The following is a 113,855-nucleotide window of genomic DNA, read 5'->3' as shown; positions in this document are numbered from 1 at the left end:
ACGGCGCCAACGAGGCGTTCTTCCAGTGGAAGAAGCACAAGGTGAAGGACATCATGAAGTTCCGCGACAACAGCTACAAGTCGGTGATCACCGGCACCATGGCGCCGGCCCACCACACGCCGTGGAAGGACGCGCTCGACGACACCATGGACAGCTATCTGCGCAACTGAGCCGAGGGCCCGCACGAAACCCATCCGGGCGCCGGACCACCGGCGCCCTTTCTTCATGCGGTTGCCGCAGGTGTTCCCGGGAGATACCGCCGCGGCGGCAAGATCGTCAGCATGGACTGACCAGCCCGCCGCAACTGACGCCGCATCTCAGGCCACACCCTGGGTCAGCAGAGATTAATTGCCGTTGAGCTCAGGACGGGTCTTTTGCGGGCGCGGCAATCAGCAGACAGGCCGCAAGCAGGCGGCGGCTCCCGTCGAAGACGGGCGGCCGTTCGCCCGCCCACCGGGCATGGTGGCGGTGCGGAGGCTGTCTGTCGCATGAAAGGGCCGTGAGCGTCTCTGCGGCCTCGCTGGCGAAGGCGGCAAGCCGCAGGCGGCGCGTGGCCTCATAGGTCTGCATATGCCGCGCCTCCATCCTGAGGTGGAAGAGCGAGCTGCGCGCCCGCGGCGCGATTTCCACCGTGTCGGCCTGCGCCGGAACCTCTGCCCAAAGCTGTAGTGCTTTTTCGTAGCGGCGGCGCGCCCGAGCTTCGGCCCCTGTTATACGATCGGCGGCGGCCATATTGGCGAGACTTGTCGCGTAACGGGGATCAATGCGGGAGAAGGCGAGAAAAGCCAGCCACCACCCCCAGCGGAAACCGCGCACGGCCCGGGTGCGGTCGCCGGCGCTGAGACTGTGGTTCGCCCTGTCCTGCAGGCGCTCCCAAAGCAGTTCGGCGCGGCTCCAGCCCGCGGCGCGCGCGGCGGGCCAGGCCGATCGCCAACCGGTGCTCGCGCTAGATGCCAAGATAGGCCGCGCGGACATGATCGTTGCGCTGGAGCTCGCGCGCCGGGCCTTCCAGCGCCAGCGACCCGGTCTCCAGCACATAGGCGTGGTCGGCAAGCTCGAGGGCCAGTTGCGCGTTCTGCTCGACCAGGACCACGGGAACCCCTTGCGCCTTGATGTCGACGACGATGCGGGCGATCTCTTCCACGATCACCGGAGCGAGGCCCATCGAGGGTTCGTCCATCAGCAGAAGCTTCGGCCTCGCCATGAGCGCGCGTCCAATGGCCAGCATCTGCTGCTCACCCCCGGACATGGTCTTCGCAAGTTGGCGCCTGCGCTCGGCAAGGCGCGGGAAGCGCGCATAGACGCCCTCCAGATCCTTCGCCACGCCGGCCGCATCGCGGCGCAGGAAGGCGCCGGTCATCAGGTTCTCTTCGACGGTCATGTCCTTGAAGATGCGCCGGCCCTCGGGGACATGGGCAATGCCGCGAGCCACCACGCGATCTGCGGGCAGATTGTCGATCCGCTCGCCGGCAAAATGGATCTCCCCGGAGGAGAGACGCGCAAGTCCCGAAATCGCGCGAAGCGTGGTGCTCTTGCCGGCACCGTTCGAGCCGATGATGGTGACGATGCCGTTCTCGGGCACCGAGAGGCTCACGCCCGCAAGCGCGCGGACCTTGCCGTAGGTCACCGACGCTGCGCGCACCTCAAGCAGCATGGAACCCGCCTCCCAGATAGGCCTCGATCACCGCGGGATTGGTGCGGATCTCCTCGGGCTTGCCCTCGGCTAGGAACTTGCCGAAGCTCATGCAGGTGATCCTGTCGCAGAGCCCCATGATCGCCTGCATGTCGTGTTCGACGAGCAGGATGGTGATCTTGTTGTCGCGCAGCTTGCGCACCAGTTCCATCATCCGGCCGGTCTCCTCGGGGTTCATGCCGGTGAACGGTTCGTCCAGCAGCAGCACGTCGGGTTGACCGGTCATGGCGATCGCCATGCCGAGCGCACGCTCATGGCCGTGCGCCAAATCGCCGGCGCGTACGTCCGCAAGGTGCAGCAGGCCGAAGAAGTCCAGCGCCTCCTCGGCACGCATCCGGGCCTTGCGGCGATCGGGCCGGTCCGAGCCGGTGATCGCGGCGAACAGATTGGGCCGGAAGGCAATGTGGGTTCCGATCAGCGCGTTCTCCATCACCGTCATCTCGGCGAAGAGGGTGGAGTGCTGGAACGTGCGTATCACGCCACGCCGGGCCACCTCGTACATGTTCAGACCGGAAATCACCTCGCCGCGCAGGCGGACCTCGCCCGCGCTCGGCCGGTAGAAGCCGGATACCATATTGAAGGTCGTGGTCTTGCCCGCGCCATTCGGTCCGATCAGGCCATGGATCGTGCCATGCTCTACCTTGAAGCTCAGGCCCTGCACCGCGGTCAGGCCGCCGAAGCGCATGATCAACTGGTCCATTTCCAGGAAGGGCCCGGTCATCATGCCTTCTCCGGCTGCAGGGCGATCGCGGTCCTGCGCCGCTCCAGCAGCTTCTGGACCAGGCTTTCCAGCCCCTTCGGCAGGAACAGCACCGACACGATGAGCACCAGCCCATAGATCAGCGGCCGCGCCTGTTCGAAGCCGAGATTGCGCAGGACGATCTCGTTGAGGACAGTGAGGACCACACAGCCCAGTATCGGTCCGTAGAGAGTGCTCGTGCCGCCGACGATGGCCCAGGTCAGCACGAAGACCATCACTTCCACGTCGAAGCTCGACGGGTTGACGGTGCCGACATAGTGGGCGAGCAACGCGCCCGAGAGGCCCGCGAATGCCGAGGCCAGGACGAAGGCCAGCGTGCGGTAGGCGCGGGCGTTCACCCCGGCCGACTCGGCCAGCTTGTCCTGCCAGTGAACGGCGTGGAATGTCAGCCCGACCGGCGAGTGCTCGATCCGCCACATGATCCAGAGGCAGACACCGACGACGGCCAGGCTGAAATAGTAGTAGCTGACCGGCTCGAAGAAATCGAACTGCCAGATGCCGATGTCGAAATCCGGCATGGGTTCGATCCGGCTCAGGCCCTTGGCCCCGCCGAAGGGCTCGCGCATGCGTTTCCACAGAAGCCGAACGATCTCGCTCGCGGCGAAGCTGCCGATCAGGAAGTAGAGGCCCTTCATGCGGAATAGCGGATAGCTCAGCAGCAATGCGAGCACCGCTGCCGTCGCTGCGCCGAGCAGCATCGAGATCGGCACCGGTATTCCGAAGTGCCGCGTGTAGAGGGCCGAGCCGTAGGCGCCCACGCCCATTATGACGACATGGCCAAGCGACCATTCGCCGGTCAGCGTCAGCAGCCGATAGGAGGAGACTAGAAGGACGTTGATCGTCAGGAAGACCAGGACTTCCTGCTGCGAGAGGCTGAGCCCGTGCGGCAGCGCTAGAAGCAAGGCGATGAGGACGGACCAAAGCAGAAGGAAAACGATTCTAGGCACGATCCTTGGTCCCGAAAAAGCCTGTGGGCCGGACGATCAGGACGAGCAGCATGAGCAGAAGCCCGGCTATGTCGGCTATAACTCCGTCCCAGAAGGTCGTGATGACGGTATGCAAGAATGCATAGACCACGGCAGCCACCAGCGCGCCTTCCAGCGAGCCGACGCCGCCCACGATGATGACGATGAACACCGAGACGATCACCGAATGACCCATGTGCGGGTTGACGGATACCAGCGGTGCCGTCAGTGCCCCGGCCACACCGGCGAGCGCCGCGCCGATGAACATGGCGATGCGCGCGGTCTGGTTGATCGAGATGCCCTGGAGTGCCGCCGCTTCACGGTCCTGGGCACTGGCGCGCAAGGCCCAGCCGAAACGGGTGCGCTTCAGGAAGTACCATAGCGCCCCGAGAAGCACGATTGCCGCAAGGATCACAATGGCGCGCTGTGCCGGCAGCCGCACTCCATCGGCAAGCTCGATCACTGACTGCGTGGCGGGTGGCACATGGGCCATCCGAACCCCGAACTGCATCGAAACCAGCGCCTGGAGGATCATCAGGAACCCGATGGAAGCCACTAGGCCGCCCAAGGGGTTGTCCCTCAAGGGCCTGAACATCGACCACTCCATGAGAAGTCCAACCAAGCCCACGAAGACGAGTGCGACCGCAACCACCACGGCGAAGGGCAACTGATAGCCCGCATAGAGGGCCACGACGACATAGCCGCCGATCATGAAGAGTTCACCATGGGCAAAGTTGAGAATGCCCATGACACCGAAGATCAGCACCAGCCCAACCGCGACGAGCGACAGATAGGCAGCTGCATAGAGGGCATTCACGCCCGTCTGCGCGAAAAGGTCCAGCATTGGAAGATCCGGGCGGCTCGTGTCAGCCGCGCTGGTCCCACATCTGATTGTAGGCGGCCATGTGTTTCTTCATCAGCTCGCCGTGCTTATCGTACCAGTCGGGGATGGAGCGGAATTCCTTGATCCGCGCCTTGCCGCCCTCGATCGCCACGACCGGCCAGTTGCCGACCAGTGCGTTGTCGATGCCGAAGAGGTCCTTGCCCCACCAGCGGGCCTTGCCGAACGCATGGAGCCCTTCGCCGCCCTCGGTCATTGCAGCCTTGACAGCGTCCGGCTCGGCGGAACCAGCCTTTTCGACCGCCGCCTTCCAGAGGTCCATGACCGATGCGTATTCCCAGCTCACCGCGCCCCACTGGCCGGGATGGCGACGGTTGTACTCGGCGAAGAACTCGTTGGGCTTCTGGAAGTTGATGAAATCAGCGTTCAACGCCGGATCGTCGAAGTCGGGGAACTGGAACAGCGTCCCTTCCATGAACTCCGCCGAGGTCTTGGCGATCACCTGGTCGTAGAAGTCCAGCGTGCAGGAGAGGATCTGGCCCTTGAATCCCTGCTGGAAGAGCTGTTCGCAGATCGGATGCACATAGTCGGAATAGCAGGTGTCGAGACAGACGATCTGCGGCTTCTTCGAGAGCATTCGGGTGACGACGGGGGCGAAATCCGTGGTTGCCGGGTCGAACAGCAGGGGTTCGTCCAGCATCTCGATGCCGGCGGCCTCGAAGGCGGCGAGATAGGTCGCCACCGACGGCAGTCCCAGCGCGTCGTCCTGGGCGCAGATCACGGCCGTCTTCAGTTCGGGCCGGTTGGCAGCCAGCCAGTCGACCGCAGTGACATTGTAGATCGGGTGCACCTCGGCCGGCGCTATCAGCGTTGCCGTGGAGGGGCTGAGGTCCGAGGGCAGAAGCGTGGAAAACAGCATCCCGGTCCGCTCCGCGACCGGCTGAACGCCTGGCCATGAGTTTCCGCCAAGCATCATCACGAACTTCACGTCGTTCTCGCGGATGAGCTGGGTTGCGCCGGTGCGAGCCTTGGCCGGATCGTCCTCGTCATCATAGGCGACGAACTCCACCCGGTGCGGTTCGCCGCCGATGTTGATGCCGCCCCCCGCATTGATCCATTCCGCCCAGATCTGGCAGCCGTCGAGACCGGGCTTACCCCACGCCGCCACGGGTCCGGTCAGCGGGGCAAGAAAACCGATCTTCACGGTCTTGTCTTGTGCCCGCAGCGGCCGCGGGAGCAACCCGGCCAGTGCACCCGCTCCAGCGGCGGCCGAGGCAAGAAATGTGCGGCGGCTAACTCCGCTTCTCAACAGGCTGGCAATCACGGTCTTCTCCTCAATTGTCGCGCCGTCTGATGACGATCATTTTTTATGTTCCCACGCGGCATTAGGTAGCAGAGGTCCTCCCGTGTCAACTTTTTTCACGGATAGGAAATTGGCTGTTATCCAATGAGAGGTGGAATGCCGTGCTGGTTTCAGCGAGGATGCTGTCAAAAGGACTGAATCAGCACTTCAAACCGACAGCAACGCCAATCGTTTGAACGCTGCTGGCATAAGCAGACCTTCACCAATTCTGCGCCAGCGAACGTTCATGCCACCAAGCCATGCCATCAAGGGCTGACCAGGACGATGACTGCGAGGGGCAGGAATCGGGCAGGCGGCGGGGGCGTTGAGCTTCGTTACGCTTATGCCCACTCGTCCTGGCTGCGCTTCCAGACTGCATAGAGATCCGGGCGCGACTCCAGCCGAAGCGGCACGTGTCGGATTGTCATGGATTGCTCAGCAAAGGGCTTGGCCAAATCCGCATAGATCGCTGCGGTCGAAAGTCCGAACGGAGCGCCGTCGTCGTTGGAGTAGGCGTAGGCGACCTCGGTGACGCCGGCCAGCCGCATCGCCGCCATGCACATCGGGCAGGGATGGCCACTGGCATAGACCGCGCAGCCTTCGAGATTGGGAGAACCGACCTTGCGGCCGGCGGCGCGGAGCGCGGTTAGTTCGGCATGCGCGGTGGGGTCATTTGTGCTGTGAATTTCGTTGACGCCGGTCGCGATCACTTCGCCGTCCCTGACGACCACCGCGCCGAACGGGCGGCCACCTTTCTCGATATTTGCATATGCAAGTTCGATTGCTTCGCGCAGGAAGCGGTTTTGGTTCGTCATGATTGTCTCCTCTTCATCGTGCGCCAGCGGCAAAGAGCGGCCTCGCGTTCTCCCTGTAACCGCGGCTACGCCGGGCAGCGCCACTTCGAGTTGGCAACTGCCCATTGTCAACGAAGCCTTTGATTCCGTCTCCCGATGTTTGCCCGCGTCTAGACCGCGATTGGGCTTCAGTTCAGATTTGATCGAAGGGCCTCGAAACCGATCGACAGGGCGGACAGATCGTCGCCAAGCATCACGAAGCTCGGCGAGAGCGCCAGCGCCGCCTCGCGCAGGCGCGAATTTGTAGCCGGCAGAGCCCAGCACTTTCCCGCGAGGTGTGCAGCATTCGCGATGTGCTTCAGGTCGGCAACGTCGGCCTCGGATGCACTGAATGCGCCGCGTCCACGCGCGACCGAGAGGTCGCCCGGCCCCATGAAGAGCCCGTCCACGCAGGGCAGGGCCGCGATCGCCTCAGCATCGGCGAGGGCCTCCGCAGTTTCGATCATCGCGTAGCAGAGGCGCTGCTCGTTTTCCTCGCGGAAGAAATCATTGCTGGCGCCCCCATATCGCTGCGTCCGGCCGTAGCCGACGCCTCGCGTGCCGAGCGGGGCGAATTTCGCGAATTCGGTCACCTTTCTGGCATGCGCGAGATCGCGCAGTTGCGGCAGCACGATCGCTTCTGCTCCAGCGTCGAGCGCATGCTGGATGTTGGGGCGCGTCGCTTCGGCCAACCTCACATAGGCGGTGAGGCCGATTGACTGGCAGAAGGGCAGCAGCCGATCGAGCGCAGGCAGGTCCAGCGTGCCGTGTTCCATATCGAACAGAACAAGCTCGAAGCCGGCCAGGCGCGCGATCTCGCACGCCTTCTGATTGTCACTCTCCAGCCAGAAGCCGATGGCGGGCCTGGCCAATTCATTCGCACTCGTCATTGAAAAGCTGGTTCCTTCTGGTTGATCGTGGTCGACGCGTTGTCACGCGATGCTCTTGCGCACATGCGCAGCTAGGGCCTTGGCCACGCTCTCAAATCCCTTGTCGCGGAAATAGATCACGACCTCTGCGTCGGAGAGCCGGGGCAGGCCGGAATCGGAACCGAGGATGTGCAGGCCCTCGGTCACTTCGGTCTTGCCCATTGCGGTGACACCGATGCCGGCGATCACCGAAGCCCGGATGCCGGCCATCGTGCTGCTGGAGCAGACGTCGACCCATTGCTGTCCCGCGCCGGTGAGGGCTTGTGTGGCTGCTTTGCGGTAGAAGCAAGGATCGGGAAGGCTGACCAGGGGCAGCGGCTGCCGCACCGAAGTGGGGACCGCGCTCGAGGCCACCCAGACCAACTGTTCCGACCAGAGAGGGATGGTGTTGGGCGTATTTGCCTCGGCGGCGATGACGATGATGTCGAGGCGGCCCTGCAGCATTTCGAGCATGAGGCTATTGCTCAGCTTCACCTGCACCTGAAGGTTGGCGTCCGGAAAGACCTTGGAAAACGAACGCAGCACGGTCGGAAGGCGGTAGTTGCTCAGTTCTTCCAAAATGCCGAGCCGGACAAAGGCATTGAAGCTGGGCAGTGCTACCCTTGCCATCGCCTCGTCGTGAAGAGCGACGATCTGACGGGCATAGTCCATCAGCGTCAGACCGGTCGGCGTAAGCGAAACGCCGCGTGCAGAACTCCGCTCGAAGAGCTGACTGCCGACGCGTTCCTCTAGTCGTTTGATCTGCAGGCTGATCGCCGGCTGGCTGCGGCCAAGAATTTCGGCAGCCGGCGAGAAGCCGCCCGACTGATAGACGGTTGCAAACGCTCTGAGCAGGTCGATGTCGAGATCACCGGCCACGGGCTATTTCATCTCCTAATGAGGTCTATAAGGCTAATAAATTTGCCAAATACCCTATTGGCTCCTAGCCTCGCGCACAAGATGCGGGGCGGCAGATGAAAAGGGTGGGAGCAGCAAGAATGGCGAACGAGCGCGGGCAGCTAGCGTGCCTATTGGTACCGCCCCTGCTGACCCTCCTCATTCTTTTCGTGGCGCCGATCTCGCTGATGGCGATCCACAGCTTCTGGGCAATCAACGACGACTATCTGGTCGAGCATTCGCTGCAACTCACGCAGTACGAAAAGATCGCCGCCGACCCGCTCTATCTCGGGACGCTGGCCGGTTCGGCCGGCATGGCGCTGATGACCACCATCGGTGCGCTCGCGCTGTCGCTGCCTCTCTCCTATTTCCTTGTCCGTTTCGTGCCGCCGCGTCTGCGCGTCTTTCTCGTTCTGGCCCTTATCGTTCCCGGTTGGGTCAGTGTGCTTATCCGCACCTATTCATGGAATCTCGTCATCGGCGAGGCGGGCCTGATGAATTGGCTGCTCTTGTCGGCCGGCCTGATCGAGGAGCCCATCCGGCTGCTCTTCACCAAGGCGGCAGTGGTGATCGGCCTCGTCTACATCTACCTGCCCTACATGCTGGTTCCGATCTATGCCGCGATCGAGCGCCTCGACAACTCGGTGCTCGAGGCCGCCGAGAACCTTGGTGCCGGACCTGCGCGGCGTTTTGCCTTCATCACTCTGCCGCTGATCGCCCCCGGCATCATCGCCGGCTGCATCATCACCTTCATCCCCGCCATGGGTGAGTATGTGGTGCCCAACATGCTCGGCGGCCTGCAAGGGGTGATGTTCGGCAATCTCATCACGACCGCGTTCTCGAACTTCGATTGGCCGTTCGGCTCCGCGCTGTCGATGGTCCTGCTAGGAAGCATACTGGCCTGTCTTCTGATCGTCGGCCGCTTCCTGAACATCAACCGCAGCATGCTTGGCCAGGAGTAAGCGCCATGGCTCGCTGGATCCTCGGGACCTTCGCCGCGATCGTCTTTGCGTTCGTCTATCTGCCGATCGCGCTGGTGGTGATCACCAGCTTCAACCAGGACATGATCACGACGCTGCCGATCAAGGCATTCGACACCCATTGGTACAGCAAGTTGCTGGCCGACAGGAAAACCCTCGACGCCCTCTGGACGAGCCTGCAGGTCGGCGTGATTGCGACCGCGGTGGCAACCGCGCTCGGCCTCCTCTCAGCGCTCGCGATCGTCCGTCACGACTTTCGCGGCAAGAACGCCTTCCTGCTGCTTACGGTCATGCCCATGCTGGCGCCGGGAATCATCATGGGCGTGTCCCTGCTGCTTTTTGCCCGCTTCATCGGTTTCCAGACCGGCTTCGTGGCGATGTTGCTCGGTCACGTGCTGCTGGCGTTGCCTTATTGCACCTTCATCCTGATCTCGAGCCTGGCGCGGTTCGACCGCTCGCTCGAGGAGGCGGCCCGTGGGCTCGGCGCTGGCGAACTCGCCGTGATCCTGCGCGTCACCATTCCCGGCATCATGCCGGGCATCATCGGAGCGGCCCTTTTCGCATTCACGATCTCGATCGGCGAATTCGTGGTCAGCTTCTTCCTCACGTCGGCCGGGACAACCACGCTGCCGATCCGCATTTACTCGATCGTCAAGGTCGGCATCACGCCGGAGATCAACGCCGTCTCGACGCTGATCCTGGCTGCAACCGTGGTGCTCAGCGTTGCCGCGTTGCGGCTCACCTGGTCGAAACGCAAATAACAACCAAGGGAGGTTTGGAATGAACAGACGTCAACTTCTTGCAGCTTCCGCCGCTGGCTTAACCCTCGGCCTGACCGGCCGAGGCTGGGCGCAGGAAAAGCTCGGCGGCTCGATCAACGTGCTGAGCTGGGGCAATTACATCGACTTCGCGCTGCCGGCTTTCGAGGAAAAGCACGGTACCAAGGTCAACATCGACTACTACGCTTCCGAGAAGGAGGCGATGAACAAGATCCGCGCCGCCGGCCTCGGCACCTATGACGTGGTCTTCCTCGGCGTCGGCTACGAGGAAGTGGCCATGCGGCAGGGGCTCATCGACGCGATCGATGTCGACCGGCTGTCGAATTTCAAGGACATGTACGCTCCCTTCCAGAAGCCGAAGGAAAGCGGACAGCACGAACTGGTCACCTATTCCTGGGGCGCCAACGGCCTGATCGCCTACAACCCCGCGAAGACCGGCGGGCCGATCAAGTCCTGGAAGGACGTCTATTCGGGCAAGTACAAGGGCCGCATCGGCAAGATCGACAAGGCGAACGAGCAGGCCTACCGCTCCTGCTTCCAGGCCGGTTTCGAATATGGACCGCTCACGGAAGAGCAGTGGGCCACAATCGCCAAGACGCTCGAGGCGGACATGCCTCAGGTGCGGACCATCTACCAGCACTATGACGAGATGGCTCAGTTGCTCGCGGCCGGGGAGATCTGGATCGCCGACACCGATGACGGCGGCTTCCGCCAGGCCAAGGCCAAGGGTCTTCCGATCGAGCTCGTCTATCCCGAGGAAGGCTTCATCGCCTGGTACGATGGCCCCTGCCTTGTCAAGGACGCCCCCAACCCCGATGCGGCCTATGCCTTGCTCGATCACATGATCTCGCCGGAAACGCAGGCGCAGCTCGGCAAGGAACTCGGCTACGCGCCCGCGAACCAGAAGGCCGTGCCGCTGCTCGACGCGGAGCTTCGCGCAACGCTCGGCGTCGACGACGCGGAGGCAAACCTCAATCGCGTCCAGTTCCAGCGGAACCTCGGTGCCGCCTATGAGACGAAGGCGACCGAGGTCTGGCAGAAGGCCAAGGCCCTGGTCCGGTAAGTTCCAGCAGAATGCATGCGGCCGGGCTTGCCAGCCCGGTCGCCCCACTTCGGTGAAGAGATAGTGACACTCAAGCTAGACAGCGTTGAAAAATCCTTCGGGCCCTTCCATGCCGTGAAAGGCGTCGGCTTTTCGCTTGCGCAGGGCGAGGTGCTTAGCCTGCTTGGCCCGTCCGGATGCGGCAAGACGACCACCTTGCGCATGATTGCCGGCTTCGAGCAGCCCAGCGCCGGAACCATCATGCTTGCCGGCAAGGACATCACGCGTGTGCCTGCCCGGCATCGCAATATCGGCATGGTATTCCAGTCCTATGCGCTGTTCCCGCATATGAGCGTGGCGCAGAACGTCGCCTTCGGGCTACGGATGCGTGGTGTCGGGCGGGCGGAACGCGACGAACGCGCGCGTCAGGCGATCGACATCGTGAAGATGGGCGCCTTCATCGACCGCGCCCCGCGGCAGCTTTCGGGCGGACAGCAGCAGCGTGTGGCGCTTGCCCGCGCGCTCGCCATCCGGCCGGACATCCTGTTGCTCGACGAGCCTCTTTCCGCGCTCGATCTGAAGCTCCGCGAGGAGATGCGCGACGAGATCAACCGCATCGTCCGTGAGCTGAAGATCACGACCGTCTTCGTCACGCACGACCAGAGCGAGGCGCTCGTCCTGTCCGACTATGTCGCGGTCATGAATGGTGGCCTGGTCGAGCAGATGGACACGCCGACGCGGCTCTACCGCGCGCCGGAGACGCCCTTCGTCGCCGATTTCATCGGTGGAGCAAACGTCGTCCATGGCGCCGTGGCGTCCGGCAGGTTCGTGACGAAGGGCGAGGTCGGTTTCCCGCTGCCCGACAACGCCGACACCAGCGTCAAGGCAATCGCGATCCGTCCGGAGGACATCCGCCTATCGAGGGAGATCGGCGACGGACGGATCGAAGGGGTGGTCCAGCAATGCCGTTTCCTCGGCGGGACCACCGAGTATGTTGTCAGCGTGGCGCCCGGACAGGAACTGACGGTCCGTAACGAAAGCTACGAGTCCTTCGGCAAGAACGACCGCGTGAATCTCGAGATTCTGCGCGATCGGGTCGTGTGCTTGCGCACCAACTGAGCACAGGAAGAAAATGAAGATTACCGGACTGGAGACGTTCTGTCTCGAATATCGCATGCCCTATCCGCTGACCTATGCCCGCGGCGAGTACCAGTCGCGGGAAGCGGTCCTGGTCAAGGTCTACACCGATGACCCGGACATTGTCGGCTGGGGCGAGGCGGCGATGTGGGGCGGCCCTTTTGACACCACGGTTGCGGTCCTGGAAAAGCAGATCCAGCCGCTGATCGTCGGCCACGACCCGCGCCGTCCGGAATATCTCTGGGAGAAGGTCTATCAGGAGACCTATTATCACGGCCGCAAGGGCATCCTGCTGTCCTGCCTCTCAGGCATCGACATCGCGCTCTGGGACATCATGGGGAAGGCGTCAGGGCAGCCGGTCTGGCGCATGCTCGGCGGGTTCGGCCGTCCGCTCCGCTCCTATGCGTCCTCCGGCTATTACCGACGTGACTACACGGTGGATGATTTTGCCGCCGACGTCTCGCAGGCCCGTGCCGCCGGCTATCTCGGCTACAAGATGAAGGTCGGCAACATGGCCTCGGCCGTCCATGCCGGCGTGCTCCACGAGACGCCGATGCGCGTCTCCTTCGCCGAGGACATCGCCCGCGTCGAAGCGGCGCGGGAGGCGCTCGGCGCCGAGCTCGACCTGATGTGCGATGCCACAACGTCGCTCGATGCCCGCACCGCCATGGCTTATGCCGACCAGTTCGAGCGACTCGGCATCCGCTGGTTCGAAGAGCCAACCCAGCCGGAGAACATCACCGGTTGCGCCGAGCTCGCGCGCCGTACCCGCGTGCCGATCGCAGGCTTCGAGACGGAGACCAGCAAGTTCAACTTTGCAGCCCTCATGGATGCCGGTGCCATTCAGGTGGTCCAGCCGGACGTGATCCAGGTCGGCGGCATCACGGAGGCCCGCAAGATCGCCGCCTATGCGCAGATGCGGCACCTGACCTTCTCCTCCAAGAACTACAGCACGGCGGTCAGCCTGGCGGCCTGCATCAATCTTCTCTACGCCCTGCCCAACGCCGACTATTTCGAGTGCGACATGGATCCCTCGCCCTGGCGGGAGGAGTTCCTCCGTTCGCCGTTGTTTTTGTCGGATCGGGGCATGGTCGAACCTTTTGATCGCCCGGGACTGGGCCTTGATATTGACGAGGCCGCACTCGAGGCATGGCGAGTGAAAGCATAATGGCAAAGACATTCAGCGATGGAATTTTCAGCGGCAAGGTAGCCCTGGTGACCGGCGCCGCCGGCGGCATTGGAGCCGGGATCGCCCAGGCGTTCGCCGATCTCGGCGCGCATGTCGTCATGCAGGACATCGATGAGGACGCTGTCACGCGCAGGGCGGAAACATTGAGGCCGGACGGTCAGGAGATCATCGCCCTGGGTGGCGACCTGTCGGTGGAGGGCGCCGCCGATGCGGTCTTCGACCGGGCCATCGAAGTCCACGGAAGGATCGATTTCCTCGTCAACAATGCAGGCCGGTCCTGGGGGGTGACGACCGACTCCATTACTGCGGATCGCACCCGGGAACTGATGGAGCTCAATTTCAATAGCGTGCTGTGGCTCTCCAAGCGGTTCATTGCCGAAGCGACGCGCCGAGGGGAGGGTGGCTCGATCATCCAGGTTTCGTCTACGGCCGGCATAACCGGTTTCCAGCGCCGCGCCGTTTATTGCGCCTCCAAGTTCGGCGTGATCGGGCTCACCAAGGTGCTCGCCCTCGACCACGCCCGCGACAACATCCGCGTCAACGCCATTCTGCCCCACGTGGTCGAGACCGACATGTTCCGCACCGTCGCATCGGCGGCGGATAAGGCGAACTGGGCGGCTGCCATCCCGATGGGCCGCTTCGCGCAGGTCGAAGACGTCGCGGGGCTCGCAATGTTTCTCTGCTCGCCGGCCGCAGCCTATCTGACGGGCGGCCTCTATCCGGTGGACGGCGGCGCAATGGCAGGGGCGTTCGGGGAAAGCTGATGACTGTGATCCGCATCGCGAACCACACAGCGTTCGCCTTCTGGCTGATGACGCCCAATGAGAGTGCCTGCGAGATCGCCTCGATCCTCGGCTATGGCACCGTGATCATTGACATGGAGCACGGCACGTTCGAGCCGTCCTCGGCCGCGCGGAGCATCACCCTTGCCAAGGCACTCGGCCTGACTGTGTATACGCGCGTCGACAGCGCCGAGCGCGTGCCCATCCAGCATGCGCTCGATTTTGGCAGCGACGGCGTGATCCTGCCGCAGGTCAGGGATCTTGCGCATGCCCGCGCTGCAACGGCCTTCGCCAAGTTCCCGCCCTTGGGCGGGCGCGGCTTCGGCGGCGGCAAGACATACAATTACCTGCCCGCGCCGCCCCATTTCGTCGAGGCCGAGAACCGGCGGACGAAATGCTGGGTCATGATCGAGACCGTGCAGGCGCTCGAGGACGTCGAGCAGATCGCCTCGCTCGAGACAGTGGACGGCTTGTTCATCGGTCCCAACGATTTATCGCTGGCGCGCGGGCGCGGCGAGTATCGCGCCGATGGCCGGGACCACGACGACATCCGCCGGATCGCGCTTGCGGCGCGAAACCATAACAAGCCCTGGGCGATGCCGATCGCCAGCATTCCCGATCGCGATCTGGCGCGCAGTCTCGGCATCGCCTTCATGGCCACCACGGACGACCTGACAGCTCTGCGCGACGGCCTGATCGCCGGACTGCAGATGGTGGGAGATTCGCAATGACGACCGATAAGACCATTTTGATCAACGGCCTCTGGGAAGCTGGCGCGGACGCCGGCTTGCCGGTCATCGACCCGGCAACGGAAGCCGAGTTCGCCGTCGTGCCGAGCGCCAGCCACGACCAGGTGTCGCGGGCCGTCGAGGCCGCTGCCGCCGCGCAGCCAGCCTGGGCCGCTCTCGAGCCGTGGCGTCGCGCCGACGCGCTGCGCGCGATGCGCGCGTGCCTGCTCAAGCATCAGCAGGAACTGGCGGAACTCGTTTCCCGCGAGGTCGGCAAGCCGTTGCGCAAGGCGCGCGAAGACGTGGAGAATGCAGGGATCTATCTCGAATACATGGCGCAGTGGGACCGCCGGATCGAGGGCGAGATCGTTCCCGCCGACAACCGCAACGAGACGATCCTCCTCAACCGCGTGCCGATCGGTGTCGTGGCGGCCATCACCGCCTGGAACTATCCGCTGGATCTCTTCATCCGCAAGGCGGCTCCGGCGCTGATCAGCGGCAACACCCTGGTGGTGAAGCCCACCGAAGTGACGCCGCTGGCCACCATTCGCGCCATCCAACTCATCACGGACGAGAATTGCCTGCCGCCGGGAGTTCTGAACCTTGTCACCGGCGGTGGCGCGGTCGGCGCGGCCCTGACTTCGCATCCGCTGGTGAACATGATCACCATGACCGGCCATCGCGACACCGGCAAGAAGATCATGGCTGCGGCGGCGGCCAATCTCTCACGCGTTTCGCTCGAGCTTGGCGGTAGCGCGCCGGCGATCATCTGGAAGGATGCCGACCTCGATCTGGCCGCGGATGCGATCGCCTTTGCGAGCTTCGAGAATACCGGCCAGGTCTGCACCTCCTCGGAACGCATCCTGGTTCATGAGGACGTGCACGACGCCTTCGTCGCGCGGCTTGTGGAGCGTGCCGAGCGGTTACGCGTCGGCAGCCCATCCGACGACTTAGACCTCGGACCGCTGGTCAATCGCGTGCAGTTCCAGAAGGTAACCGCAGCGATCGACCTGGCGCAGGCGGAAGGCGCCGAGCTCCACTGCGGCGGCTACGGTCTGCCGTCGCTCCCGGGCAGGGGATACTGGGTGCGGCCGACCGTGATGACCGGCGTGACGCCCAAAATGTCGCTCTTCAACCAGGAGACCTTCGGGCCGATCGCGCCGATCATACGCGTCTCCAGATACGACGAGGCGATCCGTCATGCCAACGCGACGCGCTATGGCCTCACGGCCTTTGTCTTCAGCAACGACTACCGGCTGGTCATGCGCGCGCAGGACGAGCTGCGTTTCGGCGAGATTTTCATCAACCGGACCATGGGCGAGGCGCTGCAGGGCTTTCACACCGGGCATATGGAATCCGGCATGGGCGGCGAGGACGGCAAGCACGGTGTGCTGAAATACACCCAGCTCCGTGCCGTCTATCACAGCTACGCCTGACCGCCTCATGGAAGAGTTCGACTTCATCATCGTAGGCGCAGGTTCGGCAGGCTGTGTGCTGGCCAACCGCCTGAGTGCGGACAGCCGCAATTCCGTCCTGCTCGTGGAGGCCGGCGGCACCGATAGCTCGCCGATCATCAAGATGCCGGCGGCCACCGACCTCTACGGAATCGGCAACCCGAAATACGACTGGAACTATCTGACGGAGCCCGACCCGACGCGGAACGGTCGGCAGGACGTGTGGCCGCGCGGCAAGGTCCTGGGTGGCAGCAGTTCGCTGTGCGGTCTGGTCTATATGCGAGGCCAGGCCAGCGACTACGACAGTTGGGCGGCCCTCGGGAATGCGGGATGGTCCTATGCGGATGTGCTCCCCTATTTCAAGCGCAGCGAGACGAACGAGAACGGTGGAGATGGCTATCGCGGCCATGATGGCCCGCTGCGGACGTCGAACCTTCGGAGCCGCCACGGTCTGGCGGACAAGTTCGTGCAGGCGGCAATTGCCACCGGCTTGCCTGCCAACGACGATTTCAACGGCAGGTCACAGGAAGGCGCAGGTTTCGTCCAGGCCAATCAGGTATTCGGCCGCCGCCACAGCGCATCGGACGCCTATCTGAAGCCGGTCCGAAGCCGCAAGAACCTGCGGGTTCGGACCAAGGTGCAGGTGTCACGCGTCCTGATCGAGGATCGCCGTGCCACCGGGATCGAATACTACCGGCCCGACAATTCGCGCCATGTGGTTCGCGCTCGCCGCGAGGTCATCCTGTCGGCCGGCACGATCGCCTCGCCGCAACTGCTGATGCTCTCAGGCGTCGGCGATGCCGCGGAGCTGTCGCCGTACGGGAGCGCCACGCATCATCTGCCCGGCGTCGGCAAGAACCTTCACGACCATGTCGGCGTCTATCTCACCTACCGCGTCGATCAGCCGACCTACAATTCCGAGGCGGGTCTGTTCAAATCGGCATTGCACGGGGTCAACTGGCTCGTGTGCGGACGCGGCCCCGGAACCGCACCGGGTGCGCAGGCCATGGCCTTCATCCGATCGGACGAGACGCGGCCGGACCCGGATCTCCAACTGCATTTCACGCCCGTCGGCTATAAGCTCACGCCGGACGAACTGATCATCCTCAAGGATCCGGTGGTGACGGCGATACCGAATATCAGCCGACCGGAGAGTCGAGGCCATCTCACGCTGCGCAGCGGCGATTTCCGCGATCCGCCCCGGATCTTCAGCCGTCTCCTCGAAGCAGAGTCCGACGTGCGTCTGCTCACCGAAGGCTGCCGCGCCATTCGCAAGATCTTTGCCGCAGCCCCGCTCGCGCAGCATGTGATCGAGGAGCTGGCGCCCGGGAAGGCCGACATGACCGACAGCGACTGGGAGGAATTCCTACGCCGGGAAAGTGTGACGGTGTTCCACCCCGTCGGAACCTGCAAGATGGGCTCCGATCCGATGGCGGTGGTCGACAGCAGGCTGCGCGTGCATGGCATTGCGGGGCTGCGCGTCGTTGACGCGTCGATCATGCCGCATCTTGTCAGCGGCAACACCAATGCGCCGGCCATGATGATCGGCGAGCGCGGGGCCGACCTAATCCTGGCAGACAAGGGACACTGAGCCTGTGACGCGCATCGAGGCGATCGATCTGTTCCTGCTGCAGGTGCCCGACTTCGATCCCGCCCGTGATCCGGTCAAGGACACGCTGCTGGTGCGCGCGCGCGCCGGGCAGTACGAGGGCTGGGGCGAGGGCGAGGCGGCGCCCTTCGTGTCGCTTGCCGCCTTCGTCACGCCGGAATCGCACAGCACCTCCCGGCCGGTCGGCGCCTCCGTTCTCGGCCAGCCGCTCGAAGGCCCGGCCGACATCGTCGCCATCACGCGCCGGGTGCTCGAGGACAGCATGAACGTGCTGCAGGCGCCGCATGTCTATTCGGGCGTGGAGATGGCGCTGTGGGATCTGCTCGGGAAGAAATGTGAGGAACCAGTCTACCGGCTCCTTGGATATGACAGGGCATTTGCCAAGCAGCCCTATGTGGTGATCCCCTTCGCCGCCACCCCGGAAGAGACATTCGGGCGGATGCGCCAGGCCCGACAGGCCGGCTATCGGGCGGTGAAGACCGGCTGGAACGGCTTTGGCAGTGGCGATATCGCTGCGGACGGGGCGCAACTCGCTGCGGCCCGCGAAGGCCTTGGAACTGACGCGCGCCTGTTCCTCGATGCGGCCCGCATCTGGGGCAACGACCCGACGGCCACGAACGGCTACGGCGCCCTGCTGGATCAGTTTTCCGTCGAGTGGGTGGAAGAACCGTTCGAGCCGGCCGCCTTGGAAGCCTATGCCGAATTCAGCCGGTACTTCGGCCGTCAGCGCATCGCCGCGGGCGAAAACATTCACAGCGTAGCCCAGGCCCGGCACCTGTTCGACATCGGAGGCGTGGGCGTTATCCAGATCGATTGCGGTCGCGTTGGAGGCATCGGGGCAGCCAGGGACATCGCACGCTATGTCGACCGGCGTGGCGGTCAATACGTCAACCACACCTACACGTCACATCTTGCCCTCAGCGCGTCGCTGCATGCCTATGCGGGTCTGGAACGGCAGGATCTGTGCGAATATCCGATGGACCCGTCATCATTGTCTTGGGCGATCTGCCGCGAGCACCTGGCGCTCGGTGCCGATGGTAAAGTCGAGCTTCCGGACGCGCCAGGGCTAGGCATTGCCATGGACCTGCACGCCATCCAGGAACATCTTCTCGATGTAGAAATCAGGGTTGGCGAGAATATCCTGTATAGAACCCCGAACCTAGCATAGCCCGCCGGCAGAAAAGTATCCTCCTCGCCTGGATGATGTTCGCGACGACGGTCGATACGATTGTGCTGCCCTTCTAGCAATTTCTTCGGGGAGATCCACTTCACCTGCCCGGGCGGTCCGGGGTCTCGCAGGACGAGCCAGTCATCGCGCAATTGGCGGGCGCTCTTGGCGCAGGTCCGTGCCTCGCCGTCGACTGACATGCCACCAGGGCGAATGTCGCGCATCCGGCAGCAAGAAGCATCATGGTCCTGAAGAAACGTATCACGTCGGTTTGCCCCTAAATTGTTGACGTTCGATCTCTTCGGTTTGGCGTCCGAAGGCTGATCCACGCGTGGTGTCGCGACGTGCCCGACCATGAAAGGCCCTCTCCGCGCAACTGACGCTGACGAATGCCTGTGCACGGTCCACCTGATCAACTGCAGGCCGGCGCGCTAGATTGTTGGATCATGGGTTTCCCTACGGCCAAGGTCCAGGGACAACCAAGGAGAATGGCGATGGAGATCAAGCGAAGCGGCTCGCAGCCGTCCGGGAAGGGACCTTCGGAATGGTTCACCGGCAAGGTCCGGATCGATCCGCTGTTTCCGGCGAACGCCCCTGCGCGGGCCGCTGGAAATGCGGTGACCTTCGAGCCCGGTGCCCGCACGGCCTGGCACACGCATCCGCTCGGCCAGGTGCTGATCGTCACCGCAGGCTGCGGCCTGGTGCAGCGCGAGGGCGGGCCGGCGGAGGAGATCCGTCCTGGCGACGTGGTCTGGTTCGAGCCCGGCGAGGAGCACTGGCACGGAGCCTCGCCGACCACCGCCATGACCCACATCGCCATCCAGGAGGCGCTCGACGGCAAGGCAGTCGAGTGGATGGAGCACGTGACCGACGAGCAGTACCGGGCTAGATAAAGCCGGTTCATTGAAGCGGCATCGCTTGCTGCCGTAGGAAGCCATCAGCAGGAGCCTTGGCGGCGGTTGCGGGCTGGCCGCCCTGGAGCGCATTGCCGGATCCTGAGGCCTGCCGCGAAATACCTTCCGACAAAAGAGCTGCCGCAAGCGGCGATTTGAGAACCCGCCCTGTGGCAAACCGCTTGCAAGGGTGGAAAGCTATCGGCCGATCGGCCAAATTGGGCACTTGGATTCTTCGAGCCTCTTGAGACCTCATGGCCGCCGACAGACCTCCCCGCGATCCGATCCTCCGCGCTGCCATGCAGGCGCCCGACGGCGGCAGCCAGGTCGCCCAGCCGCCCGTTGTCACGCGACCGTTCATCCACCTGCGCGTCCACTCCGCCTATTCGCTGCTCGAAGGCGCGCTGCCAACAGGCAAGATCGTCGGCCATGCGCTGAAGGACCGCGCCCCGGCCATCGCAATCACCGACACCAACAACCTCTTCGGCGCGCTCGAATTCGCAAACAAGGTTACCAAGGAAGGCGTGCAGCCGCTGATCGGCTGCCAGCTTGACCTCGCCTTCAGCGGCGAGCCGGCCGATCCGCGCGGGCAACGCCGGGGAGGGGTGGAGCTTCGGCCGATCGTGCTGATCGCGGCGACTGCCGAAGGTTACGCGAACCTGGTGCGGCTGGTCAGCCGGGCCTATCTCAGCACCCCGCCAGGCGAGCCTGTCCACGTCTCCACCGAGTGGCTGGAAGAGCTGTCGCCGGGGATCATCTGCCTCACCGGCGGACCACGCGGGCCGATCGGCACTGCGCTCAAGTTCGACCATGCCGATCTCGCCGAGAACCGGCTGCTGACGCTGAAGAACATTTTCGGCGACCGGCTCTATGTTGAGCTGGAGCGCATCGGTGACTGGGACCGGCGGGTCGAGGCCGCCACCATCGACCTCGCCTATGCGCACGACCTGCCGCTTGTGGCGACCAACGAGGCCTTCTTCCCCTCGGCGGCGGACTACGAGGCGCATGACGCGCTGATCGCGATCGCCGAGGGCTCGGTGGTCGCGTCGGACGACCGGCGTCGCCTCTCGCCCGACAACCACCTGAAGACGCAGGCCGAGATGTCGGCTTTGTTCGCGGACCTGCCGGAGGCGATCGACAGCACCGTCGAGATCGCCCGGCGCTGCTCCTATTACCCGACCAAGCGTTCGCCGATCCTGCCGCGCTTCACCGGCAGCGGGGATGACGCCGAGAAAGCAGAGGCCGACGAGCTTCGCCGCCAGGCGCGCGAGGGACTGGCAAACCGCTTCGCGACGGTCGGCATGTCGCCGGGCTTCAGCGAAGAGCAATACCGCGAGCGGCTGGAGTTCGAACTCGGCATCATCGAGCGCATGAAGTTCCCCGGCTACTTCCTCATCGTCTCCGACTTCATCAAATGGGCGAAGGCGCACGGCATCCCGGTCGGACCGGGCCGCGGCTCGGGCGCCGGCTCGCTGGTCGCCTACGCGCTCACCATCACCGACATCGACCCGCTGCGCTTCTCGCTGCTGTTCGAGCGCTTCCTCAATCCCGACCGCGTGTCGATGCCGGACTTCGACATCGACTTCTGTCAGGACCGGCGCGAGGAGGTGATCCGCTACGTCCAGCAGAAGTACGGACGCGACCAGGTCGGGCAGATCATCACCTTCGGAACGCTGCAGGCGCGCGCGGTGCTGCGCGACGTCGGCCGCGTCCTGCAGATGCCGTATGGCCAGGTCGACCGGCTCTGCAAGATGGTGCCGCAGAACCCGGCCAATCCGGTCAAGCTGAAGGATGCCATCGAGGCCGAACCTCGCTTTGCCGAGGAGGTCGAGAAGGAGCCGATCGTTGGCACGCTGCTCGACATGGCGCAGAAGCTGGAAGGGCTCTACCGCCACGCCTCGACCCACGCCGCGGGTATCGTCATCGGCGACCGGCCGCTCTCCGAACTGGTGCCAATGTACCGGGACCCGCGCTCCGACATGCCGGTCACCCAGTTCAACATGAAGCTGGTGGAGGAGGCGGGGCTGGTGAAGTTCGACTTCCTCGGCTTGAAGACGCTCACCGTGCTAGAAACCGCGGTGAAGCTGATCCGCCGACGCGGCGTGGATATCGATCTCGCAAAGATCCCGCTAGACGACCAGAAGACCTATCAGATGCTGTCGCGCGGCGAGGTCGTCGGCGTGTTCCAGGTGGAATCGGCCGGCATGCGCAAGGCGCTGATCGGCATGAAGCCCGATCGCATCGAGGACATTATCGCACTGGTCGCGCTCTACCGGCCGGGGCCGATGGAGAACATCCCGACCTACAACGCCCGCAAGCACAAGGAAGAGGAGATCGCGTCGATCCACCCGAAGATCGACCATCTGGTGGCCGAGACCCAAGGCGTCATCGTCTACCAGGAGCAGGTGATGCAGATCGCCCAGGAGCTTTCCGGCTATTCGCTCGGCGAAGCAGACCTGCTCCGGCGCGCGATGGGCAAGAAGATCCGCGCCGAGATGGATGCGCAGCGCGTGCGCTTCGTCGACGGCGCGACGAAGAACGGGCTTACGAAGCAGCAGTCGGACTTCATCTTCGACCTCCTGGCGAAGTTCGCCGACTACGGCTTCAACAAGTCGCACGCCGCGGCCTACGCGGTGGTCTCCTACCAGACCGCCTATCTGAAGGCGCACTATCCCGTGGAGTTCCTGGCGGCGTCGATGACGCTCGACATGAACAACACCGACAAGCTCGCCGAATTCCGGCAGGATGCGCTGCGCCTCGGCATCGACGTGGTCGCGCCTTCGGTGAAGACTTCATACCGGCCGTTCGAGGTCGCCGAGAACCGCATCTTCTACGCGCTAGCGGCGATCAAGGGCGTAGGCGAGGCGGCGGTCGAGCACATCGTCGAGAAGCGCAAGGAGCGGCAGTTCACCGATCTCGAGGATTTCTGCGAGCGGGTCGATCCGAAAGTGGTCGGCAAGCGCGTGCTGGAGAGCCTGATCCTCGCCGGCGCGCTGGACTGCTTCGGCCACGACCGGGCCGCCATGATGGCCGGCATAGAGCGCATGATGGGGCTTGCTTCGCGCGCGCAGGAAGATGCCGCGCTCGGCATTACCGACATGTTCGGGGCAAGCTCGGGGGCTCGCCAGCAGCAGTTGCACCTGCCCGCGACCCAGCCCTGGCTGCCGGCGGAACGCCTGCACAAGGAGTTTCTCGCCGTCGGCTTCTACCTCTCGGCCCACCCCCTCGACGAGTACAGCCAAGTGCTGCAGAAAATGCGCGTGCAGAACTGGTCCGAGTTCTCTGCCGCGGTGAAGCGCGGCGCGACCGCCGGCCGGCTCGCGGGCACCGTCACCTCGCGGCAGGAGCGCAAGACCCGCACCGGCAACAAGATGGGCGTAGTGCTCTTCTCGGACCAGACCGGGCAGTACGAGGCGGTGATGTTCTCCGAGACGCTCGCCCAATACCGCGATCTCTTGGAGCCCGGCCAATCCGTGGTGCTCACGGTGGCGGCCGAGGATAGGCCGGAAGGTATCAACCTGCGCATCCAGACGGTGAAATCTCTCGAAGTGGAGGCGAGCCGCGTGCAGAAGGCGCTGCGCATCTATGTGCGCGACGCCGCGCCGCTGGGCACGCTGGCTGGGCAACTCGGCGTGCGCGGCGACGGTCAGGTGAGTTTTATCGTGCTCAAGCCCGACGCCGCCGGCGAGATCGAAGTCGCGCTGCCGGGTGGCTACCGCCTCTCGCCGCAGGTCGCCTCGGCGATGCGCGCCGTCCCGGGAGTTGTCGAGGTGGAACTGGTGTAGGGGCGGCTAGAGCGAGATGACTTCGAGTCGGCATCTCTCTCCAAGTCTTGTTTGCCGCATGATCTTGTCCGAAAAGTCTGCAACTTTTCGGGATCATGCTCTCTACGCCCGCACCCGCTCCGCCTTCGGATCATACATCGGCTTGAGCGAAGCCTCCGCCGCAAACCTCTCGCCTGCAATCTCGATCTCATAGGTCGAGCTGAGCAGATCGGCTTCGCTCTCGCCCCGGGTGGGCACATAGCCGAGGCCGATCGCGCCGCCGAGGTGGTGGCCATAGTTGCCCGAGGTGATCGTGCCGACGATCGCGCCGTCGCGAACGATCGCCTCGTTGTGGAAGAGCAGGGGTTTTGGGTTCTTCAGCCGGAACTGGACGAGCCGGCGTGACAGGCCGGTCTCGCGCGTCTTCAGCACCGCATCGCGGCCAATGAAGTCGCCCTTGGCGGTCCGCACCGCGAAACCGAGGCCCGCCTCCAGCACGTGATCTTCGTCGGTGATGTCGTGGCCGAAATGGCGGAACGCCTTCTCGATGCGGCAGGAATCCAGCGTGTGCAGGCCGCAGAGCTTTAGCCCGAGATCCTGCCCGGCCTCCTCGATCGCCTCGAAGACATGGGCAGTCTGGTCCGTGGAGACGTAGAGCTCCCAGCCGAGTTCGCCGACATAGGTGACGCGGTGCGCACGGGCGAGCCCCATGCCGATCTCGATGTTCTGGAACGTGCCGAATGGATTGTTCTCGTTGGAGAAATCGTTGGGGCTGACCCGTTGGATCAGTTTCCGCGCGCTCGGCCCCATCAAGCAGAGCACGCTTTCGGCGGCCGTCACATCGGTGATGACCACGAACTCGTCCGTCAGATGCTTGCGCAGCCAGGCGAGATCGCGCTGCAGCGTGGCGCCCGGCACGACCAGGAAGTAGGCGGTTTCGGACAGCCGGCTGACGGTGAGATCGCTCTCGATCCCTCCGCGCTCGTTGAGCATCTGCGTATAGACGATCTTGCCGGGCGCCACGTCCATGTCGTTGGCGCAGAGCCGCTGCAGGAAGGCGCAAGCGTCGCGCCCCTCGACCCGGATCTTGCCGAACGACGTCATGTCGAACAGGCCGACGTTGTTGCGCACCGCCAGGTGTTCGTCGCGCTGGTTGTCGAACCAGTTCTGGCGCCACCACGAGTATTTGTACTCGCGCTCCTGGCCTTCCCTTGCGAACCAGTTGGCGCGCTCCCAGCCGGCCACTTCGCCGAAGACGGCGCCACGTGCCTTCAAATGCTCGTGGAGGGGCGAGCGGCGAACGCCGCGGGCGGTCGCGACCTGCCGATAGGGGAAATGGTCTGCATAGAGCAGCCCGAGCGTCTCGCTGACCCGCTCCTTCAGGTAGCGCCGGTTGACCTGGAACGGCTGGGCGCGGCGGATGTCGACCTCCCACAGGTCGAAGGGCGGCTCGCCGTCGTTCATCCACTGCGCCAGCGCCATGCCGGCGCCGCCGGAGGAGACGATGCCGATCGAATTGTAGCCCGCGGCCACCCAGTAGCCGCGCAGCTCCGGCGCTTCGCCGAGATAATAGCGATCGTCCGGCGTAAAGCTCTCAGGGCCGTTGAAGAAGGTGTGAATGCCGGCCGTGCCGAGCATCGGCATGCGGTTCACGCCCATTTCGAGAATGGGTTCAAAGTGGTCCATGTCCTCCGGCAGCTGGTCGAAGCAAAAACTTTCGGGAATACCGTCCATGCCCCAGGGCTTCGCCACCGGCTCGAAGGCGCCGAGCATCATCTTGCCGGCGTCCTCCTTGTAGTAGGCGCATTCGTCGGGAACGCGCAGCACCGGCAGGCGCGACAAGCCTGGGATCGCCTCGGTGACCAGATAAAAATGCTCGCAGGCGTGCAGCGGGACCGCGACGCCGTTATGCTGGCCGAGCTCGCGCGCCCACATGCCGGCGCAGTTCACCACCATGTCGGTCTCGATCGTTCCCTGCTCGCCGTTCATGTCCCAGGAAACGCCGCTAACGCGGCCATCCCTGGTGTGGACTTTGGTGACCTTCACGTTCTCTACGATTCTTGCGCCGCGCTGGCGGGCGCCCTTGGCAAGCGCCATGGCAATGTTCGCCGGGTCGGCCTGGCCGTCGAGCGGCAGGTGCACGGCGCCGACCACGTCCGACACGTTGAGATGGGGGTACATCTCCTTGACTTCGCTGGGCGAAATCTCGCGCACGTCGACGTCGAAGGCGCGGGCGAGCGAAGCCTGGCGATAGATCTCGTGCTTGCGCTCCTCGGTCAGCGCGACGGTGATCGAGCCGACTTGGCGCATGCCGGTCGCCACCTCCGTCTCCTCCTCGAGCTTCACGTAGAGGTCGGCCGAGTATTTCGCGAGCCGTGTCATGTTCCTGGAGGCGCGCAATTGGCCGACGAGGCCGGCCGCATGCCAGGTGGTGCCGCTGGTCAGCTGCTTGCGTTCCAGGAGCACGATGTCGGTCCAGCCGAGCTTCGCCAGATGGTAAGCGACGGAGCAGCCGGATACGCCGCCGCCGATGATGACAGCGCGGGCTTTGGAGGGCAGGGAGGTCATGGGGCTAAGCCTTCGTAGGTAGATGCTTTGAACTTGGAGCGTTACTTAGCGCTGCAGAGCGGAGAGTGTCGGGAATCCACGCCTCGGACTCGAAGCTATAGAGACAATGTAGAAGGAGGCGCGTCTCACGCCGCCTTCCTCCGGTAGTTCGCAACAAAGCGCTTCAGCCGCGCCGCGGCGTCGGCAAGCACCGGCTCCGGCTGGCAGAGGCTGATGCGGATGTGGCCGGCGGCGGCGTCGCCGAAGCTCGAGCCGGGCATAACCGCGATCTTCTCCGCGTCGAGGAAGTTCCAGGCGAAGGCCTCGCAGTCGGGCTCGACGTCCCGGACGTCCAGCATGATGTACATGCCGCCTTCCGAGCCGCGGACGGTGATCTGGTTCGAGCCCTCGATCTCTGCGAGAAACGCCTTTCGCCGCGCCGCATAGCGGGCCGCGATCTCGGCGACGCCAAAATCGTTCTCCAGCGCCTCGGCCGCAGCGCGCGAGACGAAGTCGGTCAAGCCGTAGGTGATGACGAGATTGAGGTCGATCGTGAGCCGGATGAGTTCGCTGGGGCCGGTCAGCCAGCCGATGCGCCAGCCGGTCATACCGTGGCTCTTCGACATCGAGTTGATGACCAGCGTGCGCTCGTTCATGCCGGGCAGGGCGCGCGGGGATAGGTGTTCGCCGCCACCCAGTGTCCAGTAGACTTCGTCGGAAAGCAGCCAGAGGTCATGTTTGCGGCAGATTTCGGCGAGCGCTTCGAGCGAGCGCCGCGTATAAACCGCGCCGGTCGGATTGTTCGGTGTGTTGATCAGGATCGCCCTGGTCTCGGGCCTGACCGCCGCCTCGATCGCCGCTGCATCCGGCTGGAAGCCGCTCTCGGCCCGCGTCTCTACCACCGTGAAATCGGCGCCGGCCGATCGGAAGGTGCCGGGATAGGTTGCATAGTAGGGCGCCACCACGATCGCGTGGCTGCCGGGATCGAGCGTCGCCTGAACGGCGGCGTAGAGCGCCGCCTGGCCGCCGGGAGTGGCGATGACCTCGTCTTCAGAGGTCTCAACGCCCGTGCAGCGGGTCGAGATCTTGGCCATAGCGCTCCTCAGCGCGGGGAGGCCGGGAAGGTTCGTGTAATGGTGATGGCCGCCGCGCACGGCCCTGACACATGCCTCGACCGTCTCGGAGGGCGTATCGAAGTCGTGGTCGCCCACCGACAGCATGATGATGTCCTCGCCGGCCTGCCTGCGCGCCCAGGCGGCCATGTGGACTTCCCAGCCGTCCTTGCCCGAGGGGATGATGCCGGAGATGCGTGACGAAGGAGAGGGCATGCTCACACTCCGAGTTCTGCGATCCTGGCCCCGGCTGCTTCCGAGATGACCAGATGTCCGCGTTCGTCGCATGTCGCGACCAGTGAGTCGTATCCGGCTACAGTCGGATGCCATGTATCGAGTCTGTGCCGGTGGGTCGCCGTGATGACCGCCACCGACATGCCGGCGGCGTCGGCGGCCTGGATTCCGGCAATGGCATCCTCGAATACGAGGCAGTCCTCCGGTCGCTGCCCGAGCGTGCGGGCGGCCAGAAGGAAGCAGTCGGGCGCCGGCTTGCCGTTCTCGACGTCCTCGCCCGCGACCATCAGCGGCGGGAAGGGGATTCCGGCCGCCTCCAGCCTGCGGGCCGCGAGCGCGCGGGGCGCCGAGGTGACGATGGCCCAGCGCTTGGGCGGGAGGGAGACGAGTAATTCGGCCGCGCCGGCGATCGCCTCGATGCCTTCGACGTCGTCCATCTCGGCCAGCGTCAGCGCTTCGATCTCGGCTTCGAGGTCGATGCCCGGAATGCCCAACCCGCTGATCGTCTCGCGCGCCCTGACGCCATGAATCGTCGGCAGGAAGGTCTCGACATCGAGATCGAATTTGCGCGCCCACGCTGCCCACACCCGCTCGGCGGCGGCGATCGAACTCAGGATCGTGCCGTCCATGTCGAACAGGAAGGCGCCGTAGGAACGCCCGTTGTGCACTCCTCGCGCCATCAAGCCCTCAATCTCTGATTTTCAGGATCCCACAGCGGGGCTTCGCCCTGCACGGTTGCTGCGAAGCGCTCGCCGAATATCTCGATCTCGAGCTTGGTGCCTGGCGCGGCCTGCTCCGCCCGCACCATGCCGAGCGCGATCGACTTGTCCACGCGAAAACCCCAGCCGCCCGACAGCGTCTCGCCGACAATGGTGCCGTCGGCCCAGATCGTGGACATGTAGGGAGCATCGCAGGCGCCGGGATTGTCCAGCGTGAGCGTCACGAAGCGCTTGGTCACGCCCTGCTGCTTTTCGTTCTGAAGCGCCGCCTTGCCCTTGAAGCTCGGCTTGTCCCACTTGACGAAGCGCTCCAGCCCGCCTTGCAGGATGGTGTAGTCGGTCGAAAGATCCTGCTTCCAGGCGCGATAGCCCTTTTCGAGACGCAGCGAATCGAGCGCGAACATGCCGAAGGGTTTAAGACCGTGCTTCTGTCCGGCTTCCCACACTGCGTCGAAGATGGCCGGCGTATCCTCGACCATGCTGTGCAGTTCCCAGCCCAGTTCGCCGGCGAAGGAGACGCGTACAAGGTGAGACCAGCGTCCCGCGATCTTCGTCGACTGATGCGTCAGCCATGGCAGCGACAGATCGGCGCCACAGACCTCGGCCAGGATGTCGCGCGATTTCGGGCCGGTCAGAATCTGACAGGAGAGTTCTTCGGTTGCATCCTGAAGCGTGAATGCAGCGTCGGCGGGGCGATGCCGCATCAGCCATTCGAAGTCGTGTGATTGAGCGACCCCTGCGGTGATCAGAACAAAAACGTCTTCCTCGTGTGCCACGACAGACATTTCGGTGACGATCCGGCCAGCTTCGTCCGCGAAATAGGCGAGGCCTATGCGTCCGGGCTTCGGCACCACGCCGGTGATCAGCGAGGAGAGCCAGTCGCGGGCTCCGGGACCTCGCAAGCGGATGCGCGAGAAGCCGGGCAGGTCGAGGATGCCGGCGGCGTCGCGCACGGCGAGGCACTCCTCGCGGATGCGCGGCTCCCACGGTCCGTCGCGATCGAAGGTCTGCGTCGCCTCTTCGGAGGTGTCGTCGCCGGGCTTTGCGTACCAGGTCGCGCGCTCCCAGCCGTTATAGGCGTTGAACTGGGCGCCGAGCGCGGCGATGCGATCGTGGATGGGCGAAAGCTTCTGCGGGCGCCCGGCCGGCCAGGCATGGCGCGGGAAGTGGATCGCGTATTCGTGGCCGTAGATTTCAATGCCCTTAGCGACGCAGTAATCCTTGTCCGCGGCGAAGGCGGTGAAGCGGCGCGGGTCGCACGACCACATGTCCCATTCGGTGCGGCCCTCGATGACCCATTCGGCCAGTACCTTGCCGGCGCCACCCGCCTGGGCGATGCCGAAGGTGAAGACGCAGGCCTCAAAGGCATTCGGCACGCCGGGCATCGGTCCGATCAGCGGGTTGCCGTCGGGCGCATAGGGGATGGGACCGTTGATAACCTTCGACAGCCCGGCCGTGCCGAGGACCGGCACGCGCGCGATGGCGTCGTTGAGGTACCATTCGAGACGTTCCAGATCGTCCGGATAGAGCTGGAAGGAGAAGTCCTCCGGCATCGGGTCGTCGGGGGTAGCCCAGTGCGCGCGGCAGTTGCGCTCGTAGGGGCCGAGATTCATGCCGTTCTTTTCCTGGCGCAGATAGTAGGAGCTATCGACGTCGCGAAGCAGCGGCAACTTGTGGCCGACTTCCTTGCTCCAGGCGGCGAGTTCGGGGATCTCCTCGAACAGGATGTACTGGTGGCTCATCACCATCATCGGCACTTCGCGGCCGAACATGCGGCCTACTTCCTGTGCGCGGTAGCCGGCGGCGTTGACGACATATTCGCAGCGGATCTCGCCCTGGGCTGTGGTAAGCACCCACTCCCCATTCTCCCGGCGCGCCGAGTTGACCGGGCAGAAGCGGACAATGGTCGCGCCAAGGTCGCGCGCGCCCTTGGCCAGCGCCTGTGTCAACTGGGCCGGATCGATGTCGCCGTCATTGGGGTCATAAAGCGCGCCGGCGAGATCGTGCGTCTCGAGGAACGGGTAGCGCGTCTTGACCTCGTTCGGGCCGACGACGTCGATCGCCATGCCCTGGTAGCGGCCCATCCCCTTGGCGCGCTCGAACTCGCGCATCCGCTCCTTGTCGTGGGCAAGCCGCAGCGAGCCGGTGACGTGATAGTTCATCGGGTAGTCGACCTCTTCGGCGAGCCCCCGATAGAGCGTCGCCGAATAGCGCTGCATGTTCATCAGCGACCAGGAGGAGGAGAATGTCGGGACGTTGCCCGCCGCGTGCCAGGTGGACCCCGACGTCAGCTCGTTCTTCTCGAGCAGCACGCAGTCGGTCCATCCCGCCTTGGCGAGATGGTAGAGCGCCGAGACGCCGACGGCACCGCCGCCGATGATGACGACGCGAGCGTGGGAAGGAAGATCAGGCATGTGCAGACGCCCTTATGAGAATGAATATGTCTGAACACCCCTCATCCGGCCGCTTCGCGGCCACCTTCTCCCACAAGGGGAGAAGGGGGAAGCCTGCGCCAACGCACCCGCTGATCGCCTGCCTCGGCGACTGGCAATAGCGGTGGTGCAGCGACCTACCTTCTCCCCTTGTGGGAGAAGGTGCCGAGCGCAGCGAGGCGGATGAGGGGTAGTGGAACTGCATCGCTATCGCTTCAATAGACCGGCGGCGAGACGACCCAGATGACGACCGCGGGCGTCTCGCCCGGGTTGCGCCAGCGATAGGTCTTGTTGCTGAAGCGGAAACTGTCGCCCGGTTCGAGGCTGTGCCAGACGCCGCCGATTTCCAGGTCCAGTCGTCCGGACACGACGTATCCCGCATCCTCGGTCTCGCGCTGCGCCTCGACCGCCATTTCGGCGCCGGCCGCGAATTCGGAGCGGATCAGTTCAAAACTGCCGCCAAGGTCGGGCGAAAGGAGCTCTTCGGTGAGGCCGGTCTCGCTCGATCCGAGAGCCCGGCGGCGGTCGGCCCGCACGATGACGCCGCGCTCCGATTCGTTCGCCGCCTCGTGGCCGAAGAACATGCTGAGCGGCACGCCGAACATGTCCGCAATGCTGCGAAGATCCTCGATCGAGGGCAGCGACAGCCCCCGCTCCACCTGGCTGACCCAGCCGATCGACCGCCCGAGGCGCACCGCCATTTCCGCCAGCGTAACCCCGCGAAGCCGGCGCAACGCGCGGATGTCGCTCGCAAGCAGGGTCGCCGGCGCGTTATGGTCGGTAAGCTCTGGCTTCTTGGCGGCGGACCGCATCGAAAGTTCCTCCTGACTGCGATCCTCACCAATCCCATGAAATTTTCAAGGAGAATTTCATGGTCCAGAGACAAGGAATTTCTTGCGCTAGTCACAGTGGAAGTGCATGGCTGGGCTAGGGAGGAGTGCGCCGAGGGGCGCAGCGAATCTAGGCCGTGGGGATGGCGTATGCTGGCACCGGACAACAAATATTCTTCTCCCGACGACGTGGCGATCGTGGATGAAGCCATTGCTTCGAGGCGCTCCGTTCGCGCCTTCCTGCCCGCGCCGGTCGAGGAGAGCATGATCCGCGAGATCCTCGAGGTCGCCGCGCGTGCTCCTTCGGGCACCAACATGCAGCCCTGGCGCGTCTATGTGACCACGGGCGAGACGAAGCAGCGCATCGCCGACGCGATCCTGAACTCGGGGGTCCGGGCGGAGAAGGCGGTGTGGGACGAGTACCGCTACTATCCCGACCAGTTCTTCGAGCCGTATCTGTCGCGCCGCCGCAAGGTTGGATTCGACCTCTATGGCCATCTTGGCATCCAGCGGCGCGAGGTCGACCGCATGCGCGAGCAGCACGACCGCAATTTCGTGTTCTTCGACGCCCCCGTGGGCATGATCTTCACGATCGATCGCCGCCTCAACAAGGGCTCGTGGATCGATTACGGCATGTTCCTGGAGAACATCATGATCGCCGCCCGGGGCAGGGGCCTTCACACCTGCCCGCAGGCTGCGTTCGCGCCCTATCACAACCAGATCCGCCCGATCCTCGGCATCACGCCGGAGGAGGTGGTGGTCTGCGGCATCGCGCTCGGCTACGAGGACACTTCGAAGCCGGAGAACGATCTGCGCACCGAGCGCGCGCCGCTCGACGAATGGGCTACGTTCCTGGACTGAGGCCGTTCAGACGGGCTGGGACCTGAATTGGCCGTGCGGGCGGTCGCCGAGGGCGGCGGTGCCGCGTGCCTCAGATCCGTTCCCAGGGATGACGCACCTCGGCTTCCTCCTCTTCTTCGGGGCGGGCGGGCCGGCCGCGGTGGCCCTTGCCAAAGGTGTAGCCGGTTTCCACCGCCTTCCGCCCGAACTTGTCGCGCAGCACGTCGACGGCACCCTCGGCCAGGGCGCGCTTGCGTGCCCTTTCGTCGATAAGGTCAGGGGGATCGGCGCGGTCGTCGTCGCTGAGGTCCGAGACGCCGATGCCGAGCAGACGGTATTTCGTGCCGTCCGTCTCCTTCTCCAGGAGTTGCAGGCCGGTATGGAAAATGCGGTCGGCAAGCCGGGTGGGGTCGCTCAGCTGGCGGTTTCGCGTCCTGAGTTTGAAGTCCCGCGTCTTTAGCTTCAGCACCACCGTCTGCCCGGCCATGTTCGCCTTCTTCAGTCGCGCCGACACTTTTTCCGACAGCGCCCGCAGGACCGGGGCGAGATCAACCAGCGAGGCGAGGTCGGTATCAAAGGTGGTTTCGGCCGACACGCTCTTGGCCTCGTGCTCGGGGTGAACGCGCCTGTCGTCCTTGCCGCGAGCAAGATGATAGAGACGGCTTCCCATGCTGCCGTAGCGTCGCAAGAGTTCGCCCTGCTCCATAGCCTGAAGCTGGCCGATGGTGCGAAGGCCATCCCGCTCCAGGACCGAGGCGAAGGCCTTGCCGACGCCCCAGATCATCGTCACCGGCTGCTCGGCCAGGAACGAAACCGCTTCCGCTTCCCCGATCACGGCGAAGCCGCGCGGCTTCCTTAGGTCGGATGCGATCTTCGCCAGAAACTTGCAGTAGGAGAGCCCCGCCGAGATGGTGATGCCGATCTCCTTCTCGACGCGCCTGGCGAAATCCGCCAGCACCAGGGCGGGCGGCCTGCCGTGCAGCCTCTCGGTGCCCGACAGGTCCAAAAATGCCTCGTCGATGGAAAGCGGCTCAACCAGGGGTGTCAGCGCCTGCATCATGGCGCGCACTTCGCGCCCGACCCGGACGTATTTTTCCATGTCCGGCTTGATGACGATCGCCTCGGGGCAGGCCTCCAGCGCCTTGAACATCGGCATCGCCGAGCGGACGCCCTGGATACGAGCGATGTAGCAGGCGGTGGAGACCACCCCGCGCTTGCCGCCCCCGATGATGACGGGCTTGTTGCGAAGCTCCGGATTGTCGCGCTTCTCGACCGCGGCATAGAACGCGTCGCAATCGATATGCGCGATATGCAGGCGGTAGAGTTCCGGGTGCCGTGCCAGGCGCGGGCTGCCGCACTGCGCGCAGCGAGGGGGTCGCCCGGGCATCAGGGCGAGGCAGTCGCGGCAGAAGCCGTGATCCGGATCGTTGACAGGCGACGCCATCGGTGCGAACGTAACGGGAACAGACGCGCATGATAGGCTAGGCACACGCCGCCCACAAGGCGCGGCGCCGAGGAACCATGTCCGATTCGATAAAGCCCCTTACGCCAGACCTCTGGCCTGCCTTCGAGGACCTCTTCGGGAAACAGGGTGCCTGCTACGGCTGCTGGTGCACGCATTTCAGGCTGCCGCCGGCGGTGCGGCGGGAGAACGACCGTCAGCGCAACAAGGAATTCATTCGTGCGCGGATCGATGCCGGCCCGCCGCCGGGCCTGCTTGCGTTCGAGGACGGCAGGGCCACCGGCTGGATGCAGATCGGCCCGCGGGGCGACATTCCGGAGTTCAACAAACCCGGACGCGTGTCCACGCCGCTCGAGCCGGACGATGCTACCGATTCGGCGATCTGGGCGATCTCCTGTTTTTTCATCAGGAGCCAGGCGCGGGGCAGGGGGCTTACCCATCGGCTCGTTCAGGCTGGGATCGAGTTCGCGAGGCAAGGCGGGGCGCGCCTGCTTGAAGCATGCCCAATGGATCAATCCAAGGATTCTCGTTCGGTAGGGCTGTTCGTCGGGTCGACTCGCGTGTTCGAGAAGGCGGGATTCGAACGTGTCGCCGAGCGAAAAGCGGGGCGGCCGCTGGTCCGTCTGCTCCTTGCCTGAGTCTCATTGAGGTCAGTTGGGGGGCGAGCGACAGTTTGTCGCCGACTGAAAGCTTCCGGCTGGTTGGGTTCGAACGGGGATGGAAATTCTTCGAACGGTGGCAGTTCTGTTTGGGCTTTCGCGCGGTTTTCGTCGCGGCCGGCGGTTTTCACTTGACGTTTAACCGGGTGATGCGGAAATGGAACACATACGCTTCCCTTGTTGAGATGCGCCCGGTTCACTTGACCGGATCGTACCGGGTCTCCTATTGAGCAGGCCTGAACGCCGGGGCAGCGAGGCCTCGTGGCGGAGTGGTTACGCAGAGGACTGCAAATCCTTGCACCCCGGTTCGATTCCGGGCGAGGCCTCCAACGCTCCACCGGTTCGTCGAACCGGTCCCCGACGTTCAAACGGCATCGCGCCCTGCGGGGCTGGGAACGCACCGAATGGACACGGAAGCAGATTACGCGCAGCGCAGGACACGGATGGTCGATAGCCAACTGCGCACGACCGATGTGATCAATGCGCGCTTGCTCGATACGATGCTGTCCGTGCCGCGCGAGGAGTTCGTTCCGCCCTCGAAGCGCGGTCTCGCCTATATCGACGAGGATATCGAGATCGCTCCGACAGAGGGCGCCAATCCGGCGCGCTACCTTATGGAGCCGTCCCCGTTTGCTCGTCTCGTTCAGCTTGCTGAGATCGGCCAATCGGACTTCGTTCTCGATATCGGCTGCGGCACTGGATACTCGTCGGCAGTGATGTCGCGACTGGCGAGCTCCGTGGTGGCGCTCGAATCGGATTCGATGCTTGCCGACCTCGCCTCCGAAAATCTCTCGAGGCTTGGCTTTGACAATGTCGCTGTTGTGCGTGGGCCGCTTGCGGCGGGTTACGCCGAGGAGGCGCCGTTCGATGTGATCTTTCTCGGCGGATGCGTGGACTTCGTGCCGGACGCGATTTTCGCCCAACTCAGGGAGGGCGGCCGCCTGGTGGTCGTCGAGGGCCGTGGCCTGACGGGTAAGGCAAAGCTCTATACGAAGTGGAACGGTGTCGTGACCGGCCGCGATAATTTCAACGCGGCAATTAAGCCATTGCCGGGGTTCGAGCGCGCCTATACATTCGAGTTCTGAGGGAATCGGGGACAGAGGGCCACAGATTCCAGTTATGTTTACGATCTTTTCCGTTTTTTAGCGGAGAAGGATGGGTACGGGGCTGCGATTCTACGCGCCGCGAGGTGACGCCTTCGTGGTGTCGTCCGTGGTTACGATAGAGGGGAATACTGTGGAGTTGCTTCGTAAATCGGCCTTTGCTGCCATTGTGTTCTCCACCACTGCGTTGGTGTCCAACGTTGCTTTTGCCGAAACCATCTTCGGTGCGCTTTCGAAAGCCTATCAGTTCAATTCGAGCGTGAATTCCGCCCGGGCCGCCGCGCGCGTCACCGACGAGAACGTCCCCATTGCCAAGTCGGCTCTGCGGCCCACCATCGCGGGGGTCGGTAACATCGATTATACGACGCGATCGGGCGGCACTAGGACGAGCATCGCGACTGGTTCGTTCGGCATTGCACTCCAGCAGACGCTGTTCGACGGTTTCCAGACCAGAAACAATGTCGCGGCGGCGGACGCGCAGGTGAAAGCTTCCTTCGAGAACGTGCGCAACACCGAGCAGAACACCCTGTTCGATGCGGCGGGCGCCTATATGGATGTCATTCGCGACCGCCGTGTTGCCGTCCTGACGGAGCAGAACCTCGAATTCCTGAACGAGCAGGCGAGGGCTGCACGATCGCGTTTGGAAGTCGGCGAGGGCACCCGCACAGACGTCGCTCAGGCGGATGCCAGTCGCGCCTCGGCGGTGGCCCAACTGAGCGCAGCACGCGCGCAGGTGGCGACTAGCTCTGCCGTCTATCGCCAGGTCATCGGAGAGGACCCGGGGACGCTCAGGGCCGCCTCTCCGCTTTCTAAACTTGTGCCGAAGTCGCTTGGGGCGGCGCAGGCAATCGCCGAGGCTCAGCATCCGGCGATCCTCGCCTCGCTCCACTTGGTCAATGCTGCGGATTTCCAGGTTAAGTCGGCCGAAGGCGCGCTGCTGCCTCAACTGACCGGCTCCGCGAGGGTGGAAAGGTCCTTTACGGAAACGTGGCCTGCCAGTCCCGGAGCGGAAGGAACCTCTACATCTGCCAGTATCGGTGCCACGCTGAACATTCCGATCTATTCCGGCGGCCGCACCTCCGCGGTAATCAGGCAGTCGAAGGAGACGCTCGGTCAGACACGGATCGACGTGGACGTCCGCCGCGACCAGGTTCGGCAGGCAATCAGTTCTGCATGGTCCGCCTATGTCGCTGCGCGAGAGAACGTTTCGGCCAATCGGCAGGTCGTGGAGGCAGCGCAGCTTGCTCTGGCTGGCGTCATCGAGGAGCGCAATGTCGGCCAGCGCACGACGCTCGACGTGCTGAACGCCCAGGCGGACGTCATCACGGCGCAGATCAACCTCGCCAACAGCGAGCGCGACTACGTCGTCGGCAGCTACGCGATCCTCTCGGCGATGGGCGCCCTCAATGTCGGTCGCCTGGGTCTCAAGGTAGCCGAGTACAAGCCTCAGGAGCACTATAAGGCCGTGAAGGACAAGTGGTTCGGCCTGCGTACTCCCGACGGCCGCTGAGGCGTAGGGCGGCCCTACGCGGCTACCTGTCTTTCTTCCGTCTAGTCTGTTGAAAATCCTCAACGGGGTCGTTTGGGGATTCTCGCGCCTTAGGTGCTCCGCTACGCTGCTGCCATGATTCGTGGGTGGTCATTCGACCGCCCTCCTGGCAACCGGTCACAAAGGCGGCGGATGTGACAATGGCACAATTGGGCAGCGCGCAGCGCGAACCTTCCATGGAAGAGATCCTGGCGTCGATCCGCAGGATCATCGAGGACAGCGACGGCGGCCGGCGCCCCGGCGATGCCGCCGGTCCCGTACAGTCCGACATGGCTGCTGAAGCCCCTTCCTCGGAAGTTTCGGATCGCCGTGGCCCGGCTGAGGTGATCGAGGTGGAGACGTTTCGCGGCGGACTTCAGGATGAGGCAAGAGGTGGCGCGCCGCCAAAGCCGATCTCGCTGGCTGAAGTGCAGGCGCAGTTGGCTGCCGAGCGCGAATCACGAGAGGGAAGCGAGCCGGAGATGGCCGCGCCCGCACCTGCCGAGTCAGCCGATTCGTCTCTAACCTCGTTTACGGCGACGCCCGCAATTTCCGAATGGCGCTTGGGCGTCCCGGAGCCGGAGCCCGAGTTTACGTCGGAGGAACCCGATTTGCCGGAGGAACCCGTTTTCGATGTCGATGAGGTGGCGAGCGCCGTCCTGGAAGACGTGACCGCCTCCCAGAGCTCTGAGGTGCAGCCCGAGCAGGCTGCGCAAAGCGAAGCGGCGGTCCCGGCAGAACCCGTCAGGCTGTCGCTGATCTCCGACCGCACTGGCCGGCAGGTGGCCGCTTCATTCAACGAACTGGCGGAAGCGCTTGCTGCGCGCAGCCGCAGGAGCATGGAAGAGTTGGCCGAGGAGATGCTGCGGCCGATGCTGCAGGATTGGCTCGACAACAATCTGCCAACCTTGGTCGAGCGGCTGGTTCGCGAGGAAATCGAGCGAGTCGCCAGGGGCGCCTAATTTTTTTCGAGGAGCGCCCCCGCGCCGGTTCGGAACGTTGCCCTTCGCTCGGCCACCCTTTGATGGCCGGACGAAGTGCCGTCTCGTCACGCTGCGTCGGGTAATGGACGCACGATCCTGTGCAGCGATAGGCGCGGCTCGCGGTTGACTTGACCTGACCCTTCCGGTTTACAGCGGGCACTCTCGTGTTCCGGAAAATGCAGGCGCTCCCATGCTTGACAAGACCTACGACGCACAGTCCGTCGAGCCCAGGATCGCTGAACTCTGGGAGAGGGAGGGCGCGTTCAAGGCGGGGGCTGGAGCCGAGCCGGGCGCGGAGCCGTTCGCCATCGTCATCCCGCCGCCAAATGTCACCGGCTCGCTCCACATGGGGCACGCGCTCAACAACACCCTGCAGGACATCCTGACCCGCTTCGAGCGCATGCGCGGAAAGAATGTGCTGTGGCAGCCGGGAATGGATCATGCCGGCATCGCCACCCAGATGGTTGTGGAGCGCCAACTCGCCGCCACCGGAGTTTCGCGCCGCGATCTCGGCCGGGAGGAATTCATCAGCCGCGTCTGGGCTTGGAAGGAGCAGTCGGGCGGTTCGATCATGCATCAGCTCAAGCGGCTCGGCGCCTCTTGTGACTGGTCGCGCGAGCGCTTCACCATGGATGAGGGTCTGTCGGAGGCCGTTCTCGAGGTCTTCGTACGGCTCTACAAGGAAGGGCTGATCTACCGCGACAAGCGCCTCGTGAACTGGGATCCGAAGCTCCTGACGGCGATATCCGACCTAGAGGTCGAGCAGCGCGAGGTGGAAGGCAATCTTTGGCACTTCCGCTATCCGGTCGCCGGCGCGGTTTTCGACCCGGAAAACCCGGCCACTTACATCACCGTGGCGACCACGCGGCCGGAAACCATGCTGGGCGACACCGGCGTCGCCGTCCATCCCGAGGACGAGCGCTATCGGCATCTGGTCGGCAAGGAAGTCGTGCTGCCGATCGTCGGGAGGCTGATCCCCGTCGTGGCCGACGAGTACTCCGATCCGGAGAAGGGCACCGGCGCCGTCAAGATCACGCCGGCGCACGACTTCAACGACTTCGAGGTCGGCAAGCGCAATCGCCTTCCAGCCATCAACGTCATGACGGTCGAGGCAAGGATCAGCATCGCAAACAACGAGGATTTCCTCGCCGGTCTGCAGCCTTCGGAGGAGCAGAAGGCGCTATGGCAGCGGCTCGAGGGGCTCGACCGATTCGAAGCCCGCAGGCTGATCGTCGAGCTCATGGAGGAGGGCGGCTATCTGGCCAAGGTCGAGCCGCACCGCCACGCCGTTCCGCATGGCGACCGCGGCGGCGTGCCGATCGAACCGTTCCTGACCGATCAGTGGTACGTCAACGCGGCCGAGTTGGCAAAGCCGGCGATCGCCTCGGTGCGCGAGGGGCGCACGGCTTTCGTCCCGAAGAACTGGGAAAAGACCTATTTTGACTGGATGGAGAACATCCAGCCCTGGTGCATCTCCCGGCAGCTCTGGTGGGGTCACCAGATCCCCGCCTGGTATGGTCCCGACGGGCAAGTCTTCGTGGAAAAGACCGAGGAAGCCGCACTCGAGGCGGCGATCCAGCACTACATCGCCCTTGAGGGACCCTGGAAGGCCTGGGTCGAGGACAAGCTGGAGAATTTCCAACCGGGCGACATCCTCACGCGCGACGAAGACGTGCTCGATACCTGGTTCTCGTCCGCGCTGTGGCCGTTCTCGACCCTTGGCTGGCCGAACCGCACGCCGGAACTCGACGCCTATTACCCGACGAGCGTGCTGGTCACCGGCTTCGACATCATTTTCTTTTGGGTCGCCAGGATGATGATGATGGGTCTTCACTTCATGGATGAAGAGCCCTTCCACACCGTCTACGTGCATGCGCTGGTTCGCGACAAGACCGGCGCCAAGATGTCGAAGTCCAAGGGCAACGTCATCGATCCGCTCGACCTGATCAGCGAGTACGGGGCGGATTCGCTGCGCTTTACCCTGACGATCATGGCTGCGCAGGGCAGGGACGTGAAGCTCGATCCGGCGCGCGTCGCGGGCTACCGCAACTTCGGCACCAAGCTGTGGAACGCGACACGCTTCGCGCAGATGAACGGCGTTGCCCGCAACGACGAGTTCTGGCTGCAGGACGCCAAGCTCACCGTCAACCGCTGGATACTCACCGAACTGACCCGCGCCGCGCGCGCCGTTACAGAGGCGATCGAGTCTTACCGCTTCAATGAGGCCGCGGGCGCGGCCTACCGGTTCGTCTGGAACCTGTTCTGCGACTGGTATCTCGAACTGCTCAAGCCGATTTTCGCCGGCGATGACCAGGCAGCCAAGGCGGAAAGCCAGGCGGTTGCCGCCTTCGTTCTGGACGAGATCTATAAGCTTCTGCATCCGATGATGCCATTCATGACCGAGGAGCTTTGGGCTCGCACGGCCGGCGAGGGCGCGGAAAGACCGACCCTTCTCTGCCATGCGCGCTGGCCGGAACCGGAGTTCGAGGACGCGGCGGCTGCGGACGAGATCAACTGGCTGGTCGAACTGGTCTCCGGCATCCGCTCGGTGCGTTCGGAGATGAACGTGCCGGCCGGTGCCGTGGCGCCGCTGGTCGTGATCGGTGAGGGCGAGACGACTCGTGAGCGTCTGACGCGCCACGATGCTGCGATAAAGCGGCTTGCCCGGGTCGAGTCGGTCACCTATGCGGCCGTGCCGCCGCGCGCATCCGCCCAGATCGTTCTCGGCGAAGCCACCGTCTGCCTGCCGCTTGGAGGCCTAATCGACCTCAAGGTCGAGGAGGTGCGACTGCAGAAGGAACTCGGCAAGGTCACGGAAGAGATAGCCCGGATCCACAAGAAGCTCTCCAATGAGCGCTTCGTGGCCAATGCCGCCCCGGAGGTCGTCGAGGCCGAGCGGGAGAAGATGGCCGAGTACCAGGCTCTCCAGGAGAAACTGGTGACCGCGCTGTCACGCGTGCGCGACATCCGGCCCTGACCCGCTCGCGAACGATCCTCGGGCTGCGCAAAACGGGCGAAGTGTGACGCAGCGTTATCCACAGAAGCTGCGCCGCAATGTTGCCGCAATGTAACAAAGGACTGAAAATCGGTCGGTTTTCAGCTTCGTTGTTGCCGTCACGCATACTTTTTCTGCGATTTTTAGGCGGAGTTCGGGAAAAGTCCTCCCCGGCTCAAGACGTTCGCGATTTGAGGGCCGCGAACGCCGATTAAATGAGCTGTGTGAAGCAGTGTTGGTATCTGCAAGGGCAAGAATATGCAGTGCCGTGGAGGACGCTTAATGAAGAGAACTCGTTTTACGCTGCTGGCCTCTGCCGGCTGCGTTTGCCTTTTTTCAGCAGGAACGGCGCTGGCCGGCGGTCTCGAGCGCGGCGGCTACAATATCGATCTGCTTTTCGACCCGTCGCGGTTCGCCGCGGAGGCGGGCGCCACCTATGTGATGCCCCAGCGGGATTTGAAGAATGTAAGGGACACGGATACGACGACGGGCTTTCCTCCCGTCACTCCGGGGTTTCCGGACCCACTACCTCCAGGCGCACGTGGTCTGGGTGGGGGCAATCTGAACGGTCGTCCCACCTCGGTACGGGACACGGAGAACTACTGGGTTCCTCGCATCGGAATCAAAGCGGGTCTTGGTGATCAAGTTGATTGCTTACTCGATTACTCGCAGCCTTGGGGGGCTCACACGAATCCAGGGCTGAATTGGGCCGGCGCGAACAACAATATCGAAACTAAGATCGATAGCGACAACTACGGCGCTACTTGCTCCTATAAAATGGACGCTGGAACTGGGCAATTCCGCGTCATCGGAGGCGTTTTCTATCAGAAGTTGGAGGGCTTCAAGGAGCGGTTGGCTCAGGACTTCTCGCCTTTCCCCGTGCCTCTTACTGGTATCGGACGGCTCGATCTTTCGGCTGACGGCGTGGGTTGGCGCGCTGGCGTGGCATATGAAATCGACGAGATCGCTTTCAGGGCGAGTCTCGTCTACAATTCTGAAGTAGATCTGGGTGACATAACAGGCACTCTAGATTTGAGCCAAGTAAATCCTGCTGTTGGCGTGCAGGACGTTCATGGCACTGCCTCCATGCCTCAGTCTGTGGAGCTAAAGGTACAGTCAGGCATCGCGCCGGATTGGCTGGCTTTCGGCTCGATCAAGTGGGTCGACTGGAGCGTGCTGCAGACCATCCCATTCTGCCTAACGGACGTCGATAATTGCACTTATGCCGGTCGAAGGACCTCCCTCGATCTCCTCTACCGCGATGGCTGGACGATTTCGGGCGGCGTCGGCCACAAGTTCTCGGAGACGCTAAGCGCTGCTGCGTCGGTTACCTGGGATCGCGGCACCTCGACGGGCCTGGGCACCCAGACCGACACCTGGACCTTCAGCGCCGGTGCTTCCTATACGCCTAACCAGAATGTCGAACTGCGGCTCGGCGGCGCGCTCGGCATCCTGACCAGCGGTTCTTCCGGCGTGGTGACCAAGGACGGGATCAACTACGGAACCGATGTCGCCTACGACTTCGACAACGACCTTGTGAGTGCCCTTTCCGCAAGCATGAAGGTCAAGTTCTAGTCGCGCCTCCGAGCGGTTCGAGACACAGTTGCTAAAGGCCGGGGCTTTGCCCCGGCCTTGTCATTTGGGATGGTCAGACGCCCTGTCCCCGGCGCGGAAAATCTCCTATGAGAACGCACCTGTAGCGCTATCGCGTGACGGCGAGCGGCGGTCTGCGCCAGCGGGGCATCGTTCTATGGAGGAGCCGAAATGACCGATCTTCACCGGAACCTGATCGACGGCGAATGGGTGGGCGGCGACCCGGTGCCCAACATCAATCCTTCCGATACCAATGAGGTCGTCGGCGAGTATGCGCGCGCCACGAAAGTAGATGCCGAAGCGGCGATCAGGGCGGCGCAGGCAGCCTTCCCGAAATGGTCGCGCTCCGGCCCGCTGGAGCGACATGCGATCCTGCGCAAGGCATCCGACGAGATGCTGGCCCGCAAGGATGAGCTCGGCCGCCTTCTGTCCCGCGAAGAAGGCAAGACGCTGGCCGAGGGCGTTGGCGAGACCATCAGGGCTGCGCAGATTTTCGACTTTTTCGCTGGCGAGGCGCTGCGCTTGACAGGGGAGACCGTGCCCTCCGTCCGGCCCGGGGTGGGGGTTGAGGTGACGCGCGAGCCGATCGGGGTGGTGGGCATCATCACGCCGTGGAACTTCCCGATTGCAATTCCGGCCTGGAAGATCGCGCCGGCGCTCTGCTACGGCAACGCGGTGGTATTCAAGCCCGCCGACCTGGTGCCCGGCTGCGCCTGGGCGATCGTCGACATCCTGCACCGTGCCGGGGTTCCCAAGGGCGTGCTGAACCTGGTGATGGGCAAGGGCTCCGTGGTGGGGCAGGCGATGCTCGACAGCCCGGACCTCTCCGCTATCACCTTCACCGGTTCGGTCGCCACCGGTAAGCGCGTTGCGGCCGCCAGCATCGAGCACAACCGAAAATTCCAGCTCGAGATGGGCGGCAAGAACCCGCTGGTGGTGCTGGACGATGCCGATCTCGGCGTCGCGGTTGACTGCGCGGTCAATGGCGCGTTCTTCTCCACCGGCCAGCGCTGCACCGCCTCGTCGCGCCTGATCGTCCAGCAAGGCATTCACGACCGGTTCGTGGATGCGGTCACCGAGAAGCTGCGCTCCCTCGCCGTCGACAACGCCGTGAAGCCGGGCACCCATATCGGTCCGGTGGTGGACCAGAGCCAGTTCGACCAGGACGAGAAATACATCGCCATCGGACGGGATGAGGGCGCCAACCTGGTGTTCGGCGGCGAGCGGCTGAACCGCGAGACGCCGGGCTTCTATCTGCAGCCGGCGCTCTTCACCGAGGCGTCCAATTCGATGCGCATCAGCCGTGAGGAGATTTTTGGGCCGGTCGCTTCGGTGATCCGCGTCAGGGACTATGACGAGGCGCTTGCGGTCGCGAACGATACGCCTTTCGGTCTGTCGTCCGGCATCTGCACCACGAGCCTGAAGCATGCGACGCATTTCAAGCGCAACGCCGAGGCCGGCATGGTGATGGTCAATCTCCCCACCGCGGGGGTCGACTTCCACGTGCCGTTCGGTGGCCGAAAAGGCTCCAGCCACGGCCCGCGCGAGCAGGGGCGCTATGCCGCCGAGTTCTACACGACGGTGAAGACCGCCTACACGCTCGCATAGCACCCTTGTCGCATATTCAGGCGACCTGCGGGGCTGGCTCGACGCAAGCCTCGCAAATCGCCGCCACGTGTCTGTGATCGGTGCCGCAGCAGCCGCCGAGGATGCGCATCGTCGGGAATTCGCGCCGCAGCCTGCCGTATCGCCGGCCGAGATCGACCGGATCGCCGGCATCCAGTTCCACGGACTCGTCCAACTCCTGATGGCTCTTGGTCGAGGCGTTGGCCTTCACCCCGCGCACGCGCTTGATCCAGGCTTCTCCTGCCTCCAGCGCCTGCATGAAGTGGGTCGGGTGGGCGCAGTTGATCATGTAGTAGGCCGGCGATCCGCCGGTGGCGTCGTCGACCGCATTGATAGCATCGCGCAGTTCCAGGCCTGTCACGAGCCTGCCGTCCGTTTCGACCGTGAAGGAGATCACGCAGGGCATGTCGTTCTTCGCGGCGGCACGCGCGATGCCGATGGCCTCGTTGTAGTTGGTCAGCGTATAGCCGGCGACAAGGTCGGCTGAGGTCCCGGCAAAAGTCTCGACCTGCATCGCGTGGTATGTCTCGGCCTCGGCTGCATCCATCAGGCCGGCCTTGTAGCCGTCGCCGCGCGGCCCGATGGCGCCGCCGATCACGCAAGGCGTGGTGGGCGTTTCCCATTCACGTCTCAACTCCAGCAAGAGATCGATGGACGCAGCGTTGATGCGCTTCAGGGCCGAGATGTCGTGTCCGATTTTCGCTCCCCAGTCCGGATTGGCGCGCCAGGTGGCGCTGTCGAGGACGAAGCCCACGCCGCGCGAACGCGCGATCTGAAGATATTTTTCGTAGTAGCGCTTCAGGAGCGCGCGGCCCTTCTCGGACTCGAGCAGGACGTAAGATGCGAAGTGCGGAAGCTCGATGCCCTCATGGAAGATCAGCGTGGTCTCCATTCCGCCGTCGCTAAGAAAAATTCCGCCATTCGTCTGCGGAAGGGACGTCCGGTACTTTGGCATTTGATGCTCTCCTCTGCTTGGCGCCCGGGCCTGGGAGCCATGGCGCTCTTGGAAGTCGCCCTGTTTTGCAGTATGGAGAGCCGCCGAACTAGAAGCCGCGTGGTCCGCTTACTGGCGCGCGCAAGTAAACCATAAGAAGTCAAGAGCTTAGGCTCTGAGTGTTGGCATTCCGATCGGCCGTTGCTGGGTTCGCGGGGGGCAAAAACTGCACCGCTGGTACAGCGATTGGAAGGAACGGACATGGGAAAGGGAGCCGAAACGCGCGAGCGGATCCTCGACATCGCGCAGGCATCCGTCCTGGCCAAAGGCTTCGGTGCCACCTCAATCGACGAGATCATCGCGGAGGCCGGCATCACCAAGAGCGGTTTCTTCTATCACTTCAAGGACAAGAACGAGCTTGCCCGCGAGATGCTGCGCCGCTTCATTGATGAGAACGACCGGGTCTTCGACGAGATCTTCAGCCGGGGCAGGGAGCTTTCCGACGACCCGCTGCAGGCGCTTCTGATTTCGCTGAAGCTGCTTGCCGAGGTCTTGAGGGATGCCCAGACGCAGCACCCCGGCTGCCTCGTCGCCTCGATCTGCTACCAGGAGCGGCTTTTCGACCGCGAGGTGGTGGATCTTGCGAAGCAGGGCACGATGAACTGGAACGCGCGCTTCCGAAGCCATTTCGCGGAGATCGCCGCCATCTACCCACCGCGGGGCGCGCGCGTCGAGGATCTTGCGGACACGCTCGCCTGCGTGATCGACGGCGGCATCATCTTGGCTAGGCTCATGAACGATCCGGGCCGGCTCGAACGGCAGGTGCTGAACTTCCGCAGTTTAGTCGGGCTGGTGTTTTCGCCGGATGCCGCGGCGTCGAAGCCGCTTAGGGTTGCGTCAGCGGCGTAGTGCGCGTCATCAGCCGTATGGTTCGGCCCGTTCGGGTGAAATCCTAACCGATAAGGCAAACTTCGGGAAAATGGTGGGCGATGTAGGGATTGAACCTACGACCCCACCCGTGTGAAGGGTGTGCTCTCCCGCTGAGCTAATCGCCCGCCGTGGACGAAACGTCCAAGCGCGCCGCGGATATAAGGGGCGGGGCCGGGGCAAGTCAACCCGTCTCGCAGCGGTGCGAAGCCGCCGCCCCGGTGACGGTGCGGGAGGTGCGCTGGCCGGCCGAGTCAGGCCTGCGCCGCCTCCAGCAAGTCCTCGCAAAGTGCGGTGGTCAGCGCGTCGAAATGCGAGATGATGCGCGAGGGTTCGAATTCGCGCACATGGCGGTCGGTGTAGCCGAAATCGACGGCGACGACCGGAATGCCGGCGGCCTTGGCGGTGTCGATGTCCGTCTGCGAATCGCCGACCATGATGGCGCGGCGGGGATCGCCGCCGGCCCTGGCGATGGTTTCCGTCAGATGGCGCGGGTCCGGCTTGCGGAAGGCGAAGGTGTCGGCGCCGCAGATCGCGGCAAATTTGGGCGAGAGCCCCACACCGGCGAGCAGTCGCTCGGAAAAGGCCTGCGTCTTGTTGGTACACACTGCAAGCAGGTAGCCGGCCTGCTCGAGGCGAGCGAGCGCGTTCGGAACGCCGGGATAGGGCAGGGATCCGCCGGGAATGTTGTTGCCGTAATGCTCGAGGAAAAGTGTGTAAAGGCGTTCGTGCTCGTCAGGATCGAGCATTCGCTTCTGGGCGGCGTAGGCCCGCTCGATCATCACCCGCCCGCCATGCCCGACGAACTGCCGGAAGCCTGCTCCGTCGGTGAGCGCGGCGCCCCCTGCGACGAGGCAGTGATTGAGGCTGTCGAGCAGGTCGGGCGCGGTGTCGACGAGTGTGCCGTCGAGGTCAAAAACTACGATGGGTCGGGTCAATGAAACGCTCACATGATTGGATGTTGACGGTGCCCGCGCCGGTAAGTCCGGCGCCCGCGAAAATTCCCCCAGGGGCGGACCCGATATAGGGGGTTTGAAGGATGCGGCAAAGATGTTAGAGCCCGACGCTTCCGGCATTGCAGCCAGAGAGAGCAGAATTAGAGGCCAATGGACGCACGGAGCCTAAAGATCGAAGCTGCGAGGGCCGCTCTTGCCCATGTCAAGGACGGCATGCGTCTTGGCATCGGGACCGGCTCCACGGCCGAGGAGTTCATCCGCCTGCTCGGCGAAAGGGTCGCATCCGGCTTGACGGTCATCGGGGTCCCGACGTCGGAAAGGACCGCCGAGTCCTGTCGCCGGTTCGGAATTCCGCTCACAACGCTGGACGAGACCCCGGAACTGGACCTCACAATCGACGGGGCCGACGAGTTTGATCCTGAGCTCAACCTGATCAAGGGCGGCGGCGGGGCGCTGCTACGCGAAAAGATCGTCGCGGCCGCTTCGAAGTCGATGATCGTCATCGCCGACGAGAGCAAGGCGGTGGACGCACTTGGCCGTTTTCCTTTGCCGATCGAGGTCAATCAGTTCGGTCTGGGTGCCACCGAGCTTGCAGTTCGCCGCGTCGCCGAAGCGCTCGGTCTCGAAGGGACCATCGCCTTGCGCCGCAGGGGGGACGCGCCATTCGTCACCGACGGTGGACACTTCATCCTAGACGCATCTTTTGGCCGCATTCCCGATCCAAGCGCGCTATCCGGCCGGCTTTTCTGCGTGCCGGGAGTCGTAGAACACGGGCTTTTTCTCAAGCTGGCGCGCATAGCGATTGTCGCAGGCGCGGACGGCGTCAAGACCATCCACGCCCGAGACTAGAACAGGAGATGCCAACGCCATGATCCGGCTGAAACCGATCCGTCATCTTGCCGCCGCCGCATCGGCGATCGTCCTCTTGTCGCTGCCGGCACAGGCGCAGGAGATCTCGGCCGAGCACCTGAAGGCTGCCCGCGCGGCAGTTTCGGCGATCAAGGCGACCGAGGCGTTCGACAACATCCTTCCGGAAGCCGCGGCGATCCTCAAGCAGAACCTGATTCAGAAGAATCCGGACATGCAGGAGGTCATCATCAAGACCGTGGACGACAAGACGATCGCGCTCGCGCCGCGGCGCGCCGACCTGGAGAAGGAGGCAGCGCTTGCCTATGCCAAAGTCTTCACGGCCGAAGAACTCAACGCAATCGCATCCTTCTACCAATCGCCGGCCGGCCAGAAGCTGATCACGGACGGCCCGCTGGTCGTTCGGGAACTCGGCAAGGCCGCGGACATCTGGCAGCGCGGCGTGGCGCGTGATCTCGCGGCGGAAGTGGGCAAGAGCCTCGACGAGTACTTCAAGGCCCACCAGCCGCAGGCGCCTGCAACCGCCGAGGGCGAGCCGGCCAAGGCGAACTGAGCAGGCGAAGAGAAGTTCAGCTTTGAATAGCCCGGCCTCGCGCCGGGCTTTTCGTTGCCGATCGCTCTAAATAGGTCTTTCAGGGATTCGCGACGCAGGAGATGGCCATGGCGCGCTACGACTATGATCTGTTCGTGATCGGAGGCGGCTCGGGGGGCGTGAGGGCCGCACGGGTCTCGGCCGGGCTCGGAAAGCGCGTCGCGATCGCCGAGGAGTATCGGTACGGAGGCACCTGCGTGATCCGTGGCTGCGTCCCGAAGAAGCTGTTTGTCTATGCCTCGCAGTTTTCGGAAGCATTCGAGGATGCGGCGGGATACGGCTGGACGGTCGGGGACACCTCGTTCGATTGGCATACGCTGATCGCCAACAAGGATCGCGAGATCGCCCGCCTCGAAAACATCTACCGGACGGGCGTCGAAAAAGCCGGCGGCATCACCTTCCGTAGCCGCGCCGAACTGGTTGATGCCCACACGGTGCGCATCCTCGCCGAGAACCGCCTTGTCACTGCCGAGACCATCCTGATCGCCACCGGCGGGCGCCCGGCCCCCCACAAGGCGTTACCCGGTCGCGAACTGACGATCACGTCCGATGACGCCTTTCACTTGAAGCAGTTGCCGAAGTCGATCGTCGTTGCGGGCGGCGGCTACATCGCGGTCGAGTTCGCCAACATCTTCCACGGTCTCGGCGTCGAGACGAAGCTGATCTACCGCGGCGCGGAAATCCTCTCGCGCTTCGACGTGGACCTTCGCCGCGGCCTGCATGAGGCGATGGAGCGCAAGGGCATCGAGATCATCTGCCACGACGTGTTCGAGAAGGTCGAGAAGAGCCAGGACGGGCGTCTTCGCGCGCACACCGCGAAGGGGCGCGAACTGGTCGCGGACCAAATGATGCTGGCGCTCGGCCGCACACCCAACACCGACAATCTCGGACTGGCAGCAGCCGGCGTGAAGACCGGTCCGGTGGGCGAGATCCTGGTCGACGCGTTCTCCCGCACTAGCGCGGAGAACATCTATGCGATCGGCGACGTGACCAATCGGCTGCAACTGACGCCGGTGGCGATCCACGAGGCGATGTGCTTCATCGAGACAGTGTTCAAGGACAATCCGACCGAGCCCGATCTCGACGACGTGGCGACGGCGGTGTTCTCGCAGCCGGAGATCGGCACCGTGGGACTGTCGGAAGAGGCTGCCGCGAAGAAATTCGGCGACCTCGACATCTACCGCGCTGCATTCCGCCCGATGCGCAACATACTTCCGGGCCGCGAGGAGCGGACGATCATGAAGCTGGTCGTGGAGGCATCCACGAACCGGGTCGTCGGCGCGCACATTCTGGGCATCGATGCGGGCGAGATGGCACAGCTTCTCGGTATCGCGATCAAGGGCAGGCTGACCAAGGACGTGTTCGACCGCACCATGGCAGTCCATCCGACCGCCGCGGAGGAACTGGTCACCATGTACCAGCCCACCTACCGCATCAGGGGCGGGGAGAGGGTCGCATAAGCTCGAGCGGTTTGGCTGCTAAGCTGATTTGGGCTGAAGGCAAGATGGCGATGGAAGCGCTTGTTTCCATCGCCATTTGCCCTCACGCTGCGATCAACTGCTTCCGGTCGGCGCGCTCCTGCTGGGGCGAGCGCGAATAGAGCTCGCGGTAGCATTTGGAGAAATGCGAGGCCGAGACGAAGCCGCAGGCGACGGCGACCTCGACCACCGGTAGCGAAGATTGCAGCAGCAGATGCCGGGCCCGGTCGAGCCTGATCTCCAGATAGTAACGCGCGGGCGAGCGGCCCATCTCCGAGCGGAAGAGGCGCTCGATCTGGCGGCGCGACAGCCCGACCTCGTCGGCGATCTCGATCAGCGACAGCGGCTCGGAGAGGTTCGCCTCCATCAACTCGATGATTGAAAGTACCTTCGAGTTCTGGACGCCCAGCCGGGCGCGCAGCGGCAGGCGCTGCCGGTCGGTCGGGCTGCGCACGCGATCGGTCAATACCTGCTCGCAGACGCGATTGACGAGGTTCTCGTCGAAATCGTCGCCGATGAGCTTCAGCATCATGTCGAGCGCAGCCGTGCCACCGGCGCAGGTGTAGATGTTCTGATCCACCTCGAAGAGGTCGGCGAAGACATTCGCCTTCGGGAAGGCCTCGGCGAAGCCCGGCAGGTTCTCCCAGTGGATGGCGCATCGCTTGCCGGAGAGCAGCCCGGCCGCCGCTAGCACATGCGCGCCGGTGCAGAGCCCGCCAATGGCCACGCCGCGGTTGTACTCCTCGCGAAGCCAAGCGAAGGCTGACTTGTTGGAATAGGTCTCGATATTGATGCCGCTGCAGACCACCACCATCGAAGGACGATCGGATCCCGCCAGCTTGCGGCGCTCCTCGTCGAGCGACGTGTTGACGGCGCACTCCACGCCGTTGGAGGCGCGCACCGGCTTGCCGTCAAAGCTCGCCAGCCGCCATTTGTAGGCATCATATCCGAGCATGCGGTTGGCCGACCGCAGAGGCTCCAACGCGGTGGCGAACGCGATCATCGTGAAGTCGGGAATAAGGTAGAAGACAAGCGATCTTTTGATCGGATGCTGGAACGCGTTCAAGGAATCCTCACTCGGACGGACACTGCGACATCGATGTCGCTATCAGCACAGCGTCATCAGGAAGTTTAGTTCCTGTCAACGGGATTGAAGGCAAATGAAAGGCGCGACAAACGCTCCCGCGAAACTCTGTCGCAGGCCCATCTTGGGTCCGGCTCGCCCGCACGCTATCGTGCGGTCCAAGCGGAGCGGTCACCGGGGATCGCTCGACCGAGCAGGAGGAGTTTTGGGATGGCGCAAGAGAGTGCATCGGATCAGAAAAAGCCGACCAAGCTGGTCATCCGCAACATCGGGCTGATGCTGTCGGGCGCCATCGAGAATCCTATTCTCGATGCGGACACGATCGTCGCCGAGAATGATCGCATTGTCGCCATTGGCCGGTTCAAGGACCTCGACACCGAGGACGCGACGACCACCGTCGACGCCAAGGGATCGGCGATCTCTCCGGGGCTGATCGACAGCCATGTCCACCCGGTGGCGGGCGACTGGACACCCCGGCAGAACCAACTCGGCTGGATCGATTCCAACCTGCATGGGGGTGTGACGACGATGATCTCGGCCGGCGAGGTGCACACGCCGGGCCGGCCGCGCGATATCGTCGGCCTGAAGGCCCATGCCATTACTGCGCAGCGCATGTTCGCTGCCTTCCGCCCATCGGGCGTCAAGGTCCATGCCGGCGCACCGGTGATCGAGCACGGCATGGTCGAGGAAGATTTTCGCGAGCTCGCGGCGGCCGGCGTAAAGCTGCTCGGGGAAGTCGGCTTGGGCTCGGTCAAGGACGCGGAGACCGCCCGGCAGATGGTGGCATGGGCCCGCAAATACGGCATCCAGAGCACGATCCATACGGGCGGGCCGTCGATCCCCGGCTCGGGGCTGATCGACAAGGACGTGGTGCTGGCCGCCGATACCGACGTCGTCGGCCATATCAACGGCGGACACACGGCGCTGCCGGATGACCAGATCCGCTGCATCTGCGAGAGCTGCCATCGCGGCCTCGAACTGGTCCACAACGGCAATGAGCGCGCGGCACTGTTCACGCTGCGGACGGCCAAGGATCTGAAGCAACTCGAACGCGTCATCCTCGGCACCGACGCACCGGCCGGCTCGGGCGTTCAGCCGCTGGGCATCATCCGGATGGTTGCGATGCTCTCCTCGCTCGGAGATGTTCCTGCGGAAACCGCTTTCTGCTTCGCGACGGGCAATACGGCGCGGATGCGAAACCTCGATTGCGGGCTGATCGAGGTTGGGCGCGCCGCGGACTTCGTGCTGCTCGACAAGGCGCAGCATTCGGCCGGCCGCGACCTCCTGGAGAGCGTCAGGTTGGGCGACATACCGGGGATCGGCATGACCATCATCGATGGCATCGTACGTACCCACCGCTCGCGCAACACCCCGCCCTCCAGCGTCATGCCGGAGCTGTTTGGCGACTAGCGAGTTGCACATGAGGCCGCATTACAAGTGCGGCCTCGATCATCGTGGCAAATTCCCCGGCCAGGACAGGAACCCGCTGCACACGTTGCACCCGCCGGAGTGCTGGCGGAGCAGCACCGCAAGATGGCCGAGCCGGGGTTTGCTTCCGACAAGTGAGTCTCGACCGGCTATCTCAGCCCGTCCTCGCCCTTGATCTCGTGCTTGGCGAGCCCGCCGACGCGCGGATGCGGACGGCCCGAATCGGTGACCGCGACGGCGACGACGATCTCGTTGGCTCGCGGTGCATCGTTGACCCTGACCTCCATGCCGTCGAAATGGCTGCGCACGAAGGCTGCGTCCTTGTGGCCGAGCGGAATGTCGAACGGCGCGCCGGGACCGGCCCGCTTCTTCGATGACGGAATGAGCGCTGCCCCTTTGCCGAGCACTTTCCGGAAGGGAGCGCCGAGTTTCGGGTGCAGGATGGCCGCGGCATGCTCCAACTCCCCCTCGGCGCCGACGCAGGCCGCCTTGCCATAGCTCTCAACCGAAGGTCCCGGGATGCCGAGGGCGGCCACGGCCCGCTCTGCAAGCAAGCCGCCAAGTTCCTCGCCGATCGCGACGAGAGGCTCGAGATCCTCGACATATCTGCCAGCGAACGGGTTCTCGATGATCGCAAGAGCCGCAGCGCGGCGGCAAGGCGGCACGGCTGGCCGTTCTCCCTCGACCAGAATCTCCTCGACGATGATGATGATCTTGCGAATGTTCGCGTTCATCTCAGCCCGTCCTCGTCTTCGATGTCGGATGCTGTTAGCCGGCGACGACCAGCGCGTGCGTCCGGGTTTCGCAGATTGTGACATAAGGCACGATCGCGCCGCCTTACGCCTTTCGCACTGACACTTGGCAGAATCCGGCTTCGTTGCGATGATCGATTCCGACCTGAGGAACAATCCGGCGGGCCCGAAACGGAGTCAAGCAGGAGAGAGGACAACCGGCGGAACAGCATGGCACCCGTCTACATTGTAGGGTGCGGGGCAGCGCTAGGAGCACCACCAGCGATGGCCGTCAGAGCGGGGTTTGGTGCGCCCGGACTTGAAAGATCTACGTGAAGCGGTTTCAGAAGCTCGCCGATCACTGGAATTCGCGAAGCCTGGCCATGCAGTTCCTGCTGGTCGGCGGGCTCATATCGCTCATCGCCATGGTCCTTGTCGGTACGGTGGTCACCAGTCTCATCGAGGCGGCGGTGACACGCAACTCGGCCGCCGCAACCGCCCTTTACGTCGACAGCGTCATTGCCCCGCTGTTGCCCGACATGCAGCAAAACGAGGTGCTCAGCGACACTGTCACCCGTGCGCTGGATGAGACCCTGGGGCAGGGGGCGCTCGGTCGCCGGCTCGCCTCGTTCAAGCTCTGGCGCGGCGACGGCACGATCCTCTACTCGAGCGACGGATCGTCGACCGGGAAACAGCTTCCTCTCGACAAGGACGTTGAGAACGCTTTTTCGGGAGACATCACCGCAGACTATGAACGGTCCGGCCTAGCCGAGAGCGGGGCGGAACGTGGCAAAAACTTGCCGCTCCTGAAGATTTACAATCCCATCCTACAGCCCTGGTCGGGCGAGGTGGTGGCAGTCGCCGAATTTCACGAGGTCGCGACGGATTTCGAGCGAAGCCTCTGGAATGCCCGCGTCCGCAGTTGGCTGGCGGTTGCCGGCGTAACCTTGGGCTTCTTCCTCATCCTGTCTGCAATTGTTTTTCGCGGAAGCCGAACCATCGACCGCCAGCGCCACGCTTTGCGGGGCCGCGTCGGCCAGCTTTCGGATCTGCTGGATCAGAATCGCGCTCTGCACGCCAGAGTACAGCGGGCTTCGGAGCGCGCGACGGCGCTCAACGAAAGTTATCTGCGCAGGATAGGCGCCGACCTGCACGACGGTCCCGCCCAACTGATCGCGCTCGCCGCGCTTCGGCTCGACAGCAAGTCCGTGCTCGACCCGGGAGTCGGCAGCAGCGCTCGGGAAGCGGAGATCATGGGCATCAAGGGCAGCCTCGACGAGGCTCTCCACGAAATCAGGAGCATCTGCAACGGATTGGTTCTGCCGCACATAGAAGCGGCAGAGATCCCTGATATCCTGAGACGTGCCGTAAGGGCCCACGAACAGAGGACGGCTACGAAGGTGGACCTTACCTTATCCGAAGCGCAGTATCGGCTGCCTGCCTCGGCGAAGATATGCATCTACCGGTTCGTCCAGGAAGCGCTGAACAACGCGTTCCGCCATGGTGGGGGCCGCAATCAGCGCGTTGTCCAGGCATGGGTGGACGGCTGCGTGGAGGTCGAAGTCGCCGATGGCGGACCCGGATTCGATCCCGCCTCCATCAAACCGGACAGTCTCGGCCTTGCTGGCTTGAGGGAACGGATCGAAAGTCTCGGCGGGCAGTTTACACTGGAATCCACGCCGAAGGGGACACGCGTGAAACTGTGCCTGAACAAGAACCAGATGGAGCACGCTTGATGCCGCCGATCAGAATCGCGGTAATCGATGACCATCCCCTGTTCCGGGAAGGCGTGACCCGCAGCCTGTCCGAGATCGGCGGTTTCGACATCGTGGCCGAAGGCAGCAGCATGGAGGACGCGATCCGCATCGCGCAGCTGCACGCGCCGGACGTGATGCTGATGGACATCTCAATGCCCGGTGGCGGCCTCGAAGCGATCGGCGCCATCCGCGATATTCGGCCGGAGCAGCGGATCGTCATGTTGACCGTCTCCGAATCTGGAGACGACATCACCAGGGCGCTGAACAGTGGCGCCAGAGGCTATGTCCTGAAAGGGGTCGGCTCGCAGGCGCTCGCGGAGATTCTACGCTCGGTCGCGGCGGGGGAGAGCTACGTGTCCCCAACCCTGTCAGCGAGGCTGCTGAAGGACCTGGCTTCGTTTTCGAACGGTGGAACGAAGGCCGATCCACTTTCGACGCTCACCGCCCGCGAGCAGGAGGTGCTCGAACTGGTGGCATCGGGGCTCAGCAACAAACGGGTTGCGCTCAAGCTCGACCTGCACGAGAAAACGGTCAAGCACCACATGTCGCGCATCCTCGCCAAGCTCAACGTCAGCAATCGGACTGAAGCGGCGATGACCCTCCGCGATGCGGCCGACCAGCGTCAGCAGCAGTTTACGCGGGTTTGATGGAGCGTAGGCGCAGCGCGCTCAGTTTAGGAAGCTGTGTAGCCTGAACCGGTCTTTGATCGTCGCCCGACGATCTATGATTACCCGGCCCTGGCGATCCCTCATGACATAGCGGCCGTTCCTGATGGCTTCCTGGATGCCGTCCTCGTGGCGCACATCCACGGATGGGGCGTTGGGGCTCTCAGGTGCATTGGCTGCAGGAGCGGGGCCGGTCGACTTGCCGTTGGTCTGTCCGTTTCCGTTACCTTTGCCTTTTCCCTTGCCACCATTTCCGCCGCCATTTCCTCGACCCTTCCCGGAGCCGTTACCGTTACCGTTCCCCCCTCCATTCCCTCCGCCGTTGCCATTACCATTGCCCGCCCCCTTACCTTGAGCGCGCGCGCTTTGAGCTCCCTGCGCGATGGTGAGGCTGCCCAGTTCGAGTTTCCAGGGAAACGCGCTCAGCACAGAGGCGGACGAGCAAGCGGCTAGCCGGATCACAAGCTGTCTGCGCGAAAGCATGTGAGATTCCCTGTCAGATACGTCTGCTTCATACGTTTCGGAGTTGCCCACTCCGGATGCAATGCCTCTTGGTAGCATTCGTTTAAGGCGGACTTGCGAACCACGCGTCCGTTCTGGTCCTAAAGTAGAAGCCCGCCGACCCGGGGACGAGTGCGGCGGGCTATCGGCGCAGGGCGGGACGATCTCCTGCGCTGATCAAGAAGACTCGCCTGCATAGGCGGTTTAGCTCACGAAAAGGCCCAGGCTGATGAAGCCGATGCAGACGCCGAACACCGGGGCCAAGAGCCACCTTGCCTGATAAACACTATTTTCCATTGTCGCCTCCTGAACTGAGTGGCCGGGCAACACGTCGGGAGCCGGCGGCGTTCCCCGAAAACGGGCATTTGGGACCACTGCGGACTTGAATTGGGACCAAAGTCCTATTCGCAGCCTCCTCATGTCGGACCCGCGCTCCGCCTGAAGCCCTTGCTGCGGAACACCCTCTCATCTTCGTGATTTGCCTATCAGGTTCGACGCTGACCGAACCGAACAAGTCAGCTTTCAAGTCGAACTCTGGGCAGCCCGCGTCTCGCAAAGAGTTCAGTGGCGCGGGGCGAGCCATTGCATTCTCGCAATACGAAGGAGTTTAGGATGTCAACTTTGAAAACAACCGCTTTGACAATCGCGCTACTGGCTGGATCGTCCCTGTTTGCTGTTGCGCAGACGAGCAGCACGGTAGGAACCGGTGGCAGCACCGCAGGCAGCGGCTCGACCAGTTCGACGATCGGCACGGGCGGCAGTTCGGCCGGTTCTTGCGCTCCGGGCTCTGCGGACTGCAGCGACTCTGGCTCGGCCTCGACGCTGGGAACCGGCGGCTCATCGGCGGGCGGCGGCACGGCCAGCAGCACCATCGGTACGGGCGGCTCTGCTGCCGGGTCTGACGGCTCTGGCTCAGCCTCGACGCTCGGCACCGGCGGTTCTTCGGCCGGCGGCGGCACGGCGAGCAGTTCGATCGGCACTGGCGGTTCGGCTGCCGGTGCGGACGGCTCGGGCTCGGCTACGACGCTTGGCACTGGCGGTTCCTCGGCTGGCGGCGGCACCGCGAGCAGTTCGATCGGGACTGGCGGCTCGGCCGCCGGGTCGGACGGCTCTAATTCGGCGTCGACCCTCGGCACCGGCGGTTCTTCTGCCGGGACCGACAACAGCACCACCAGCAGCACGGTGGGCACCGGCGGCAGCGCGGCCGGCGCGGCGCAGGACGACGTCAGCAACAAGAACTGCCCTCCGGGTCAGGCCAAGAAGAACAAGTGCTAACCGGCGAGCTATCGACTTCAACGGCAGTCCCGGCTTCGGCCGGGACTGCTCCAGCCAAAGGAGGCCAACATGTCGAAATTTAGCAAGGGCGTCCTGACCATCGGGCTCGGAACGCTGCTCTGCGGGCCTGCTATCGCCGAGGAACTGACCACAACCGACACAGGCGAGAAATGCACTGTCATTGAGGGCAACTCGGCGGGGAAGGGACTGTCGTCTTCGGTGACCGCAGGCGGCGGCAGTGTTTCGTCGTCCACCACGGTAAACGGCGTGACGACCTCGACCGGGACGTCCGGCAACGATGTCACTGCCAGCACGTCCGCTGGGTCGGTGACGACTGGAGCCGGATCGACCAGCAGTTCGACCTCGTCGACGAGCGGGCCCGAAGGTACGACCACGATCACCCGGGCATCCGACGGGACCTGCATCATAACGAAATCGAAGCCTTGAGGAGCAGGAGATGATTAAAACATTTTTGGCGGGTGTCGCGGCCGTAGCCATGTTCGGGGCCATGCATGCCCCCGTCTATGCTCAGGACTGTGAGAATTCGGCTACGATCGGGTCGGGCGGCAGCGCGGCGGCAGGGGGAACATCGGCCAGCACCCTCGGCACCGGCGCGGCATGCGATACGGGCGACGGCACTACCGCCTCGATCGGCTCCGGCGGCAGCGCCGCGACCACTGACGGCAAGGCGATGAGCCGCACCAAGACCAACGTCAATCCGAACCAACTGAAGTCCCAGTCCAAGGCTCAGGCCATGGACAAGGGTACGTTCAGCAAATCGATGACGAAGACCCGAATCAAGGACGGCGAGCTACAAAGTCGGACCAAGACGATGTCGCACGTCCCTGGCCAGAAGCCGGTGAAGGATAACATCCTGGTTGAAAGTGAACTGCCGGGGCAGTGAGATGGCAATCGGCTTATGCGGCCGGTCTGCCTTAGGATTGGATGCTTGGAAAATGGTCGGAGTGGCGGGATTCGAACCCACGACCCCTTGACCCCCAGTCAAGTGCGCTACCGGGCTGCGCTACACTCCGGACCGCGGGAAGCCTTATGTGATCGGGATTTGCAGCGCAAGGGCAAAACTGAGGCTGTGGACGAAAGCCGGGTGACGTGGGGCTGAACGAGGCAAAAAGTCCCACGCTGCGATCCTCACCGAGAGTCGCTGCTTGGCGCCCGCCGCGCGATTACGAAGGGGAGGCGATCGATCTTGCTATGGCCTCCAGATGCTCGGTTGCGGCGGCCGTGGCGGAGTCCTCGATTGCCCTGAACCGCCGGATCAACTCGGCGCCTGCGGGCGTCAGTTCGGCTCCCCCTCCAGATTTCCCCCCGCTCTTCGTGGAGAGGACGGGTGCGCCTAGGATCCGGTTGACTTCCTCGACCAGATCCCAGGCGCGCTTGTAGGACATCTTCATCTGACGGGCGCCGGCCGATATGGAGCCTGCCGAAGCTATGGCCTCCAGAAGCCCGATCTTGCCCGGCCCAATCCGGCCGGCGCCATGGTCGAGGTCGATTCTGATACTAAGTGACGGCATTACTAGTTGGAAATTTGAGGTGCGAGCACAGTGAAGCCCTCGGCTTCGAAAAATTTCCTGGCCTCCGGCGATTGCAGGCACTTCAGGAAGGCCGGAGCCTGATCGTTCTTCGATTCCGTAGTCTGCGCCACAGGATAGACGATCGGCGGATGCGAATCCTCGGGGAACGTTCCGATGATCTTCACTTTGGGATCGGCGGCAGCGTCGGTCTGGTAGACGATGCCGAGCGGCGCCTCTCCCGTCGACACCAGGGCTAGGGCGGCCCGGACGTTCTCTGCCTGCGCCACGGTATGCTCGACCGAGCCCCATACGCCCAGCTTCTCAAGGGCAGCCTTGCCGTATTTTCCGGCGGGCACCGCGTCCACATTGGCCATCGCAAGCCTCCCGCCGCCCAGAAGACCAGCGAGGTCGAAGCCGGATTCGATCTCGATGCCGGCGCTCGAAGCGGCCGGCGCGATCAGCACGATCCTGTTGCCGAGCGGCCTCGTCTCGGTTTCCTTTCTGATCAAGCCTTTGTCCGACAGATAAGCCATCCAGTCGAGATCCGCGGACATGAACACGTCCGCCGGCGCTCCCTGCTCGATCTGCTTCGCCAGTGTGGAACTGGCCGCATAGGAGATCGTGGCCTTTCCGCCGACTTCCGCTGCACAGGCGTCGTTGATCTTGTCCAGTGCGTTCTTGAGGCTGGCAGCCGCGAAAACGGTGATCGTGTCCTGGGCCTGGGCCGGAAAACCGGCGAGACAGAGCGCGGCGAGCCCCGCGAGGGCAGAGCGGGTGCTGATGGTTCGCGTGAGCGGCATCGTTGTGGATCTCCCCTGGATCTGACCGATTCGAGCCCAGCGGGGGTGGAGGAATCTGTCCCGCGGAACTGCGCGTTATATTCGAACAAATATAGCCGATTTGGCAAGCGCCCGTTCGGGGGCAATGTCAGTGGTCCGACGTGTCTCCCACAACGGGGTGCACAACTGAGATCAAATCGTTGCTGAAGGAAAACCGGGAGAGGGCACGTGGCCGAATCAAGTGCGCTAGCGTGCTGCGCTACAGGCGCCGGGCCGGCCGCTTGCCATTGGTAGGGGACGGTGGGGCCGGCGAACCGAGATCCGGGACGCTCGGTCAAAGTAGCGCAGGGTCGCGCGCTGGTGGCGGGCCTCCAGCGCGATCGCACCCCAGACCAGACCAAGCAGCAGGTAGAAGTGGCGCCAATGATCCGTGTCGATCACCGTGCCGAGCCCGATGTGGCCGATGAGCGTGACGTAGGCGCACAGAAGGTAGGGCTGCCACGGGCGGTCGCGGAAGAGGATGCGAAAGCCGGCGGCGAGCGTCCAGACGATCAGCGTCAGGTATGACGCGAATCCCAGCCAGCCATAGTCCATCAGGCTCTTCAGCCAGATGTTGTGCGTGTCCTCGGTGTAGAGGGTGCCGAACACCAGTGGGCCGATGCCGAATGGCTTCTCCATGGCCAACTGGAAGCCGATGACGTAGCGGGCGAAGCGGCCGAGGCGTGCGGCGTCGTATTCCTGCGCGAACTTGGCGCGGGTGGTGAACAGGTCGGAGACGGCCGGTATCTGCAGCAGGATCAGCAGTCCAAGGACCAGGAGCGCCACGACCGCGACGGTCATGACGAAGATGCGCAGCCGGAACAGGCCGTTGGCCGACTGCATGAAGAGACCTGCCACCAGCAGGACCGATGAAACCGCGAAAAGTCCCCAGGCGCCGCGGGAGAAGGAAAAGAAGATGCCTGCGACAACGACCAGAAGCGGGACAGCGTAGAGGGGCATGTGGGAGACCCGGCCGGTCATCAGCCTGTGCAGCAGGTAGATCCCGGGCAGGGTGAGGAACGGACCGAAGACGTTCGGGTCTTCGAAGGCCCCCGCGGCCCGCTCGAACTTTGTAAACATCTCGGCGCCCGGGAAGGCGTGGAAATAGCCGAGCACGCCCAAAAGGGCGGTCCCGACGGCCGCCACCACGTAGGAGACGAAGATCACGCGGAAGAGACTGGGCTGCGCCTCCGTCACCGCGGCGAAGAAGATGGCGGTGAAGCCAAGGAACAGCGATACGGCAATATAGAGCGGCGCCCCGGCAAGCTCAGCCATCTGGGTCATTGCGATCATGCCGCCGATGTTGAAGACGACGATCAGCACCAGCAGCGGCGTGGCGGCTCGCGAAATCCGCAAGCCGAAGAGGGCCCATACGCCGATGAGCCCGGCCATATAGAGCTCGTAAGGCGCGGGCTCACGGATCACGAAGCCAGAAAGGAGGATGCCCAGCCCGACCGCCGCCGTGGCGATCAGCGAGATTAGCCTGGCTTTGACCGCGCTGCGATCAAGCGTATAGGCGATCGCGCTCAATAGGCGTTTTCCGTGTTAAGCAGGCGGATCGGGGTGAGGAGCAGAATTTTCAGGTCGAGCCATAGCGACCAGTTCTCGATGTAGAACAGGTCGTACTCGGTCCGCATCCTGATCTTCTCGTCCGTATTCAACTCGCCGCGAAGGCCGTTGATCTGCGCCCAGCCGGTGACGCCGGGTTTTACGCGGTGGCGCGCGAAATAGCCGTCGACCACTTCGGTGTAGAGGAGGTTGTGCGACTGCGCCGCGACCGCATGGGGACGCGGTCCGACCAGCGACAGGCTGCCGAACAGCGCGTTGAAGAACTGCGGCAGTTCGTCGATCGAGGTTTTTCGGATGAAGCGGCCGACGCGGGTGACGCGCGGATCGTTCTTAGTCACCGTCTTCTTTGCGGTCGGATCCGACTGATCCGTATACATCGACCGGAACTTGTAGACCTCGATCACCTCGTTGTTGAAGCCGTGCCGCTTCTGCTTGAAGAGCACGGGCCCGCGGCTGTCGAGCTTGATGGCGATCGCGGTGGCCAGCATGATCGGCGAGAACAGGGCGATCCCGATCAGGCTGAAGATGATGTCGAAGGCCCGCTTGGCGACCGAGTCCCAGTCGTTGATCGGCTTGTCGAAGATGTCCAGCATCGGCACCGAGCCGATGAAGGAGTAGGAGCGCGGGCGGAACTGCAACTGGCTGCTGTGTGCCGACAGGCGGATATCCACCGGCAGCACCCAGAGCTTCTTGAGGAGCGAAAGCACTCTCTTCTCTGCCGTGATCGGCAGGGCAACGATCAGCATGTCTATGCGGGCGATCCGGGCGAACTCGATCAACTCGGAGATGTTGCCGAGCTTCGGATAGCCGGCGACCACGCGTGGCGAGCGCCTGTCGTCCCGGTCGTCGAAGATGCCGCAGATGCGGATGTCGTTGTAGGGCTGCAACTCGAGCGAGCGGATGAGGCTTTCCGCCGCCTTGCCGCCGCCGACGATGAGGGCCCGCCGCTCGATCCTGCCATTGCGGGTCCATTTGCGGATCATTCGGGCCATCATGAGCCGGCCCCCGACGAGAAGGACCAGGCCGGCGATGAACCACATGCCGAATACCGCCCGCGAAAAACCCTCGGACATCTTCAGCAGGAAGCCAGCCATCGCCAGTGCGGCGAATACCGCAGTCCACACCAGCGCCATACGGCGAAGATGCCGGGCGGGATGGATCAGCGCGCCGATCTGATAGGAATCCGCCACCTCGAAGCCGACGACAGCGAGAAGCGACGAACCCGCGATCGCCAGCGAATATTCCCAGTAGAGATGCGTGTCGATTCCCACATACACGAGGAACAGGGCCATACCGGAAAAGAAAATCAGGCCTGCCTCGACGATGCGCAGCACGCCGCCGAGCATCACCGGCGACATGGTGTCCCGGCAGTACTGGGCGGCGACCTGACGCGCGATCTTGCTGAGCTGGGCAGTTCCTTCCGCTGCGCGGCTGCCCGCGTCCGTGCTGGGTACGGCGCGCAGCGAAAAACGGTCGGCCGGATCGATGTGGTTCATGTCTGAAAGCCCGCAAACAGGCGAGCCTTAGCAGGGAGGGCCCAAGAATTTCCTTGAAAGATATTGAAAAGTTTAATGAACTCGGCTCAGGCCGCGACGCGGAGCATCTTGCGGTAGGCCTCTTCGATCCGAGCAGCCATGACAGCGGCCCCAAATCTCGCCCGCAGTTCCTGCCTGGAAGGCATCAATGAAGCGTATGCTTCCGGTTCGAGGAGGGCAGCCGCCATCTTGCCGCCGAGATCCTCCACGTCGGGCGTGACGAGGGCAGGGGACTGCCCACCGAAGATCTCCGGAATGCCGCCGACCGCCGTCGCGACCATAGGCTTTCCAGCGGCAAGCGCTTCAAGCACGATGTACGGCATCGCCTCTGCGCGGGATGGCACGACGATCGTGCGGCCGAGCGCGAAGGCCTCGCGGGCGGGCATCGGCGGACGGAAGCGCACCCGTTCCCCCAATCCGAGTGCCGCCGCCTGCTTGCGATAGTGCGGCAGGTCGTCGCCGGCTCCGACCATCTCGGCCGTGACCGCTCGCCCGGTCCTGCGTTCAACGCTTGCAAGCGCATTGATGAAGAGATCGGGGCCTTTGAGATCCCGCATCATGCCGATGTAGAGGAAATCGGCCGCCTCAGAATTGGCCGGAACGGGCACGAATTCCTGCTCGTGCAGGCCGTTGTAGACCAGCGCGTTCGGGATGGGCGGCTCGCCCACCTTCTTGCGATAGGCTCGCTGTTCATAGTCCGAGACGAAGAGCAGGTGGTCGGTGAAGCTCCCCATCTTGCGTTCGAGCAGGAAGAAGACCTTTCCGGTCGCGGTCCCCTCGTCGTAGTGGAGGCTACCCCCGTGGGGCGAATAGAGGCGGGCTACGCGAGACCTGAAAACCCGCAACAGTGAGCCGAACAGACGGGCATAGACGCCACCTTTGGCGCCGTGCCCATGGATTACGTTCGGCTGCAATTCCTTGATGATCCTGAATGTCCGCCATGCGGCGGCGATGTCGCCCGGCCCGATGTGGCGCTGCATCGGCGTACGATGGATGCCAAGCGCCAGCATGCCGCGCATCGCATCGAACAGGCGCTCCTCGAACTCGCCGCCGGTCGTCGAATCGCAGACGATGCCCACCTTGTGGCCCGCAGCGACCTGCGCCACGGTCAGGTCGCGGACATGCCGGAAGATCCCGCCCACCGGCGATCGGAAGCAGTGCACAATCCGAAGAGGATGGGCGGGGGAGAGCACGGCCCTCGCTCAGAACAGGCGTTCGCGGATGTAGATCGTGTCACCCGGCAGAAGCGGGTCGGAGGTGAGCACCCGTCCCGTCATGACCTTGCCGTTGATGTCGCGGGTGATGTCCACCGTATTCTGATGGGCGCGCGGCGTGAAGCCGCCGGCCATCGCCACTGCCTTCTGTACGGTCAGGCCCGGGACGTAGGAGTATTGGCCCGCCGCGCCGACCTCGCCCATCACAAAGACGGGCCGGTATTGATCCACTTCGACAGAGATGTCCGGGTCGCGGAGGAAACCTTGCCGCAACTTGGCCGCCAGGGCGCCTTCCAATTCTTGCACCGTGCTTCCGCGGGCCGGCACCGAGCCGATCAGCGGGAAGGCGATATAGCCGGAGGAATTCACTGCGTAGGTGTTGGTGAGGCTTTCCTGTTCGAAGACGGTGACGCGCACCCGGTCACCGGCGCCCAAGCGGTACGGCTCGTTCAGCGCCGCATGGAAGGCGGTCGGCGTGGGCCGGTAGGACGAGCATCCGCCGACGGCCAAGGCCAGCGCCAGAGTCGACAATATGATGGCCCGAGTCTTCATGCGACGGAACGTCCCTCAAGCGCGCCCACTTTGCCGGCAGGCGACGAGGCCGTTATCCATTGGTTAGGGTTAACGCCCCGTAAAAGCAGCTCGACCGAAGATCTCCTGCCCCGGCGAGAGACGCGCGACCAACGGGCGTCTTAGGACTGATCTTTTAACCGCTGGGTTACCATAGATGTTTACGATCGGTCCGACTTGGAGTCGGAGTTGGGCGTATGGCAGTCGTGAATTCGACCGCAGGCGATGTCGACGTGGATCTTGGGCGGCTGTTCGCCAGTCTCGGGCGAGACTGGAAAAGGATCCTTGTCGTCGCCGTCGTCCTCTCGCTTCTTGCCTTCGTCCTGGCCTCGCTTGCGACGCCTCACTACCAGGCAGAAACCCGTCTTCTCATCGAGACACGCGAATCCGTCTTCACCCGGCCGCAAGGAGAGGGTGCCAACAACCCCTCGATCCTCGACCCCGAGGGCGTCACCAGCCAGGTCGAAGTCATCACCTCTACGGATATCCTGAAAGAAGTCGCCAGGAAGTTCGACCTGGCCAGCCTGCCGGAATTCGATGCCGCGGTGAATCCCTCGGCGCTAAGCCATTTCCTGATCATGGCGGGCCTGAGCAGCGATCCGGCCGAGGTGCCGGCCGAAGAGAGGGTCTTGCGCGCCTTTCGCGAGAAGCTGACGGTCTACCGTGTCGAAAATTCGCGCGTGATCGCGATCGCATTCTCTTCCGAGAACGCGCGTCTTGCGGCGGAGATCCCCAATGCCATCGCCGAGGCATATCTGGCCTTCAACCAGCAGGCCAAGCTCCAGTCCAACTCGGCCGCGACCGAGTGGCTGGAGCCAGAAATTCAGGCGCTTACGGCGCGCGTGAAGGAGGCCGAAGCAAAAGTCGCGGAATTCCGCTCGCAATCCGATCTGCTGGTCGGCCAGAACAATTCGGCGCTCGCCACGCAGCAGCTTTCCGAACTCTCCAGCGAACTGTCGCGCGTGCGCGCCAACCGAGCCGCGGCGGAGGCCAATGCCGAGAGTGTCCGGCAGGCGCTCAAGAGCGGCGGGTCACTCGACGCGTTTCCCGACGTGATCGCCTCGGACCTCATCCAGCGCCTGCGCGAGCGCCAGGTGCAACTGCGCGCGGAAATCGCCGATCTCTCCACCTCTCTGCTCGACAACCACCCGCGCATCCGGGCGATGAAATCGCAGCTCGCCGATCTCGACCGGCAGGTCACGGCCGAGGCCCAGAAGATCCTGCAGGGGCTCGCGAACACAGCCAAGGCAGCGAAACTGCGCGAGGACCAAGTCGTCGCCGATCTCAACCGGCTAAAGGCCGAATCGTCGCGAGTCGGCGAAAAGGAAGTGGAACTGCGCGCGCTGGAGCGGGAAGCTGCTGCCCAGCGCGACCTGTTGGAATCCTACCTGGCACGCTACCGCGAGGCGGCCTCCCGCCGCGACGGCAATTATGTGCCGGCCGATGCCCGCATCTTCTCGCGGGCCGTGGTTCCGGCCGATCCATATTTCCCGAAGATCTTGCCCATTGTCGGTGCAACTTTCGTGGGCTCGCTGCTGGTGATGGCAATCGCAACGCTCCTGCGCGAGTTGTTCTCGGGTCGCGCGATGATGCCCGCGCGTCGTGTTGTGATGCCTGTGGAACAGGTCCGGATGCCTGACCCGGTGGTGGCGACCGATGTCTACGAAGATGAAGGGGAGATCGTGGGCCTGCAGGACAGCGGCGAGGTGTCGGCACATCAGGCCGCGGAAATGCTGATCGCCGGCGGCGCGACGCGGGCTCTATTCATCTCGCCCGAGGGTGATGAAGCCGCCGCAAGTGCGGTCATGGTCGCACGCTCTGTCGCCGATGCAGGCCTGCGTGTGCTTCTCGTCGACCTCACCGCCAAGGGGGCGGCGTCGAAGCCGATGCTGGACGGCGAGGCGCTGCCCGGCATAACCGACCTTCTGGCCGGCACGGCGAAATTCGTCGACGTGATCCATTCCGACCACTATTCGGAGTGCCACGTCATCCCTGTCGGCACCGCCGACCAGAGAACGGCCATGCGGTCGGTAGAAAGGCTGCCCATCGTCATCGACACTCTGAGCGCGGCCTACGGTGTAGTGATTGTCGAGTGCGGTCCGGCCCGGGCGGACAGCATCAGGCGCCTGGTTGCCGAAGGCACCGAGATCCTGGTGAGCGTCATCGAACCTGCCGAGGAAGTCCTTGCGGCGCGCCACGATCTAGCGTCCAGGGGCTACGAGGAACTCACTCTGGTTGCCCTGTCCGACTATGCACCTCCGCCTGAGCCGGAGCGAAGCGCGGCTTGAGCAAATCCCAGGCGGGCATCGGCTTAGTCGCTTTCCACGCTCGGCTTTCCCTCGCTCTGCCCGAGAGTGCGCCGTCTGATCGCCTTGGCAAACCGCCATATCATCGGGCTATTCTTCACCCCCAGCTTGAGGGTGGCAAGCATCCGCAGCCAAGCGGCGTAAAGCCTCCCTTTCATGCTCAGGGGGACGATCACATCGTAGTGGACCGTCTCGATGTCGCACCAGCCGCGCTTGTAGGGTTCGTCGCCCACGCTGAAATCGTAGAGGGGAAGACCCTGTTCGGCGGTCTCCCTGATGTTCTCGTAGAACAGGAACTCGCCGGGGCTGGCGTTTGAAGGTTCATCGTCGGCGATCGCGCCGAATTCGCAGATGAGGCGGTCGCTGGTTCGGCTCGAAGCGGTCATCGCGCGCAGACTGCCGCCGACCTCCAGTCCTTGCAGCGAGAACGGCTTTGGCGAGTGCGAAAGAGACTTTGTGAACAGCCGCCTGAAGAAGTTTTGCACTTCGGGCTCTGCGAACACATTGGGGATGCCGGCCTTGCGAAAACGCGCTGCCTTCATCTCGAAGAAGGCGTCCAGCAGCGCCTTCACCTCGCTCTCGGAACCCGCCTCGTAGCGTCGGAAGCCGCCGGCCGCTTCGAACTTGCGCTCATCGGAGCGGTGCTTCTTGCGTTTGCGCTTGCCGTTGGGGCGGGCCATGTACTGTTCGAACCCGCCCGACAGGTCGACGGCCAGCGAGATGTTCGGGCTCCGGGTGTGAGGGAGCGCCAGAAGCGGATTGGGACATCCGCCGTGTGCCGGGGCTAGTCGCTCCAGAGCGAGGATGTCGACGCCGGGCAGGGAGCGCGCAATCGCCGCCGGCAACGCGCGGAATGGCTTTTCGCCCGCGGCTGCCAACCAAGACGGGTCGACCGGCGCGAAATTGCCGTTGGCGTGTCGCCCGCCAAGAAGACGGGCCGTGTGACAGGGGCCGGTCTTCACGACCTCCAGCGCGATTGCGAAAACGGGATGTCTGTTTTCCGAAAACGTGGCGACGAAGGCTTGCGGCGCGGTGGCTTCCACCCAGCCCTCGATCCAGACTGGGTGTTGCGCAGGCGTATGGATGCCTCGGATGGCGATCGCCCTGTACTTGCCCAGCACATCGGCGTTCGCCGGGCTAATCGCAATCGCGTCCGCTGGATTGCCGGATCTGGAAGCGACGGCATTGGGCGCGAAGGAATCTGCCTTGGCCATGGCATCAACCATCCTTCAATCCTTCCAACCTATGCATGGTCCGATGATGGACGCTGTGCCTGTGCGGGAGCCGGGCGAGCCTAGGCCGAAAAGGTGAACGAATGCTCCACGGCCGGGAGGCCCTTCGCAAGCTGGTCCTCAATCTGGCCTCCGGCCTCGCCCCGCTGGCACGGCCGATCCTCGGCGGGATCGGCGCGATCCTTATGCTGCATAGGGTCACGGTCGACCCGGATCGGGCGCGAGGCTTCAACCGGCATCTCGCCATCACGCCGGAGTTCCTCGACCGGCTGATCGGTACACTGAAAGCCGACGGCTATGAGTTCGTCACGATCGACGAGGCGCTTGTCCGGCTTCGCCATGGTCGGGGAGGGCGGCGCTTCACCAGCATCACCGCCGATGACGGCTATCGCGATAACCTGATGGAGGCCCTGCCCGTTCTCGAAGCCCACGGCGTGCCGATCACAATCTACATCGCGCCAGGGTTGCTTGATGTCACGGCCTTCCCCTGGTGGGAACTGGTAGAGGAGATCGTCGCTCGCAGCAAGATCGTGCGGGTGCCCACGACGGACGGGGACGTCACCCTGAACGCGCAGGACGATCCGGTCGGGGCGAATGCCTGGCTGCACGATCACCTTCGCAAGGGACTGGCGGAGCATGATCGCCATGCGTTTCTCTCCGCCTTGGCCGAGGCGCATGGCGTCGGCGCTGCCGCGCTGAGCAGGGCCGCTTTCATGGACTGGGCGGAGATCGAGCGGATTTCAAGGCATCCGCTGGTGACGATCGGCGCGCACACGGTGCACCACTACAATCTGAAACGGCTGCAGGCGGATGAGGCGCTCCGGGAGATGGTGGAGGCAGCCGACATACTGGAGGCGCGGCTGGGGGCCCGTCCCAGGCACATGGCTTATCCCTACGGCTACAGAAGCGCGGTCGGCTGCCGCGAAGTGAAGCTCGCCGCCGAGGCAGGGTTCACGTCCGCCGTGACCACCCGGCATGGCCTGATCCAGCCGCAGCATGAAAGTCATCCCCACGCGCTGCCGCGCATTTCGATCAACGGCCGCTATCAGCAACTCGGCTACATCAGGACGATGCTGTCCGGCGTGATCACGCCGCTCGCCAATCCGGGCAGGCTCGTCGTCACCGTATAGGCTAGTCGGCCGGTTAGCCGCAGGTGCTCAGTCTCGCCGCGGTACCATCATCCATTTGATGATGGCCATGGCCGGCAAAATCCACAAAAGGCCGCTGAAGATGAAGAACGCCAGTTGGGCGAGCGCGCCCGCGTCGCCCAGTCTTGCCACGGCGACGGCGCTCGCAACCAGTGCATAAAGCACGACGAGCGCAATCAGCAGGACGGTCCCGATGAGTTTCTTCAGACGGATCGGCATCTTTGCTCCATCCCCGCTCCGTTAATTCGGAACGAGCGGCGGCGCAACCGATGGCGTCGAAAGCAAAACCGCGCGCGACTGCGTGTCGCGTGAGGCCGGCTTGCAACTCCACGCAGTCTGGTCCACCAATCCTGCGAATTCACGGAATTCTTCTCTCATGGCAGCCATTACTGACGTGCGATCGCCTCTGACCGAGCGGGATCGGCTCCTGCGCAATCGGGTTATGGTCCGGGGCTGGCTTTATTGCGTGCTCGTGGTGCTTTTCGCCCTGGTCCTGGTCGGCGGCGCGACCCGGCTGACCGACTCTGGACTGTCCATCACCGAGTGGAAGCCGATCCACGGCATCATCCCGCCCCTCAACGAGGCGGAATGGCAGGAGGAACTCGCGAAGTATCGGGAGATCCCGCAGTACCAGCAGATCAACAAGGGCATGAGCCTGGACGAGTTCAAGACGATCTTCTGGTGGGAATGGGCGCACAGACTGCTCGCGCGCGGCGTCGGCTTCGTCTTCGCGCTGCCGCTGATCTATTTCTGGGCGACCCGCCGGATCGAGCGCGGCCTCGGGCCGAAGCTCCTCGGCATCCTGGCCCTGGGTGGCCTGCAGGGTGCGATCGGCTGGTGGATGGTGGCCTCTGGCCTGTCAGAACGTGTCGACGTCAGCCAGTATCGCCTCGCCACCCACCTCACCATCGCCGCGCTGATCTTCATGGCGACAATGCTGGTCGCGCGCGGGCTGGCGCCGCACTCCGAAGGCCCAACCTCGCGCCCAGTACAGCGTTTTGCCGGCGTGATCGTGCTCTTCGTCCTCATTCAGATCTATCTCGGCGGGCTGGTCGCAGGCCTGGACGCCGGGTTGAGCTACAATACTTGGCCGCTGATGGACGGCAGCCTCGTCCCGGGCGGGCTATCTGTCCAGCAGCCGGCATGGGTGAATCTCTTCGAGAATCCCAAGACCGTGCAGTTCATACATAGGCTCGGAGCCTACATTCTGTTGGCTGCGGCGCTCTGGCATATGCTGGCGACCCTGTCCTCTGCGCCGGGCACCACGCACGCTCGCCGCACAATCGTGCTGTTCGGTCTGGTCGTTATCCAGGCGGCGATCGGCATCGTCACGCTCCTCATGCAGGTCCCGCTGGATGGTGCGCTGCTGCATCAGGGATTCGCGCTTGTCGTGCTCGGCTTCGCCGCCGCCCATTGGCGGGCGACCAAGGGCAGCTATCCGCTGGAGACGGATGTCGTCAAAGCCTGATCGCAGACAGGCGACCATCCGAAGCTTCGGCGGGAATCGGTACTCGGGGTTTCCAGCAGCGGAGGGCGACGCCTCAGGGGCGGTTACGTTGCGCCGAAGCTGGCACCCCAACAAAAAACCCCGGCGTCGCCGCCGGGGTTTTCGCAGTCCGTGCCTTAAGACGGATCACACCGAATAGTACATGTCGAACTCGACGGGGTGCGGGGTCATCTCGAAGCGCATGACCTCGGCCATCTTCAGTTCGATGTAGCTGTCGATCTGGTCGTCGTCGAAGACGCCGCCGGCCTTCAGGAAGCCGCGATCCTTGTCGAGGCTCTGCAGCGCTTCGCGCAACGAACCGCAGACGGTCGGGATCTTCTTCAACTCCTTCGGCGGCAGGTCGTAGAGATCCTTGTCCATGGCCTGGCCGGGATGGATCTTGTTCTTGATGCCGTCGAGGCCGGCCATCAGCAGGGCGGCGAAGCAGAGATAGGGGTTCGCGCCCGGATCGGGGAAGCGGATCTCGACGCGCTTCGACTTCGGCGAGGAGCCGAAGGGGATGCGGCAGGACGCGGAGCGGTTGCGGGCCGAATAGGCGAGCAGCACCGGAGCCTCGTAGCCCGGCACCAGCCTCTTGTAGGAGTTGGTGAGCGGGTTGGAGAAGGCGTTGATGGCCTTGGCGTGCTTGATGATGCCGCCGATGTAGTAAAGGCAGTTCTCGGAGAGTCCCGCATACTCGTTGCCGGCGAAGGTCGGCTTGCCTTCCCTCCAGATCGACATGTGCACGTGCATGCCCGAGCCGTTGTCGCCGAAGATCGGCTTCGGCATGAAGGTGGCCGTCTTGCCGTAGGCATTAGCGACCTGATGCACGACGTATTTGTGCATCTGCATCTTGTCGGCGTTGCGGAGCAGGGTGTCGAACTTCAGGCCGAGTTCATGCTGCGCGGCCGCGACCTCGTGGTGGTGCTTTTCGGTGCGCACACCCATCTCCGCCAGCACCGACAGCATCTCGGAGCGCATGTCCTGGCAGGAATCGATCGGCGGAACGGGGAAATAGCCGCCCTTGACGCGCGGGCGGTGGCCGAGGTTGCCGGTCTCGTAATCGGTGTCGTCGTTCGACGGCAGTTCGGTCGAGTCGAGCTTGAAGCCGGTGTTGTACGGGTCGACCTTGTACTTGACGTCGTCGAACACGAAGAACTCGGCCTCCGGGCCGACATAGACGGTGTCGCCGATGCCCTCGGAGCGCAGATAGGCTTCAGCCTTCCTGGCGATGCCGCGCGGGTCGCGGTTGTAGGCCTCGCCGGTGACCGGATCGAGGATGTCGCAGAGAATCACCATGGTGGACTGCGCGAAGAACGGATCCATGTGGACCGTCTCCGGGTCGGGCATCAGCACCATGTCGGACTCGTTGATGGCCTTCCAGCCGATGATCGAGGAGCCGTCGAACATGACGCCGTCGGCGAACATGTCCTCGTCTACCTCGGCGACATCCATCGTCACGTGCTGAAGCTTGCCCTTCGGATCGGTGAAGCGCAGGTCGACGAATTTCACGTCGTTGTCCTTGATCTGCTTCAAGATGTCGTTGGCTGTCGTCATGTCTCTTTCCTGTTCTGATGACGTTCTGAAAAACGGTTGGACGAGGCGCCGGACGGTGCCTCAGATGGCATCCATGCCGGTTTCGCCGGTGCGGATGCGCACGACTTCCTCGATGTTGGACACGAAGATCTTGCCGTCGCCGATGCGGCCGGTCTGCGCGGCCCTGCGGATCGCTTCGATTGCCCCCTCGACCGCGTCGTCGCCGAGCACCACCTCGATCTTCACCTTGGGCAGGAAGTCGACGACATATTCGGCGCCGCGGTATAGTTCGGTGTGGCCCTTCTGACGGCCAAAGCCCTTCGCTTCGATAACGGTGATGCCCTGCAGGCCGGCTTCCTGGAGCGCCTCCTTCACCTCGTCGAGCTTGAACGGCTTGATGATCGCTTCAATCTTCTTCATCGGGTCAGGCCTCCAGTCAAAAATTTGCGGGCTGTCGAGGCCCGCCTTGCCTATCATCTAGCAGGTTCCGTGCCAGTTTGCCGATCAGCCCCTATGTAGAGGGCTTCCCTTGCGTCGAAAGGGTCCCTCGCGGGCGGATGATGCGAGGTCGCCGTCGAGGATATTGCCGATTGATCTTTAGGCAGCCCCTGAATTGGGCATTGTGCCTAAAATTTGGGCGGGTTGGGTGGCTCACCCAATAAGTGTTCGCGCTGCTGAACCCTATGCTATCTCTCCCGTGGACGGAGAATGGATCATGCGGCTTGAAGTGCTCACGCCGGCGGAGATGAGCGAATGCGACCGCAGGACGATCGCTGCGGGACCGCTGGATGGCTACGGGCTGATGCTGCGCGCCGGGCAGGCCGTCGCCTCGACGGCACTCTCGCGCTATCCCGGGGCATCCCGCGTCGATGTGCTGTGCGGGCCGGGCAACAATGGCGGTGACGGCTATGTGGTCGCGGAGATCCTCCGACGCTCTGGTATCGAGGTCGCACTTTTTGCCGAAGGAAGCCCGAAGAAGGGAACCGACGCCGCCCGCGCCCGGACGGACTGCCGGATAGAGCCGCGGCCGCTTGCCGAGTACGCGCCGACAAAGGGCAACCTGGTCGTCGATGCGATCTTCGGGGCTGGGTTGGACCGCCCGGTGAGCGGAACGGTCATGAGGGCAATCGAGTTCACGGCCGAGGCGCGGGCCCCGGTGCTTGCGGTCGATCTTCCCAGCGGGGTTTCAGGCGAGACCGGTAAAATCCTGGGAACCGCCTTCAGCGCCGAACTTACGGTGACGTTTGCGCGATTGAAGCCCGGGCATCTGCTGCTGCCGGGCCGCACGAACTGCGGCGAGGTCATCGTCGCCGACATCGGCATACCGGACAGCGTGGTCGCTTCCGTTGGACCGAAATGTTTCGAAAACCGGCCGGATCTCTGGCGCAAAACTCTCCCGTCCTGGGCTGTCGACGTGCACAAATATTCGCGCGGCCACGTCGCGGCTTTTTCGGGAGGTCCGTCGGCGACCGGCGCCGTCCGCCTTTCGGCACTTGCCGCCGCACGCGCCGGGGCAGGGGCGGTGACGCTCCTTTCGCCCTCGGCCGCGCTTCTGGTCAACGCCGCCCATCTCACCTCGATCATGCTGCGCCGTTGCGATTCTGGGGTGGAGGCGCTCGACTTCATCTCGGATCGACGCGTCCGAGCCATCGTGTTCGGCCCCGGGCTGGCACCGGAAGAGCCTACCGCGGCCATGTTGAGGGAACTGCTGGGGGCAGGCGAAAACCCGGCGGTCGTGGTCGATGCCAGCGCGATCACGGCGCTTGCGCTTGATCCGGAGGGCTTCTTCGAGGTCAGCGCCGCCTATGAGGGTCCATTGGTCCTGACGCCCCACGAAGGCGAGTTCGCGCGACTCTTCCCGGATCTTGCCGCTCAGTCCGGTTCCAAGCTGGAGCGCGCCCGGCTTGCGGCCCAGCGCGCCTCGGCGGTGGTGCTCTTGAAAGGACCCGATACGGTGATTGCCAGCCCGGACGGCCGAGCCGCCATCAACTTCAATGGCACGCCTCTGCTCGCAACGGCCGGATCGGGGGACGTGCTTTCCGGCATCATCGCTGGCCTGCTTGCGCAGGGCATGCCCGCCTTCGAAGCAGCCTGCGCCGCGGCCTGGATGCATGCGGAAGCGGCGCGCTCGTTGGGGCCGGGCCTGATCGCCGACGATCTGCCCGGCGCGCTGCCTGGTGTACTCGGAAACCTTGAGGCGGGACGCTAGCGCATCCCGCTTGCGGTGCGGCAAAGCCCCATGGACCTGCCGCACACGAAGGGTGTCAAATCACCCGCGCATCTTCTCGCCCGCCGGGTCGAACAGCGCCACGCGGTTGATGCGCGCGGGCCGGCGCTCGCCAAGGATCTCGATTTCGAACAGGCCCTCGCTCTCGTCGTCGGCCAGTTCGGCCGGGACGTATCCCTGGGCGAGCGACTTCTCCACGTAATGCGCGTAGCCGCCCGAGGTCACCCAGCCCACCACCGACCATTCGCCGTCGTGGATGCCGCGGACCGCTGACGCGCCCGTTGCGGCCGTGGAGGAGCGTACCTCCTCGCCGGTGGCATCGAAGCGCGGCGCGCCGTAGCCGTGCGGCTTCTCGACCGTGCCGAAATCGCGGCCCTTCACCTTCGCCCAGATCGGCTCGTCACCCATGACGTCAGCGTCGAGCGCGTCGACGATGAGGGAGACACGCCGCAGCTTCGGCCCGTCTGCATGCTCCTTCGCGGCCGCCTCTCGGCCGATGAAGTCGTTCTTCTCCAGTTTGGTGAAGCGGTCCATCGAGCCCTCGAAGGGGCCGTAGATGGGCCGCAGTTCGCGGAACCAGGTCGGGAAATTCTTCTCAAGCCGCATGGACAGCAGCGCGCGCATGCCGAAGTCGACGATGCCGAACTCCTCGCCGGCCGACTTGATGGCGGCGTAGACCAGCCGCTGGTAGGCCGGCGGCATCCAGATCTCGTAACCGAGATCGCCGGTATAGGTGACGCGGTTGACCATGCAGGGCGCGCCGCCGACCGCCATCTCGCGAAAATCCATGAATTTGAATGCTTTGGTGGAGACGTCCACATCGGCAAGCTTCTGCAGCAGTTCCTGCGCCTTCGGGCCGGCGATGGAGAGACCGACCAGCGTCTGGTCGAAGCGGTGGATACGCACCGAGCCGTCCTTGGGCAGGTGCTTCTCGAACCAGCGCATGTGATACTTCTGGGCGGCCGACGAGCCCCAGATCATGAAGCGCTCGTCGCCGGCGCGGGCGATGGTGAAGTCGCCGATCAGCTTGCCGAACTCGTTCAGCATCGGGGTGAGCACGATGCGGCCCTTCTTCGGCATGCGGTTGGTCATCAGCCGGTTGAGGAAATCCTCCGCCCCGGGACCGGTGACCTCGTACTTGGCGAAGTTGGCGATCTCGGTGACGCCGACGCTCTCACGCGTCGCGCGAACTTCCGCGCCGATATGCTCGAAATCGTTGGAACGGCGGAACGATACGATGTCCTTCGCCTCGGTGCCCTTCGGCGCGAACCAGAGCGGCGTCTCCAGGCCCCAGCTGTCGCCCATGACCGCGTTCTGCGCGACCATGATGTCGCACAGCGGCGTCGTCTGCGCGGGGCGGGCGGCCGGCAATTCCTCGTTGGGGAAGCGGATCGAGAACCGCCGCGAATAGTTTTCGCGGACCTTCGCGTTGGTGTAGCGGAGCGACGCCCATTCGCCGAAGCGCGAGACGTCCATGCCCCAAACGTCGAAGCCCGGATCGCCGTTCACCATCCAGTTGGACAGCGCCAAGCCGACCCCGCCGCCCTGGCTAAAGCCGGCCATGACGGCGCAGGCGCACCAGAAATTGGTGAGCCCCTGCACCGGGCCGACAAGCGGGTTGCCGTCCGGCGCAAAGGTGAAGGGGCCGTTGATAACCTGCTTGATCCCGGCACTGGCGATCCCAGGGAAGTGCTTGAAGCCGAGTTCGAGCGAAGGCGCGATGCGATCAAGGTCGGGCTGAAGCAGTTCGTGACCGAAGTCCCACGGCGTGTTGACCGGCGACCACGGCTTGCAGGCCTTTTCATACGTGCCGAGCAGGATGCCGTTGCGCTCCTGGCGCGTGTAGATCTCGCCCTTGAAGTCGAGCACGCCGACCATCTCGCGGCCGGTTTCCTTGTTGAAGGCCTCGACCTCCGGCATCGGCTCGGTGAGCAGATACATGTGCTCCATGGCGAGCACCGGCAGCTCGACGCCGACCATGCGGCCGACCTCGCGCGCCCACAGGCCGCCGCAGTTCACAACGTGCTCGGCCTTAACCGTGCCCTGCTCGGTGATCACGTTCCAAGTGCCGTCGGGATCCTGGGTAAGCTCCTTCACCGGGTTGCGCAGGACGATTTCGGCGCCGAGATTCTTTGCCGCCTTGGCGTAGGCATGGGTGGTGCCGGACGGATCGAGATGGCCCTCGACCGGGTCCCACATGGCGCCGACGAAATTCGTCTCGTCCATCAGCGGGAACATCGCCTTCGCTTCCGAAGGCGTGATCAGTTCGGTGTCCATGCCGAGATAGCGCCCTTTGGCGTGGGCGAGCCTGAGGAAGTCCATGCGCTCCGGCGTATCGGCCATCATCACGCCGCCGGTGAGGTGCAGCGAACAGGACTGGCCGGAGATCTCCTCCAGTTCCTTGTAGAGCTGCACGGTGTAGGCCTGCAGCTTGGCGACGTTCGGGTCGCCGTTCAGCGTATGGAAGCCGCCGGCCGCATGCCAGGACGAGCCGGAGGTCAGCTCCGAGCGCTCGATCAGCATGACGTCGGTCCAGCCCGCACGGGCGAGATGGTAGAGCACCGAACAGCCGACGACACCGCCGCCGATCACAACCGCTTTGACGTGGGATTTCATAAGGATGGGTCCGTAGGGTGAGAAGATGGATTGGATTGGCCAGGCAAATTACGTGGTTCCCCCACTCCGTTGGTGACCACCATCCTCCGGGGGTGTTCGCGTATGGGGGCCATGATGAGATCAGAAATCCGTCGGGGCGCCGCCTTCGGCCTTGCGCTTCTCGACGAAGGCGTCGAGTTCCTCGCGGATGGCCGGGTCCATCGCCGGCTGCTCGTAGCTCGCCAGCCGTTCCTTCCAGATGCGGTTGGCGCGTTCGATTGCGGTCGGGGAGCCGGCCATCGACCAAGTCTCGAAATTGCGCCAGTCGGACAGGATCGGCGCGTAGAAGGCGTTCTTGTAGCGTGACTGCGTATGCGGCGTGCCGAAGAAGTGCCCGCCGGGGCCGACGTCGCGGATGGCATCGATCGCCAGCGCGTCCTCAGACAGGTCGAGCGGCGTGAGGAACTCCGCAATCATCTGCAGGAGGTCGATGTCGAGGATCGTCTTCTCGTAGGAGCAGCGCAGGCCGCCTTCGAGCCAGCCCGCCCCGTGCAGGACAAAATTGCCGCCGCCCTGGATCGCGCCCCAGAGTGAGAACACACTCTCATATGCCGCCTGGGCATCGACAGTGTTCGCGGCGCAGACGTTCGAGGTGCGGTAAGGAATGCCGTAGCGGCGCGCCAACTGCCCGCCGACCAACTGCGCCTTCATGTATTCCGGCGTGCCGAAGGCCGGCGCGCCCGACTTCATGTCGACGTTGGAGGTGAAGCCGCCATAGCCCACCGGCGCGCCCTTCCGCACCATCTGCGTGAAGGAGAGCCCGGCCAGCGCTTCGGCGTTCTGCTGGACCAGTGCACCCGCGATCGTGACCGGGGCCATGGCGCCCGACAGGGTGAAGGGCGTGACGATCACCACCTGGCCGGCGCCGGACATCTGGATGATGCCCTCCATCATAGGCACGTCGAGCTTGAGCGGTGAGTTGGTGTTGATGATCGTATAGACAGACGGCTCGCGTTCGAACTGCTCGCGCGAGATGCCGCGCGCAATCCGGGTCATCTCGATGCCGTCGACATTGCGCTCGAGGCCGAGCGAATAGATGTGGAAGACTTTATCGGTCAGCGTGGCGAGGTCGCGGATGCATTCCAGGTGGCGGATCGAGGGGTGGATGTCGATCGGCTCGACCGGATAGCCGCCGGTCGTGTGCAGGATATTGTGCATCTGCGCCAGGCGCAGGAAGTTGCGGTAGTCTTCCTGGTTGCCGGGGCGCCGGCCACGGTCGATGTCAGAGCAGTTCGGCGCGGAGGCCATCTGCGAGAAGACGATGTTGTCGCCCCCGAAGCGCACGTTGTGCGCCGGATTTCGCGCGTGCACCGTGAATTCGGACGGGCAGTGTGCCATGAGGCCCATGATCACGTCCGGATCGAAGCGCACGCGCACCGAATCCTCGCGCACGTCCGCGCCATGCGCCTTCATGATGCGGCGCGCATCGTCGTGCAGCACGTCGACGCCGATCTCCTTGAGTACCCGCAGGGAAGCGAGATGGATCGACTCGAGCTCGTCCTCGGAGATGAGGTTGGTCGGTGCGAAGGGGCGCCTCAACTGTTGAAAGGCGGGCTGCTCGAAGGACGCGCCTGCGCCGGCGCGCTTGCCGGCGCGTCCGCCGCGGCGGGCGCGGTCTGCCGGAACGGCCTGTTCGGCGGGCTCTACGGCGGCGTTCATGATACTGACCCTCACTTTGGCTGAGCGAGGCGGAATATGACGGCGCAATCGATCAGGCGTTGCGGTGGCGGCGACCAATTGGGCCAGCAAAGCGACATGGCGAAGAAGGCGCGTTACGCGCATCCCTCACGAAAGAAACCCGCCGGTTGGGCCGGCGGGTGAAAGGTGGAACGACGATGCCGGCTCCCATCAGGCGGCAAGCACCGCCTTCGGCTCCGCCAACTCATAGCCGAGGGACTCGGCCACGGCGCGGTTGGTGATCTTGCCCTTGTGGACGTTGAGGCCGTTGCGCAGATGCGCGTCGTCGACGATCGCCTTGAGGCCCTTGTCCGCGAGTTGCAGGCCGTAGTGCAATGTCGCGTTGTTCAGCGCATGCGCCGAGGTGACGGGCACCGCTCCCGGCATATTGGCGACGCAGTAATGGAGGATGCCGTCGATCTCGTAGGTCGGGTCGGCGTGCGTGGTTGGATGCGAGGTCTCGAAGCAGCCGCCCTGGTCGATGGCGACGTCGACCAGCACCGCGCCCTTCTTCATGCCCGACAGCATCTCGCGGGTGACCAACTTCGGGGCGGCGGCACCCGGGATGAGCACGGCGCCGACCACCACGTCGGCCGAGAAACACTCTTCTTCGAGCGCCTCGACGGTCGAGTAGCGCGTGTGGACACGGCCGTTGAATATGTCGTCGAGCTGGCGCAGGCGCGGAATCGAGCGCTCGATGATCGTGACGTCGGCGCCCAGGCCGACCGCCATCTTCGCCGCATTCAGGCCCACCACACCCCCGCCAATCACGGCGACCTTACCGGGCAGCACGCCGGGCACGCCCCCAAGCAGCACGCCGCGGCCGCCATTGGGCTTCTGCAGGGCGGTAGCGCCCGCCTGGATGGAAAGGCGTCCAGCCACTTCCGACATTGGCGCAAGCAGCGGCAGGCCGCCGCGGTCGTCGGTTACTGTTTCGTAGGCGACTGCCGTCACGCCGGAGGCGAGCAGGCCCTTGGTCTGCTCCGGATCGGGAGCGAGGTGCAGATAAGTGTACAGGATCTGCCCTTCGTGCAACTGCACCCATTCGCTCGGCTGGGGCTCCTTGACCTTCACGATCATGTCTGAGCGCGCGAACACTTCCTCGGCCGTCCTGGCGATTGAGGCGCCCGCGGCGCGATAGGCGCCGTCGTCGGCGCCAACGCCGGCTCCCGCGCCGGTCTCGACCAGCACCTCGTGGCCGTGTGCGACATATTCGCGGACGGCGCCGGGGGTGAGCCCGACGCGATACTCATGGTTCTTGATCTCCTTTGGGCAGCCGACACGCATTGTCGTTTCCTCCAGCCTGTAGGCCTTTCCCCTAGGGAATAGATTAAATCACCCTGCGGCACGTAGGTCCTTGCGAAGACGGTTGTCCAAGCCCCGCTTGTTCGTTACTTCTTGCGCCAGTGGGGGCACTGGCCGAAGGAAGCTTCAGGAATGGCTCTGGACAGGATCGATATTGCCATTCTCGACACGCTTCAGAAGGACGGCAGAGTGTCCAATGCGGCGCTCGCCGAGAAGGTCGGACTGTCGCAATCCGCCTGCTCGCGGCGGCTCGACAACCTGGAGAAGACGGGGGTCATTCGAGGCTATCACGCGCGGCTTTCCAACGCGGCTCTCGGCCATCAGATGACAGCTATCGTCCACATATCGCTGTCTGGCCAGTTCGAGAAATCGCTGTCCGAGTTCGAGGCCGCGATCAAGCGCTGCCCGAACGTTCTCTCCTGCCATCTCATGTCGGGGGAATACGACTACATCCTGCGCATTGCCGCAAAAGACCTTGCCGACTACGAGCGGATCCACAAGGAGTGGCTGTCGGCCATGCCGCATGTGACGAAGATCAATTCCTCCTTCGCGCTGCGCGAGATCGTCGACCGGACGGCGCTGGGGCTGAAGCCCGAGATGGCCTAATTGCCCGCTTGAATCTGCCTGTCTCCCGCCACACTTCACCATCGAAGCGTGGCGATCTGGATGAGCGGAGAGCAGCATCACGTGGTCGTGGTGGGCGGCGGCTTCGGCGGCCTCGAATTCACGCGCGCCATGGCCGACGCTCCCGTGCGCATAACCTTGATCGACCAGCGCAACCATCACCTGTTCCAGCCACTGCTCTATCAGGTGGCGACCACCTCGCTGGGCACTTCCGAGATCGCTTGGCCGATCCGCCATCTCTTACGGCGCGAGCAGGAGGTGACCACTCTTCTTGCGACTGTGACGGGGGTCGATGCGAAGCTCAAATGCATCGTTCTCGACGACGGCACGTCGATCGCCTACGACACGCTGGTGCTCGCCACCGGTGCGCGTCACTCCTATTTCGGCCATGACGAGTGGGAGGAGTTCGCGCCCGGCCTCAAGACGCTGGAGGATGCGACCACGATCCGGCGGCGCATCCTGCTTGCATTCGAGAATGCCGAGCGCGATTTGGATGAGGACGAGCGCCAGGCACTCCTGACCTTCGTGATCGTCGGCGGTGGCCCCACGGGGGTCGAGCTTGCCGGAACCATCGCGGAACTGGCGAAGGAGATTCTCCCCGGCGAGTTCCGGTTGATCGATCCGGCGCAGGCGCGGGTCGTGTTGATCGAAGGGGGCGACCGGGTCTTGCCGGCATTTCGGCCGGAACTTTCGGAATATGCGAAATCGGCGCTGGAACGCCTTGGTGTGACAGTGAAGCTAGGCCACCAGGTCACGGCCTGTGACGCTGAGGGTGTGAAGATCGGCGAAACCCGCCTGCCGTCGAGGACCATCCTCTGGGCCGCCGGAGTTGCCGCATCGCCGGCGGCGGAGTGGCTGGGAGTGGCGGCCGACAAGGCAGGAAGGGTGATCGTCGGGGACGACCTGACCGTACCGGGCCACCCCGACATCTTCGCCATCGGGGATACGGCGCTCGTCAAGCGCCCCGACGGACGTACCGTTCCCGGTATCGCGCCGGCAGCCAAGCAGGAGGGCAGGCATGTTGCCGAAACGATCAAGGCAAGGCTTGGCGGTGAATGGTCCCCGCGACCTTTCCTCTACAAGCACGAAGGCGATCTCGCGACCATTGGCAAGCGGGCGGCCGTCATTGACTTCGGAGACCTGTCGTTCCGCGGCAGGATCGCCTGGTGGCTCTGGGGCTTCGTCCACATCTTCTTCCTGATCGGTCTGCGCAACCGCATATTCGTGGCGCTGAGTTGGTTGTGGACCTATACGACGGGGAGCCGCAGCGCGCGGCTGATCACGCAGGGCCCGCAGCCTCGGTGACGATGAGGCTCATCGGAATGTCGTGCGGCTGCGGGTAGATCGTCGGGATCCGCTGCATCTCGTAGCCGACGCCTATCACCAGTGGCTTGCGGGGCAGGGCGGCAAGCGTCCGGTCGAAGAAGCCGCCCCCGTAGCCCAGTCTGTAGTTGCCCGGGTCGACCCCGACGACCGGCGCGATGACGACATCCGGGATTACTTCTTCGCCGTCCGCTGGAATCGGGATGTTCCATACGCCCTTCTCCAGCCGGTCGCCCGGTCTATAGGCGCGGAAGACCAGCGGCTGGCCCTTCTCGATGACGACCGGCAAGGCCGGCCGACCGCCACGCGCCACCAGCGAGGCCATCCAGCCGCGCAGGTCCGGCTCGCCGCGGAACGGCCAGTAGAGGCTCACCGTCTTTCCGGCGGGGCTGCCGATCGCCGCATCGATCCCTTCCGCGATCCGGGCCGACATCTCTGCCCGCCTGTCGGCGGAGATTTCCAATCGCGCTGCGATCAGCCGTTCGCGCTTGGCCTTTCGCCAGCGGCGAACATCGGCCCAAAGCACAGGATCGGCTGGATTCGTGGGTTCGGCCAGACCCTCGACCTCGTGCATGAAGCAGGGCGGCGATGCATAGGTGGCGCCGGGCTTTTCGTCGGGATCGTCTGCGGTCATTGCGGCTCGCTCCTCCCTGCTTATGGAACTCTATGCCCCAGGCTCAGCCTAGGCCGATGGAATCGCGACAGGGTGCCGCTCAATGGCGACGAGCCGCTGCACAAAGTCACGCCAACGTCTTCCAAGACTGCTGGACTCGCTTCGTCGTTGCAGCGAAAGTCTTTCCAGCAACCGGATTTGTCCACGCGCCTTCAGGAGAAGTCTATGGATCATACCCCGCCATCTCTCTCGCGCCGTTCCTTCCTCGCCGGCAGTGCCGCCGCCGGAGCCCTGATCATCCTTCACCCGTTCTCGGCCCGAGCGCAGGCCAACCAGGCGCATCTGCGCATCATGGAGACCACCGACATTCACGTGAACGTGCTGCCGTATGACTACTATGCGGACAAGCCGAACGACACGATGGGCCTGTCGCGGACGGCCTCCCTGATCAACGCGGTGCGCAGCGAGGCGACCAACGCCATCCTCGTCGACAATGGCGATTTCCTGCAGGGCAATCCGATGGGCGACTTCATTGCCTATGAGAAGGGATTGAAGGAAGGCGACGTCCACCCGGTGATGAAGGGCATGAACGTCCTCGGCTACGAGGTGTCGACGCTCGGTAACCACGAGTTCAACTACGGCCTGTCCTTCATGGACAAGGTGCTCGGCGGCGCGAAATTCCCGGTCGTCTGCGCCAATCTCATCCGCGGCACCGAACTCGGCGCAAACCCACGCGACGACAAGCTCTACCTCAAGCCCTACCTGATCGTGGAAAAGAAGCTCAAGGACGGCGCCGGCACGGAGCACCCGATCAAGATCGGTTTTATCGGCTTCGTCCCGCCGCAGATCATGATCTGGGACGCCAAGAACCTCGCCGGCAACGTGATGACGCGCGACATCGTCGAGGCGGCCAGAGCCTGGGTGCCGCAGATGAAGGAGGAGGGCGCGGACATCGTGGTCGCGCTTTCGCACTCCGGCATCGACGTGAGGCAGACCGCCATGATGGAGAATGCATCCTTCTTCCTGGCGGGTGTTGAGGGCATCGACGCCGTGTTCACCGGCCACCAGCACCTGGTCTTCCCAGGCAAGAAGGATTTTCAAGGCCTGGAGGGCGTCGACCCCCAGAAGGGCACGCTGCAGGGCAAGCCCGCCGTCATGGGCGGCTTCTGGGGCTCGCATATGGGCCTGATCGATCTCCTCCTCGATCGCGACGGTTCGAAATGGCGGGTGGTTTCGGCGACCTCTGAGGCGCTGCCGATCTTCGAGCGCGTCGACAACAAGAACAAGGCGACGGTGAAGGACGACGAGCGCGTGGTCGAGGCGCTCAAGGAGGACCACGAGGCGACGCTCGCCTATGTGCGCCGGCCGGTCGGCAAGACGGCGGCGCCGCTCTACTCCTACTTCGCCCTAGTCGCTGACGATCCCTCGGTACAGATCGTGAGCCAGGCGCAGACCTGGTACATCAAGGATCTGTTGAAGGGGAGCGAGTGGAAGGACCTGCCGGTTCTCTCGGCGGCCGCGCCCTTCAAGGCGGGTGGTCGCGGCGGACCGGACTACTATACGGATGTGCCGGCCGGCGACATCGCCATCAAGAATGTGGCCGACCTCTACCTCTATCCGAACACGGTGCGGGCGGTTGCCATCACCGGCGCGCAGGTGAAGGAGTGGCTGGAGATGTCGGCCGGCATCTTCAACCAGATCGAGCCGGGCAAGCCGGACCAGAAGCTGATCAATCCGGACTTCCCGTCCTACAATTATGACGTCATCGACGGCGTGACCTACAGGATCGACCTGTCGCAGCCTCCTAAATACGACCCCAAGGGCGCGGTGCTCAACGCCTCCTCGAGCCGCATCAAGGACCTGATGTTCGACGGCAAGCCCATCGACCCGGCCCAGAAGTTCGTCGTCGCGACGAACAACTACCGTGCCGGCGGCGGGGGAAATTTCCCGGAGATCAACGAATCCAAGATCGTCTTCGAGGCTCCGGACACCAACCGCGACGTCATTGTGCGCTACATCGTCGAGCAGAAGACCATCAATCCGTCAGCCGACGACAACTGGTCCTTTGCGCCGCTCGGCGGCGCCACGGTCATCTTCGAGACCGGCCCGAAGGCCAAGGACTTCATCGCCGACCTGAAGGCGGTGAAGATCGAGTCCGCAGGGCAAGGCGAGGGCGGCTTCGCCAAGTACAGGATAACGCTCTGACATTCTTCCCCGCGGAGCCCGTCGCGTGAGGGGATCGCGACGGGCCGTCGTGCCAGGCGGGAGGGACCTCACGACATCGCAGGGATTTGCGAAGGGACTGCGATCCGCAGGTCCAACTTGGCACTTCCGCGAAGGTTCCCTTCGGGAAGACTAATCTGACCGAAAAACATTTCTGGCCCAATCGGCAGGATAGCCGCTCTGTTTTTGGTCTCTCGACGATCGGAAGGCATCTCAGGCACTCGGCGAAGCGTCCGACCCGTGCGCTGCACCGTCATCGCTCCCATGCCGGCAGGGCGGGTCTGCGATGCAGGGAACAAAGCTTCGTCGCAGGTGTTCGCGGCGAAGTGAGATGCCTTCAGCAGGCGCGCGGAGAAGAGCCGAGGGATGACGCCAGCCTATGCCCATGAGGGCGGCAACCACGCGGCGGAAGCCCTCGGGTGGAGCTTCGAGCCCTGGGTGGTGTGGCCCATGTTCGTGCTCGCCGTCCTTTATGCCGCCGGAAGCAGCAGGCTCGCTCGCCGCGGCAGCGCGGACCGGTGGAGGTCCGCCGTCCTGTTCTGGGCCGGTTTTGCCACCCTTGCGCTGGCGCTGATGTCTCCGCTCCATGCCTACGGCACACGGCTGTTCTCGGCCCACATGATCGAGCACGAGATCATGATGATCATCGCGGTCCCGCTGATGGTGGCGGCGCGCCCGGGGCCGGTGCTTTTATGGGGTGTGCCGCACGGCTGGCGGCAGCCGCTGATGCGGCTGCTTCGGGGCCCCGTGCTCGGATGGGCATGGCGGGCCTTCACCGAACTCACCAGCGCCACGCTGCTGCATACGGCGGTGATATGGGTCTGGCACGTGCCGTCCTTCTTCGAAGCGGCGGTGAGGAACGAAGGGCTGCATGTGATCCAGCATCTGTCTTTCGTCGTCTCGGCCGCATTCTTCTGGATCGCCGTACTCGATCGGGACCAGCGCCGGCACGGCCAGGGGGCGGCGGTGCTGGCCCTCTTCTTCACTTCGATCCAGGCGGCGCTGCTGGGTGCGCTGCTCACCTTTTCGACGAAGCTCTGGTACCCCGACGGCCGTGATCCGATGGAACTGATCGGCATGACAAGGTCGGAGGATCAGGCACTCGCCGGACTGATCATGTGGATCCCGGCCTGCAGCCTCTATGTCGTCGCGGCGCTCATCCTGATGGCCCGGTGGCTGATGCAGATGGATCAGCGCCACGCCTGAAAATTCAACGGGCCGCCCGGGAGCGACCCGTCTGAGAGTAAGGTGAGGAAACCCTACTCTTCCGGAATGCGGTTTCCGGAATGGTCCTGATACTGGTCGGTCATAGATCCACGGCTGTCGTGGCCGCGCTCTTTGGAGTGCTGGGCCTTGTCGCGGTTGGACAGGATGGCATTTTCCGGCACCATGTCCTTCGGCATGGTGGTCATCGCCCCCTCGCCGGATCCCTTCCCGTGGGCGCCAATGCCCATGTGCTTCTTGCTGGCATTTGCCATTTGTCGCCTCCTGCAAAAAACGATTCTCTGATCAGTGCGTCTGCCGCTGCGAGCCTTTGGTCTCAGGGTTGTGCGTGTGGCGGATGTCCTTCTCTCCACCGCCGCCGGAGACCTTGCTGTGATGTCGCTGGTCGGAGTCCGCCTGCGGCTTGTTCACTTGAAGCGGCTTTTTGGCGTTCTCGTGCGAGGCGCCGGGCCCGCCTTGGCGAATGGTGTTGGGATGCTTGCTTGAAGTGGACATCCTGCCCTCCTATCGATCCTGCACTTTGCGTTGCGGCGTGAGGTTTATGGCTGAATTGCCCTGGTGGCCGCGTTTATCCGGATTGTCGACCGAAGTTCCGCCCTTCGGCTGCTCGTCGCGAGGTGCCGTCTTCATGTCGCCCGTGCCTTTATGGCTCTGGTTTTCGGGGGGTGTCGGAGGAGCTTTTGCCGTCATTTTGATCTCCTTTCGTTACCGGACCAACGGGACGCCGCAGGGAATGGTTCCCCTATCTGAGCCGGATCGAAATCGTGCCGCATCGGTTGGGCCGGCAGCAACGAGGAGGCGTCGGATGGCCAAGCAGCAGGTCGGGCAAGAAGATTTCGGACAAGCCCGCCAGCGGGAGCGACTAGTAATCCGCCCCGCGTGACGTCGGCAGCCAGCAGTGGAATGCGCAGGAGCGGGGCGGCGGCTCGAAAGCGTCCAAGGGACCGATCACGGACTCCGACAAGCGCAACCCGAATTCGAGCGCGAAGAGTTGAGCCGCGTCCCATACTGCGGCCGCGCAGGCTAGGCCCGGGCTTATCAAGTTGGAACGCCGATCCGTCCCATAGGCGGAACGGGTTCTTTGCGGCCGACGTGAGTTCCAGGCCCGCGAGCCGGCCCAACTCAGTTACCTCCGCCTGCTGGGTCTCGAAGCCGCCTTCATAGGAATAGTTCAGGATCACCAAGCTCCCGCCGGCACGCAGAACGCGCCCGGAATCCCGCACATGCGCGGCGGCTATACCGCCGCCGGCGAGCACCAGATAGGGAAAACTGTCGACGGCAAGGATGCAGTCGAAACTCCGATCCCGAAAGCCGCCGAGGTCGCGCCCATCGGTAAGCCGAAACTGAACATTCGTAAGCCCCGAGCAACGCTTGCCGGAACATTCCAGCATTCTCGGCGAGATCTCCGTGCCGACGATGCGGCGCACTTTGGGGGAAAGCGCCTGTTCGAAGCGGCCGCTGCCGCATCCGAGGTCGAGTAACTCCCGATCGGGAGCGATGAGCCCTTGTTGCTCCAGCCATTCGACGGCCTCGTCGGTCATCGCCGCCAGCTTTCCCTCATCGCCGAGGGAATACAGTGCCACGCCTGCGGCGGGCGAGATCGCGGCGGCCGCATCAAAGCTTTCCGCCAGTCTGGCCAGCACCTCCTCCGGAGTTTCATTACCGCGCGCATGGTCCACCGCTTTGGCCGCACCACGCACCTGCCGCCAAGATTGCGGGTGTCTGCGCAGAAACTGCTGCATTTCGGCAATCTGCACGGCTCCGCTTTCATCTTTCGTCCGAGCAGCCTCTTCTCGCAGCAGTATCTGGAGCGCGCTTAAGCTCTCGGTCTCCAGGATCAGCCCGACAAGTGCAGCTTCCATCGTTTGCGCGCCGGAGATGCGCCGGGCGAGCGGCTCGTAAGGTTCGGTCAGATCCAACTTACCGTCCAGGCTCATGATGTCTCGGTCCGGGTGAACACGCGCCGGCTGGTCCAGCGCTCCTTGGCTCCCCAACTGAACTTGTACGCCTCGCCGCCCCTGAGGAAGTGGAATTCGCGCGCGCCCTCGCGGATGGCTTGCCTGATCGCATGTCCGGTCAGGATCGAGCCGGGGCTGACCTCGGAATAGTCGGGGTCGAACCCGCCGATATAGGCATAGGCGCGGTCGTGGTCGCCGAAACCGTAATAGGCGCCCACCGGCTTGCCGTCGATCGACATCAGCCAGCAGCGCGCCAGCCCACGAGCGGCCAGCCGGGGCAGGGCGAGCCTGTGGAAGCGCAGTACGTCCGCGCCGTTCAGGACGCCGTCGCCCTCCCAACGTGCCCCATGCAGGCGGATGAGTTCGTCCAGGAATTGCTTGGGTGCGTCTTCCTTTCGCTCGATCGAAATTTCCCCGAGCCGCTCAGCAGCCGCAATCGCCCGTCTCAACTGCCGCCTGCGCCGGGCCGGTACGCAGCAGCAGAGATCATCGCCGCCGCAGAGCGGAATGACGGGCGCGGCGTGGTGCGGCGAGACGGTTTCTTTTGTTCCGGGAAGCACCGGAAGGCGCATCGCGCAGGCTCCGGCCGCGAGGTCCTCAAAACTCCATTCGCGCCAGGGCAGGGCGACTGCCGTATGGACAATCGCGGTCCCCGCTTCCTCCTCCGAATCCGGATCGATGAGGACATCGAGATAGTCGCTGAGCGAAATGCCGGCCGGCAGAAGCCGGTCAGTGTTTGGTTCGAGATAGAAGGCTGCGAGGCCATAGAGTTCGTTATCACGCCACGCCGCGATCGCGGCAAGCCGCCCCGGCGCGAAAACCTCCCACCAGGGCAGCAGCCACGCAGGCGATTGGAAGGGCGTGGCCGGAGGGCAGCGCTCCCAGAGCGACCACCAGAGCCGCTCGATTCGGCGCAGGTCGTCGAGGCCCGCGATGACCTCGGTGCGCAGGGGCAGCTCTGCCTCAGGCCACCGCGGAGACGCCGTGGCCAAGCCTGGCGAGCGCATGATAGGCATCCATGTAGCCGGCGATCATTTTCTCCAGCGAGAACCGGCGGCGCGCCTCTGCCCGGCAGGTTTCCGGATCCAGCGAGCCGGCTGCAGCCATGGCCTCAGCCATCTCGACTAGGCTGTTCACGAGAAACCCGGTACGGCCGTGGTCGATCACCTCCGGCAGTGCGCCGTTCGGGAATGCCACGACGGGCGTTCCGCAGGCGAGCGCTTCCATGGCCACGAGCGAGCTGGTTTCCGCCGCCAGGCTCGGGATGACAAGGCAGCGCGCGGCGTTCAAGAGCCGCCGCTTGCGGATGAAGCCGACCGGCCCCAGGAACCTTCGCCGCCTGTCCAGCCGCGGCAGCACCTCGTCGCGGAAATAGCGTTCGTGTGTTTCGTAGCGGTAGACCCGCCCTGCTACCAGCAAAGGCATATCGGCCATTCGGGACGCCTCGAATGCCAGGTGAATGCCCTTCTCAGGGCAGATGCGGCTGAGCACGAGGGCAAAATTGCGCTTGGCGTGGGGGCGTGCCAGTGCATCGAAATCCACGCCGTTGGGGATCGGTCCGTGCAGCATCGCACCATCCGGGACGAGCAGGTGCTGGGATTGCGAGACCGCGTGCAGCCACAGGTCCGGCCGGGCAGGGCGGAGCGCCTCGGCGGAATACCAATCGAGCGGCAGGTGCAGGGTAGCCAGCGTCGGCCCGTTATCCGGCAGGTAGGATTGAAAATCGATGCCGTGGAGGTGGACGACATCGACCGGCCAGCGCCGCCGCGTCGTAGCGATCGCTTCGCGGTGGCGCGCATGCGCTCGCGCCTTTGCAGCCTCATCGAGAATGCCAACCTCGAAAGGCACGCTCACCAGCGTTCCGGCGGCCGTGGAGCCCTCGCATGCGATAACGATGGAGCGATGGCCCATCTCGACGAGCGCGCGGTCGAGTGCCGAGAGCACCTGCTCCGCACCGCCGACCGCATCCGGCCCGACAGGCGCCAGCGGATAGGCAACGTTGAGGACCGTGAGCTTCATAGTGGGGAAAGCCCCAGTTCGTCATAGGCGCCGCTGGCCAGCACGAGCCATTCGGCGCCGGTCAGGCCGAGGGGCAGCGTCTCATAATAGAGCCGCCCTGCATTCGGCAGCTTCTGGAAGTCGTGGGCCGGCGCATTGCGGAAGCGCTCGACCGGAGAGGTGAAGGGCGCGAGCACCTGGCGTTGCGTCGCAAAGCAGGCAAGCATCCGGCGCTTCCGATCGAGCGCGTCCTCTGGGAGCGGCATTTCGATCGCCGTCGGGCCGGGTCCGGCAGGGAAGGTTTGAAACGAAGGGGCCTGTTCGCCGGCGTTATAGAGGGGCACCTCGATGATCTCCGGGCAAAGACCTTCCCGCTGGCGCAGCAACCGGCAGGCCGCGTGCACCGCGAAGGCACATGCATCATGATCCGGGTGCCCGCCTTCGTAGCAATGGGTGACGACGAAACGCGCGCTGGCGATCAGCCTGGCGAGTTCGGTCGAGAGGCGAGGGAGGTTCCGCGCCGCCTCCTTGTCGGGGACTCCGAGTTCGACGAGCGCGGCGTGCGATGCACCGCCCTCCGCAAGGGCCTTGTTCAACTCGGCCCGGCGCGCCCGCGAATAGTCCTCACAGGTCGAAAAGCCGTACGCATGTGCATCGGCCATGTCGCGCGGCGCGCCGTCCGTCACATGAATAATCTGCAGGTCCTGCAGACAGTGGAGAACGCTGCCCATCCCGACCGTCTCGTCGTCCGGATGAGCGATGACCACCACAGCCTTGCCGCTGCCGGGCGCATCGCCCGCCAGCATGGCCGCGAAGGGCGCTATGACATCCGCCGGTGAGACCCGCTGCTGCATGGCCGTTAGGCGGCCGTAGCCCGCATAGCTTGCCGCGCGCTTGCCGGTCGTGCCGCCGCGGCGTAGCGGCGCGTCATCGCGGCGCAGAACTCGGCGAACTCCTCGGGCACCTGCGGCGGGCTGGTGTGATGAGGCATCTCGCCGCGATGCTCGGGCGTGAAGCAGAAGGTCAGCGTCACGTCGAAGGGGGCGAGGGCCTCCATCTGCCGATCGAACCAGTCCAGGGCGCCGGGCCTGAAACTGTCTGCCCAGGAAAGTCCGGTGCGCAGATAGGTCACGCCGAGGCGCTTCATCCAGGCGACCGCGTCGTCCAGGCGCTGATCCTCGAAATGGAACCACTGGACCAGCCCCATCTCGGGCGTGTGGCGCGCGAACTCTTCCAAGGCCGGCTTCGGTGTCCCGTCCTCGCGCAGGAGGCCCATGTAGAAGTGGCGGTAGTAGGAAGATCCTTCCGCCTCCTTGTGGCGCGTCGTGGCTTCCCAGGAGCGCGGCAGGTCGTAGAGGCTGTACCACTGGATGCGGGGAGTATTACCCCTGAGAAGCTCCGCCGTGCGTTTAAGCCCCCACGCCTGCACTTCCTCGGCGCCGAAAGTCGAAACACCCACTTCGCTCACCCAGATCGGCAGATCGGTCACGGCTGCGATCTCGGCGATCTTCTGCGGCCATTCGTGGACCTGCCAAAGATTCCAGTCGAGCGGAAAACCATGGACGGCTACGGCATCGACATGATCCAGCACACCAAAATCCTTCATGCGCTGCATGAAGCCGGGGTCGATCGGCGAGATGCCGCCAAGCACCTTGGTCAAGGCCGGGTTTTCGGCCGCGATCGCATCCGCCGCCAGGATGGACATCTCGGCGAACCGGCTCCAATCGGGGTCGAGTTCGGGGTCCCAGTGGGACTTGTTGTTCGGCTCGTTCCAGATCATCGCGGCTTCAATCATTTGCAAATCCTCTCGCGGGGTAGACGGCGCCTTCCCCGGCGGGGGCCTGGGCGGCGCGGCAGAGATAAACCTCCTCTTCCGGGTGGGAGAGGATCTCGAAGCCCGAACTGCGCAGCATCGCTTCCGTGCAGGCGCGGTTCGGGATCCACCAGTTGGTCGGGTCGTCGGAATAGCGGTGCTCGATGAAATGCATTTTTGGGAATTCGGGCCGATCGAACAGTTCGCGCTGCCAGAAGTCGTAGTTCTGCTCCACCTGCGCTTCGTCGGTGCTGCCGCGCTGCATCGACTGGAAGATGAGGAGGTCCTTGGCGACATGCTCGCGGATCAGGTCGAGCGCCAGCAGCGGATGGCGCAGGTGATAGAGGACGCCCATGAAGAGGATGACGTCGAACTTTTCCTTCAAAGCGCCCACGTCGTAGACGGAGAGCAGCCTGAACTCGATGTCACAGTCCGCGACGTCGGCCGCGAAGCGGGCCTGCGCGAGATAGCCCGCGTCGAAGTCGATCCCGAGCACGCGGTCGGCACCCCGGCGCTTCATCTCGATCGAGTAGAAACCGGCATTGCAACCGATATCCAGAACGGTCATGCCCGAGAGGTCCGCGGGTATGGCATCGGCGAACTTGCGCCATTTGATGTAAGGATAGTTGCCTAGAAAGTGGTTCGGAGCCGTCGCTACGCCCATCAGTTCCATGTTGTGGAACCATGGCCCGAGCGCCTCCACCTGCCGACGGATCTCCGTGCTGGACAGTTGCATCCTCATCTCCCTTCCCGGAGAGGAATTCTTGTGGCACCCGGCTGCGAACAGATGGTCGTTGCGATGTTCGGGAAATCGGCTGCGCGGGGCTGCTCCTGCTGCGAGGCCTCGCCGAGCAGCTTCACCGCCCGGCGGTAGCCGTCGAAGGTGCCCACGTCGACGTATTCGCTCCCCGCCCTCACGCCGAGCGCTTCTCCTCCCTGGGCCAGATAGGCGTTGATTAGAGTGCCGACATATTCATCCTGCTCCTCGCGCACATGCCAGAGGTCGGCGAGTTCCCGAAGAACCCGCCCCGGCATGGAGAAGGCGCCCCAAATCCAGTTCGACTGGGCGTCTTTTTCCTTCACCTGAATTTCGCTGACCCGGCCGAACTCATCAGTCACGACAGCGTCGAAGAATTCGGGGCGATCGACAGGAAAGAGCAGGAAGGAAAGGCAGTCTTTCGGCAGCGCCGAATACCCGTCCTCCGGAAACCAGATCGTGTCCGGAAGGCCGACCAGAACCTGTTCGTCGGGCCCAACCAGCGGTGCGGCCCGGAAGATCGCATCGCAGAGGCCGACCGGGGAGGGCTGCACGACGAAGACTGTGGCCGCCTCCGAGTAGCCGGCAGCATAGTACTCGAGGATGTCGGATTTGCCCGGAGCGATGACGAAGCAGATCTTGTCCGCCCCGGCCATGACCATGCGGCGCACCAGATATTCGCTCACCGCGCAGGGCCGCTCGACGGGACCTTCCAGGCGGCTGCCGACAGGCAGCAGTTCTTTGGAAAAGCCGAGGGGCTGGATCCGGGTTCCCTTTCCTGCGGCCGGTACGACGCCCAGCATCTACACCGTCTCCCTTTGCTCCCAGTGCGACGAATGCGCCTCCTCCAACATGCGTTCCAACTGGGCAGCCCGTATCGCCGACGTGTGCTGCGCGAGCGTGCGCTCGCGCGCCAGCCGGCCGATCCGGCGCAGTTCGGCATCGTCCATCTCGAGCGCGGCTAAGGCGTGCTCGGTGCTGGAGAGAGGCAGGACCTCGGAGCCCGGCTCGAAGAACTCGTCCAGCCCGTCCCAGACGTCGGTCAGGATCGTGGCGCCGCATGACGCGGCTTCGAACAGACGGCCCGAGGGGCACCATCCCATTGCGGCCATGGCGCCGCGCGTGACGTTGAGGGTCGCCCGGGACGAAGCGTAGAACGAAGGATGGTCCGCCGGCGGCAGGTGGCGCACGAAATAGATGTTGGGTGTCCAAGGGAAGTCCTGCGGATACTGGGCACCGCCGATCACAAACCGACGGTTCGGCTGCAGGGCGGCCGGGCGTACGAGAAACCGCTCCACGCCCTCCTGACGGTCGGTGGCATAGGTGCCGAGATAGGAAAGATCCGCGGCGAAGGCCGAATTGGGCTCTCCCGCCTCGTAAATCTGAGGGTCGACGTGACCGTAGAGCGGCGCGGCATGGCGGGCGCCAAGGTCCGAGCGGAGGCGGTCCAGGGCGATGCCGCCGGTGTAGCTCAGCACCAGGTCGAAATCGCGAAGGCCCCGCTCTCCGATATAGGCGGGATGCTCCTCGGTCCCGAGCCGCGACAGGGTCACCGGCGTATCGAGATCATAGAACACCTTGAGAGCTTTCCCGGCATCTGCCACGAGATCGGTCGCGGCGATCGCGTCCGGGCAATAGGAGGTGACCATCACCACATCCGCTTCATCGACTGCCTGACGCGCTTGTCGGCGCACCTCCGTCCAGTTCTCGTAGAGCACCAACTCGCCGGGTTCGATCTCATAGAGATCGCGCGTGGTGGCATAGTAGGGCACATCGCGCTCGAAGAAGGTCACGCTCCAGCCGCGCGCGGCGAGCGCCCGGATCAATCCTCTCCAGAGCGTGGCATGGCCGTTTCCCCAGGACGAACTGACGCTCAGTCCGAATATGGTCAGACGCATGCCGGATCCCGTCATGCGGTTTGGTTCATCCGCAGAAGCTTGGCTCCCCAATCGCCGATCACGATGGTGGTGACCGAGGCGGGGTCGATATCGAAACGGAAACAATGGGCGATCGGCAGCCCCAGTACGTGGCAGACGATCGCCTTTATGACATCGGAATGGCTCACCACTGCCACCGCCTCACCCCGATTTGTTCGGGTAAGCTGCCAGACGAAATCGAGGGCACGAGCCTGGACGTCCGCCATGCTCTCACCCGCCGGCGTTTGCGCCTGGTCGCGCACCTCGTTCCAGCGGCGCCAGCCGGCGTCCTGGTCGAGTTCCTCGAACGTCTTGCCCGACCATTCGCCAAAGTCGATCTCGTCGACCTCCTCGACAGTCTTAACCGGCCCGGTCTCGCAGGCGATCGCGATCGCCGCGGCGGTTTCTCGTGTCCTTTCGCGGGGACTGGAGTAGACAGCTGAAATGGCCTCGCTCGACAGCAACTCCGCCAGCCGCAACGCCTGCACGCGTCCGACGCGCCCCAGCCGAGCCCCCTCCTTCCTTCCCGTCAGCGAACGACCCAGATCCTCATGGGCTGCGTGGCGGATTAGGAAGAAGGTGGTGGTCATTCGGCGGCATCGAGCAGGGGCTCGTCCTCACCAGCGATGAAGCTAAGGGTGCGGCGCCGGGCTTCGGCGTCGGTGAACTGTTTGGGCGGAGATTTCATGAAGTAGCTGGAAGGACCGACGAGCGCGCCGCCGATGCCTCGGTCCATCGCCAGTTTTGCGCAGCGCACGGCATCGATCACGACTCCGGCGGAGTTAGGCGAATCCCAGACCTCGAGCTTCACCTCGGCGTTGAGCGGGACGCCGCCGAAGGTGGTGCCCTCGAGCCGGATATATGCCCACTTGCGGTCGGTGAGCCACGGAACGTGGTCGCTCGGCCCCACATGGATGTTCTCGGCTTCGAGCGGGACGTCCAACTGGCTCATCACCGACTGGGTCTTCGAGACCTTCTTCGACGTGAGCCGCTCGCGTTCCAGCATGTTCAGGAAATCGGTGTTGCCGCCGAAATTGAGCTGATAGGTGTGGTCAAGCCGCACGCCGCGCTCACGGAAGAGATTTGCGAGCATGCGGTGCACGATCGTCGCGCCGACCTGGCTCTTGATGTCGTCGCCGATGATCGGCACGCCGCGTTCCTCGAAGCGGCGGCGCCATTCTGGGCGCGAGGCGATGAAGACGGGGATGCAGTTCACGAAGCCGCAGCCGGCCTCCAGCGCGCGCTCGGCATACCATTCCGTGGCCTTCTCCGACCCGACCGGCAGATAGGAGATCAGCACCTCGGTGCCGCTGCTTCTTAGCGTGCCGGCGACGTCGTCCGGCTCGTCCTCGGCCTCTTCAATCTGGTCTTCCAAATACCTGCCGATGCCGTCGAGGGTCGGTCCGCGGCGCACCTTCACGCCTGTCGGCTCGATATTTGCGAACCTGAAGGTGTTGTTCGGCCGGCAGTAGATGGCCTCTGCCACATCGTGACCGACCTTGCCCTTTGCCACGTCGAAGGCAGAGACGACCTCGATATCCGAAATGCCATAGCCGCCGAGATCTGCGTGCATCAGCCCGGGGATCGGTTCGTTGCCCCTGGCGTCCCTGTAATATGTAAGCCCCTGCACGAGCGACGATGCGCAGTTGCCCACCCCGACAATGCCGATCCGAACTTTATTTGAGCGCATGAACGCGGCCGCCACCCTCATTCAGGTAAGTTCCCGTGCTAGAACTGCGGAGTCGCGCGATTGTTCCCCAGGCCCAAGGGATCAAAGTTCCCTCGGGCGCGTTTGGGTTCCCTGGTACAGGGGGCGCAATGTTCGTCTACGGTGACTTCCGCACGGAGCAGACTTGCGAGCAAGCTCTAGAATCCGTCGTCAGGGCACTCAAGCGGATCGGAGCGCTCGGACCGGGGCTCGAACGGCATGCCGCCCTGGTGCGCGCCTTTATGTCTGCCGCGGAACTCGCCCAGGGGGTCGCGGACGCCGACTTCGAGGCGCGGGGCGTCGACGCGCCTTCGAACAGACAGACCGCCGCGAACGCTCTTCTGATGTCTATTGCGGAGCAGATCGCAGTTTCCTGGGACACGGGCCTGCGGGCGGATATCTTCCCTGAAATCGACGTTGACCACCTTCGAGAAAGTTTGGCACCGGCCGGCCTGATCACTACGTCGCGCGCTGAGGGCTATGACTTCTATGCCCTCTATCCGGAGCTTTATGTTGAGGCGGCGCGGCGGTCCGGCCTGCCGGCGAAGACTGTGGTGATCGGTATCCGCAGCATTGGCCTTGGCCTTGCGGCACTGATCGCAGCCGCGCTCGGTGCAAAGCCGCCGAAGAGCTTCCGGCCTGTAGGGCATCCCTTTCGACGCGAACTGAGGGCGGAAACGATTCTCGTCGCGGAAGCGCTTTCCGACCCTGCCGCGCCCGTCGCCATTGTCGACGAGGGACCTGGCCTCTCCGGCAGTTCCTTCGGTGCCGTCGTCGAATGGCTCCAGTCATTGGGAGTAGCCGCGAGCCGCATCCACCTCTTCCCCAGTCATGAAGGCGGGCCGGGCCCCGAGGCCGCCGAGCAGTACCGTGGGGCATGGGCACATTCGGCCCGGCACTGCGCTGGCTTCGACGAGGTAATCGGCGACTCCACGCATCCCAGCCGGAGCCTTCGCTCCTGGATCGGCGATCTTCTCGGCACCGACGGGTTCGAGCTGACGGATTTCTTCGGTGGGGCCTGGCGGAAGATCGTCTATGCCGATCCTGCGCAGTGGCCCTCCTGTGACCCGAGGCAGGAGCGCCGGAAGTATCTGGTCTCGAGTGGCGCCGACTGGTGGTTGGCGAGGTTCGCCGGGCTGGGCGACACCGGAGAGCACAAGCTTGCCCTCGCCAGGACGCTCCACGAGGGTGGGTTTACGTCGGAGCCGGTGGGGCTTTGCCATGGCTTTCTGGTGGAGCGCTGGGTTCGGGGCACTCCGCTGCCTCTGTCTGGCTTCGACAAGGCACGCCTCATCGACTGGCTGGGAAGCTATCTTGGCTATCGCGCCCGCCATTGCGTCGCTTCTCAACAGGGGGCATCGCTCGGTGAACTGACCGAAATGGCGGGGCACAATGCCGAACTCGCCCTGGCGGGCGATTTTGCCATGCGCTTAAGGCGGTGGTTCGAATCCAGGCCGGTTGGGCCGTGCCGGCTCACCCCCGTCGAAACCGACAGTCGGCTCCACGCCTGGGAATTCCTCGTCACCCCTGCGGGCAAGCTGGTCAAGACCGACGCGCTGGACCACGCGGCAGCCCACGACCTCGTCGGCTGCCAGGACATCGCCTGGGATATCGCGGCCGCCGGGATCGAGCACGATCTTTCAAGCGGTGAACTCGAAAGCCTGCGCATCGCGGTTGAAGCAGGCAGCGGACGCGAGGTCGATCCACGGCTGGTAGCCTTCTACACGCCTTGCTACCTGGCGTTTCAGATCGGGCTTTGGACCTTCGCCACGGCCGGGCCGGACTGGGAGAAATCCAGGCAGTTTGCGCTGCGGGAGCGCTATATGGCGAAGCTCGGAGCGCTGCTCCTCTAGAACCCGATAACGCGCGCCATTCCGCCCGACTGCCTCACTTCGGTTTCCGCCGCTGCCGCCGTTCTTCCAGCACCGTCTGAAGCTCCGTCGCGAGCTTCTGAAGGTTTTCCGGAACTGGCTCTGCCTCAACCGCATCCAGAATCGGCGCGAGTTGGTCCTCGAGAGGCGAGCCCTCAGGAATCTCTCGCGCTTCGTTGATGTTGTTCTTTACGGCCCGTCCCATTGCCAATTCGCCTGCTCCGGGCTGCAAGGTGTGCAGCGGCTGCAAGACACGCAAGACCTTCCGTCAATTGGCCGCAGACGATGTGCGTTGTGTGGCGAATGCTGCGGCAGGGCATCTGCCGCTGCATCGAGAAAACCGTTCTCAAGCAGTCGCGGCGGTCGGTGCCTTCTGCAGGATCCTAGCTGCCGGCCGGGTGGTCCTGAGGGACTTGCGCGGGCGCCGCTCCGCAGCGAGCGACGCGAAGTACGCGATCGTATGCTGAAGCCCTTCGCGCAGCGGTACGGTCGGCGACCATTCGAGGAGCTTGTGGGCTCGCGAGATGTCCGGCCGCCGCCGGCGCGGATCGTCCTCCGGCAGCGGCATGTACTGGATGCGGCTCTCCGACCCGACCAGTTCCAGCACGAGATCGGCGAGTTCCAGGATGGTGAATTCGGACGGATTGCCAACATTGATCGGGGCGCCCGGGTTTTCCGCGACCTCGGCCAGCCTGACCAGCCCTGTGATGAGGTCGGAGACGTAGCAGAACGACCTCGTCTGCGCGCCGCTTCCATAGATGGTCAGAGGCCTGCCGGAGAGTGCCTGCACCACGAGATTCGAGACGATGCGGCCGTCGTTCGGGTGCATCCTCGGCCCGTAAGTGTTGAAGATGCGCGCCACCCTGACGTCCACGCGCTTCGCCCGCAGGAAGTCGAAGCAGAGTGCTTCCGCCGCCCGCTTGCCTTCGTCGTAGCAGGCGCGGCGGCCCGTGCAGTTCACATGCCCTGCATAGTCCTCGCGCTGCGGATGCTGGTCGGGATCGCCGTAGACCTCGCTGGTTGAGGCCTGGACGAAGCGTGCGCCGTGGCGCTCGGCGATTTCCAGCAGGTTGAGCGTGCCGAGGACGCAGGTGCGCATCGTGTGCACCGGGTCGGCCTGGTAGTGCGGCGGCGAGGCGGCGCAGGCCAGGTTGTAGACGAAGTCAAGCTTTCCGCTGGGTTCGAGCGGCTTGCACACGTCATGCTCGATCAGGCTGAAGTGCGGGTCGCGGTAGAGTTCCTTGATGTTTCCAGCAGTGCCCGTGAGGAAATTGTCCAGACAAATGACTGAATAGCCGTTCTTCAAAAGTGTTTCGCAGAGATGCGATCCAAGAAAGCCCGCGCCCCCGGCGACCAGCGCCGTCTTGGTTTTTCCATTCTTCATCATGGTCGACCTGTCGCCTCCTGGGATTGCGGCAGTCATGCTGCGGTCCCTGCCGATTCCTTCTCCGCTTTTCTGGTTCGCGCCTCCACCGGGCTGGCCAGATAGCCCACTAGTTCCCTGGCCCGGTGCTGGGCCGTGTGTCGTGCGAGCACGCGTTCCCTGGCGCCGGAACCCAGTCGCCGTCCGACGATGTCCTCCTCGTTGGAGAGGATGCGGACGACATCGTCGGACCGGGTGGTGACGTGGATGTCGCCGCCGAAAAGGCTCTCCAGGCCCGCCCAGGCATCGCTGATAACTGGCGTGCCGCATGCCGCGGCCTCGAACAGGCGCACGCTGGGCGACCAGCCGGCCGCGATCATGTCGGCGCGGGTCACGTTCAGCGTGTAGCGCTGGCGGCTGTAAAAGGACGCATGCTGGGCCGGCGGGAGATGCTCGATGCGCTCGACATTCTCCGGCCAGCGGATGGACGTCGGATATTGCGGTCCGGCTACCACGAAGCGCCGCTCCGGCATCTGCCTGGCGGGTTCAATGAGCAGCCTTTCCAATGTGGGCTGCCGGTCCGGACTGTAGGTGCCGAGGTAGCCGAGGTCCCATTTGGGGGGCTCGCCAGTCGGCGCGTAGCGGTCCGGATCGACCGCGCAGTAAAGGGCCTCGGCGCGCCGTGCACGATATTGCCGCTTCAGCCTGGTGAGCGTCGGCCCGCCGGTGAAGGAGAAGTAGATGTCGAACAGCGGGATCTGGGGGGGCGCCAGATACTCGCACTCGCCACTTTCCAGCTTGGCCAGCGTGACCGGCGTATCGATGTCGTAGAAGCAGAACTGTCCGTCTGCGATGTCCGCGACCGCGTCGATCACCGCCGGCCCCTCGGGCACGTAGGAGCCGACGATAACGGCGTCGGCCTGGGCGATGTTGCGCCGATAACTCCGCCGCAGTTCATCCACCGATTCGTAGTAGCGCAATCGGCAGTAGTCGGGCTCTTCGAGATCGCGGCTGGAGGCGTACCAGGGCACGTCCCGCTCAAGGAACGTCACCCGGTGCCCCTGCGCATCCAACGCCCTGAGCAGCGCTCGATAGGTGGTGGCATGCCCATTGCCCCAGGAGGACGAGAGCGTCAGGCCGATGAAGACGAGGTCCATGGCACCCGTCATTCCGCGGCCTCCATGGCAGGCGTGTTGAGCGCGCGCCGGAAGATCTCGTCGGCCAGATCTGCGCGGTGGCGGTATGTGTGTTCGGCCCGGACCCGCTTCAGCGCCCTCTGCCCGATCGCGGTGGCGCGCTCAGGCGTGAGGTCGCGAAGAATGTCGGCGACGTCCTTGCCGTCACGCGCGACCAGCACCTCTTCCCCTGGCTTCAGGAAAAGCTCGATGCCCAGCCACTCGTCGGTGATGAGGCAGGCCCCCGCGCCGGCGGCCTCGAAGACGCGCGTGGCGGGCGAGAAGCCGGTCGAAGCCATGCTCTCGCGGCTGATGTTGAGGACCGCCTTCGGGGTCACATTGAAGGCGTTGTGGTCGCGTGTCCCGACATGACCGAGCCAGCGGACGTTCGGCGTCATCGGCTTGTCGCCCCACCCCGCCCCGCCAAGCAGGAAATGCTGATGAGGCAGTGCCGCAGCGGCCTCGACGAAGAAGGATTCGACGCGCGCCTCACGATCGGGAAGGCGATTGCCGAGGAAAGCCAGGTCGCAGGCGAAGCGGCCGTCCTTCTCGACGGGATGGTGGGTGTCGGGATCGAGTGCGTTGTAGATCGGGATACAGTCGGCCGCGCCCATTGCCCGATAGGCGTGAACCACCGGATCGCCGCCGCCGTAGGTGAGCACCATGTCCAGTTCGGCAAGGGCGGCGAGCAGGGGATGGCTGGCGTCCTCCTTCAATTCGGCCAGCGTTGCCGGTGCGTCGACGTCCCAGAAGACACGCAGCGCCCCGGGCCGCGCCTTGTCGAGAACGCCGCGTAGGAGCGCATGGTCCTCGAAGCCGACGCCGCTCGCCTTCACGACGATGTCGGCCTCCACCGCCCGCGCCAGGACCTCTCTCAGCGCGCTCTGCGTGGGCTGGTAGACGACGACCTTGCACCAGTCGGGCGCCTCGATGTCCCGGTTCTTCTGGCGGTCGTAGACGTCTGGTTCGTAGAAGGTGATATCGTAGCCGCGCTCCGCTAGCGCCCGCAGCAGTCCCCGATAATAGGTGGCCGCGCCGTTCCAGTAGGAGGACAGCAGGCTGGAACCGTAGAATGCGAGCTTCATTGCGCGGCCTCCTTGGCGGCAAGTTGGTCGAGGACCTGGGTAGTCCCGCATTGGACGAGGATGCCGAGCAACTCGTCGACGCGGTGCCGGCAGGTGTGGCGGTTGCGGATCGTCTCCAGGCCCGATGTGGCGAGGGAGGCTGTCAGTTGCGGATCGTTCAGGATGGCGCGGAGATGACCGCGCATCTGCTCGCCGTCGCGGGCGTAGAGGAAATCGCTGCCAGGCCTGAACAGGTTCTCGCTGTCCGACCATGGCGCGGAGACCAGCGGAATGCCGCAGGCCAGCGCCTCGAACATGCGGATGGTCGGGATGCCCGGCAGGCTTTCGACATAGGGTCGGCGGGGAATGTGCACGGTCACTTTGTTTGCCGCAAATGCCCTCGGCACTTCCGCATTGGGCAGCCAGCCTTCGTAGTGGATGCCAGCCGCGGCGAGGGCGCCCAGCGCAGCATCGGGATAGCGCACACCGTGCACGGTCGCCTTCAGCCCAAGCTCCTTCGCCGGCTCGACCAGGAACTCGCCGATTTCCCGGCTTCGCTCGTCATCGCCCCAGTTGCCGATCCAGACGAGGTCGCCGATCTTGACGATGTCGGGATACGGCCGGAACACCCGGTCGTCGGCGGCCTCGTGCCAAATGAAGACCTGGCTGCCCCAGCCGGCCCTGAGGTAGCGTTCGCGCAGCGTCTCGCCGAAGACGAGCACCGCGTCATAGTCGGCGAGGGAGAGCGAGGAGATATCTCCCTCGGCCGAAACCGCGCGGTGATGCGTGTCGTGGAAGAGGAGGGTGAACCGCCCGCCATCGCGGCGGGCGCGCCCGATCCACGCCAGCAGCGCCGGATCGGTCCATTCGTGCACGACGACGACGTCCGCCTCGGCGAGCCACGCTTCGTGATCGAAGTCCGGCCGATAGGCGAAGGAGGTGAGTTCGGGAAAATCCGAGCCAAACCGCTCCACGGCGAAGGGACCGCGCTCGGTCACCAGATTGGTGCGGCTCCAGCCGTCCTCGGGCTCCAGAGCGATCGCCCGGTGCCCTCGCGCGACGAGATCGCGCATTATCCCGCGGAGGAAGTGGGCGTTGCCGTGGTTCCAGTCGGAAACGAGTGAGTGGGTGTAGAACAGGAAACGCATCGTCATCGTCCCCTGGCTACCGCTTCGACGGCGTTCTGGTAGAGCGCTGCCATGGCGGCGGCCTGCGAGCGCGGCGAGAAACGTCGCGCCCGCTCAGCCGCAAGCCTGCCCAACTGGCGCCGCCGTTCCGGATCCCCGGCCAGGCTGTTGATCGCATCCGAGAGTGCAGCCGCGTCGCGAGGCGGGAAGAACAGCGCCGCCCCGTCCCAAAGCTCGCGATAGGTCGGTATATCGGCGAGCAGCAGCGGTGTGCTGGAGAGAGCGGCCTCGAGTGCCGCCAGCCCGAACGGTTCGTAGAGAGACGGCGATACGAACAGGCCGGCCTGGGAGAAGGCTGATCTGATCTCGAAGGCTGGAATTGACCCCGTTGCGCGGGCATGCCTGAACTCCACATGCTCGCCATTCGGGCCTCGAGTGGCGCCGATCGCCCTCACAGGCCATGCGGAGTTCGCCGCGGCCTCATCGAAAACCGCAGCATTCTTGCCGTTGTCCCACCACCGCGCCGCAGCAACGACGATCGGCTCCCTTTCGCCGGCCGAGGCGATCTCCTCCACCGCATTGTAGACCGCGCTCAGCCGCGCGATCGGACCATAGCAGGCTTGCATCAGGGCCGCGTGGCTGGTGCTGGGCGCGACGATCGCGTCCGCGCGCTCGAAGCCCTGCCGATTCCGCTCCTCGTGCCAGCGCCAGCCGTCCGGGACGGGTTCGCCCAATACCGCATGGAACCAGGTCACGACACAGGAGTGCGAGATCACGACGACAGGGCAGGGGACTTCGAGCCCGGCCGCCTGCGAGGGCGCATTGAGGTGGACGAGATCAATCGCATGCTCGCGCACCAAGGCGGGAAGCTCGTCCTTCAGGCCGTCCAGGACCTCGGGGCGGTCGGTCATCCAGTCCGGCGGAGTCTGCAGCCAGACGACGGTCCCGATGGCCTCCGCCTGAGCCTGCTGCTCGGCGCTGGGCCCCGGGCCGACACCGGCGAAGACGATGGACATTCCCATGCGCTTCAGTTCCCGGCCGAGCGTCATGGCGTAGTTCCACACGCCTCCCACGGCATCGACCGTCATCAGGATGCGGCGTGGCTGAGCTAAGCTGCGCAGCATGACTGTTCCAGAACCCGGAGCGGCAGCGGCTGCTTCTCCTGGATGTCGCTGAAGTTCCTGAACGAGGCGAGGTAATGCTCGTGGGCCCGCTCCCAGGCGAGGTCGTCCGGCTCGCCCCAGAGCTGCCGGTAGCTGGGAGAACTGGGGTAGGGGTAGAGCGGGACCGGCTCATTGGCCCACACTCCATTATCGATCAGGTGCTTGCGCCAATAGGCAACCAGTTCCGGGTCGTCTTCCACCACTCCGATCAGGTTGGCCTGCACAAAGGGCACGTGCCTGCGTGCGTTGATCAGCAGGGCGGCCAATTCCTCGGTGCCCAGCCGGCACCGCTTGGCGAGCATTTCGCGGCCTTCGACCGTGAGACTTTCGAGCCCAGCCTCGATCGAGACGCAGCCCGCCCGGCCGAGCAGTTCCAGAAGATCGGGCTTCCAGAGATCGATGCGGGTCTGCACCCCGAACTTGATGGGGCGCTCGACCAGCGCCTCGAGCAGGGCTTTCTGCGGCAGGAAGATCTCGTCGATGAAGTAGACGTAGCCGACGCCCTGGGCGATCAGTCCGTCGATCTCGGCGACGATGGCCTCGTGGTTGCGCCGGCGGTAGGCATCGCGAAAGTCGATCTTGGCGCAGAAGCTGCAGTTGTACGGGCATCCGCGTGATGCTTCCACTTCGGCGCCCAAACCGTATTGCTCGTGATCGAAGCGGTGGTGATGGTGGTGGTGTCGCTGGAGCCATTCCGTCGGCCAGCGCAGTGGTTCGTGGTCCACAAAGCGACTTGCATGGACGCCGCCCTTGCTGACGACCTCGCCGTCCCGGAGATATGCGGTTGACGGGATTTCCCTCCAGTCCGGTCCGTTCGCGAGTTGGGCGACGATCTCCTCGCATTCGCCGCGCACGACGATGTCGACGCCGAGCTTCCTGAGCGTCGATCCCGGCGTTGCCGAGCCGTGCGGTCCGACGGCGACCGTGCGGCCGCCGCGGTCATCGAGGTAATTCAGGAATTCGGCGGGGATGCGAAGCTCCGGAGGCGCGCACCGCCAGAAAAGATAGGTCGGGGCCGTGGTCATCACCGTCATGTCGGGACCGAACTCGGCCACCCGTTCGGCCAACTCGGAATTGTCGAACTGCTGCAACTGCCCATCGAGCATCAGCAGCTCATGGCCGTCCTTTTCGAGGAGCGATTTCGAGTAGCCGAGCTCAAGGGGCAGGTGAGGCTCGCGGCAGCCGAAATAGATGCTCGCCTCGTAGCTCCAGCGCGGGTTGACGAGCGCGACCTTCATGCGACCCGCCTCCGCTGCTGGCCCTGTGAGCCCCCGAAGCGGTGCTCGAGCAGCCAATCGGCGAGGCTGCGAATGCCGTCTTGCCAGGTCATCTGGGCTTCCCAGCCGAGCGCGCTCGAAATGGCGCGGGTGTCCGCAACGAAGTAGAGTTGGTCGCCGGTGCGGGTCCTAGCGAAGCTGAACGGCACCTCACGGCCGAGAATGCGGCCGATCTCGTGCAGCACCATGCGCAGGCTGACCGCATTCTGGGGCCCGCCGCCGAGATTGAACGCTCGGCCGGAAAACTCTTCGATCCGCGAGAGCACAGCGCGGTAGGCCGCCACGGCATCGGACACGTGCAAAATGTCGCGTACCTGCCTGCCGTCGCCGTAGATGGTGATCGGCTCGTCTGCCAGCGCACGGATGAGGAAATGCGCCACCCAGCCCTGGTCCTCGGTGCCGAACTGGCGCGGGCCATAGATGCAGCTCATACGCAGCACGGCGGTGGGGAGCCCGTAGGACTTGGCGTAGTCCAGCACATATTGATCGGCGACACCCTTGGAGCAGCCGTAGGGCGTGCAGAACTCGAGCGAGCGCCACTCTCCGATGCCGTGGGCGCGGATCTCGGCCTCGGCCGGGGCATACATCCCGTCCTGTTCGATCATCGCGAGGTCGCCAAGGTCGCCGTAGACCTTGTTGGTGCTGGCGAAGATGACCGGGGTCGCACGGCCGCTCTTGCGGACCGCCTCGAGGACGTTCAGCGTGCCTCGCGCATTGACCTCGAAGTCCTCGACCGGATCGACCAGGCTCGTTGTCACCGCGGTCTGCGCAGCGAAGTGAAAGACTGCTCTCGCGTCATCCACGATCGTCGAGAGCGCATCGGTATCGCGGATGTCGGCGATCTCGACCGAAACCAGGTCGCCATGCTTTTCAGACAGCCACAACTGGTTGTCCTCGACCCCGTCGCGGCTGAGATTGTCGACCACGACCACCCGCTCGCCGTCCGACAGAAAGCTGTCGGCAAGATTCGAGCCGATGAATCCGCAGCCCCCGACGATGACGATCGGGCCGCTTCTCATGATACCAGTCCTAGTTGTTCGAGTTCGCGCTTCATCTCGGCGCCTTTGTCGAGGGCTACGCTGCCGCGCACCCAGTGGACGAATTCGTCGAGCGAATCCTCCAGCCGGTGAGCCGGTTCGAAGCCAAGGAACTCGCGCGCCTTGCCGATGTCGGCGAAGCAGTTGCGGATGTCGCCGACGCGCGCCTTGCCCAGGATATCCGGCTTGAGTTCGGGCACGCCCATCGCCTCGGCCAGAAGGCTGGCCACGTCCTTGATGGCATAGGCGTTGCCGCTGCCGATGTTGATGACCTGGCCGGAAGCGCGCGGCTGCTCCAACGCCAGGCGGAACGCCTTCGCGACGTCACGGACGTGGACGAAGTCGCGGCGCTGCTCGCCGTCTTCGAAGACCATCGGCGATTGCCCGTTCGCCAGGCGCGAGGCGAAGTTTGCAAGCACTCCGGTATAGGGATTGGACAGGGCCTGGCCGGCGCCGAAGACGTTGAACAGGCGGAGCGCCACGGCGTCGACGCCATAGGCTTCGCCGAAGATCAGCACTTCGCGTTCCTGCGCGAACTTGGTCAGCGCATAGATGGAGGCGAGGTCTACCGGCTTCTCCTCGTCGGTCGGGATCGGCCGCAGGCGCTCGCCATCGTCGGCGAACAGGTCCCACTGGCCGCTCTTCGCCTGCTTGCCGTTTCGGCGGGCGTTGCCGACCCGCCTCCCGTCAGGCGCGATGTAGAGTCCCTCGCCATAGACGCTCATCGAGGACGCAACGACGATCCGTCTGATCGGCTTCTTGATCATGGCTTCGAGAAGGACCGCCGTGCCTAGGTCGTTCGCCCCGACATAGCGCGCGATCTCGTACATCGACTGGCCCACGCCGACTTCGGCCGCGAGGTGTATGACTGCATCGACGCCCTCGAGCGCCTGCTCGACCATCCGACGATCCCGAACGTCCCCGTTGACGAGTTCCGCCTCCGGCTCGGCTTCATAGCTGCTTCCGCCGTGGACCTGTTCGACGAATGAATCGAGAAGGCGAACTGCGTAGCCGTGATCGACGAGTTCGCGCATGACGTGGCTGCCAATGAATCCGCAGCCTCCAGTAACCAAAATCCGTTCCACAACTGCTCCAGAACAAAGGCGGTTCCCGCGGCTTCGAACTTACGGAATGAAGGTTTGTTCCCGCCCGCTCACGACGGTTTGTTCCTGGCGTTCTTTGTTCGGCCTTCGTCCTATGCTGCCGCGCAACGAAGCTGGAGCCGCCGCGTTTCGATGGGTTCGCTTCAGCGGGAATGTCGAATGATCAGGCGAGATGAGTTCGAGGACAGTGTTGCGGCGATCGCGCCGCCGCTGGAGCGCAACATTCGAAGCCTTATGAGCCGGCGCGCACGCGAACGCATGGAAGCGGGTTTCGTCGACAGGGCTGCAGCAGCCATCGCTGCCTTCGCCGGCAGCATGTGGTCGGTTCTGGTCCACGCGATCGTCTTCTCGGCATGGATCCTGATCAACATCGGGCTGCTGCCCATCGTCCGATCGTGGGACCCGTCGCTCGTGGTGCTCGCAATGATCGCATCGGTGGAGGCGATCTTTCTGACGACCTTCGTCCTTATGAATCAGAACCGTATCGCCAAGCTCGATGACGAGCGCGCCGAGATGACGCTGCAGATCAGCCTGCTGGCCGAATACGAGATGACCAAGATGGCGGAAGTCGTTTCGGCCATCGCCCGGCACCTGAATGTCGCGCCGAAGGAAAGGTCGGAACTGGACAATCTCACCAATGAGGTGGAACCAGAGAAGGTGCTCGAGGCGATCCGGGAGACGAGGCCGGACTGATCCAACGAAAGGATCGGATCATCGCGCCGAAAGGAACGGAGGCGCGCGCTCTTCGTTCTGCGCACGACATTTCGACGGGAACTGAATGATCAAGCCGTCGCGGAGACCCCTCGAGTAACCCTATGCGGGAGAGCACGATGTCCGAAGCAATGAAGACGACCGATCACGACGAAATCCGCAAATGGGCCGAGAAGCGCGGTGGCCGGCCAGCCGTGGTTCGAACCAAGGGCGAGGGCGGCATCCTGCGTTTCGACTTCGGCGACAAGGACGAGGCCCTGGAAGAGATCGACTGGGACGAGTTTTTTCGGATTTTCGACGAGAACCACCTAGCCTTCCTCCATCAGGACAAGACGGAGGACGGAAAGACAAGCCGCTTCAATAAGTTCGTGGAACGCGACGGCAACGGACGCGACCGGAAACGATGAGTTCTAGGCCACGCTCAAACTAGGCCGGAATGTCCTCTGGCAAATCGCATCGAGCGCGATGCAAATCCGCAGTTCGTGCGGAGTGGGAAAGGTCGAAGAACAGCGCCGAGCCGAGGGTGGTCACCGGCGGCGAAGCAGCCTTGGTGCACCCCTTCTGGCAGATTCCAGTTCACAATATTGTGCATCAACAAGGGAACCGTGATTTCCCCTGGGGCGTTGATGGGGGTCCGCTCTCCAGGTCACCAGGAGCATCCCCTTGCAAGATCGCGATACCAACCTGGAACCTGCCGGGAAAGACGACCCTGCGATAGTCGATCTCATTCCGGCGCTCCGGGCATTCGCGCGAACTTTCTGTCGCAACCAGGCCGATGCAGATGATCTCGTCCAGGAGACGCTCGCAAAGGGCATAGCGAACATCGACAAATACGAGCCGGGAACGCGCATGAAGTCCTGGCTCTTCACCATCATGCGCAACACCTACAACACCCGCATCAAGGTGGCGGTACGCGAGGCGCCGGGCCTTCTTGACTGCGCCTCTGCTCGCCCGATCGCTGAAGCGACGCAGGAGTGGTCCGTGCAGGGCCGGGAAGTCGCCGAGGCAGTGGAGCGTCTGCCCGAGCATCAGCGCGAGGTTCTGATGCTGATCGGGGTGCTGGGCGTCAGCTACGAAGAGACCGCCGAGATCTGCGGTTGTGCGGTCGGAACGGTCAAGAGCCGCCTCAACAGGGCGCGCGCGGGCGTCCTCGAAGCGCTTGGCGAGACCTCGTCGCGTTCTCTTGTCGAAAAGCGCAACCGCTTTTCCGATGGCCATCTTCTGGAGGAATCCGCACGGCGTCGATAGCCCCGCTCAGGCGAAGAAAAATTTTTGATCCCGGTTGGAACCCGACTGCGCCTGGTGCGTTGTCGGCCATTGCGTGTTTTGCGCAACTGTCACGGGGGGTGACAAGAAAAGTTTCGTTTTAGACCCCCGTATTTGCCGGTGCTGCGATCCCATCGCAGTTATTGAGGGGTGTACTGTGGACGTCGAAATGCCTCGGCCGCGGCTGGATGGCCGTCAGATTCTGGTCGCGCTGCGTGCCTTCAGGCGAGGGGATTTCTCGGTCCGCATCGCGAACGAGTTCGACGGGATCGACGGAGAGATCGCCGATACATTCAACGAAATCGTCGAGATCAACGAGGAACTCTCCCGCGAGTTCGACCGCCTCTGCAAGGTCGTCGGCAAGGAGGGGCGCATTAGCGAGCGAGCCCGGGTGCGCAACGCCACCGGCGCCTGGAGTTCCAGCATCCGTTCGGTGAACGAACTGATCGAGGACATGGTCCAGCCGACCGCAGAGGTTGCCCGCGTCATCGGTGCGGTGGCCAAGGGCGACCTCTCGCAGACCATGATGGTCGAGATCGATGGGCGTCCGCTTCGCGGCGAGTTCCTGCGCATCGGCGAAATCGTCAACACGATGGTCGGGCAACTCGCCTCCTTCGCGTCGGAAGTGACGCGCGTGGCGCGCGAAGTCGGTACCGAGGGCAAGCTCGGCGGCCAGGCGCGGGTGAAGGGCGTCGCAGGCACGTGGAAGGACCTGACCGACAACGTCAACGCGATGGCGACGAACCTGACCGGCCAGGTCCGCAACATTGCGGAAGTCACCACGGCGGTCGCGTCGGGCGACCTGTCGAAGAAGATCACCGTCGACGTGAAAGGCGAAATCCTGGAGCTCAAGAATACTATCAATACGATGGTGGACCAGCTCAACTCCTTCGCTTCGGAAGTGACGCGCGTGGCGCGCGAGGTCGGCACCGAAGGCAAGCTCGGCGGTCAGGCGCGCGTGGAAGGCGTCGGTGGCACCTGGAAGGACCTGACCGACAACGTCAACCTGATGGCCGAAAATCTTACGGGCCAGGTTCGCAACATCGCCGAGGTCACTACGGCGGTGGCGCTGGGCGACCTTTCCAAGAAGATCACGGTCGACGTGAAGGGCGAGATCCTGGAGCTCAAGAACACCATCAACACGATGGTGGACCAGTTGAACTCCTTCGCCTCGGAGGTGACGCGCGTGGCGCGCGAGGTCGGCACCGAGGGCAAGCTCGGTGGTCAGGCGCAGGTGCGCGGCGTCGCCGGCACCTGGAAGGACCTCACCGACAACGTGAACTCGATGGCCGAGAACCTCACCGGCCAAGTGCGCAACATCGCCGAAGTGACGACCGCCGTGGCCTCGGGCGACCTGTCGAAGAAGATCTCCGCCGTTGCCCAGGGCGAAATTCTGGAACTCAAGGACACCATCAACACGATGGTGGACCAGCTCAACTCCTTCGCCTCGGAGGTGACGCGCGTGGCGCGCGAGGTCGGCACCGAAGGCAAGCTCGGCGGCCAGGCCGAGGTGAAGGGCGTTGGCGGAACCTGGAAGGATCTTACCGACAACGTCAATCTCATGGCGGCCAATCTCACGGGCCAGGTGCGAAACATCGCCGACGTGACCACCGCCGTGGCGCGCGGGGACCTGTCGAAGAAGATCACCGTCGACGTTAAGGGCGAGATCCTGGAACTGAAGGACACCATCAACACGATGGTGGATCAGCTGAACTCATTCGCCTCGGAGGTCACCCGCGTCGCCCGCGAGGTGGGCTCCGAAGGCAAGCTCGGCGGCCAGGCGCATGTGGAAGGCGTGGCGGGCACCTGGAAGGACCTGACCGACAACGTGAACTCCATGGCCGAAAACCTCACCGGCCAGGTGCGAAACATCGCCGAGGTGACCACCGCGGTGGCCTCCGGCGACCTGTCTAAGAAGATCACCGCCGTCGCCAAGGGCGAAATCCTTGAGCTCAAGAACACTATCAATACGATGGTGGACCAGTTGAACTCATTCGCGTCCGAAGTGAGCAGGGTTGCGCGCGAGGTCGGTACGGACGGCAAGCTGGGTGGCCAGGCGCGCGTGGAAGGCGTCGGCGGTACCTGGAAGGACCTGACGGACAACGTCAACGCCATGGCCGCTAACCTCACAGGCCAGGTGCGCAACATTGCCGAGGTCACGACCGCCGTGGCCTCGGGCGACCTGTCGAAGAAGATCACCGTCGACGTGCGCGGCGAGATCCTGGAGTTGAAGGACACCATCAACACCATGGTGGACCAGCTCAACTCGTTCGCCTCTGAGGTGACGCGCGTTGCCCGCGAAGTGGGAACAGAAGGCAAACTCGGAGGCCAGGCGCAGGTGCGTGGGGTCGCCGGCACCTGGAAGGACCTCACCGACAACGTGAACTCGATGGCCGAGAACCTGACCGGCCAGGTCCGCAACATCGCGGACGTGACGACAGCCGTGGCGCGCGGCGACCTGTCGAAGAAGATCACCGTCGACGTGAAGGGCGAAATCCTCGAGCTGAAATCCACCATCAACACCATGGTGGACCAGCTCAACTCCTTCGCTGGCGAGGTGACGCGCGTCGCTCGCGAGGTGGGTACGGAGGGCAAGCTGGGCGGTCAGGCGCGCGTGGAAGGTGTCGCGGGCATCTGGAAGGACCTCACCGACAACGTCAACCTGATGGGGACCAACCTGACCAACCAGGTCCGCGGCATCGCCGACGTGGTGACGGCGGTCGCGCAAGGCAACCTGAAGCGCAAGCTTACGGTCGACGCCAAGGGCGAGATCGCGCTTCTGGCCGACACCATCAACGGCATGATCGAGACTCTGGCGATCTTCGCCGACCAGGTGACGAACGTGGCGCGCGAGGTCGGCATCGAGGGCAAACTCGGCGGCCAGGCGCGCGTGCCGGGTGCGGCGGGTCTCTGGCGCGACCTCACCGACAACGTCAACCAACTCGCCGCGAACCTCACCACCCAGGTGCGCGCGATCGCCGAGGTCTCGACCGCGGTGACGAAAGGCGACCTGACGCGGTCGATCTCGGTGGAGGCGTCCGGAGAGGTCGCGGCCCTCAAGGACAACATCAACGAGATGATCCGAAACCTGAAGGATCAGACGCTGAAGAATGCCGAGCAGGACTGGCTGAAGACCAATCTTGCCCGCTTCTCGCGCATGCTGCAGGGCGAGCGCGACCTGGCGACCGTGTCACGCCTGATCATGTCCGAACTGGCGCCGCTGGTGAACGCGCAATACGGCGTGTTCTACGTCACCAATCGCGACGAGGACGACACCTATCTCGAGCTTGCCGCCTCCTACGGGGCGGAGAGTCGCTCGGTCCTCCAGCAACGGCTGGACCTGCGCGAGGGCCTCGTCGGACAGTGCGCGGCCGACAAGCGGGCGATCGTGCTGAACGAGGTGCCGGCCGGGTTCCTGCGCATCTCCTCCGGCTTGGGCGATGTTGCGCCCGCCGACGTGATAATCCTGCCAGCCCTGTTCGAGGACGACGTCAAGGCAGTGATCGAACTCGCCTCGTTCAGCAACTTCAGCGATACCCACAAGTCCTTCCTCGACCAACTCATGGAGTCGGTCGGTATCGTCCTGAACACCATCGCCGCGACGATGCGTACCGAAGGCCTGCTGAAGCAGTCGCAGTTGCTCACCGCCGAACTGCAGTCCCGCCAGAGCGAGCTCACCACCAAGCAGGAGGAACTGCACGCCACCAATGAGGAACTGCAGGAAAAGGCGCAGCTTCTTGAGAACGAGAAGAAGCAGGTCGAGAACAAGAACCTCGAGATCGAGATGGCGCGCCGGGCTCTGGAGGAGAAGGCCGAGCAGTTGGCGCTCACCTCGAAGTACAAGTCCGAGTTCCTCGCCAATATGAGTCACGAGCTGCGCACGCCGCTCAACTCGCTGCTCATCCTGTCGAACCTTCTGGCAACCAACCAGCAGGGCAATCTCAACGAGAAGCAGGTCGAGTTCGCCCGCACGATCAATTCTGCCGGCACCGATCTTCTCAGCCTGATCAACGACATCCTCGACCTGTCGAAGATCGAATCCGGCACGGTGTCGATCGAGCCGACGGACGTGCCGTTGGCCCACCTGCGGCAGCACATGGATCGCACCT

At 64.1% G+C, this 113,855-nt stretch carries 98 protein-coding genes, 3 tRNA genes and 1 pseudogene (1 of these 102 running past the window's edge); 44 read left to right on the top strand and 58 right to left on the bottom strand.

Annotated features, from left to right (window positions below; translation table 11 throughout):
- Positions 1 to 360: 360 nt before the first annotated feature.
- The 9 genes from HUI96_RS03230 to HUI96_RS03190 form a co-directional block, all read right to left on the bottom strand.
- Entirely contained in the window at positions 361 to 957 is a 597-nt protein-coding gene (locus HUI96_RS03230; RefSeq protein ID WP_188253151.1) for a tetratricopeptide repeat-containing protein, read from the bottom strand.
- Entirely contained in the window at positions 947 to 1,651 is a 705-nt protein-coding gene (locus tag HUI96_RS03225) for an ABC transporter ATP-binding protein (protein WP_211892338.1), read from the bottom strand. Before HUI96_RS03225 ends, HUI96_RS03230 begins: the two co-directional genes overlap by 11 nt.
- A complete protein-coding gene (locus HUI96_RS03220; protein WP_237683916.1) occupies positions 1,644 to 2,417 on the bottom strand; it encodes an ABC transporter ATP-binding protein in 774 nt (257 codons plus the stop codon). Before HUI96_RS03220 ends, HUI96_RS03225 begins: the two co-directional genes overlap by 8 nt.
- Positions 2,414 to 3,400, bottom strand: a complete 987-nt coding sequence (locus HUI96_RS03215) for a branched-chain amino acid ABC transporter permease (RefSeq protein ID WP_210319998.1) — start codon at positions 3,398 to 3,400, stop codon at positions 2,414 to 2,416. Before HUI96_RS03215 ends, HUI96_RS03220 begins: the two co-directional genes overlap by 4 nt.
- Positions 3,393 to 4,262 carry a branched-chain amino acid ABC transporter permease gene (locus HUI96_RS03210; protein WP_188253149.1) on the bottom strand — a complete coding sequence of 290 codons (870 nt, stop codon included), beginning with the start codon at positions 4,260 to 4,262 and terminating at the stop codon, positions 3,393 to 3,395. The genes HUI96_RS03215 and HUI96_RS03210 overlap by 8 nt, the downstream gene beginning before the upstream one ends.
- A gap of 22 nt (positions 4,263 to 4,284) precedes the next feature.
- The gene (locus tag HUI96_RS03205) at positions 4,285 to 5,583 is read right to left on the bottom strand and encodes an ABC transporter substrate-binding protein (protein ID WP_188253148.1); all 1,299 of its coding nucleotides are present in this window, start codon (positions 5,581 to 5,583) and stop codon (positions 4,285 to 4,287) included.
- A gap of 359 nt (positions 5,584 to 5,942) precedes the next feature.
- A complete protein-coding gene (locus HUI96_RS03200; RefSeq protein ID WP_188253147.1) occupies positions 5,943 to 6,416 on the bottom strand; it encodes a nucleoside deaminase in 474 nt (157 codons plus the stop codon).
- Positions 6,417 to 6,583: 167 nt separating this feature from the next.
- Complete coding sequence (locus HUI96_RS03195) at positions 6,584 to 7,324, bottom strand: HpcH/HpaI aldolase family protein (RefSeq protein WP_188253146.1); 741 nt, start codon at positions 7,322 to 7,324, stop codon at positions 6,584 to 6,586.
- Between the two features lie 42 nt (positions 7,325 to 7,366).
- Positions 7,367 to 8,221 (bottom strand): LysR substrate-binding domain-containing protein, encoded by an 855-nt coding sequence (locus HUI96_RS03190; protein ID WP_188253145.1) that lies wholly within the window; start codon positions 8,219 to 8,221, stop codon positions 7,367 to 7,369.
- A gap of 119 nt (positions 8,222 to 8,340) precedes the next feature.
- Here HUI96_RS03190 and HUI96_RS03185 point away from each other — a divergent pair, with 119 nt between their 5' ends.
- From HUI96_RS03185 to dnaE, 12 genes are all read left to right on the top strand, one after another.
- Complete coding sequence (locus HUI96_RS03185; protein WP_237683915.1) at positions 8,341 to 9,201, top strand: ABC transporter permease; 861 nt, start codon at positions 8,341 to 8,343, stop codon at positions 9,199 to 9,201.
- Between the two features lie 5 nt (positions 9,202 to 9,206).
- Positions 9,207 to 9,980, top strand: a complete 774-nt coding sequence (locus tag HUI96_RS03180) for an ABC transporter permease (RefSeq protein ID WP_188253143.1) — start codon at positions 9,207 to 9,209, stop codon at positions 9,978 to 9,980.
- A 19-nt stretch (positions 9,981 to 9,999) separates the two neighbouring features.
- A complete protein-coding gene (locus HUI96_RS03175; protein WP_188253142.1) occupies positions 10,000 to 11,061 on the top strand; it encodes an ABC transporter substrate-binding protein in 1,062 nt (353 codons plus the stop codon).
- 63 nt (positions 11,062 to 11,124) lie between these two features.
- Positions 11,125 to 12,159 (top strand): ATP-binding cassette domain-containing protein, encoded by a 1,035-nt coding sequence (locus HUI96_RS03170; RefSeq protein WP_188253141.1) that lies wholly within the window; start codon positions 11,125 to 11,127, stop codon positions 12,157 to 12,159.
- Positions 12,160 to 12,172: 13 nt separating this feature from the next.
- Positions 12,173 to 13,345: a mandelate racemase/muconate lactonizing enzyme family protein gene (locus HUI96_RS03165; RefSeq protein ID WP_188253140.1), complete on the top strand. Its 1,173-nt coding sequence runs from the start codon at positions 12,173 to 12,175 to the stop codon at positions 13,343 to 13,345.
- Positions 13,345 to 14,130, top strand: coding sequence for an SDR family NAD(P)-dependent oxidoreductase (locus HUI96_RS03160; protein ID WP_188253139.1), 786 nt, complete (start codon positions 13,345 to 13,347; stop codon positions 14,128 to 14,130). Before HUI96_RS03165 ends, HUI96_RS03160 begins: the two co-directional genes overlap by 1 nt.
- Positions 14,130 to 14,879 (top strand): aldolase/citrate lyase family protein, encoded by a 750-nt coding sequence (locus tag HUI96_RS03155; RefSeq protein WP_188253138.1) that lies wholly within the window; start codon positions 14,130 to 14,132, stop codon positions 14,877 to 14,879. Before HUI96_RS03160 ends, HUI96_RS03155 begins: the two co-directional genes overlap by 1 nt.
- Entirely contained in the window at positions 14,876 to 16,312 is a 1,437-nt protein-coding gene (locus HUI96_RS03150) for an aldehyde dehydrogenase family protein (protein WP_188253137.1), read from the top strand. The genes HUI96_RS03155 and HUI96_RS03150 overlap by 4 nt, the downstream gene beginning before the upstream one ends.
- Before the next feature lie 7 nt (positions 16,313 to 16,319).
- On the top strand, positions 16,320 to 17,921 hold the full coding sequence (locus HUI96_RS03145) for a GMC family oxidoreductase (protein WP_188253136.1): 1,602 nt from the start codon (positions 16,320 to 16,322) through the stop codon (positions 17,919 to 17,921).
- Positions 17,922 to 17,925: 4 nt separating this feature from the next.
- Entirely contained in the window at positions 17,926 to 19,107 is a 1,182-nt protein-coding gene (locus HUI96_RS03140; protein ID WP_188253135.1) for an enolase C-terminal domain-like protein, read from the top strand.
- Positions 19,108 to 19,601: 494 nt separating this feature from the next.
- Positions 19,602 to 20,000 (top strand): (R)-mandelonitrile lyase, encoded by a 399-nt coding sequence (locus HUI96_RS03135; RefSeq protein WP_188253134.1) that lies wholly within the window; start codon positions 19,602 to 19,604, stop codon positions 19,998 to 20,000.
- A 299-nt stretch (positions 20,001 to 20,299) separates the two neighbouring features.
- Complete coding sequence (dnaE, locus tag HUI96_RS03130; RefSeq protein ID WP_237683943.1) at positions 20,300 to 23,785, top strand: DNA polymerase III subunit alpha; 3,486 nt, start codon at positions 20,300 to 20,302, stop codon at positions 23,783 to 23,785.
- Between the two features lie 102 nt (positions 23,786 to 23,887).
- Here dnaE and HUI96_RS03125 read toward each other — a convergent pair whose 3' ends face one another.
- From HUI96_RS03125 to HUI96_RS03105, 5 genes are all read right to left on the bottom strand, one after another.
- A complete protein-coding gene (locus tag HUI96_RS03125; protein ID WP_188253132.1) occupies positions 23,888 to 26,332 on the bottom strand; it encodes a GcvT family protein in 2,445 nt (814 codons plus the stop codon).
- 125 nt (positions 26,333 to 26,457) lie between these two features.
- Positions 26,458 to 27,639, bottom strand: coding sequence for a pyridoxal phosphate-dependent aminotransferase (locus HUI96_RS03120; protein ID WP_188253131.1), 1,182 nt, complete (start codon positions 27,637 to 27,639; stop codon positions 26,458 to 26,460).
- Positions 27,640 to 27,641: 2 nt separating this feature from the next.
- Positions 27,642 to 28,337 carry an HAD-IA family hydrolase gene (locus tag HUI96_RS03115; protein ID WP_188253130.1) on the bottom strand — a complete coding sequence of 232 codons (696 nt, stop codon included), beginning with the start codon at positions 28,335 to 28,337 and terminating at the stop codon, positions 27,642 to 27,644.
- Positions 28,337 to 30,790 carry a GcvT family protein gene (locus tag HUI96_RS03110; RefSeq protein ID WP_188253129.1) on the bottom strand — a complete coding sequence of 818 codons (2,454 nt, stop codon included), beginning with the start codon at positions 30,788 to 30,790 and terminating at the stop codon, positions 28,337 to 28,339. Before HUI96_RS03110 ends, HUI96_RS03115 begins: the two co-directional genes overlap by 1 nt.
- A 233-nt stretch (positions 30,791 to 31,023) precedes the next feature.
- Positions 31,024 to 31,620 (bottom strand): helix-turn-helix domain-containing protein, encoded by a 597-nt coding sequence (locus HUI96_RS03105; RefSeq protein WP_188253128.1) that lies wholly within the window; start codon positions 31,618 to 31,620, stop codon positions 31,024 to 31,026.
- 168 nt (positions 31,621 to 31,788) lie between these two features.
- Here HUI96_RS03105 and HUI96_RS03100 point away from each other — a divergent pair, with 168 nt between their 5' ends.
- On the top strand, positions 31,789 to 32,499 hold the full coding sequence (locus HUI96_RS03100; RefSeq protein WP_188253127.1) for a nitroreductase: 711 nt from the start codon (positions 31,789 to 31,791) through the stop codon (positions 32,497 to 32,499).
- Between the two features lie 70 nt (positions 32,500 to 32,569).
- Here the strand turns inward: HUI96_RS03100 and HUI96_RS03095 are convergent, their stop codons facing one another.
- Complete coding sequence (locus tag HUI96_RS03095; protein WP_188253126.1) at positions 32,570 to 33,922, bottom strand: DNA polymerase IV; 1,353 nt, start codon at positions 33,920 to 33,922, stop codon at positions 32,570 to 32,572.
- 77 nt (positions 33,923 to 33,999) lie between these two features.
- Between HUI96_RS03095 and HUI96_RS03090 the strand changes: the two genes are divergently transcribed.
- The 8 genes from HUI96_RS03090 to HUI96_RS03055 all read left to right on the top strand — a co-directional run bounded on the left by HUI96_RS03090 (position 34,000) and on the right by HUI96_RS03055 (position 44,409).
- Positions 34,000 to 34,578 carry a GNAT family N-acetyltransferase gene (locus HUI96_RS03090; RefSeq protein WP_188253125.1) on the top strand — a complete coding sequence of 193 codons (579 nt, stop codon included), beginning with the start codon at positions 34,000 to 34,002 and terminating at the stop codon, positions 34,576 to 34,578.
- A gap of 276 nt (positions 34,579 to 34,854) precedes the next feature.
- Positions 34,855 to 34,928 (top strand) — tRNA-Cys (locus HUI96_RS03085).
- Between the two features lie 75 nt (positions 34,929 to 35,003).
- The gene (locus tag HUI96_RS03080) at positions 35,004 to 35,684 is read left to right on the top strand and encodes a protein-L-isoaspartate O-methyltransferase family protein (protein WP_188253124.1); all 681 of its coding nucleotides are present in this window, start codon (positions 35,004 to 35,006) and stop codon (positions 35,682 to 35,684) included.
- Between the two features lie 151 nt (positions 35,685 to 35,835).
- Entirely contained in the window at positions 35,836 to 37,212 is a 1,377-nt protein-coding gene (locus tag HUI96_RS03075) for a TolC family outer membrane protein (RefSeq protein ID WP_337917901.1), read from the top strand.
- A 179-nt stretch (positions 37,213 to 37,391) separates the two neighbouring features.
- Positions 37,392 to 38,192, top strand: coding sequence for a PopZ family protein (locus HUI96_RS03070; protein ID WP_188253122.1), 801 nt, complete (start codon positions 37,392 to 37,394; stop codon positions 38,190 to 38,192).
- A 211-nt stretch (positions 38,193 to 38,403) separates the two neighbouring features.
- Positions 38,404 to 41,190 (top strand): valine--tRNA ligase, encoded by a 2,787-nt coding sequence (locus HUI96_RS03065; RefSeq protein ID WP_188253121.1) that lies wholly within the window; start codon positions 38,404 to 38,406, stop codon positions 41,188 to 41,190.
- Between the two features lie 300 nt (positions 41,191 to 41,490).
- Positions 41,491 to 42,783, top strand: a complete 1,293-nt coding sequence (locus HUI96_RS03060) for an OmpP1/FadL family transporter (protein ID WP_188253120.1) — start codon at positions 41,491 to 41,493, stop codon at positions 42,781 to 42,783.
- A gap of 189 nt (positions 42,784 to 42,972) precedes the next feature.
- Positions 42,973 to 44,409, top strand: coding sequence for an aldehyde dehydrogenase family protein (locus HUI96_RS03055; RefSeq protein ID WP_188253119.1), 1,437 nt, complete (start codon positions 42,973 to 42,975; stop codon positions 44,407 to 44,409).
- 16 nt (positions 44,410 to 44,425) lie between these two features.
- Here HUI96_RS03055 and HUI96_RS03050 read toward each other — a convergent pair whose 3' ends face one another.
- Positions 44,426 to 45,382, bottom strand: a complete 957-nt coding sequence (locus tag HUI96_RS03050; RefSeq protein WP_188253118.1) for a homocysteine S-methyltransferase family protein — start codon at positions 45,380 to 45,382, stop codon at positions 44,426 to 44,428.
- A gap of 240 nt (positions 45,383 to 45,622) precedes the next feature.
- Between HUI96_RS03050 and HUI96_RS03045 the strand changes: the two genes are divergently transcribed.
- Complete coding sequence (locus tag HUI96_RS03045; protein WP_188253117.1) at positions 45,623 to 46,270, top strand: TetR/AcrR family transcriptional regulator; 648 nt, start codon at positions 45,623 to 45,625, stop codon at positions 46,268 to 46,270.
- Between the two features lie 71 nt (positions 46,271 to 46,341).
- On the opposite strand, the gene HUI96_RS03040 is transcribed toward HUI96_RS03045, so the two are convergent.
- Together HUI96_RS03040 and HUI96_RS03035 are read right to left on the bottom strand one after the other, a co-directional pair.
- Positions 46,342 to 46,416: transfer RNA gene (locus HUI96_RS03040), tRNA-Val, on the bottom strand.
- Positions 46,417 to 46,542: 126 nt separating this feature from the next.
- The gene (locus HUI96_RS03035; RefSeq protein WP_188253116.1) at positions 46,543 to 47,226 is read right to left on the bottom strand and encodes an HAD family hydrolase; all 684 of its coding nucleotides are present in this window, start codon (positions 47,224 to 47,226) and stop codon (positions 46,543 to 46,545) included.
- A 168-nt stretch (positions 47,227 to 47,394) separates the two neighbouring features.
- Here HUI96_RS03035 and rpiA point away from each other — a divergent pair, with 168 nt between their 5' ends.
- The 3 genes from rpiA to gor all read left to right on the top strand — a co-directional run bounded on the left by rpiA (position 47,395) and on the right by gor (position 50,163).
- The gene (rpiA, locus tag HUI96_RS03030) at positions 47,395 to 48,093 is read left to right on the top strand and encodes a ribose-5-phosphate isomerase RpiA (RefSeq protein WP_188253115.1); all 699 of its coding nucleotides are present in this window, start codon (positions 47,395 to 47,397) and stop codon (positions 48,091 to 48,093) included.
- A 19-nt stretch (positions 48,094 to 48,112) separates the two neighbouring features.
- Positions 48,113 to 48,664 carry a DUF2059 domain-containing protein gene (locus HUI96_RS03025; RefSeq protein WP_188253114.1) on the top strand — a complete coding sequence of 184 codons (552 nt, stop codon included), beginning with the start codon at positions 48,113 to 48,115 and terminating at the stop codon, positions 48,662 to 48,664.
- A gap of 107 nt (positions 48,665 to 48,771) precedes the next feature.
- Positions 48,772 to 50,163 carry a glutathione-disulfide reductase gene (gor, locus tag HUI96_RS03020; RefSeq protein WP_188253113.1) on the top strand — a complete coding sequence of 464 codons (1,392 nt, stop codon included), beginning with the start codon at positions 48,772 to 48,774 and terminating at the stop codon, positions 50,161 to 50,163.
- An 82-nt stretch (positions 50,164 to 50,245) separates the two neighbouring features.
- Here the strand turns inward: gor and HUI96_RS03015 are convergent, their stop codons facing one another.
- Positions 50,246 to 51,184: a GlxA family transcriptional regulator gene (locus HUI96_RS03015; RefSeq protein WP_425299186.1), complete on the bottom strand. Its 939-nt coding sequence runs from the start codon at positions 51,182 to 51,184 to the stop codon at positions 50,246 to 50,248.
- Positions 51,185 to 51,475: 291 nt separating this feature from the next.
- On the opposite strand from HUI96_RS03015, the gene HUI96_RS03010 reads away from it, so the two are divergent.
- Positions 51,476 to 52,675, top strand: coding sequence for an amidohydrolase family protein (locus tag HUI96_RS03010; RefSeq protein WP_188253111.1), 1,200 nt, complete (start codon positions 51,476 to 51,478; stop codon positions 52,673 to 52,675).
- Between the two features lie 167 nt (positions 52,676 to 52,842).
- Here the strand turns inward: HUI96_RS03010 and HUI96_RS03005 are convergent, their stop codons facing one another.
- Positions 52,843 to 53,427, bottom strand: coding sequence for an amino acid synthesis family protein (locus HUI96_RS03005; RefSeq protein ID WP_188253110.1), 585 nt, complete (start codon positions 53,425 to 53,427; stop codon positions 52,843 to 52,845).
- A gap of 380 nt (positions 53,428 to 53,807) precedes the next feature.
- On the opposite strand from HUI96_RS03005, the gene HUI96_RS03000 reads away from it, so the two are divergent.
- Both HUI96_RS03000 and HUI96_RS02995 read left to right on the top strand, forming a co-directional pair.
- Entirely contained in the window at positions 53,808 to 55,160 is a 1,353-nt protein-coding gene (locus tag HUI96_RS03000; RefSeq protein WP_188253210.1) for a sensor histidine kinase, read from the top strand.
- Complete coding sequence (locus tag HUI96_RS02995) at positions 55,157 to 55,828, top strand: response regulator (RefSeq protein WP_188253109.1); 672 nt, start codon at positions 55,157 to 55,159, stop codon at positions 55,826 to 55,828. The genes HUI96_RS03000 and HUI96_RS02995 overlap by 4 nt, the downstream gene beginning before the upstream one ends.
- A 21-nt stretch (positions 55,829 to 55,849) precedes the next feature.
- On the opposite strand, the gene HUI96_RS02990 is transcribed toward HUI96_RS02995, so the two are convergent.
- Positions 55,850 to 56,329 carry a hypothetical protein gene (locus tag HUI96_RS02990; protein WP_188253108.1) on the bottom strand — a complete coding sequence of 160 codons (480 nt, stop codon included), beginning with the start codon at positions 56,327 to 56,329 and terminating at the stop codon, positions 55,850 to 55,852.
- Between the two features lie 630 nt (positions 56,330 to 56,959).
- Here HUI96_RS02990 and HUI96_RS29270 point away from each other — a divergent pair.
- The 3 genes from HUI96_RS29270 (at position 56,960) to HUI96_RS02975 (ending at position 58,526) form a co-directional block, all read left to right on the top strand.
- Positions 56,960 to 57,622 carry a hypothetical protein gene (locus HUI96_RS29270; RefSeq protein ID WP_425299183.1) on the top strand — a complete coding sequence of 221 codons (663 nt, stop codon included), beginning with the start codon at positions 56,960 to 56,962 and terminating at the stop codon, positions 57,620 to 57,622.
- A 69-nt stretch (positions 57,623 to 57,691) separates the two neighbouring features.
- Positions 57,692 to 58,069, top strand: a complete 378-nt coding sequence (locus tag HUI96_RS02980; protein WP_188253106.1) for a hypothetical protein — start codon at positions 57,692 to 57,694, stop codon at positions 58,067 to 58,069.
- Positions 58,070 to 58,079: 10 nt separating this feature from the next.
- Positions 58,080 to 58,526: a hypothetical protein gene (locus HUI96_RS02975; protein ID WP_188253105.1), complete on the top strand. Its 447-nt coding sequence runs from the start codon at positions 58,080 to 58,082 to the stop codon at positions 58,524 to 58,526.
- A gap of 53 nt (positions 58,527 to 58,579) precedes the next feature.
- Here HUI96_RS02975 and HUI96_RS02970 read toward each other — a convergent pair.
- From HUI96_RS02970 to HUI96_RS02940, 7 genes are all read right to left on the bottom strand, one after another.
- A tRNA-Pro gene (locus HUI96_RS02970) sits at positions 58,580 to 58,656 on the bottom strand.
- Positions 58,657 to 58,806: 150 nt separating this feature from the next.
- Entirely contained in the window at positions 58,807 to 59,154 is a 348-nt protein-coding gene (locus HUI96_RS02965; protein ID WP_188253104.1) for a winged helix-turn-helix domain-containing protein, read from the bottom strand.
- Between the two features lie 2 nt (positions 59,155 to 59,156).
- Entirely contained in the window at positions 59,157 to 59,954 is a 798-nt protein-coding gene (gene modA / locus HUI96_RS02960) for a molybdate ABC transporter substrate-binding protein (protein WP_188253103.1), read from the bottom strand.
- A 225-nt stretch (positions 59,955 to 60,179) separates the two neighbouring features.
- Positions 60,180 to 61,502, bottom strand: a complete 1,323-nt coding sequence (locus HUI96_RS02955; RefSeq protein WP_237683914.1) for an O-antigen ligase family protein — start codon at positions 61,500 to 61,502, stop codon at positions 60,180 to 60,182.
- Positions 61,499 to 63,037 (bottom strand): undecaprenyl-phosphate glucose phosphotransferase, encoded by a 1,539-nt coding sequence (locus HUI96_RS02950; RefSeq protein WP_188253102.1) that lies wholly within the window; start codon positions 63,035 to 63,037, stop codon positions 61,499 to 61,501. Before HUI96_RS02950 ends, HUI96_RS02955 begins: the two co-directional genes overlap by 4 nt.
- Positions 63,038 to 63,123: 86 nt before the next feature.
- Positions 63,124 to 64,218 (bottom strand): glycosyltransferase, encoded by a 1,095-nt coding sequence (locus HUI96_RS02945; RefSeq protein ID WP_337917885.1) that lies wholly within the window; start codon positions 64,216 to 64,218, stop codon positions 63,124 to 63,126.
- Between the two features lie 60 nt (positions 64,219 to 64,278).
- On the bottom strand, positions 64,279 to 64,842 hold the full coding sequence (locus tag HUI96_RS02940; RefSeq protein WP_188253100.1) for a polysaccharide biosynthesis/export family protein: 564 nt from the start codon (positions 64,840 to 64,842) through the stop codon (positions 64,279 to 64,281).
- 215 nt (positions 64,843 to 65,057) lie between these two features.
- Here HUI96_RS02940 and HUI96_RS02935 point away from each other — a divergent pair, with 215 nt between their 5' ends.
- Positions 65,058 to 67,148 carry a GumC family protein gene (locus HUI96_RS02935; RefSeq protein WP_188253099.1) on the top strand — a complete coding sequence of 697 codons (2,091 nt, stop codon included), beginning with the start codon at positions 65,058 to 65,060 and terminating at the stop codon, positions 67,146 to 67,148.
- Positions 67,149 to 67,171: 23 nt separating this feature from the next.
- Here the strand turns inward: HUI96_RS02935 and HUI96_RS02930 are convergent, their stop codons facing one another.
- Positions 67,172 to 68,380, bottom strand: coding sequence for a GNAT family N-acetyltransferase (locus HUI96_RS02930; protein WP_237683913.1), 1,209 nt, complete (start codon positions 68,378 to 68,380; stop codon positions 67,172 to 67,174).
- Positions 68,381 to 68,481: 101 nt separating this feature from the next.
- Here HUI96_RS02930 and HUI96_RS02925 point away from each other — a divergent pair, with 101 nt between their 5' ends.
- The gene (locus HUI96_RS02925) at positions 68,482 to 69,528 is read left to right on the top strand and encodes a polysaccharide deacetylase family protein (protein WP_188253097.1); all 1,047 of its coding nucleotides are present in this window, start codon (positions 68,482 to 68,484) and stop codon (positions 69,526 to 69,528) included.
- A gap of 27 nt (positions 69,529 to 69,555) precedes the next feature.
- Here HUI96_RS02925 and HUI96_RS02920 read toward each other — a convergent pair whose 3' ends face one another.
- The gene (locus HUI96_RS02920; RefSeq protein WP_188253096.1) at positions 69,556 to 69,765 is read right to left on the bottom strand and encodes a DUF2842 domain-containing protein; all 210 of its coding nucleotides are present in this window, start codon (positions 69,763 to 69,765) and stop codon (positions 69,556 to 69,558) included.
- 157 nt (positions 69,766 to 69,922) lie between these two features.
- Here HUI96_RS02920 and HUI96_RS02915 point away from each other — a divergent pair, with 157 nt between their 5' ends.
- On the top strand, positions 69,923 to 71,014 hold the full coding sequence (locus tag HUI96_RS02915) for a COX15/CtaA family protein (RefSeq protein ID WP_188253095.1): 1,092 nt from the start codon (positions 69,923 to 69,925) through the stop codon (positions 71,012 to 71,014).
- A 165-nt stretch (positions 71,015 to 71,179) separates the two neighbouring features.
- On the opposite strand, the gene glnA is transcribed toward HUI96_RS02915, so the two are convergent.
- Both glnA and HUI96_RS02905 read right to left on the bottom strand, forming a co-directional pair.
- Positions 71,180 to 72,589 (bottom strand): type I glutamate--ammonia ligase, encoded by a 1,410-nt coding sequence (gene glnA / locus HUI96_RS02910; protein WP_188253094.1) that lies wholly within the window; start codon positions 72,587 to 72,589, stop codon positions 71,180 to 71,182.
- A gap of 60 nt (positions 72,590 to 72,649) precedes the next feature.
- The gene (locus HUI96_RS02905; protein ID WP_188253093.1) at positions 72,650 to 72,988 is read right to left on the bottom strand and encodes a P-II family nitrogen regulator; all 339 of its coding nucleotides are present in this window, start codon (positions 72,986 to 72,988) and stop codon (positions 72,650 to 72,652) included.
- Positions 72,989 to 73,283: 295 nt separating this feature from the next.
- Between HUI96_RS02905 and HUI96_RS02900 the strand changes: the two genes are divergently transcribed.
- On the top strand, positions 73,284 to 74,777 hold the full coding sequence (locus tag HUI96_RS02900; protein ID WP_188253092.1) for an NAD(P)H-hydrate dehydratase: 1,494 nt from the start codon (positions 73,284 to 73,286) through the stop codon (positions 74,775 to 74,777).
- Between the two features lie 60 nt (positions 74,778 to 74,837).
- Here the strand turns inward: HUI96_RS02900 and HUI96_RS02895 are convergent, their stop codons facing one another.
- From HUI96_RS02895 to ald, 3 genes are all read right to left on the bottom strand, one after another.
- Positions 74,838 to 77,411: a GcvT family protein gene (locus tag HUI96_RS02895; RefSeq protein WP_188253091.1), complete on the bottom strand. Its 2,574-nt coding sequence runs from the start codon at positions 77,409 to 77,411 to the stop codon at positions 74,838 to 74,840.
- A gap of 120 nt (positions 77,412 to 77,531) precedes the next feature.
- Positions 77,532 to 79,109, bottom strand: coding sequence for a trimethylamine methyltransferase family protein (locus HUI96_RS02890; protein WP_188253090.1), 1,578 nt, complete (start codon positions 79,107 to 79,109; stop codon positions 77,532 to 77,534).
- 189 nt (positions 79,110 to 79,298) lie between these two features.
- The gene (gene ald, locus HUI96_RS02885) at positions 79,299 to 80,414 is read right to left on the bottom strand and encodes an alanine dehydrogenase (protein WP_188253089.1); all 1,116 of its coding nucleotides are present in this window, start codon (positions 80,412 to 80,414) and stop codon (positions 79,299 to 79,301) included.
- Positions 80,415 to 80,564: 150 nt separating this feature from the next.
- Between ald and HUI96_RS02880 the strand changes: the two genes are divergently transcribed.
- Both HUI96_RS02880 and HUI96_RS02875 read left to right on the top strand, forming a co-directional pair.
- The gene (locus tag HUI96_RS02880) at positions 80,565 to 81,038 is read left to right on the top strand and encodes an Lrp/AsnC family transcriptional regulator (RefSeq protein ID WP_188253088.1); all 474 of its coding nucleotides are present in this window, start codon (positions 80,565 to 80,567) and stop codon (positions 81,036 to 81,038) included.
- 60 nt (positions 81,039 to 81,098) lie between these two features.
- Positions 81,099 to 82,361 carry an NAD(P)/FAD-dependent oxidoreductase gene (locus HUI96_RS02875; RefSeq protein ID WP_188253087.1) on the top strand — a complete coding sequence of 421 codons (1,263 nt, stop codon included), beginning with the start codon at positions 81,099 to 81,101 and terminating at the stop codon, positions 82,359 to 82,361.
- Here the strand turns inward: HUI96_RS02875 and HUI96_RS02870 are convergent.
- The gene (locus HUI96_RS02870) at positions 82,336 to 83,013 is read right to left on the bottom strand and encodes a 5-formyltetrahydrofolate cyclo-ligase (protein ID WP_188253086.1); all 678 of its coding nucleotides are present in this window, start codon (positions 83,011 to 83,013) and stop codon (positions 82,336 to 82,338) included. The genes HUI96_RS02875 and HUI96_RS02870 overlap by 26 nt on opposite strands.
- A 204-nt stretch (positions 83,014 to 83,217) precedes the next feature.
- On the opposite strand from HUI96_RS02870, the gene HUI96_RS02865 reads away from it, so the two are divergent.
- Positions 83,218 to 85,197 (top strand): bifunctional 2',3'-cyclic-nucleotide 2'-phosphodiesterase/3'-nucleotidase, encoded by a 1,980-nt coding sequence (locus tag HUI96_RS02865; protein ID WP_188253085.1) that lies wholly within the window; start codon positions 83,218 to 83,220, stop codon positions 85,195 to 85,197.
- A 384-nt stretch (positions 85,198 to 85,581) separates the two neighbouring features.
- Entirely contained in the window at positions 85,582 to 86,421 is an 840-nt protein-coding gene (locus HUI96_RS02860) for a cytochrome c oxidase assembly protein (protein ID WP_188253084.1), read from the top strand.
- Positions 86,422 to 86,474: 53 nt separating this feature from the next.
- Here HUI96_RS02860 and HUI96_RS02855 read toward each other — a convergent pair whose 3' ends face one another.
- The 13 genes and pseudogenes from HUI96_RS02855 to HUI96_RS02795 form a co-directional block, all read right to left on the bottom strand.
- Positions 86,475 to 86,693 (bottom strand): hypothetical protein, encoded by a 219-nt coding sequence (locus tag HUI96_RS02855; protein ID WP_188253083.1) that lies wholly within the window; start codon positions 86,691 to 86,693, stop codon positions 86,475 to 86,477.
- 31 nt (positions 86,694 to 86,724) lie between these two features.
- Positions 86,725 to 86,934, bottom strand: a complete 210-nt coding sequence (locus HUI96_RS02850) for a hypothetical protein (protein ID WP_188253082.1) — start codon at positions 86,932 to 86,934, stop codon at positions 86,725 to 86,727.
- A gap of 9 nt (positions 86,935 to 86,943) precedes the next feature.
- Positions 86,944 to 87,129: a hypothetical protein gene (locus tag HUI96_RS02845; protein ID WP_188253081.1), complete on the bottom strand. Its 186-nt coding sequence runs from the start codon at positions 87,127 to 87,129 to the stop codon at positions 86,944 to 86,946.
- A 482-nt stretch (positions 87,130 to 87,611) separates the two neighbouring features.
- Positions 87,612 to 87,980, bottom strand: a pseudogene (locus HUI96_RS30025) (class I SAM-dependent methyltransferase); the annotation flags it as partial.
- 392 nt (positions 87,981 to 88,372) lie between these two features.
- On the bottom strand, positions 88,373 to 89,404 hold the full coding sequence (locus tag HUI96_RS02835; RefSeq protein ID WP_188253079.1) for a GNAT family N-acetyltransferase: 1,032 nt from the start codon (positions 89,402 to 89,404) through the stop codon (positions 88,373 to 88,375).
- Positions 89,361 to 90,416, bottom strand: coding sequence for a glycosyltransferase (locus tag HUI96_RS02830; RefSeq protein ID WP_188253078.1), 1,056 nt, complete (start codon positions 90,414 to 90,416; stop codon positions 89,361 to 89,363). Before HUI96_RS02830 ends, HUI96_RS02835 begins: the two co-directional genes overlap by 44 nt.
- A complete protein-coding gene (locus HUI96_RS02825) occupies positions 90,413 to 91,249 on the bottom strand; it encodes a PIG-L deacetylase family protein (RefSeq protein WP_188253077.1) in 837 nt (278 codons plus the stop codon). The genes HUI96_RS02830 and HUI96_RS02825 overlap by 4 nt, the downstream gene beginning before the upstream one ends.
- Before the next feature lie 5 nt (positions 91,250 to 91,254).
- Positions 91,255 to 92,190, bottom strand: coding sequence for a beta-xylosidase (locus HUI96_RS02820; protein WP_188253076.1), 936 nt, complete (start codon positions 92,188 to 92,190; stop codon positions 91,255 to 91,257).
- Entirely contained in the window at positions 92,183 to 92,944 is a 762-nt protein-coding gene (locus HUI96_RS02815; RefSeq protein WP_188253075.1) for a TIGR04290 family methyltransferase, read from the bottom strand. The genes HUI96_RS02820 and HUI96_RS02815 overlap by 8 nt, the downstream gene beginning before the upstream one ends.
- Positions 92,945 to 92,946: 2 nt before the next feature.
- Positions 92,947 to 93,768, bottom strand: a complete 822-nt coding sequence (locus HUI96_RS02810) for a nucleotidyltransferase family protein (protein ID WP_188253074.1) — start codon at positions 93,766 to 93,768, stop codon at positions 92,947 to 92,949.
- Positions 93,769 to 94,863 (bottom strand): CgeB family protein, encoded by a 1,095-nt coding sequence (locus HUI96_RS02805; protein WP_188253073.1) that lies wholly within the window; start codon positions 94,861 to 94,863, stop codon positions 93,769 to 93,771.
- 11 nt (positions 94,864 to 94,874) lie between these two features.
- The gene (locus HUI96_RS02800; protein ID WP_188253072.1) at positions 94,875 to 95,471 is read right to left on the bottom strand and encodes a histidine phosphatase family protein; all 597 of its coding nucleotides are present in this window, start codon (positions 95,469 to 95,471) and stop codon (positions 94,875 to 94,877) included.
- On the bottom strand, positions 95,468 to 96,571 hold the full coding sequence (locus HUI96_RS02795; RefSeq protein WP_188253071.1) for an inositol-3-phosphate synthase: 1,104 nt from the start codon (positions 96,569 to 96,571) through the stop codon (positions 95,468 to 95,470). Before HUI96_RS02795 ends, HUI96_RS02800 begins: the two co-directional genes overlap by 4 nt.
- Before the next feature lie 128 nt (positions 96,572 to 96,699).
- Here HUI96_RS02795 and HUI96_RS02790 point away from each other — a divergent pair, with 128 nt between their 5' ends.
- Positions 96,700 to 98,442, top strand: coding sequence for a hypothetical protein (locus tag HUI96_RS02790; RefSeq protein WP_188253070.1), 1,743 nt, complete (start codon positions 96,700 to 96,702; stop codon positions 98,440 to 98,442).
- A gap of 34 nt (positions 98,443 to 98,476) precedes the next feature.
- Here the strand turns inward: HUI96_RS02790 and HUI96_RS02785 are convergent, their stop codons facing one another.
- The 9 genes from HUI96_RS02785 to HUI96_RS02745 all read right to left on the bottom strand — a co-directional run bounded on the left by HUI96_RS02785 (position 98,477) and on the right by HUI96_RS02745 (position 107,751).
- On the bottom strand, positions 98,477 to 98,665 hold the full coding sequence (locus HUI96_RS02785) for a hypothetical protein (RefSeq protein ID WP_188253069.1): 189 nt from the start codon (positions 98,663 to 98,665) through the stop codon (positions 98,477 to 98,479).
- A gap of 141 nt (positions 98,666 to 98,806) precedes the next feature.
- Complete coding sequence (locus tag HUI96_RS02780; RefSeq protein ID WP_425299182.1) at positions 98,807 to 99,883, bottom strand: UDP-glucuronic acid decarboxylase family protein; 1,077 nt, start codon at positions 99,881 to 99,883, stop codon at positions 98,807 to 98,809.
- Positions 99,880 to 100,992: a CgeB family protein gene (locus HUI96_RS02775; protein WP_188253067.1), complete on the bottom strand. Its 1,113-nt coding sequence runs from the start codon at positions 100,990 to 100,992 to the stop codon at positions 99,880 to 99,882. The genes HUI96_RS02780 and HUI96_RS02775 overlap by 4 nt, the downstream gene beginning before the upstream one ends.
- Positions 100,989 to 102,083: a CgeB family protein gene (locus HUI96_RS02770; protein WP_188253066.1), complete on the bottom strand. Its 1,095-nt coding sequence runs from the start codon at positions 102,081 to 102,083 to the stop codon at positions 100,989 to 100,991. The genes HUI96_RS02775 and HUI96_RS02770 overlap by 4 nt, the downstream gene beginning before the upstream one ends.
- On the bottom strand, positions 102,080 to 103,210 hold the full coding sequence (locus tag HUI96_RS02765; protein WP_188253065.1) for a CgeB family protein: 1,131 nt from the start codon (positions 103,208 to 103,210) through the stop codon (positions 102,080 to 102,082). Before HUI96_RS02765 ends, HUI96_RS02770 begins: the two co-directional genes overlap by 4 nt.
- Before the next feature lie 2 nt (positions 103,211 to 103,212).
- The gene (locus HUI96_RS02760) at positions 103,213 to 104,313 is read right to left on the bottom strand and encodes a glycosyltransferase family 4 protein (protein ID WP_188253064.1); all 1,101 of its coding nucleotides are present in this window, start codon (positions 104,311 to 104,313) and stop codon (positions 103,213 to 103,215) included.
- Complete coding sequence (locus tag HUI96_RS02755) at positions 104,298 to 105,590, bottom strand: TIGR04295 family B12-binding domain-containing radical SAM protein (protein WP_188253063.1); 1,293 nt, start codon at positions 105,588 to 105,590, stop codon at positions 104,298 to 104,300. The genes HUI96_RS02760 and HUI96_RS02755 overlap by 16 nt, the downstream gene beginning before the upstream one ends.
- Complete coding sequence (locus HUI96_RS02750) at positions 105,587 to 106,648, bottom strand: NAD-dependent epimerase/dehydratase family protein (RefSeq protein ID WP_188253062.1); 1,062 nt, start codon at positions 106,646 to 106,648, stop codon at positions 105,587 to 105,589. Before HUI96_RS02750 ends, HUI96_RS02755 begins: the two co-directional genes overlap by 4 nt.
- The gene (locus HUI96_RS02745) at positions 106,645 to 107,751 is read right to left on the bottom strand and encodes an NAD-dependent epimerase/dehydratase family protein (protein ID WP_188253061.1); all 1,107 of its coding nucleotides are present in this window, start codon (positions 107,749 to 107,751) and stop codon (positions 106,645 to 106,647) included. The genes HUI96_RS02750 and HUI96_RS02745 overlap by 4 nt, the downstream gene beginning before the upstream one ends.
- Before the next feature lie 177 nt (positions 107,752 to 107,928).
- Here HUI96_RS02745 and HUI96_RS02740 point away from each other — a divergent pair, with 177 nt between their 5' ends.
- The 4 genes from HUI96_RS02740 to HUI96_RS02725 form a co-directional block, all read left to right on the top strand.
- Positions 107,929 to 108,462, top strand: a complete 534-nt coding sequence (locus HUI96_RS02740; protein ID WP_188253060.1) for a DUF1003 domain-containing protein — start codon at positions 107,929 to 107,931, stop codon at positions 108,460 to 108,462.
- A 137-nt stretch (positions 108,463 to 108,599) separates the two neighbouring features.
- On the top strand, positions 108,600 to 108,887 hold the full coding sequence (locus HUI96_RS02735) for a hypothetical protein (protein ID WP_188253059.1): 288 nt from the start codon (positions 108,600 to 108,602) through the stop codon (positions 108,885 to 108,887).
- A gap of 256 nt (positions 108,888 to 109,143) precedes the next feature.
- The gene (locus tag HUI96_RS02730; protein WP_237683912.1) at positions 109,144 to 109,728 is read left to right on the top strand and encodes a sigma-70 family RNA polymerase sigma factor; all 585 of its coding nucleotides are present in this window, start codon (positions 109,144 to 109,146) and stop codon (positions 109,726 to 109,728) included.
- Positions 109,729 to 109,915: 187 nt separating this feature from the next.
- A protein-coding gene (locus HUI96_RS02725) for a HAMP domain-containing protein (RefSeq protein ID WP_188253058.1) crosses the window boundary here: on the top strand, positions 109,916 to 113,855 show its 5' portion. It continues 1,757 nt past the right edge of the window; only the first 3,940 of its 5,697 coding nucleotides appear in the window; its start codon is at positions 109,916 to 109,918; the stop codon falls past the right edge of the window.

It is taken from the genome of Pseudaminobacter soli (ex Zhang et al. 2022), from assembly GCF_014595955.1.
GTDB classification, from domain to species: domain Bacteria; phylum Pseudomonadota; class Alphaproteobacteria; order Rhizobiales; family Rhizobiaceae; genus Kumtagia; species Kumtagia pseudosoli.
The sequence above is the reverse complement of the archived record's forward strand: the minus strand, read 5'-3'. Positions and strand labels throughout refer to the sequence as shown.

Coding starts and splice junctions, on each gene's coding strand:
- HUI96_RS03145 (WP_188253136.1), top strand. CDS start 16,320: ATGGAAGAGTTCGACTTCATCATCGTAGGCGCAGGTTCGGCAGGCTGT.
- HUI96_RS02810 (WP_188253074.1), bottom strand. CDS start 93,768: ATGCTGGGCGTCGTACCGGCCGCAGGAAAGGGAACCCGGATCCAGCCC.
- HUI96_RS02755 (WP_188253063.1), bottom strand. CDS start 105,590: ATGAAGGTCGCGCTCGTCAACCCGCGCTGGAGCTACGAGGCGAGCATC.
- HUI96_RS02870 (WP_188253086.1), bottom strand. CDS start 83,013: ATGACCGCAGACGATCCCGACGAAAAGCCCGGCGCCACCTATGCATCG.
- HUI96_RS02865 (WP_188253085.1), top strand. CDS start 83,218: ATGGATCATACCCCGCCATCTCTCTCGCGCCGTTCCTTCCTCGCCGGC.
- HUI96_RS03165 (WP_188253140.1), top strand. CDS start 12,173: ATGAAGATTACCGGACTGGAGACGTTCTGTCTCGAATATCGCATGCCC.
- HUI96_RS02950 (WP_188253102.1), bottom strand. CDS start 63,037: ATGAACCACATCGATCCGGCCGACCGTTTTTCGCTGCGCGCCGTACCC.
- HUI96_RS02855 (WP_188253083.1), bottom strand. CDS start 86,693: ATGGCAAATGCCAGCAAGAAGCACATGGGCATTGGCGCCCACGGGAAG.
- HUI96_RS02850 (WP_188253082.1), bottom strand. CDS start 86,934: ATGTCCACTTCAAGCAAGCATCCCAACACCATTCGCCAAGGCGGGCCC.
- HUI96_RS02875 (WP_188253087.1), top strand. CDS start 81,099: ATGAGCGGAGAGCAGCATCACGTGGTCGTGGTGGGCGGCGGCTTCGGC.
- HUI96_RS03010 (WP_188253111.1), top strand. CDS start 51,476: ATGGCGCAAGAGAGTGCATCGGATCAGAAAAAGCCGACCAAGCTGGTC.
- HUI96_RS02820 (WP_188253076.1), bottom strand. CDS start 92,190: ATGATTGAAGCCGCGATGATCTGGAACGAGCCGAACAACAAGTCCCAC.
- HUI96_RS03135 (WP_188253134.1), top strand. CDS start 19,602: ATGGAGATCAAGCGAAGCGGCTCGCAGCCGTCCGGGAAGGGACCTTCG.
- HUI96_RS02965 (WP_188253104.1), bottom strand. CDS start 59,154: ATGCCGTCACTTAGTATCAGAATCGACCTCGACCATGGCGCCGGCCGG.
- HUI96_RS03150 (WP_188253137.1), top strand. CDS start 14,876: ATGACGACCGATAAGACCATTTTGATCAACGGCCTCTGGGAAGCTGGC.
- HUI96_RS02930 (WP_237683913.1), bottom strand. CDS start 68,380: ATGGCCAAGGCAGATTCCTTCGCGCCCAATGCCGTCGCTTCCAGATCC.
- HUI96_RS03125 (WP_188253132.1), bottom strand. CDS start 26,332: ATGACCTCCCTGCCCTCCAAAGCCCGCGCTGTCATCATCGGCGGCGGC.
- HUI96_RS02790 (WP_188253070.1), top strand. CDS start 96,700: ATGTTCGTCTACGGTGACTTCCGCACGGAGCAGACTTGCGAGCAAGCT.
- HUI96_RS03005 (WP_188253110.1), bottom strand. CDS start 53,427: ATGAACGCGAACATTCGCAAGATCATCATCATCGTCGAGGAGATTCTG.
- HUI96_RS03060 (WP_188253120.1), top strand. CDS start 41,491: ATGAAGAGAACTCGTTTTACGCTGCTGGCCTCTGCCGGCTGCGTTTGC.
- HUI96_RS02920 (WP_188253096.1), bottom strand. CDS start 69,765: ATGCCGATCCGTCTGAAGAAACTCATCGGGACCGTCCTGCTGATTGCG.
- HUI96_RS02805 (WP_188253073.1), bottom strand. CDS start 94,863: ATGCGTCTGACCATATTCGGACTGAGCGTCAGTTCGTCCTGGGGAAAC.
- gor (WP_188253113.1), top strand. CDS start 48,772: ATGGCGCGCTACGACTATGATCTGTTCGTGATCGGAGGCGGCTCGGGG.
- HUI96_RS03155 (WP_188253138.1), top strand. CDS start 14,130: ATGACTGTGATCCGCATCGCGAACCACACAGCGTTCGCCTTCTGGCTG.
- HUI96_RS02740 (WP_188253060.1), top strand. CDS start 107,929: ATGATCAGGCGAGATGAGTTCGAGGACAGTGTTGCGGCGATCGCGCCG.
- HUI96_RS02915 (WP_188253095.1), top strand. CDS start 69,923: ATGGCAGCCATTACTGACGTGCGATCGCCTCTGACCGAGCGGGATCGG.
- HUI96_RS02895 (WP_188253091.1), bottom strand. CDS start 77,411: ATGAAATCCCACGTCAAAGCGGTTGTGATCGGCGGCGGTGTCGTCGGC.
- HUI96_RS03000 (WP_188253210.1), top strand. CDS start 53,808: ATGCAGTTCCTGCTGGTCGGCGGGCTCATATCGCTCATCGCCATGGTC.
- HUI96_RS03175 (WP_188253142.1), top strand. CDS start 10,000: ATGAACAGACGTCAACTTCTTGCAGCTTCCGCCGCTGGCTTAACCCTC.
- HUI96_RS02940 (WP_188253100.1), bottom strand. CDS start 64,842: ATGAAGACTCGGGCCATCATATTGTCGACTCTGGCGCTGGCCTTGGCC.
- HUI96_RS02800 (WP_188253072.1), bottom strand. CDS start 95,471: ATGACCACCACCTTCTTCCTAATCCGCCACGCAGCCCATGAGGATCTG.
- HUI96_RS02990 (WP_188253108.1), bottom strand. CDS start 56,329: ATGCTTTCGCGCAGACAGCTTGTGATCCGGCTAGCCGCTTGCTCGTCC.
- HUI96_RS02835 (WP_188253079.1), bottom strand. CDS start 89,404: ATGCGCTCGCCAGGCTTGGCCACGGCGTCTCCGCGGTGGCCTGAGGCA.
- HUI96_RS03025 (WP_188253114.1), top strand. CDS start 48,113: ATGATCCGGCTGAAACCGATCCGTCATCTTGCCGCCGCCGCATCGGCG.
- HUI96_RS02765 (WP_188253065.1), bottom strand. CDS start 103,210: ATGCGTTTCCTGTTCTACACCCACTCACTCGTTTCCGACTGGAACCAC.
- HUI96_RS02825 (WP_188253077.1), bottom strand. CDS start 91,249: ATGCAGCAGCGGGTCTCACCGGCGGATGTCATAGCGCCCTTCGCGGCC.
- HUI96_RS03090 (WP_188253125.1), top strand. CDS start 34,000: ATGTCCGATTCGATAAAGCCCCTTACGCCAGACCTCTGGCCTGCCTTC.
- dnaE (WP_237683943.1), top strand. CDS start 20,300: ATGCAGGCGCCCGACGGCGGCAGCCAGGTCGCCCAGCCGCCCGTTGTC.
- HUI96_RS02935 (WP_188253099.1), top strand. CDS start 65,058: ATGGCAGTCGTGAATTCGACCGCAGGCGATGTCGACGTGGATCTTGGG.
- HUI96_RS03095 (WP_188253126.1), bottom strand. CDS start 33,922: ATGGCGTCGCCTGTCAACGATCCGGATCACGGCTTCTGCCGCGACTGC.
- HUI96_RS02880 (WP_188253088.1), top strand. CDS start 80,565: ATGGCTCTGGACAGGATCGATATTGCCATTCTCGACACGCTTCAGAAG.
- rpiA (WP_188253115.1), top strand. CDS start 47,395: ATGGACGCACGGAGCCTAAAGATCGAAGCTGCGAGGGCCGCTCTTGCC.
- HUI96_RS03080 (WP_188253124.1), top strand. CDS start 35,004: ATGGACACGGAAGCAGATTACGCGCAGCGCAGGACACGGATGGTCGAT.
- HUI96_RS02925 (WP_188253097.1), top strand. CDS start 68,482: ATGCTCCACGGCCGGGAGGCCCTTCGCAAGCTGGTCCTCAATCTGGCC.
- HUI96_RS03180 (WP_188253143.1), top strand. CDS start 9,207: ATGGCTCGCTGGATCCTCGGGACCTTCGCCGCGATCGTCTTTGCGTTC.
- glnA (WP_188253094.1), bottom strand. CDS start 72,589: ATGACGACAGCCAACGACATCTTGAAGCAGATCAAGGACAACGACGTG.
- HUI96_RS02760 (WP_188253064.1), bottom strand. CDS start 104,313: ATGCTGCGCAGCTTAGCTCAGCCACGCCGCATCCTGATGACGGTCGAT.
- HUI96_RS03045 (WP_188253117.1), top strand. CDS start 45,623: ATGGGAAAGGGAGCCGAAACGCGCGAGCGGATCCTCGACATCGCGCAG.
- HUI96_RS02890 (WP_188253090.1), bottom strand. CDS start 79,109: ATGAACGCCGCCGTAGAGCCCGCCGAACAGGCCGTTCCGGCAGACCGC.
- HUI96_RS29270 (WP_425299183.1), top strand. CDS start 56,960: ATGTCAACTTTGAAAACAACCGCTTTGACAATCGCGCTACTGGCTGGA.
- HUI96_RS02980 (WP_188253106.1), top strand. CDS start 57,692: ATGTCGAAATTTAGCAAGGGCGTCCTGACCATCGGGCTCGGAACGCTG.
- HUI96_RS02845 (WP_188253081.1), bottom strand. CDS start 87,129: ATGACGGCAAAAGCTCCTCCGACACCCCCCGAAAACCAGAGCCATAAA.
- HUI96_RS02750 (WP_188253062.1), bottom strand. CDS start 106,648: ATGAGAAGCGGCCCGATCGTCATCGTCGGGGGCTGCGGATTCATCGGC.
- HUI96_RS02780 (WP_425299182.1), bottom strand. CDS start 99,883: ATGACTGCCGCAATCCCAGGAGGCGACAGGTCGACCATGATGAAGAAT.
- HUI96_RS03210 (WP_188253149.1), bottom strand. CDS start 4,262: ATGCTGGACCTTTTCGCGCAGACGGGCGTGAATGCCCTCTATGCAGCT.
- HUI96_RS02775 (WP_188253067.1), bottom strand. CDS start 100,992: ATGACGGGTGCCATGGACCTCGTCTTCATCGGCCTGACGCTCTCGTCC.
- HUI96_RS03120 (WP_188253131.1), bottom strand. CDS start 27,639: ATGCCCTCTCCTTCGTCACGCATCTCCGGCATCATCCCCTCGGGCAAG.
- HUI96_RS02830 (WP_188253078.1), bottom strand. CDS start 90,416: ATGAAGCTCACGGTCCTCAACGTTGCCTATCCGCTGGCGCCTGTCGGG.
- HUI96_RS03015 (WP_425299186.1), bottom strand. CDS start 51,184: ATGATCGCGTTCGCCACCGCGTTGGAGCCTCTGCGGTCGGCCAACCGC.
- HUI96_RS03200 (WP_188253147.1), bottom strand. CDS start 6,416: ATGACGAACCAAAACCGCTTCCTGCGCGAAGCAATCGAACTTGCATAT.
- ald (WP_188253089.1), bottom strand. CDS start 80,414: ATGCGTGTCGGCTGCCCAAAGGAGATCAAGAACCATGAGTATCGCGTC.
- HUI96_RS03070 (WP_188253122.1), top strand. CDS start 37,392: ATGGCACAATTGGGCAGCGCGCAGCGCGAACCTTCCATGGAAGAGATC.
- HUI96_RS02815 (WP_188253075.1), bottom strand. CDS start 92,944: ATGCAACTGTCCAGCACGGAGATCCGTCGGCAGGTGGAGGCGCTCGGG.
- HUI96_RS03100 (WP_188253127.1), top strand. CDS start 31,789: ATGCTGGCACCGGACAACAAATATTCTTCTCCCGACGACGTGGCGATC.
- HUI96_RS02905 (WP_188253093.1), bottom strand. CDS start 72,988: ATGAAGAAGATTGAAGCGATCATCAAGCCGTTCAAGCTCGACGAGGTG.
- HUI96_RS03065 (WP_188253121.1), top strand. CDS start 38,404: ATGCTTGACAAGACCTACGACGCACAGTCCGTCGAGCCCAGGATCGCT.
- modA (WP_188253103.1), bottom strand. CDS start 59,954: ATGCCGCTCACGCGAACCATCAGCACCCGCTCTGCCCTCGCGGGGCTC.
- HUI96_RS03110 (WP_188253129.1), bottom strand. CDS start 30,790: ATGCCTGATCTTCCTTCCCACGCTCGCGTCGTCATCATCGGCGGCGGT.
- HUI96_RS02735 (WP_188253059.1), top strand. CDS start 108,600: ATGTCCGAAGCAATGAAGACGACCGATCACGACGAAATCCGCAAATGG.
- HUI96_RS03115 (WP_188253130.1), bottom strand. CDS start 28,337: ATGGCGCGAGGAGTGCACAACGGGCGTTCCTACGGCGCCTTCCTGTTC.
- HUI96_RS03055 (WP_188253119.1), top strand. CDS start 42,973: ATGACCGATCTTCACCGGAACCTGATCGACGGCGAATGGGTGGGCGGC.
- HUI96_RS03050 (WP_188253118.1), bottom strand. CDS start 45,382: ATGCCAAAGTACCGGACGTCCCTTCCGCAGACGAATGGCGGAATTTTT.
- HUI96_RS03105 (WP_188253128.1), bottom strand. CDS start 31,620: ATGCGGTCCGCCGCCAAGAAGCCAGAGCTTACCGACCATAACGCGCCG.
- HUI96_RS02795 (WP_188253071.1), bottom strand. CDS start 96,571: ATGCGCTCAAATAAAGTTCGGATCGGCATTGTCGGGGTGGGCAACTGC.
- HUI96_RS02785 (WP_188253069.1), bottom strand. CDS start 98,665: ATGGGACGGGCCGTAAAGAACAACATCAACGAAGCGCGAGAGATTCCT.
- HUI96_RS02900 (WP_188253092.1), top strand. CDS start 73,284: ATGCGGCTTGAAGTGCTCACGCCGGCGGAGATGAGCGAATGCGACCGC.
- HUI96_RS03160 (WP_188253139.1), top strand. CDS start 13,345: ATGGCAAAGACATTCAGCGATGGAATTTTCAGCGGCAAGGTAGCCCTG.
- HUI96_RS02860 (WP_188253084.1), top strand. CDS start 85,582: ATGACGCCAGCCTATGCCCATGAGGGCGGCAACCACGCGGCGGAAGCC.
- HUI96_RS02770 (WP_188253066.1), bottom strand. CDS start 102,083: ATGAAGCTCGCATTCTACGGTTCCAGCCTGCTGTCCTCCTACTGGAAC.
- HUI96_RS03195 (WP_188253146.1), bottom strand. CDS start 7,324: ATGACGAGTGCGAATGAATTGGCCAGGCCCGCCATCGGCTTCTGGCTG.
- HUI96_RS03220 (WP_237683916.1), bottom strand. CDS start 2,417: ATGATGACCGGGCCCTTCCTGGAAATGGACCAGTTGATCATGCGCTTC.
- HUI96_RS03185 (WP_237683915.1), top strand. CDS start 8,341: ATGGCGAACGAGCGCGGGCAGCTAGCGTGCCTATTGGTACCGCCCCTG.
- HUI96_RS02975 (WP_188253105.1), top strand. CDS start 58,080: ATGATTAAAACATTTTTGGCGGGTGTCGCGGCCGTAGCCATGTTCGGG.